Source organism: Paraburkholderia sp., from assembly GCF_047605525.1.
In the GTDB taxonomy this organism is placed as follows: domain Bacteria; phylum Pseudomonadota; class Gammaproteobacteria; order Burkholderiales; family Burkholderiaceae; genus Paraburkholderia.
The window spans coordinates 171,209-285,536 of sequence record NZ_JASGFN010000006.1; the positions used below are offsets into that span (position 1 = coordinate 171,209).

Sequence of the window (114,328 nt, forward strand, 5' to 3'; positions counted from 1 at the left end):
TTCAGCGTGCGAAACGGCTGACGGACGAACAGGGATTCCGAGTAGCGCAGAAATGGGTGATTAGCTCGCATGAAATTCGAACCTTGTTGCGCCTCGGAGTCGAGCCCCGAGGGTGTTGCTGGACTGTGCGTCCGGATTGCGTCGCGGGCCGGATTGCCCGCGCTACGGCCATGACGCTCATCCAGCCAGTTCCTGAACGCCTGAAGGGCCGCGGGCCTGCGCGCTCGCACGGCGAGCGCCGGGTGATCGGTGCCTCGCACCGCTGGCCCGCCCGAGCGCGTTATCAGTGCGGCAACTGCGCGGCGTGGCTGATGAGCGGTTCGTCGGTTTTTTCAGGTGGCAGCACCGGTTCGTCGGCGACCATCTTGCCGTGCTCCATCGAGATCTTGCGGTTGCACACGCGCGCGACCAGCTTCGGATCGTGCGACGCCACCACCAGCAGTGCCGCCTTGCCGACAAGACTCTCCAGGCGATCGGCCGCCTTTACGCTGAACTCGGCGTCGCCGACGCTCAGCCACTCGTCCATGATCAGGATGTCGGCTTCGACGCTCGTCGAGATCGCGAACGCGAGGCGCAGCATCATCCCGCTCGAATAGGTGCGCACCGGCAGATTCAGGTAGTCGCCGAGCGCGCTGAAGTCGGCGATCTCGTCGATCTTGGCGCGGATGCGCGCCGGCTTCAGGCCGTCGAGAATGCCGCGCAGATAAATGTTTTCGAAGCCGGTCGCGTCGGGGTCGAGGCCCATCGACACGTCGAGCAGCGACGCGATCTTGCCCTGCACGTGCAACTCGCCGCGCACCGGCGCGTAGACGCCCGACAGCGCGCGCAGCAGCGTCGTCTTGCCCGAACCGTTGTGGCCGATCAGGCCGATGCGCTCCCCTTCCGTGAAGGTGAAGCTCAGGTCGTCGATCGCTTTGACGATCGCATGGCGACCCGCGTCCTGGCCGATCCGGCCACCCGTCGTGAGATTGAGCACCGCCTTTTTCAGCGAGCGATGCGAGTTCTCGTAAATCGGAAATTCGACGGAGATGTTACGAGCGACAATCGATGAAGAACTCACAATATCAAAGCCAGTAAGGAACGCGATTACGGAAACGCTTCATCAGGATCTGCGCGAACGCAAAGCCGACGATCAGCAGGCCAATCGACCACGCCCACGACTCCCAGTGAGTCGGGCGCCCGGTGAGCGGCGCGCGCACCGTTTCGATCAGGTGATACAGCGGGTTGTATTCGGCGACCCACGCACGGTCCTTCAGGATTTCCGGCGACCACATGACCGGGGTGAAGAAGAACACGACCTGGATCAGGTTCGTGACGATCGGCGGAATGTCGCGAAAGCGCGCGCACAGCACGCCGAGCGTGACGCCGAGCCACACGCCGTGCAGCAGCAAGATCACGAGCGCGAACGGCACCAGCACGAATTCCCAGCCCGGCCAGTGACCGAAGATCAGCAGCAGCACGACCACGACCGGCAGGCTGTGCAGCAGGATCACGAAGTTGCGCCACGCGATGCGGCACACGTGCACGGTGAGCGGCAACCTTATCTGCTTGATCAGATAGGCTGAGCCGATAAAGGCCATGCAGCCCTCGTTGGCGACCGACGCCAGATACGCCCACACGACGAGACCCACCGCGAGGTACGGCAGGTAGTCCGAGATTTCCTGATGCAGCAGCGTCGAATACAACGCGCCGAGCACGACCACCATGATGATCGTGCTGAGCGTGAACCAGAACGGCCCGAGCACCGAGCGGCGATAGCGCTGCCGGATGTCGTGCCAGCCGAGCGTGCCCCAGACCCGCACCGCCTTCATGCCGATCAGCAGATCGTCGCTCTCGTTGTGACGCGTCAGGTCTTCCGAGTCGTTGGTAAAACTGATATCCATCTTCAAGTACGTCCGTAAATGTCGTCGAAGCGAACGATATCGTCTTCGCCGAGATATTCGCCGCTTTGCACCTCGATCATCACGAGCTCGACGACGCCCGGATTTTCGAGGCGATGTTTGTGACCCGCCGGGATATAGGTCGACTCGTTGGTCGACACGAAGAACGCCTTCTCGCCGTTGACGACCTTCGCCATGCCGCTCACCACGACCCAATGCTCGTTGCGGTGGTGGTGCATCTGCAGGCTCAGGCTCGCGCCCGGCTTCACCTCGATGCGCTTGATCTTGAAGCGCGGCCCTTCTTCGAGCACCGAGTACGTGCCCCACGGCCGATGCACGGTGCGATGCACCTTGTACGTCTCATGGCCGCGCGATTTCAGCTCCGCGAAGATCTGCTTGACGTCCTGCGCGCGATCCTTGTTCGCGACGAGCAGCGCGTCGGGCGTGTCGATCACGATCAGGTTGTCGATGCCGACCGCGCCGATCAGCCGGCCGCCGCCGCGCAGATACGAGTTCTTCACGTCGACGAGCAGCGCCTCGCCTTCGACGCGATTGCCGCTCGCGTCGGCCGGCGACAGATCGGACAGCGCGGTCCACGACCCGACGTCGGTCCAGCCGAGGTCGCAGCACACGACCGCCGCGTGCTGGCATTTCTCCATCACCGCGTAATCGAAGGACAGCTCCGGTACCGCGCCGAAGCAGCCGGGTTCCAGGCGCACCTGCGCGCCCGTTTTGCCCTCCGCGGACGGCGACTTGTCCATGCATTCGGCCGACGCATCGAGAATGTCCGGGCAATGCACGCGCATTTCCTTCAGGATCGTGCCCGCGGTGAAGCAGAACATGCCCGAGTTCCACACGAACCTGCCCGACGCCAGATACTCGCGGGCCTTTTCCAGCGACGGCTTCTCGACGAAACGCACCACGTTCTCGCCGTCGGCTTCGATATAGCCGTAGCCGGTTTCGGGCGTGTCCGGGTGCATCCCGAAGGTCACGACCCTGCCGGCCTGCGCGAGCGTTTGCGCGCGCGCGACCGCCGCGCCGAACGCGGCCTGATCGGCAATCAGATGATCGGCGGCGAGCACCAGCATCACCGTGTCTTCTCCATGCGCCTTCGCCGTATGCAAGGCCGCGGTGGCGACCGCCGCGGCCGTGTTGCGGCCGAACGGTTCGAGAATGAACGAGGTCGCGATGCCCTTCGTGTTCACCTCGCGGAAATCGTCTTCGGTCTTGAAGAACAGTTCGCGGTTGGTTACCGTCAGCACCTCCTTCACGCCGGGCAGCGCCACCGCGCGCAGGAAGGCTTTCTGCAGCAGGCTCTCGCCGTCAGCGAGACGGATGAACGGCTTCGGATGCGATTCGCGCGAAACGGGCCAGAGTCGCGATCCCGCTCCGCCGCACAGAATGATCGGTAACAAACTCACAGCTCCCTCTCAGTACCGTATTTATTACGCGGTCGCACCGGTTTAGATAATCGGCATAACCCGCGCAATCAGCGGGTCATGCGGCATGCGTGCGCTTTGTCCGCACGTGTCGAATCTGAATGCGCCGCGGCGCATTGACGGGTGCAGTGCAACTGTCCCCCGTCGAGCGATATTCTACCGCCGCCCCCTTTCGCTATTGTCAGGTACCGTTAGCATCGGTAAGCACCATCACAGCACAACGGGCCACGCAACGCATCGCGTTCAATGCCGCGGGTTTCGCGTCACGTCATGTGCGAGCGCGACGCAAGACGTGCTGAAAACCGGCCTCAGGAACGCGCGGCGGGCGACTTCGGAAAACCGTCCGTGAGACACAGCTTCAACGCGTCGCGCCAATGCGGCGCGGCGAGCCCGAACACGCGCGCGAGCTTCTCGTTCGACATTCTGGAATTGGTGGGGCGTTTGGCCGGCGTCGGGTAATCCGCGGCGGGAATCGGCAGCGTATCCGGCTTGTTCGGCAAGTCCGCGAGTTCGAAGATCGCCGATGCAAAGCCGTGCCATGACGTCGAGTCGCCCGCGCACAGGTGATAGACGCCCGAGCGTTCGCTCCACCACTTCGCGCCGTCTTCGGCGGCGAATGACTGCGCGCACAGATGCGCGGTCAGCGTCGCGATCGTGTTGCACCAGGTGGGCGCGCCGAACTGATCGGCGACCACCTTCAGTTCGGGCCGATCGGCGCCGAGCCGCAGCATCGTCAGCAGAAAATTCTTGCCGCGCGTGCCGTACACCCAGCTCGTGCGCAGTATCAGATGATTCACGCCCGTCGCCGCGATCGCCTGCTCGCCGGCGAGCTTCGTGCGCCCGTACGCGCTCTGCGGATCGGTCGGATCGTCTTCGACGTACGCGCCTTCTTTCGTGCCGTTGAACACGTAGTCGGTCGAATAGTGGATCAGCGCGGCGCCGAGCTTCTTCGCCTCGTCGGCGAGCACGCCCGGCGCTTCGCCGTTGATGCGCATCGCGAGATCGCTTTCCTGTTCGGCTTTATCCACCGCCGTATAAGCGGCCGGATTGACGATCAACGCGGGACGCACGTCGCGCACCACCGCGCGAATCTGATCGAGGTTCGACAGATCGAGCCGCGAGCGGTCGAGCGCGACCACGTTGCCGAGCCCTTGCAGCGTGCGCGCGAGCTCATAGCCGACCTGGCCGTTCACGCCGGTGACGAGAATCGTTCGCGTGGCATCCTGTGCGCTCATGCGATCCCCTTATGCGTAGACTTCGGCGTCAGCGAGACGCTTGCCCGCCGCATCTTTCGCCGCGAGCAGCGGCTCGAGGTCGATCGGCCATTCGATGCCGATCGCCGGATCGTTCCACATGATGCTGCGCTCGTGCTCGGGGAACCAGTAATCCGTGGTCTTGTAGAGGAACTGCGCGGACTCCGACAGCACGACGAAGCCGTGCGCGAAACCGGGCGGCACCCACAACTGCCGATGGTTCTCGACCGACAGCGTGACGCCGACCCACTTGCCGAAATTCGGCGAGCTCTTGCGGATGTCGACGGCGACGTCGAACACCTCGCCCTCGACCACGCGCACGAGCTTGCCCTGCGCATGCTGGATCTGATAGTGCAGCCCGCGCAGCACGCCCCTCGCCGAGCGCGAATGGTTGTCCTGCACGAACTCGACGCCCGCCTCGACCTTCCCGGTGAATTCGAGCGCATTGAAGCTTTCGAAGAAGAAGCCGCGCGCATCGCCGAACACCTTCGGCTCGATGATCTTGACTTCGGGCAGCGCGGTAGCGGTTACCTGGATGGCCATGCGACGTGATCCGTAAGAATGTTTTGCAGGTACTGTCCGTAGGCGTTCTTCGCGAGCGGCCTCGCGAGCGCGAGCAGTTGCTCGCCGTCGATCCACTGGCGCCGGAACGCGATCTCTTCCGGACACGCGACCACCAGACCCTGGCGCTTCTGCAGCGTCGCGATGAACGTCGCGGCTTCGATCAGCGAATCGTGCGTGCCGGTGTCGAGCCACGCATAGCCGCGGCCCATGATCTCGACATTGAGCGCCGCGTTCGCGAGGTAGCGCGAATTGACGTCGGTGATTTCGAGTTCACCGCGCGGCGACGGCTTGATGTCCGCGGCGATGTCGCAGACCTGCTTGTCGTAGAAGTACAGCCCCGTGACCGCGTAGTTCGAGCGCGGCTTCGCGGGCTTTTCCTCGATCGACAGCGCGCGGAACTGCTTGTCGAATTCGACCACGCCGTAGCGCTCCGGATCGTGCACGTGATACGCGAACACCGTGGCGCCGTCGGGCTGGTGATTGGCGCGCTCGAGCTGCTTCGCGAGATCGTGGCCGTAGAAGATGTTGTCGCCGAGAATCAGCGCCGACGGATCGTTGTTCACGAACTCGCGGCCGATGATGAACGCCTGCGCGAGCCCGTCCGGCGACGGCTGCACCGCGTACCGGATGTTCATCCCCCACTGGCTACCGTCGCCGAGCATCGCTTCGAAGCGCGGCGTGTCCTGCGGCGTGGAGATGATCAGCACGTCGCGAATGCCCGCCACCATCAGCGTGGACAGCGGGTAGTAGATCATCGGCTTGTCGTAGACCGGCAGCAGTTGCTTGGAGACGACATGCGTGATCGGGTACAGCCGGGTGCCGGAGCCGCCCGCGAGAATAATGCCTTTGCGCGCCATTGCCGTGCCTTTACGCGCGTTGCGCGTAGTTGGTCTCGACCCACTTCCGGTATTCGCCCGAAGCGACTTCATCCACCCATTGCTGGTTGTCGAGGTACCACTGGACCGTTCTGGCGAGACCGGTTTCGAACGTTTCCGCCGGCTTCCAGCCGAGTTCGCGCTCGAGCTTGCGGGCGTCGATCGCGTAACGGCGGTCGTGGCCCGGACGATCCTTTACATAGGTGATCTGGTCGCGATACGAGCCGGCCGCCTTCGGGCGCTGCTTGTCTAGCAGATCGCACAGCGTGTGCACGACCTCGAGATTCTTCTTCTCGTTCCAGCCGCCGACGTTGTACGTCGCGCCCGGCGTGCCGCGCGCGAGCACTTCGCGGATCGCACTGCAGTGATCGCCGACATACAGCCAGTCGCGCACGTTCTGACCGTCGCCGTACACCGGCAGCGGCTTGCCGCCGAGCGCGTTGGCGATCATCAGCGGGATCAGCTTTTCGGGGAACTGGTACGGACCGTAGTTGTTCGAGCAGTTGGTAGTGAGCACCGGCAGGCCGTACGTGTGATGGTAGGCGCGCACGAGGTGGTCGGAGCCGGCCTTGGTCGCCGAATAAGGGCTATTCGGCGCATACGGCGTGGTTTCGGAGAATTGCGGATCGGTCGCGGACAGCGAGCCGAACACTTCGTCGGTCGATACGTGCAGGAAGCGGAACGCGGCCTTGTCGGCCTCGCCGAGCGTGTTCCAGTAGCTGCGGGTCGCTTCGAGCAACGTGAAAGTGCCGACCACGTTGGTCTGCACGAAATCGGCCGGACCGTGAATCGAACGATCCACATGGCTTTCGGCCGCGAAATGGAGAACGGCGCGCGGCTTGTGTTCGGCGAACAGCGCATCGAGCGCGGCGCGGTCGCAGATGTCGACGCGCGCGAAGATATGTTTGGGATTGCCCTGTAGCGATTTGAGCGTGCCCAGATTGCCCGCGTAGGTCAGCTTGTCTACGTTGAGCACCGCTTCGTCCGACGCATCGAGCCAGTCGAGCACGAAATTGGCGCCGATAAAGCCGGCGCCGCCCGTTACCAGGATCATGAAATTCCCTTCTACATAGGAGTGACAGGCCGCAATGACTTTGCCGACCCGCGCGCCCCGCGTGGTAGTGTCCGTTTCCGCTGGCGCCCGTGGCGCCGTCGCGCACAACCGACAGACACTCAAACGCCAATTCTATGAAGCCCCAATTATAAAGCGGCCCGGTGTAAAAACTAGAACCCTAACAACTTGAAACAGCTAGACAAGTTTGGTAGCGAGTCACCCGGATAACTCTTTTTGACGACTGCCGCGAAGGGGCGCTTCGGAAGAAATGACGAAAAGAGAACGCTCGTGCACAAGCGTCATATGAACAGACGTATGCGCACGAGGCTGCGACGAGCGACAAAACGGGAAGGAAGCCAACAGACCGCGCACAGCCAGTCAGGCTGCGAGCATCCAGCGCAAGGTCTCGATGAACGGGATGGACTCGACGGTCGGCACCAGCGTGCGCAGCTTGGCCGGCGACCCAGCGAGCATTTTTACGTCGCTTTGCCGGATGAATGCGGGGTTCGCGCGAATTTCCAGTTCGTGCCCGGTCAGGTCGCTCGCCGCCGACACGATGTCGCGCAGGGTATAGGGCGTGCCGGTGCAGACGTTGACGGTCTGCGCCACGGCCTCGGAACGGAGCAGTGCTTCGTACACGCTTGCCACGTAACGCACGTCGGAAAAATCGCGCGCCACGTCGATATTGCCCAGTTCGATGGACGGCTCACGGCGCGCGAAATGCTCGACGATCTTCGGTACGAGAAAGTTCGAAGTCTGCCCGCGGCCGGTGTAGTTGAACGGCCGCACAATGAGGATCGGCAACCGGTCGAACCAGGTGCGCACCATCGTTTCCATCGCCGCCTTGCTGGCCGCGTAGTGATTGACCGGATGGAGCGGGAAGGCTTCGTCGATCGCCTCGCTGGTCACGTTGCCGTAGACGTTCGCGCTGCTCGCAATCAGCAGCTTGCGCGGCGTATGGCCGACGTGCGCGCAGGCTTCCAGCAGATTCAGCGTGCCCATCACGTTCACGCGATAAAAATCCAGAGGATCGTCATGTCCGACGAAGCTGATCGCGGCCAGATGCACGATGTAATCGGGTCGCGCGCGCTCGATGGCTCGCCGGCACGCATCCGGCGATGTGATGTCGAGTCGTAGCCGCGTGGGTGTTTCCGGCTCGTCGCGGTCGCCCACCGTCTCGATCACGGTGTGCCCGCAGGCCAGCAATTTCTCAACCAGATAACGGCCGGTGAAACCATTCGCACCGGTAACGAGCGTGCGCGCGGGTTGCGTCGCCTGAGAAAACGGCATGCTTTCCTGTTCTCCTGTCTGTAGTGCAATATCGCCGGGGACACGTGCTCGCGCCGGCTCCGGGCCCCTAGCGATATCAGTACCTCAAACAATATATTATGTCACGCTAGTATGTTGCACCGCCGAATACGGCCCCCGCTTTCTTACCTCGAATTACGAACCACTCGATTCATCCGATGACCCCCTCCCCCGCTCCCAGCGTCCCGTCTTCCCTGATGCCTCTCGCGTTCGGCGATCTGCAAGGTTGCCACAAGCCATTCCAGCAACTGCTGGCGAAGGCCGCGCCGCCGGACGGCACGCCGCTCTGGTTCGCGGGCGATCTGATCAACCGCGGCGCCGAGTCGCTGGCCACGTTGCGCGACGTCATCGCGCTGGGCGAGCGCGCGGTGCCGGTGCTGGGCAATCACGATCTGCACCTGTTGTCGGTGTCGGCGGGAATTCGCAAATCGAAAAAAGGCGACACGATCGACGATATCCTCACCGCGCCCGATGCCGACGAGCTGCTCGACTGGATCCGCCACCGCCCGCTCGCGCACTTCGAAAACGGCATGCTGATGGTGCACGCCGGCGTGCTGCCGGAATGGGACGCGAGCATGACGATGGAACTCGCCGACGAGCTGCAGCGCGCGCTACGCGCGCCGAACTGGAAGGAAACGCTGGCGGGCCTGTACGGCAACGAGCCGAATCGCTGGAAGCCCGGCCTGAAGGGCATTGACCGGTTGCGCGTGACGTGCAGCGCGTTGACGCGAATCCGCTTCTGCACGCCGGACGGCGTGATGGATTTCAGCAGCACCGGCACCCTCAGTTCGGCGCCGGCCGGATGCATTCCCTGGTTCGACGCGCCGTCGCGCCGGACTCAGGACGTGACCGTGGTGTTCGGCCATTGGGCCGCGCTCGGTTTGATCCTGCGCGACAACCTGATCGGCCTTGACTCGGGTTGCGTGTGGGGCGAACAACTGTCCGCCGTGCGGCTCGCGCAGAATCCCGCGGAACGCACGCTGACGCAGGTGGATTGCGAATCGTGCCGGGTGGCGGGCGGCGGCAACTAGCGGCCTTTAATAGTGGCCCTTTAAGTCAGGCCGAATGGCCTGATGAGCCGTCGACCGGCGCGATCAGCTTTCCCGCCGAATCGTCGGACGATACGGGCTCCCGCGCCACAGCCGCATCTGCTTTCGCGGTGCCTCGCTGCATCTCTTGCAAGGCGCGAGCGACCACTTCTTGCGCTTGCGCAGCCAGCGTGCGTCGATCGGCACCGGCCGCGAGCGGCTCGCCGACGTACACGTGCGCGGTCAGCGGACCGCCGCGCAACAGCAGATCGAGCGAATCGGATAGCGACAGATCATCGATATACGCAGGCGCAGTCGATTGCCGGCCCGCGGCGTCTTCATACATCAGGCACACCGGCTGCACCGGCGCCCCGGCCGACACCGCGGCCTGAAACATGTTCGCGTGAAACGGCAGCAGCGCGAGGCCGTTCGACGTCGTGCCCTCCGGAAACACGCACATCAGCTCGCCGGCGCTGAGGCGATCCGAAAGTTCGTGCATGATCCGCTTCGCGTCGCTGCGCTTTTCGCGCTGGATGAACACGGTATCCAACTGCTGCGCGAGCCAGCCGACCACCGGCCACTGCCGGATCTCCGCTTTCGATACGAACGGCGTCGGCCGCCACGCATTGATCACGTAGATGTCGATCCATGACACGTGATTGGCGACCACCAGCACGCCGCGAGCGAGCCGCGCCGCGTCGTTATGCACGACGAGCCGCATGCCGCACAGCCGCAGCATCTTCAGCGACCACGCGCGATTGAGCGCGTGACGCCGCTCGGCGCTCGCATTCGGGAAGCGCGTCGCGACGGTCCACATGCCGTGCAGCAGATGCGCGATGAGACGGACCTTGCGTGACGCGAGCTTCATGGCCGGGCTTTCCTTGACTCTTTCCTTGACTGGACCGTAACAATGCCGCTCAGCGCGCTTCGTACGCGAGCTGGCCGGACACGATGGTCGCCCGCACGCGCGCCGGCAGTTCGTAACCGAGGAACGGCGTATTGTGCCCCTGGCTCTTCAGCGCGCGCGGCTCGACGCGCCAGTGCGCGTTGCGGTCGAACACACACAGGTCGGCCACGGCGCCGACCGCGACGCGGCCGGCCGCTTCGAGACCGAGCACCCGGGCCGGCGCCGCCGTGATGCGGTTCAGCGCGGTGGCGAGCGGCACGCCCGCTTCGTCGGCCCATTTCACCGTCAGCGACAGGAACAGTTCGAGGCCCGTCGCGCCCGGCGTCGCCTCGGCGAACGGCAACAGCTTTTCGTCGTCGTCGACCGGCGTATGGGCCGAGCAGATCGCGTCGATCGTGCCGTCGACGAGACCCGCGCGGATCGCTTCGCGATCGCGCTGCTGGCGCAGCGGCGGATCGAGCCGGAACTGCGCGTCGAAGTAGCCGATGTCGAGGTCGATCAGATGCACGTGGTTCACGGTGACGTCGCACGACACCGGCAGGCCCTCGGCCTTCGCCGCGCGCACCAGTGCGACACCCGCGGCCGACGACACGTGCGACAGATGCACGCGCGCACCGGTCACGCGCACCAGCTCGAAGATGGTGTGCAGCGCGATCGTTTCGGCGGCCACTGGCACGCCCGACAAACCGAGCCGCGACGCCAGCGCGCCGCTCGCGGCAACGCCGCCCTTGCCAAGATATGCATCGACCGGACGCAGCCACGCGGTATAGCCATAGGTCTTCGCGTACTGCAGCGCGCGCATCAGCACCTGGGTGTCGGCCACCGGCGCGTCGGCCTGCGAAAAGCCGACGCAGCCCGCCTCGGTCAACTGGACCATCTCGGTGATGACCTGCCCCTCGAGGCCGACCGTCAGCGCGCCAAGCGGATACACGTGCGCCTGGTTCAGGTTGCGAGCGCGGAACTTCAGCATCTCGACGAGGCCCGGCTCGTCGAGTGTCGGATCGGTATCCGGCGGACATACGAGACTCGTCACGCCGCCCGCGAGCGCCGCGGCCATTTCCGATCCGAGCGTCGCCTTGTGCTCGTAGCCCGGCTCGCGCAGACGCGCGCACAGGTCGACCAGACCCGGCGCGAGCGCGAGGCCGCGCGCGTCGATCGTACGCTGCGCCTCGAAACCGGCCGGCGCGCCGCCGATGGCGGCGATCCTGCCCGCGTCGATAAAAATGTCCTGCTGCTGTTCGGTGCCCGCCACCGGATCGATCAGCGTGCCGCCTTGAATATGAATCTTCATGCGCTGCCTTTGTTAAAACTGTGCTTCAGCTATTGATCAGTCGTTATTGCCCGCGACGATTCCCATCACCGCCATGCGCACCGCGATGCCGAACGTCACCTGGTTCAGGATCACCGATTGCGGGCCGTCCGCGACCTGCGAGTCGATCTCGACGCCGCGGTTCATCGGACCGGGATGCATCACGATCGCATCGGGCGCGGCGAGCGCGAGACGCTCGGGCGTCAGCCCCCAGCTCTTGAAGTACTCCTGCGCCGACGGCAGCAGCGCGCCGCTCATCCGCTCGTTCTGCAGGCGCAGCATGATGATCACGTCGACGTCCTTCAGACCTTCGTCGAGGTTGTGGAACACGCGCACACCCATCTGTTCGAGGCCGCCCGGCAGCAGCGTGCGCGGACCGATGGCGCGCACTTCCGGCACGCCGAGCGTGGTCAGCGCATGAATGTCCGAGCGCGCGACGCGCGAGTGCAGGATGTCGCCGACGATCGCCACGCGCAGCTTCGTGAAGTCCTTCTTGTAGTGGCGGATCGTGTACATGTCGAGCAGCCCTTGAGTGGGGTGCGCGTGCCGGCCGTCGCCGGCGTTGATCACGTGCACGTGCGGCGCGCAGTGCTGCGCGATCAGGTACGGCGCGCCGCTCGACGCGTGCCGCACGACGAACAGGTCCGCGTGCATCGCCGACAGGTTATTGATCGTGTCGAGCAGCGATTCGCCCTTGCTCGTCGACGACGCGTTGATGTTCAGATTCAGCACGTCGGCCGACAGCCGCGTCGCCGCGATTTCGAACGTGGTGCGCGTACGCGTCGAGTTCTCGAAGAACAGGTTGAACACCGACTTGCCGCGCAACAGCGGCACCTTCTTCACTTCGCGATCGGTCACGCTGACGAACTGGTCGGCGGTATCGAGAATGTGATTGACGATGGCCTTCGGCAGACCGTCGATCGACAACAGATGTTTGAGCTCGCCGTTTCTGGTGAGCTGTGGGTTGCCCTTCAGGAAGCCGTAGCGGAAGCGCTCGGACGCGCTATCGGAGGAATCCTGCGGAGCCTGGGTGGCGGTGTTCATGATGTACCTGCTTCAAATACGGACTTCAAGCTGATCGATGTCGCGGCGCGCGGCGATTGTTGCGCTTGTTGCGCGCCGCGCCGCGCGCGAGCCCGAACGGCACGTACGCGCTTTGCGCTCCGGCCTGCCGCGCCCGCCGCGCGATTTTCAATCGACGCGTGCTTCAGTGTGAAAGGAAAACCGCTGGCCGCCCGCGGCATCGTCTTCGCGGGCCAGCACGAGCGTCGCGTCGGCGGCCACGTCCACGATGCCGCCGACGAAGCGCGCCGCGACCGGCAGCTCCCGCCCGCCGCGATCGGCGAGGACCGCGAGTTCCACCGACGCCGGGCGGCCATAGTCGTACAGCTCGTTGAGCGCCGCGCGGATCGTGCGGCCGGTGTACAGCACGTCGTCGACCAGCACGATACGGCTGCCGTCGACCGCGAACGGCAGCGAGGTCGGGCTTGCCTGCGAATGCAGCCCCTTCTTCGCGTAGTCGTCGCGATGCAGCGCGACGTTCACGACGCCGAAGTCCGGCAGGTTCAGGTCGCGTGCGAGCCGTTCGGCGAGCCATGCACCGCCGCTGTGGATGCCGGCCAGCACCACCGCTTCGGCACCACCCGGCGCGGCGGCGAGCCTGTCGCCATACGCCGCGCGGATCTGGTCGAGCAACGCGCGATACAGCGCTTCGGCGTCAATGGAACTCATGATCGTCGGAAAGTTCGTCTAGATATTGCTGGAGGATGATGCGGGCGGCTTCGGCGTCGAGCATGTCGGCACGGCCGTTGCCGTCGCGGATTTGCGCTTCGGCCTCGACCGACGAATAGCGCTCGTCGACCCACGTCACCGGTAGCCTGAAACGGCCGTTCAACTGGTTGCCGAAGCGCTTCGCGAGCTGGGTGCGTTCATGCGGCGTGCCGTCCGGATGCATCGGCAGGCCGACCACGAGCGCGTCGGGCTTCCATTCGGCAATCAGCTTGCCGAGCGCCTCGAAACAGGCGTCCTTGCCGCGGTTCTGCACGACGACGAGCGACTGCGCGCGCCGTGTGAGCGAATTGCCGACTGCCACGCCGATGCGTTTTTTACCGTAGTCGAACGCGAGCAGCGTCGCCTCACGTCCGGCCGGCAGACTCATGCGCGGCCTCTCATGCGTGCCCGGCCTCGCCGGAGAGCATCGACAGCGAAATGCCGAGCAGCGCGAGCGCCGCTTCGAGACGCTCTTCGGCGGGCACGTCGAAGACGATCTTCGGATCGGCCTCGACCGTCAGCCAGCCGTTCTTCGAGATTTCGTCCTCGAGCTGGCCGGCACCCCAGCCGGCGTGGCCGAGCGTGAGCAGGAAACGTTCCGGGCCGGTGCCGCTCGCGACGGCCTCGAGCACGTCTTTTGAGGTGGTCATTTCGAGCCCGCCCGGCACCGACATCGACGACGTATACCCGCCGCCGCCTTTCGGATCGTGCAGCACGAAGCCGCGCTCGGTTTGCACCGGGCCGCCGAAGTACACGGGAACATGGAGGAGAGGTTCGATCTCGAGCTTCAGATCGATGCGACTGAAGAGCGCTTGCAGGTCGATATCGGTCGGCCGGTTGATCACGAGGCCGAGCGCGCCGCGCTCATTGTGATCGCAAAGGTAGACCACAGTCCCTGAAAACGTCGGATCCGCCATGTTCGGCATGGCGATCAGGAACTGATTGGTCAGATTGATGCGATCGGAACTCTTGGACATAGTTGGGATTTTAGCAAAGACGATGCGGGATGGCGGGCTTCGAGCGTGGCGCCGCGCTGCGTTTCGCCACGGGTGCCGCGCGCCATCGACGCCGGAATCAGGTTGCACTCTATCATGCGCGCGGCCCGCGCCACGCGGCGATCAAGCGGCGAAAAACGGCGCGGCGCGGCAGGCTCGCCGCATGTCGACGGGGTTGTGCAATGAGCGGCGCAATTGTGTCTTATTGCGATGACTTCATGGCGGTTCCGGCCACGTCATTTCAGACGTTCCGGACACGAGGCGCGTGACACCGGCGTTGCCGCCGCGCGACGCATCATGGGTTCACGCGCCGCCCTGCTCGATCGCGTGCGTCAGCGCGGCGAGCGCCGCCTGCGTGTGACTGACGCCGGCCGGCGCGACGCCCGCCGCGACCTTGTGCAGCGTCGCGCGCAACGCTTCGGCGGCCTGCTCGAGGGTGTCCGCCGCCGGTGCGGCGACAATCACGTGCGCGCGCACCGCCGGCGTCGAAACCCCGGCATGCGCGCGGCGCCGCCACGCCAGCCCGAGCGCATCGGCGAGCAGCGCCACATGGCCGAGGCCGAGCGCGCATGCCGCCGAGCCGAGCCGGTAGGCGGCGTCGCCCGCCTGCAGCGCCTCGCTGGGATCGGCTTTTTCGGGTTGATCCGCCGCGCGGGCGTGCGCGGCGAGCGCCTCGATCGACGCGTCGGCGGTTTGCAGGAAGTCTTCGTAAGCATTCGCGTTGACGGTCAGCACGCCGAGATCGCGGGTCAGCGCGCCGCGCCCGGCGGCGAGCGATTGCGCGTCGAGCGCGCCCGCCTCCCACAGCATCTCCGACGACTGCGAGCCCGCGACGTGCCAGTCGACGGTCAAGCCGTAGTCGTGCAGCACCTCGACCTGCTCGGCGTCTTCCGCGGCCGCGCCGAACAGCGCGTAGTCGCGCCACAACAGCGCGAGCGTCGCGCGCACGAGCGATCGCGGCGCGCGCCCGATGCCGCGCGCGTGATCGGCGAGCGCCAGGTTGCAGCGCGCATAGAAGCGCCGCGCATCGGTATCGCGGACCGCGTGGCCGCCGACGCGCAGCGCCTTCGCGCAGGCGCGCGCGAGCCGCCAGAAGTCGTACGGATCGGGGCCGGCAAGCTCGCTGAACACCGTGTCGAGCTCATCGAGCGCGGCATGGGTGACGGCGAGCGCCGCCGCGCTGCCCGTGTCGGCCTGCGAGCGCAACACCGGCAGCAGCGCGCGCTCGTAGCGCGCCCGCAGATGCGCGAGCTGGTCGGCGGATTGCGCATGCAGCGACACCGGTGGCACCGGCCGCGCGCACAGCGCGAGGTCTTCGAACGCGACCGCGGAGCCGGGCGTGTGCTCGGCCAGTTGCGCGCACAACGCGCTGTAGTGATTGAACAGTACCGGCGAGCAGGACAGCTCGCGCAGATTGTGACGCTCGAGCGCCGCGCGGAAATCGTCCAGCGCCGCGCCGAACACCGACCGCGTGCCTTCCGCCTCGGCCGGCTCGCCGCTTGCGAGCGGCGACAGGCGCACGAGCGCGTCCGCGAAACGCTGCGCGCTGAACCACCCGGCCGTGCGCAGCGCGTGCGACGCGCGCAGCAGCGCCGCGCCGCTTTCCCCGCGCTGCTCGAACGCGAGCGATGCCTCGGCGAGCGCGAGTTCCGCGGGACGGACCGCGCCGCCGCGCGGATTGGGCAGGGCGTCGAAGGAGACGGGTGCAGCGGATCGAAGGGTCATGGGCAGGCGACACGAAACTGACGGGCCGTCGCTGCGCGCCGCATGCAAAGTGCTCGGCCAACGCGCGAACCGGCGACAGGACAATCACAGACTACCGTTGCGACACAACGCGCCCGGCGATATCGCGTGCCGACGCGGTGAGACAGGATGCCGGGCGTGCCGCCCGGATCAGGCAGTTGCGCGGCGGACCAGTGCCGCTCGTTTTCCCGGCGGACGCATGCTCCGCGTCTGGTCTGCTCGGCCGGCTCCCGGTATGGCACGCCAGCCGTAAAGCCGCTGGTACCAGGGAAGCACCGGGAAAAATTCAGATCTGCACCATCTCGAAGTCTTCCTTGCGCGCCCCACATTCCGGACAGGTCCAGTTGATGGGAACGTCTTCCCAGCGCGTGCCCGGCGCAATGCCTTCGTCCGGCAAGCCGGCTTCTTCATCGTAAATCCAGCCGCAAATCAGGCACATCCAGCTTTGATATTCCATTCTTGTGTCGCGTCGTTGAGTCCGTGGAAACGGGAGCCATGATGGTACCGTGTTGCCGCCCCCATGCCTAGCAACCGCCAATGCGCAATCGTAGCGTGCGCCGGCCTTGCGCGGGCGGCCGGCAGCGGCCTGGGAGCGGCCGCGGCAGCCATTGCGGCCTCATGCCGCGCGCGGGCGCTCACCTTCTCGACGAGTCGCCCGCGACACCCGCGCCCCCCTTGCGCCGCGTGCCGGGATATGTGAAAAAACGGCCTCCGCGGCAGTTTAGGCCGCATAATTGAGCCAATTGCGCACCGCGCGCCAGAATCCCGCTTCTTTCTGCCCATTTTCATGCCCAGCGACACGCCTCCGATCGTCCTCACCTTCGGCCTTTCCGATCCCACCGGCGGTTCCGGTCTGCAAGCCGACCTGATGACTCTTGCCAGCATGGGCTGCCACGGCGTTTCCGTGCTCACGGGCTACACCGTGCGCGACTCGGCTAGCTGCGACGAAGTCACCGGACTCGACCCCGACGTCGTCGCGGTCCAGGCGCGCATGCTGCTCGAAGACATGCCGGTCGCCGCGTTCAAGGTCGGCGCGTGCACGCGCGCGGAAGTGGTAAGCGCGATCGCCGAAGTGGTCGCCGACTACGACGACATTCCGCTGATTCTCGCTCCCGACTTCACGCTCGACGACGAACACGTGCTTGCCGCCGACGAACTGCGCGAAGCGATCGCCGATCTGCTCGCGCCGCAAACCACGCTGCTGGTCGCCGATTCATCGACGCTGCTCGCGCTCGCGCAACCCGACGGCGACGCCGAGGCGCCGAGCCTCGACGCGGCGATCTCGCATCTGCTGTCGCAGGGCTGCGAGTACATTCTGTCGACGGAGACCGGCACGCACCGGCTCGTCAATACGCTGTTTAGCGAAGACGGCCAGTTGCGCCAGGACATGTGGGACCGCGGCAGCCATCGCCTGATGGGCGTGACCGATACCCTCGGCTCGGCAATCGCGGCATTGCTGGCCAACGGTCAGGAACCCGCGGAGGCGGTGCGCGAAGGGCAGGAATATCTGTACCAGGCGATACGCAACGCATTCCGGCCCGGCATGGGCGCCTACATGCCCGATCGCTTCTTCTGGGCACGCGGCAGCGACGACGACGAAACACCGCCGGCGGCCAGCCAGGGTGCCGCACCGGGCGAGGCACGGCATTAGGCTCTTCCCCTGCTGCTCCCGGCGGCCTTGCAGATCCGCGAAACCCGCATTTATGCGGGTTTTTTCATTTCTGGAACCTGCCGTTTTGCGATATCCGTCGATTCTTCCATGTGGCCAATCTCAAAATAAGGGCCATTAAAAACGGGGGATGCCGTGGCGCAAACTCCTTGCATTAAGCGGCCTCCCATATCCATTTCGCATGACGACATACGATCCTCGTCGCGTCACGCACCCCGACGTTGCATCGCGTAATTAACCGTTACAACGCCGCCGACCCCATCGGGCTAGACTTTACAAATTACGAATCTGTCATATGACCCCAGAATGCCTTTTCCTATTTTTTTCATACATCCACCGAAATGCGGCGGCTCCACTGTCATTTCGTTTTTTGATTTGAATAAAGGTAAAGACCAATTCATCAATTTCGTTTGGGACGATGCCGGTTGGGGAAACTGTCGCGCCAAACTGCTGGCGACCAGTGTCGGCGGCGGCCATCAGCCCTATGGCATTCACCGGACTCTCAAGTACCCCGTCAGCTATTGCACGATCCTGCGCGATCCGCTTGCGCGCCAGATCTCGCATTACTGGTACGCGGCGAACGGCAAGAATGGGGAAGTGATGCGAGGGGTCAGCGTGTCGACGCCCGAAGCGCTCGCGCAGCAGGGTGTTCTGTCGCTGGACGAATGGGTCAGCGAATCGCTCGGTGGCAGAAACCTGTTCGTCCAGATGCTGAGCGGAGCACCCGCGGTGAATGAAGCGAGCCTCGCCATTGCGCAAACCCATCTGCGTGAGCAGATCGGCACGGTCGGCGTTTGCGAGAACATGAGCGAATTTTTACTGCGGCTTTGCGGTGCGAGCAATCTGAAATTACCCTTTTATTTCGAAACCAACCGGACCAATGGTTCGCCGAAAGGGAAAAGCCATTTGAGCGAGGCGGCGAAGCAAAAGTTTATCGACGACAATAGCCTCGATTACGAAATTTTCCGCGACGCAACCCGGATAGTCGACACCTATTCGGAACAAACGGGCAGCATCTTTTCGAATGCGCTGGAATTGGTTCAGGTCATTCAGGCCGAAATAAATAAGCTCGAGAATCCGCACGTCTACAGTTCGACGGTTTTCGGCTTCGACGGCTCATTCCTCACGAAAGTCCACGAGGTAATCCACCGCTTCGATCTCGCGCCGATCGACGCCTATCTGGAGTTCGCGCAAAGCCGGCAGCCGGCGCCCGCCGACCTGTTCGACGGTTTCGTCGACACGGTTCACGATGGCGTGGTCTCGGGCTGGGCCGTCAATCTCAGCCGGCCGGAGCAACGCGTTGCGCTGGAGGTCCGGATCGGCTCGCGGATCGTCGCGACCGGCTGGAGCGGCGAGCATCGGCCCGACGTGGCCAGCGCCGGTTATCCCAGCTCGCACAGCGGATTTTCGATTCCGCTGCCGGACGGCATTCCGGAAGGCTTCCATGTCGCCATCGCCAATTCCACGGAAAGCCTGCACAACGCCGGCGCCTGGCGGCAAGGCTGGCACTGTGAATAAGCGTCCGGAAAGTCAGGAGAATCCATCCATGAAAGAGCCGCCCAACTTCCTGCAACGCTTTCACGGCACGATCGCCGTTCAGGACCGCATGCGCATGTTTCATCATAAGCCGGCCACGATCTGGCTGACCGGCCTGTCCGGTTCCGGCAAATCGACGCTCGCGTTCGCGCTCGAAGAGCAACTGATCGCGCTGGGTCACGCGTGCTATGTGCTCGATGGCGACAACATTCGCCACGGCCTTGCCAGCGATCTCGGCTTCGAGCGCAAAGACCGGCGCGAAAATATCCGCCGCGTCGCCCACGTCGCGCAATTGATGAACGACGCCGGCCTCATCGTGATTACCGCGCTGATCTCGCCGATTCGCGAGGATCGGGCGATGGCGCGCGAGATCATCGGCCACGACAAATTCGTCGAAACCTATCTGTCCGCGCCGCTTGATACCTGCGCGAGCCGCGATCCGAAAGGCCTTTACGCGAAAGCGAGATCTGGTGAGATCAGTTCGTTCACCGGCGTGTCGGCGCCCTATGAAGCACCGACCGAGCCGGAGCTTCACGTCGACACGGGAACGTTGAGCCCTGCCGAAAGCACCGCGCGGATCTTCAGCTACGTGTGCGAAAAATGTCTCGACACGACTGCGCACCGTACCGCCCACAAAGCGGGCATCTGATTCCAGAACATCCCCGCTGCTTCACAAGCCACCTCACAAACCTCTCGCCCCAAAAGAAAAAACCCGCTTGGTGCGGGTTTTTTCTTTTGGAGAGCCCGCCTTGCGGCGCACTCCCTTGCTGGACATCCAACCGGACCTCATCGTGTGGTCCAACCGCGAGGCTGAACCACGAGACCCGAGCGGAATTACATGTCCATGCCCATGCCGCCCATGCCGCCGGGCATGCCGCCAGGCATCGGTGCATCTTCCTTCGGCAGTTCGCAGACAGCCGCGTCGGTCGTCAGCAACAGGCCAGCAACCGAAGCTGCGTTTTGCAGCGCCGTGCGCGTGACCTTCGTCGGGTCCACGACACCGGCGTCGACCAGGTCGGCGTACTCGCCGGTTGCCGCGTTGTAGCCGTAGTTGCCCTTGCCAGCAGCAACAGCCGCCACCACGACGCTGGCTTCTTCGCCGCCGTTCGTGACGATCTGGCGCAGCGGCTCTTCCATCGCGCGCAGCACGATCTTGATACCTGCGTCCTGATCGGCGTTAGCGCCCTTCAGGCCGGCGATTGCCGTGCGTGCGCGGATCAGCGCGACGCCGCCGCCAGCAACGATGCCTTCTTCCACAGCCGCGCGCGTTGCGTGCAGTGCGTCTTCGACACGTGCCTTCTTTTCCTTCATTTCGACTTCGGTCGCGGCACCGACCTTGATCACCGCAACGCCGCCTGCCAGCTTGGCAACGCGTTCTTGCAGCTTTTCACGGTCGTAGTCCGAGGTCGCTTCTTCGATCTGCTTGCGCACCTGCTTGACGCGAGCTTCGATGTTCGCTGCTTCGCCAGCGCCGTCGATGATCGTGGTGTTTTCCTTGCCCACTTCGATGCGCTTCGCCTGGCCCAGTTCAGCCAGCGTTGCCTTTTCGAGCGTGAGGCCGGTTTCTTCAGCGATGACCTGGCCGCCGGTCAGGATCGCGATGTCTTCCAGCATCGCCTTACGACGGTCGCCGAAGCCCGGAGCCTTGACAGCAACGGTCTTCAGGATGCCGCGGATGTTGTTGACGACCAGCGTAGCCAGTGCCTCGCCTTCGACGTCTTCAGCGATGATCAGCAGCGGACGGCCGGCCTTCGCGACCTGCTCGAGCACCGGCAGCAGATCACGGATGTTCGACACCTTCTTGTCGTGCAGCAGCACGAACGGGTTTTCCAGAACGGCGACCTGCTTGTCCGGGTTGTTGATGAAGTACGGCGACAGGTAGCCGCGGTCGAATTGCATACCTTCGACGACGTCCAGCTCGTCCTGCAGCGACTTGCCGTCTTCGACGGTGATGACGCCTTCCTTGCCGACCTTGTCCATCGCTTCAGCGATGCGCTCGCCGATCGACGAATCGCTGTTCGCCGAGATCGCGCCGACCTGTGCGATTTCCTTGTTGGTCGTGCACGGCTTGCTGATCTTGCGCAGTTCTTCGATGGCGGCAGTCACTGCCTTGTCGATACCGCGTTTCAGGTCCATCGGGTTCATGCCCGATGCGACGTACTTCATGCCTTCGCGAACGATCGACTGGGCGAGAACCGTAGCGGTCGTCGTGCCGTCGCCTGCGTTGTCGCTGGTCTTGGAAGCGACTTCCTTGACCATTTGCGCGCCCATGTTCTGGAGCTTGTCTTTCAGTTCGATCTCTTTAGCGACCGACACACCGTCCTTGGTGACCGTCGGGCCGCCGAAGCTGCGCTCGAGGACCACGTTGCGGCCCTTCGGACCCAGCGTGACCTTCACGGCGTTGGCGAGAATGTTCACGCCTTCGACCATCTTGGCACGGGCGGAATCACCGAATACGACGTCTTTAGCTGCCATCTTCTAACTCCTTGAATTCTTTGGATATAACCGGGGAAGTAGCGGCGTTGCGCTTACTTCTGCACCACGGCCATGATGTCTTCTTCGCGCATCACCAGCAGTTCGTTGCCATCGACCTTGACGGTCTGGCCTGCGTACTTGCCGAACAGGACGCGGTCGCCGACCTTCACGTCGAGCGCAATCGCTGCGCCCTTGTCGTCGCGCTTGCCCGGGCCGACTGCGAGGATTTCGCCTTGATCCGGCTTTTCCGCTGCGGCTTCGGGGATCACGATGCCCGACGCGGTCTTGGTTTCCTGATCCAGACGCTTGACGATCACGCGATCATGCAAAGGACGAAGGTTCATACATACTCCTCTCTGATTGAGACTGAAGAACGCTGAGAAAAACCCGGCTGACTGAGGCAGACTGAGCCAGCCGGCGATGTTGTTAGCACTCTCGTGCAGCGAGTGCTAATTATATGGACGGGTAGTGACAAATTCAAGAAGTAGTGGGGACGGGAGAATCACGCGGGTCGGCGGCGCTCGCACGAGGGTTCGACGCGACGATGAACCCAAGCCAAAACAATGACTTGCAGTGCGATTCAAAGCTCAGAGAAGCACTCCGCACTCACTACAGACGGCCCGAAGCCCGGCTCCCGCCGGGTTCGATTGCCCGAAACAGACGGCTTTCCAGGGAAAACCCCGACCCTGTTTCGCACGAACCGACGACGCACGACCAACCCACGACGCCGGCACGCCACCCTGTCACTTGCGCGCCGGCGTGCGCAACGAATTTTGCGCCAGCCACTTCAGCCGCTCGCAATTGACCTTGATGCGTGCCGCGAATTCCGTCGGGTCACGCTCGCGCAGCGCGCTCAACTGGCTATTGTTGCTTTGCGCGCGGTGCCAGCCCGCATCCCAGTGCTGGTCGAAATGGGTCGCTTCGGTCAGCCTTTGTCTGAGCCGCGTTTTGTAGTCGCCGATGCGCTCGGGCGACACCTCGCAAAACGCCTGCGCGAAGCTCGCGCGCTCGCCCCCCGCTTCGGCCTTCAGGTTCGCGCTCTCCTCACTGGCGTGACCGGTCAGCGGCGCGGCAAGCAACTGCAGCGACAGAAATACCGCCGCGCATAACGGACGGCGGCAATACGGCAGCTTTTTCATCCTCGACTCCTGACGGTCCGATCTGGCGCCCAGTAGTTGTTCCGAGCTCTCGCCATCTTGCCCGCGATGTCCTCAATGGACAGCACGATGGCGTTTTCGCCCGTTATCCGGCGCGTTGCGTCGCCCGTCTCTGGTGTTACGCTGATAAAAGAAGCTTTCGATAGCCTGTCCGGCCGCGCGTGCCGGACCGCGACGTGGAGCACGGCGCCCCGCGAAGCGCGCCAGTTCGACGGAGGACCGAACACGAAACTCGAACAGAGTTCGCGGCATGTGGACAAACAGACATACATCGAAAGCCCAAAAGGAAGACACTAATAAACGGCGAAGCATCGCTGCGGGAGTGACTGCGATGGCATCTAAAACATATACCGTACTACTGACGCTGCTGGTGACGAGCAGTGCCGCGTTCGCGTGGCAACCGCTCACCTACCCGATCCGCAGCCAGAGCCCTGCCGAGCGCGGCATCGATACCGCGCTGTGCTACGCGGAAGCGAGCCGCGTCAGCAAGGTCAACATCGTTCGCGAGTCCCAAGTCCCGCCGCGCCCGGCGCCGGCGGCAAAAGGCTCGTCGACCGGCGTGCCGGCGAAGCCGCCGCTACCACCCAGTTCCTTCTCCGCCACGCCGTTGCCGTATGCCGCCAGCATGCCGGACGCCGTGAGCGCGGCGCTCGCGGCCGCGCCCAGCGGGGCTTCGTCGGTGAAACCGGCGAGCGATGCCGTGATGGCCGCCAGCGGTGCGCCTGGCGCGGCCACTGCGCCAGCAGGCGCCTCGGCAGCCGCGACCACTATTACGGCCGCGGGGGCGAGCGCGGGACTCGGCGCGTCGGATGCAGTGGACGCCGCGTTGCAGGCCAGCGCGGCATCGGACGTCAAACTGCCGCCGCTGCCCGCGCCCGAACCGCCGATGACGCGCTATTGGGCCGCCTACAGCGCATGCATGCAGGCGCGCGGCTACGTCGTACAGTAATTCAGGCTTGCGAGTCTCGCTGCCGTTACCTGTTTCCTTTGACCGAGGCGTTGTCATAGAACGCCCGAGAGCGACCGGCCATGTCTACGTATTCCACTGCCAATCAGCCAGAGCCCCGCCGCTGCGCCAACTGCGGGGCGCCTATCCTGGGCCGCTTCTCGCCTTGTCTTTCGTGTCATTCGCTCGCGCTGGAAGGGCCTGCCACGCAAGCCGCCCAGGTGTCGGGTCTGTATGTCATGCGGCAGGGTTCACAACAAACGGCGCGCGCAAGAATGCCGGCACGCAGGTTCTGGCACCCGTCGCCGGACACGCTGGTCTATCCCTACGATTCGATCGACGAAGCCGAGTTGATCGCGAAAGCCAAACGGCGCTCACGCGGCCGCATCGTGCTGGCCGCGTCGGCGCTGGCGGTGAGCTCCGCGGTGTATCTGATCTGTATTCACGGCGACGATTTGCGCGGGGGAGCATCGGCGGAGGCTACCCGCAACGTATCCGCGCAGAATGGCAAGCCGTCCATTGCTGTGGCAGGCGAACAGTTGCGGTCGGGCGGCAACGCGCAGCGGCAGCAGCAACACCCGCAACAGCAGGCCGCCGACGTCGCGCAGCGTCTGGCTTCGGTCAGGTCCTTGCCGGTCTCGCCAGTTGCCCAGCCGGCGGCCCCATCGACATCCGGGCAACGCCAGGTCGTGCCGGCACTGACTGATCCCACGCGCGTCGCTACCGCTCAGCCGACTGGCGCGGAGCAAAAATTGCATGTCGAGGCCCAGCCGAGTGTCACCGCGCAGCAGCAACCCACCGTCGTCGCGCAACATCCCGCCTCGGTTCAGGCTGCCGCGGTCACACCACCGGCCGCAGCGCCGCTTGAGCAGCACAAGGTCGTGCCGGCACTGACTGATCCCACGCGCATCGCTAGCGCTCAGCCAACTGGCGCGGAAGAAAAATTGCACGTCGAGGCCCAGCCGAGTGCCACCGCGCAACAACAGCCCACCGTCGTCGCGCAACATCCCGTCCCGGTCCAGCTTGCCGCGGTCACACCACCTGTCGCAGCGCCACTTGAGCAGCACAAGGTCGTGCCGGCACTGACTGCCCCCCCGCGCGTCGCTGCCGCTCAGCCATCTGGCGCGGAGCAAAAATTGCACGTCGAGACCCGGCCAGGTGTCACCGCGCAGCAGCCTGCCGCAGCGCCGCTTGAGCAGCGCCAGGTCGTGTCGGCATCGCCTGATTCCACGCGCGTCGCTACTGCCCAGCCAACCAGCGCGGAGCAAAAATTGCACGCCGATGCCCGGCCGACCGGCGCTTCGCAGCAGCAGCCCGCCGTCGTCCCGCAACATCTTGCGTCGGTCCGGCCCGCAGTGGCCACACCACCGGCCGCCGCGCCGGCCGCGCAGCGCCGCCTCGCGTCGGCAACGCCGGATCCCGCGCGCGCCACGGCTCCCAAACCGATGAGCGCAGAAGAGAAACAGCGCGCCGATGCGGCGAGGTATCTGAGAGCGGCGCGTGCCAGTATGAAAGCGAACAATCTGTCGGCGGCGAAATCGCGCATTGCCGCAGCCCTCGCCGCGCAGCCCGACAACCGCGACGCACAGCGCCTGCGCTCCGCGGTGCATACGCTCGAACAGCAGCGCGATGCGCTACTCAGCCTCGCGCGTAGCTGCGGCTATATCGGGCACCTGGCTTGTACGTCGCGCGACGCCGGCATCGCGCTGCAAATCGATTCGAGCAGCAAGGCAGCACGGCGTCTGGCGACACAGGCGACGCGCGAAGCCGAACTGCAGATCGAGACGCCAGAGGACGCCGTCACCGGGCCGTTGCCCGCGATGCGTTATGTGAGCACGCATCACTGACGCTACGCCGGCAGGCAGCCAGTTACGCGCGCGGATGCTCCAGCACGACGCCCAAGGCATCGGCATCGCGTCGTTGATATCGACAAGTTGAAAACAGGGAGATCGGATTGCAGCAAGAAGCAATCCCTTCCTGCGATGGGCACCTCCTGATGCACGCATCGCGCGCTCGGCCCGCTTCACGTCGACCCATCTGAATACAGCGACGCCACCCGCAAAAAAACGCGCGCCCGCAACCGTCGGCGGCAAACCGACAGCTACGGGCGCGCAACGACACGCATCACATCAGCCCACTACAAAACCGCGGACCGCGAATGAACGAATGGCCGCGACTCGTACGTCGCGGCCAGCAAACACGTCACGGCTACTCGTGATGCTCCAATGCAGTGAAACCAGCCAGCGTGACAAGCGCGTCGCGGCGTGCGATCTGATAATCCGAGCGCACCATTTCCTTGACCAGTTGCGAGAACGACGTAGTCGGTTTCCAGCCCAGCCGCGCATGCGCCTTCGACGGATCGCCGAGCAACGTTTCGACTTCGGCCGGACGGAAATAGCGCGGATCGACCCGTACGATCACATCGCCGGGCGACACCTTGATCTCCCGCCCTTCGACCTTTTCGACGATGCCGACTTCATCCACGCCGGTGCCTTCGAAGCGCATCGTGATACCCAGTTCAGCAGCCGCATTCTGAACGAACTGACGCACGCTGTATTGCTCGCCGGTAGCGATCACGAAATCCTCGGGCTGATCCTGTTGCAGCATCATCCATTGCATTTCCACGTAATCGCGGGCGTGGCCCCAGTCGCGCAATGCCGACAGATTGCCGAGATACAGCATCTTCTGCGTTCCCACCGCCATGCGCGCGATCGCGCGCGTGATCTTCCGCGTCACGAAGGTCTCGCCGCGCACCGGCGATTCGTGATTGAACAGAATTCCGTTGCACGCGAAGAACCCGTAGGCCTCGCGATAATTGACCGTGGTCCAGTAAGCGAACAGCTTGGCGACCGCGTACGGGCTGCGCGGATAGAACGGCGTGATCTCGCTTTGCGGCACCTGCTGCACGAGCCCGTAGAGTTCCGACGTGGACGCCTGGTAAAAGCGCGTCTTCTCCTGCATACCGAGAATTCTGATCGCTTCGAGAATGCGCAAGGTGCCGAGACCGTCGGCGTTCGCCGTGTATTCCGGCTCCTCGAACGACACCGCAACGTGGCTCTGTGCCGCGAGGTTGTAGATTTCGTCCGGCTCGACGCGCTGGATCACGCGCAGCAGGCTGGTCGAGTCGGTCAGATCGGCATGGTGCAGAAAGAGTCGTTGCTCCGGTTCGTGCGGATCGCGGTAGAGATGATCGATCCGATCCGTATTGAACAGGGATACCCTGCGCTTGATGCCGTGTACGATGTAATCCTTGGCGAGCAGCAACTCAGCCAGGTATGAGCCGTCCTGTCCAGTAATACCGGTGATCAGCGCAACCTTGCGTTTCATGGAACCTTCTCCCAAATAATGTTTGACGATGCCTGTCCGAACCCCTGGTCTGGACTGATCCCGATGCGTAAACAGCCGCCGTCGCGCGCTCCGGCGTCACGCCGTGAGCCGTGCGTTCAACCAGCAATGCTGTCGTAGCCGTAATAGCCGCCCTGATACCCCGAACCGAGAAACGCGGCTTCCTGCGGCACATCGGTCAGCAACACGCCGCGCATGGCCACACCGCCATTGCGCAACCGTTTTGCCGTCTCGACGATCTCATGCAGCGGTTGGCGCCCGTGGCGTACCACGAGCAGCGTGGTGCCCGCATACCTGCCGATCAGCGTCGAGTCAGTCACCGCCAGTACCGGCGGTGTATCGACAATAACCAGGTCGTATTGCGGCTTCAGTTCGTCAAGCAACATTTCGAAGCGTTTGCTCATCAGCAGCTCGGCCGGATGCATGGGTAACGAACCCTTGGCCAGTACGTCCAGACCGGGCAGCACGTCGCGCTGGATCATCGAGCGAAGATCGCCGCCGCTCAGGACGTCGGACAGCCCCGGCTGATGGGAGATGCCGAAGTGCGAATGCACGTCGCCGCGCCGCATGTCGCCGTCGATGATCAGCACCCGTTTGTTCGCCGACGCGACCAGCGCCGACAGATTCACCGACAGGAACGACTTGCCCGCGTCGGGCCGCGAGCCGGTGATCATCACGACGTTGTTGGTCGCATGATCGAGCGACAGTTGCAGCGAAGTGCGCAGGTTGCGCACGCCCTCCACCGCGAGATCCCCCGGCGCCTGGTGCGCGAGCACGTGCTGGCCGCGCCGGCGATGCTCCACGCTTTGCTGCAGGCGTAGCTGGGTCTGGCTGCGCGGCACCGCCGCGAACACCGGCACGCCGAGGATTCCTTCGAGGTCGTCGGGCCGCTCGACACCGCCTAACACCGCGCGCTTGACGAGGGTCAGCACGATGCCGAGCCCGAGGCCGGCGCCGAGCGAAATCAGGATCGCCAGCATGCGCCTCGGCCGCACCGGATCGTCGGGTGCCTCGGCGAAGTCGACCACCCGCACGCCGCCTACCTGCCCCGCCTGCGTAACGCGCAGTTGCTGCACGTTGTTCAGCAGATTGTTGTATTGCTCGGTCTTCAACTGCAGGTCCTGCTTGAGCCGCTGCGCGGTCTGCTCGGTGTCGGGCATCGCCGTCGTGCTGCGCTTCATCGTGGCCTGCGCGCCCTGCAACGCGGCGATCTGGGCGTCGATCGCGGCGACCGCCGGATAGCTCGACGTGAAGCGCTGCGACAGCTCCATGCGTTGCTGCTGCAGATCGAGCAGGCGCGCCTTGTTGTCGGCGGCCTGTTGCAGCAGCAGCCGGTTCTCCTCGCCGAGGTCGGCCGTGCCGTGCTCGTTACGGAACTTGCTGTAACGCTGCGCCGCGTCGTCGAGATCCTTGCGCAGACCGGGCAGTTGCTGCTCGAGGAACGCGAGCGTGTGCTGCGTTTCGGTCGACTGGCTCGCAATGTCCTGACGCACGAACTGCCGTGCCATGTTGTTGACGATCGCCGCGACCAACACCGGATCGCCGCCTTCGAGGCTCATCCGGATCACGCCGGATTGCGGCGCGGTCTCCTGCACGAGCACCGTTTTCTGCAGACGGTCGACCGTGCCGAGCGTCGACGCGCGCGCGAGCGTGAAGCGCGAACCGGGCGCCCCGACCAGCCGGTCGACGTGCAGCGCGATCGGGCCGTCGGCGGTATCGGTCTGCACCGTCTCGCCGACCCGGCCCGACAGGATCGCGTTGCCGTTCGGATCGCGCAGCACGAACGTGTCGTCGGCCCCCGCCACCAGCGTGAACTTCGCGTCGTACATCTGCTTCGTGGTGTCGAAACGCGACACCGCGATACTCTCGTTGCCCCACGCGAAGCCCGACAGGTTGATGAACGACGGCAGCCTGACACCCCATCGGCCGTTCACGAGACCCGCGATCCTCGCGCCGATGACCGGCAGATAACGCGGCGTCGCCGTGATGTCGAGGTGCAGCGTGCGCACCGCTTCCTCGACGACGAGCCGCGATTTCAGCAGTTCGATCTGCGCGGCCGTCGACGGCTTCGAAGCGGACCCGCCGGAAACCGACGGCAATGTGCCGCCGGCGGCCCCGCTCGCATTGGCCGTCCTGTCCTCGACGTGAAACAGCACGTCCGCCCGATAGGTCGGTGGCGCGAGAAACGCATACGCGCCACCGAGCACGAGCGCGATCAGCGTCACCGTGAGGATCGTGCGCCGACCGCGCACGATCGCGCGCAGATAGTCCGACAGTCGCCACCCTCCCGAACCGGACACGTACGCGTAACGGTTGTCGAAGCGGTTGTCAAAACGGCTTTCGTAACGGTCGTCAAAGTTAATGGCCATAGTGTTCACCCCGACAAGGCCCGGCAGTTCAGGTTACGCGTACGCTTGCGTCACTTCCCGACGATGACGCCCGTCACAGCCGCGTTGATCGCCGGCAACAACAGGTTCAGCACGCGGTTGAAGCGAACCAGACCGCCCTGGCCGACGTACACGATGTCCTTCGGCTGCAGCTCGAACTGGTTCGCGAGCAGCATCGCCACCGGCGAGGTCGCATCGAGGTGATAGATCTGCGGCGAGTCGCCGGTCGAGTTGCGGATCACGAACAGTTGCTGCGCCGCGGCCGTGTTCGAGTCGAAGCTGCCGCCGTCGGAGATCGCCTGCGACAGCGTCAGCGAACCGTTACGCAACGGCAGCACCGTGGCCGGCTTGTTGACCTCGCCCATCACGTAGACGCCGCTGTCCTCGCGCGCCGGCACGCGCACCAGATCGCCCGCCTGCAGATAGATGTCCGCCGGATTGTGGCCGTGCTTGATCAGGTCGTCGATGTTCAGCGAATAGGTATGGCTGTCGCGGATCAGGTCGACGCGGCTGCGATCCGCGGTCGCCGTGAAGCCGCCGCTCAGGCCGATCGCGTTGGTCAGCGACATCGGCACGTCGTTGATCGACTGGCTGCCCGGCGTGCGCACCTCGCCGTCGATCATGACCTGCGCGTTACGGAACGACGCGACCCGCACCGTCACTTCGGGCTTCTGGTACACCTTGCTCAGACGCTGATACAGCTCGCGCTGAATCGTCGCGACGTCCTTGCCCGCGACGTGCAGATTGCCCGCATACGGAAACTGCACGTTACCGCTTTCGTCGATCAGGAAGCCCGGGATCGCATCCGAGGCACGCGAGGTCTGCGTCGGCTGCCCGAGCGCGGCGGCGAGTTCCGGGTGATCCCACACGACGATCTGCAGCACGTCGCCGGGGCCGACCTTATACGGCGTCGGTTTGCCGAACAGCGCCGATATGTCCGGCGACATCGTCATGGCCTGCTGGTCGGCGTTCATCTTCCTCAGCAGCGCCATGTTGATATCGGTGATGGGTATCTGCTTCTGCTGCGCAGCTTCGGTACTGAATTCCCCACCCGTGTCCTGCAGCGTGGCCGGCGTGATCATCCGTTGCCCCGGTACGCTTCCGCATCCGGCGAGAAGCGCCGCGGCGGCGAAAACCACAAGACTTCCCGTGCGAAAACCAAGCGAGCTCATAATATTTCCTCCTAGCGCCCCGAGGCGTTTGTTATCGACTTCTTAGTAAGCGTTTCGATGCACCAGTCCGGCGACAATCGTCGCGCCGATAATCCGCATGTCGAGCGCGAACGACCAGTGACCCAGGTAATACAGGTCATGCTCGACGCGGCGCTCCATTTTCTCGATGCGGTCGGTTTCGCCCCGGAAGCCGTTGATCTGGGCCCATCCCGTGATACCCGGCTTGATCCGGTAGCGATTGATATAGCCCGCGACCACTTTCTGATAGAGGTCGTCGTGCTCGAGCGCGTGGGGACGCGGTCCCACCACCGACATGTCGCCGCGCAGCACGTTGAAAAATTGCGGCAGCTCGTCGAGACTCGTGCGGCGCAGGAACGCACCCACCTTCGTCACGCGCTTGTCGTTGCGGGTCGCCTGGCTCAGCGTGCCCTTCGCTTCGGTATGCAGCCGCATCGAGCGAAACTTGTAGATCGTGAACACGCGCCCGTCCGCGCCCTTGCGCTTCTGTTTGAACAGCACCGGCCCGCGCGAGGACAGCTTCACCGCGATCGCGATGGCGAGCAGCAGCGGCGCGAGCGCAAGCAGCGCGGTCGCCGCGAACAGGCGGTCGAAAATTTCCTTCTTCAGCATCGCGTTGGCCGACAGCGGCGACGCGACCAGATTGATGGCCGGCACGCCGAGCAGATCGACCACGCCGCTGCCTTCGAACAACGCATGGCTGCGCACGTCCGGCATGAAGCGGATATTGACGAGGTCATCGCGGAACTCGTCGATCAGCGCGCAGATCAGCGGCTCTTCGGAGAGCGACAGCATCAGCCACAGCTCGTGCACGTCGTTGGTGCGGATGTAGTCGGCGAGCGCGTCGACGCTATCGAACACCGGCACGCGCGAATTCGTCACCGCGGAGTCGGCCGGGTGCGTGTTGTAGACGGCAGTCGCGTGAAAGCCCGCGGTGGGCGCCGATTCGATGCGGCGGATGATCGTGTCGCACTGCGAGCCGCTGCCGACAATCGCGACCTGATGCAGGTTCATGCCCGCGCCGCGAGCGCGAGCGAGCACCGCATGCGTGACGAGCCGATAGGCGATCAGCAGGCCGCCCGTCGTCGCGGTCCAGTACGAGAACCACAGCCGCGACACGATGTCGATGCGATGCAGCGAATACATCAGTACCAGCGCGCAGGCCTGCACGATCAGCCACGCGAGCGACACCTGGCCGGCGAGCCCGAGCTTCGAGCGGCCGCGCCACGATTCGTAGACGCCGAACGCGGGGAAGATGGCCAGCGCGAACGCCGCCGAAAACATCACCAGCGCCCAGTAGAAGCCCGACTGGCCGATGAAGTCGAAGCGGATCTGCGACGCCACGGTCGCACCCGCCAACACCAACAAGACATCGAAAATCCGCGCGAGCAGATCCTGAAACTTGCGCATTTTGCTTACCTCTTTCCCGCGGTTCCTGTTCGCAAATAGGGGCGTGGTCGTGCTGCTTACGGGCAGCGGCCGTAGTTGTCGTTGAACCTCACGATGTCGTCTTCGCCCAGATAGGCGCCAGACTGGATTTCGATGATCTCGAGCGGCACCTTGCCGGGGTTTTCGAGCCGGTGACGCGTGCCGAGCGGGATGTAGGTCGATTCGTTTTCGCTCAGCAGGAACTGCTCTTCGCCGCGCGTGACGAGCGCGGTGCCGCGCACGACGACCCAGTGCTCGGCGCGGTGATGATGCAGTTGCAGCGACAGTTGCGCGCCGGGCGTGACGACGATGCGCTTGACCTGGAAGCGCTCGCCGCGATCGATCGAATCGTAGAAGCCCCACGGACGCCGCACCTTGCGATGCGCGTCGGCCTCGGGCGCGTTCTGCGCCTTGATGCGCGACACGAGGCCTTTCACGTCCTGCACGTGCGAGCGGTCGACGACGAGCACCGCGTCGGCGGTTTCGACCACCACCACGTTGGTGGTGCCGACGCAGGCGACGAGCCGTCCTTCCGAATGCGCGTAGCACGACACCGCGCCTTCGAAGGTGACGCGGCCGCGCCCGGCGTTGCCGTTCGGATCCTTTTCCATCGCGGCCCATACCGCGTCCCACGAGCCGAGGTCGGACCAGCCGGCTTCGAGCGGGATCACGACGCCGGCGGGGATGCGCGGGGCTTCGGCATGGCTGCTGTCGCTGCTCGCGCCATCGCGTTGCGAGTCGATGGCCGGCGGCTCGGTCAGGTGCTCCATCACCGCGTAATCGATCGAATCGGCGGGCACGTCGAGAAACGCTTCGGTCGACGGACGGAACACCGCGCCGTCCTTGTGGCCTCCGGCGAACGCGCTTTCGCATGGCGCCCGCATGTCCGGCCGCAAACGCGCGAGCGTATCGAGCCACACGCTCGCGCGCACGATGAAGATGCCGCTGTTCCACCAGTACGTGCCGGCCGCGAGGTATTGCGCGGCGATTTCCTCGGCGGGCTTCTCGACGAAGCCGTCGATCGCATGCCCGCCGTCGGGCAGCGCCGCGCCGATGCGGATATAGCCGAAGCCGGTGTCGGGCCGCGTCGGCGGCACGCCGAGCGTCGCGATCGCGCCGGCCGCCGCGTGGCGCGCCGCGCAGTCGAGCGCGCGCTGCAAGGCGGGCACGTCCGCGATCGCGTGATCGGCCGGCATCACGATCAGGACCGCGTCGCCGCCGGGCGCGTCCGCGCGCGCGAGCGAGGCCGCGAGCGTCAGCGCGGGCGCCGTGTCGCGCCGCGCCGGCTCGATGATCAGACGCGCATCGACGCCGTTGTCGTGAAGCTGTTCGGCAATCACGAAGCGATGCTCTTCGCCGCATACGACGATCGGCGACGCATCGACGCTCCAGCCGGACGGAAAACCGTCGAGCCGCCGCGCGGTCGACTGCAGCAGCGAATCGGAGCCGACCACGTCGATCAACTGTTTCGGAAAATTCTCGCGCGACACGGGCCATAGCCGCGTGCCCGAACCGCCCGCGAGAATGACCGGGACGATGTGCGCGCAACGGGCGCCGGCCGCCCCGGCGCTCGTACCGTTCGGGTCGACATGTGCGGCGTTCACAGATCCCTGCGTCAACATATGCGAATTCCTTATATTTCTCGAAGTACCAGCCCAAATGTGCCCGGCGCTGCTATCCACCGGCTGCCCGGCGGCTTTGAATCCTGAATTCGGTCGGAGAAATCCTCATGCGCTTGCGAAATACTTTCGCGAGACGGTCGCCGTTGCCCATGCCGGCGCGGCGGGCAATCTTGTCGACCGGCAATTCGGATTCGGTCAGCAGGCTGCACGTGACCGCGAGGCGCTCGTGCAGCAGAAAACTCGACGGCGTAATGCCCATTTCCATCTTGAAGCGGCGCAGGAAGTTGCGTTCGCTCATCGCCGCGAACTGCGCGGCGTCGGCAATCGAAATCGCCTGCTGGCAGTTTTCCTGCAGCCAGCGCGCGGCGGCCCGGACCTTGTCGCCGGGGCTCATGCCGACGTCTTCGCCGAGCAGCGGCGCGAGGTTCGCGCACGAATCGGAGAGCAGCCGTTCGGCCGCCGTGCGCGCAGTCGCGTTGCCCAGATCGCGCTTGACCATCGCGAGCGCGCTGCGCAGCGATTCGAGGCGGTCGCTCACCTCGGCCACGCCGTGCTCGGGCGTACCCGCGCCGTTCATCGCGGCGACACCGTTCGCGCCATTCACGCCGCCCGCGCCATGAACGCCATCGATGGCGCCGTTCCCGGCGTCGGCCGGCTGGGAGAACTCGCCGGCCTCCTCCTCGCCGCCGGGCACGTAAGCTGCGTCGAGCAACGCGCGGCCTTCGGCGATCGGGCGGATCAGCGCCGTATTGCGGCGCACGCGGCGCAGCCATGCGATCAGCCGCTCGTCGTGCGCGGCGGCGGCGGCGCCCCTGCCACCCGCGACATACAGCGCATCGAAGCCGCCGTAGTGACGCGCGTCGAGCCCGTCGGTCCACACCCGCAAACCGGACGACGACGTCACCATGCCGCCGTCGGCGGAAAGAAACGATACGTCGTACAGCCAGGCACCCGAACTGGCGGCGGCCACTTCATTGGCCGCCTGGAAAACTTCGGCGATGACGCCCGCGCCCTGCAGCGAGCAGTCGTTGAACATCAGGATCGCGATGCGACGCACGCCCTTGTTGGGCGCATGCACCCAACGCAGCATTGCAGACTCGAGACTCGCGCAGGTCATAGTCATCCTCTCGAAGAAAACGGGACTACCTTCACCTTTTACGGCCGCGGGGACGCGCACTCTGTGCAGCGCATCATAGCGACGGGTTATCCAGCATTTAGCCGCCATGACCGAAAGTGCAGACATATTGGCGCATTGCCGGCATGACCAGTCAGTGAAATCCGGAACAATGTCCCGCGATCACTGCCCCTTTCAATCGATTAATGGTCAATTCGGCACATCATTGAATGTGCATTGCAGCGAATGTTAATGCAGCTTAAAAATAGAGTGCGTACGCCAGCGCACACTGCGGGCCACTCGAAAAGGGTCAGTCGATCCGCCCGCTAATGCGCCTGTTTGAAGTGAATTCTTGCTGGAAACGCACCGGAACGAGTCCAGTCGGTTCGGTTATCCTGTCGATCGGCGCCAGGCCGGCGTGGCGGATTTCGACTGATGGGATGAATGACGGGGCGCAATGAACTCTATCCCTTCACTCAATATAAGCGCTTTACAAGGCGACCAGATTATTTAATTGATTGTTATTTTATATTTGCAATACAAATACGACGATTAATGTTTCAGTTCTGAAACACGGCTATATGAAAGCTTTAGCCTGTCCGGCAATGGATGGGCCGATGGCGGATTGTGTCGGTGGAGATCCGGCTCGATTCCGCCAGCGAATTGCGGAAATGCACTATGCCATTTCCGCAACAGATGCCGCGGAACGCGAATGATGGCCGTTGCGGCCTGGCCGGTCAGCACCGCGGTGACCGCTCGCACGACGTGATCGCAGTTCGGCGGGTCCGAACAGGCTACGGCGGGAAACGCACATAAAATCGCCGCGACGGGGGCTAGCATGCGTTACAACATGCTGGAGCCGCATATATATGAATGGCCTTGTATTGACCATGCTGATACTGGCAGCGATGATCGGCGCGTTCCTGTTCGCGGCGATCGGCGCGATGCTGCTCGCGCTCCTGCTCGCGGACGTATCGGACCGGCTCGCGCGCAACGACGAAATTCACCGGGATTCCTAGCGCGGTTCCGCCGCCGGTGCCGGGCAGACGGCGCGTTCATTGCCGCGCGGCAATGAACGCTGCTTCGGCAAGCCGGCATGCGCCACTCGAACGCCATACGACGCACAGCGGCCGCACGTCAGAACCGATGAGTCATACCCAGCGCCGCGAGAAACTGCTTCGTCGCGGTCTGACTCACGACGATACCGGGCCAGCTAACGGTCGAATCCCCATTGTTCTTGATATACCCGGCGCGCAGATAAAGACTGGTGCGCCTCGACAGCGCATGTTCGGCGCCGACTTCGAATGCCACTGCATTATCGTGCGCGCCACGCACGTCGCGCTGCGACATGGCGAGCTGGATTGCGTCGGCCGGCGTCGCCTGGATCGTCGCGCCCAACTGGGCCATGCTGTACGAATGCGCGGTTCCGAGCAACGCAGCCAGCGACCTCGCGGGAGGATCGTCCGCGCGCACGTATGCGTAGGTCATTTGCAGATTCGCGATACCGATCTGATACGCGAGCGCGGCGATGAAGTGCTCGGTTCCGAGCAGGTTCAGCGATCCCGGCAGGCCTGGGACCGTTTCCTGTCCCGAGTGCTGGTTGGTGTAGGCGAGGCCGGCATAGAGACCATAGCCTCTATAGCTTGCCGCCAGGCTCAGGACATTGCCGGTGGTCGCCGGCACCGGCTGCGCCACGCTACCCGAGAACGCGTACATCCCGTAGAGCTGTACGCCGCGCAGATCAGGCGATTTATACAGAATCGCGTTACTCGCCCGGCCCGTGTCGGACTGCGCCGATAGCGTATTGCGATCGACGGCCAGAACGTTCGCCGCCACCAACGAAAGATTTTCATTCAGCCGAAACGGGTCGGCGGGATAGGTGATCACGAAACTCGGTTCGTACTGGCGTCCTAATGTAAGCGAGCCGAGCTTTTCATCGACGAGGCCAACCCACGCCTGGCGGTAGAAGAGAGTCGTCGTGTCGGCGTAAAGCGTGCCGTTGTTCAGATTGAACTCGCCTTCGAGATCGAACTTCGCCTTCAGCCCACCGCCCAGGTCTTCGGTGCCCGTCAGTCCGAACAGGGATCCCGTCGCCCCTCCGCTTCGGGCGGAAAACGCATGCGTTCCGCCGTTGTCGAGATACTGGATGAAGGTATCGGCCACCCCATATAACGTGACGCTCGAATCGGCCGCCACCGCCCCGCCGGCGGCAAGCAGCAGCGCCGTTCCACCAATACCCTGTGCGATCAATCGCATGCCCGTCTCCTTTTCGTTGTCTGCGCGACGAGTAGCTTTTCATGAGGCCGCCCGTTACGGCAAGCCATCTTCGTCGATCAATACACGACCAGGCTGAACATCGCCAGTGCTATGTGAATGGGAAATGCCGATCGTTCGTCCCCCCTTGTCCGCGATTTTCGGTCTGGCTATGCTGGCGGGTGCACCAGCCGCCTCCAACCAGAACAACCGCTCGGGAACCGGTCCATGTCCACCACCAGTCTCTTCTTCACCGCCGCGGGCGTCGGCCTGGCGATCGCCGCGCCGGTCGGCCCGATGGGCATGCTGTGCATCCGCCGCACGCTGAGCAGCGGTCCGCGCGCCGGACTCGCAATCGGCTTCGGTATCGCGAGCGGCGACGCGGCGTACGGGCTGATCGCGGCGCTCGGCCTCGTCGGCATTTCGCAGTTCATGCTCGCGTACGACCGTCCGCTGCATCTGCTCGCGGGCCTGTTCCTGCTGTATCTCGGGGTGCGCGCGCTGCTGCAGAAGCCGCCCGCCGCCAGCGCCGACGGCAACGGCGATGGCAAGCTCGCCCGGCTCGGCAGCGCCGGCGCGTTGCGCGCGTATGCGAGTGCGTTGCTGCTCACGCTGACCAACCCGCAAACCGTCATCATGTTCGCCGCGCTATTCACGACGCTCGCGCCGCGCGGCGCGTTCTCGCCGGCCATCGCGCTGACGACGGTGAGCGGCGTGTTCGCCGGCTCGATCGCGTGGTGGTGCTTTCTCGTGACCGTGGTGTCGCTCGCGCGCCATGCGATCGGCAGCAGGCTGCGCATCGCGATCGACCGCGTGGTCGGCTTGACGCTCGCGGCGTTCGGCGTCGTCGAGATCCGGCGCGCGCTGTAAGCGGCGCTCCGACGTAATCGGCAAGACGCCTGCCTTCGCACCACCTGTCCTTCACGTGTCCCCGCACCTGCCCTGAGCGCGTCGCGCACGCCGGCGCGGCAGTTTTGCGACAATAGCGCCTTTTGCCGCCCGCGCTGGCCCGCTCCGCCTACCCCAGCATCCACGCGCCGGTCCTGCCGGCCGACCCATTCACCTCCGACCCGTCCGCTGTCCGTTCAATGGCTCTACCCCATATCGATCTGCTGTACTCCGTCTCCGGCCTGGGCGTCGGCTTTCTGGTCGGCCTGACGGGCGTCGGCGGCGGCTCGCTGATGACGCCGATCCTCGTCCTGCTGTTCAACGTGCATCCGGCCACCGCGGTCGGCACCGACCTGCTGTACGCAGCCGCCACCAAGGCGACCGGCACGCTCGTGCACGGCCTGAAGGGCTCGGTCGACTGGCAGGTCACGCTGCGCCTCGCGGCCGGCAGCGTACCCGCCGCGACGGTCACGCTGATCCTGCTGCATCGCCATGGGATGGACACGCCCGGCGCGGGCCGGCTGATCCAGGTCGTGCTCGGCGCGGCGTTGCTGATCACGGCGATCGCGTTGATATTCCGTCCGCAACTCGCAGCACTTGGCGCCCGCAAGCAGCGCGCGCCGAGCCAGGGACGCACGCTCGCGCTGACGATGCTCACCGGCGCGATCCTCGGCGTGCTGGTGTCGCTGACGTCGGTGGGCGCGGGCGCGATCGGCGTGACGGTGTTGCTGCTGTTGTATCCGCTGCTGCCGACCACCCGCATCGTCGGCTCCGACATCGCGCATGCGGTGCCGCTCACGCTGCTGGCGGGCGCGGGGCATTGGCTGCTCGGCTCGATCGACTGGTCGATGCTGCTGTCGCTGCTGGTGGGGTCGCTGCCGGGCATTGCGATCGGCAGCTATCTGTCGTCGCGCGCGCCGGACGCGCTGCTGCGCAACCTGCTCGCCGCGACGCTGACGCTGGTCGGTGTGCGGCTGGTGATGTCCTGACTATGCCGGGCGTTGGCCCGACGCGCAGACTGCGCGGGCTGACGCGCAGCCGCGACTGCCGCCGGGGTTCTCCCGTCTATTTGAAAAACCGGCAGGTCAGATCCGCTTCGAACTGCCGGATCCACTGACCGTGGCGATCGCGATACGACTGTGCCCAGCCGCCGCGCCGCACCGTGACGAGACGCTCGTGCGCGGGCTCGCCCGGCGTCATGCTGGCGCTGATGTCGAAATGCACTGGCGCGAAGCCGTGCCGCGCGCACACCAGTTCGAAGGCCGCCCGATCGCCGATCGGCAGGTCGATGTAGCGGAAAAGCGTGGTTTCCATAGTGCTCGCTCCCGTTGCGTGCCTTCACAGTACGCCTCGCGACACGTCAACAATGTGTCGCAGCGCACAATGCATGGTACAGGCACGCAGATCAGCGTGCACGGCCAACGGCATCATCAGCGGCAGGCAAGGGCAAGCCTCGCAACGGACAACGATAAAAACCCGCGACGGCATCCGGCAACTCAACCCAATGGCGCAAAAAAAAGCTCCGGCGCTATGCCGGAGCCCGTTTGACTACGCGGATGCATCACGATGGCGCAAGCACGGCGCCCGCGCGCTACGCCGATGCGCAAAGCCCGCTCCACACGGGTCGCGTCGGCGTCGCACGGCCGTCGCGGCGCCGCGCGGCTGACGCACCGCTTACTGCTGCATGACGGTCAGCTTGTTGGAGACCGACGTCACGCCCGCGACGCCCTTGGCAGCCGTGCCGGCGGCATCGATCTGGTCCTGGCTCGGCACCGTGCCAGTCAGCGTCACGGCGCCGCCGCGCGCGCGCACGGCGATGTTCGACACGTCCAGCCCGGCAGTCTTGGTGAGCGCGGCGCGCACCTTGCGGCCGAGCTGGTGATTCGCGCGCTTGCCGGCCTTGACGCTGGCCGCCGTCGAAGTCGAATTCGTCGCCGGAGCGCTTGCCTGGGCGTACACATTGCATGCCACCACCATCGCCACAACCGAGCCCAGCGTTTTCAGAAAACCGACCGTCTTCATAGCTCTCTTCTCCTTGGTTTCACATTGGACCGCATGTACAAGCGGTTTCGTTACGACTACGGGCGGCCGCGCCGGCGCGAACGCGCGACAGCGACGGCCGGCTACGGCTATGACACGGTATGCGAGAGGCGAGAGAGGCCGGCTGCCGTTCACCGGCCGTCATGCGCCTCTCGACAGGGGCGGCACGCGGACCGGCACGGAAAACCAGCAAACCGCGAAATTCGCCGACGCATCCGGTTCTTGTCTGTCGTGCCGGAATCGCGCCGCGCAAACGTTGGTTCGCGGTAGCGAAGCACAATTTAATCTAGCCGGGACAGAAGCGCAAAGGGTTTAGAGATCGGCGTGGCGCGCCGACAGCGGCCGCGACATGCGGGTTGGGTAAGGATGGGGCGCGGCGACGGGCGCGCGATTCCCGTTTCGCCAACGCCTGAATCTCAGGTACCATCGGCGCGACACGTGCTGCCGCGCGGCCAGCCGACCCAACGAGATGCGGCGGCGGCTTGACGATACTCCCGGGCGCGCCACCACGCATGCAGCCATCCACTTCCGCCCTTTCGACCGTCGCCACCAGATGATCCGATGAAGCCAGCCACCGGCCGCAGCCGCCCTCCCCGTCTCGTCGCCCGTTTTGTCGCGATCTCGTGGCGCGACCTGGCGGTCTCGTTCGGTCCGCTCGTGCTGCTCGGCATCGTCGCGATCTGGGCCGCCGTGCGGCTGATACAGCCCGCGCCGCCGAACACGCTGACGATCAGCGCCGGCCCCGAAGGCAGCACCTTCTGGAACGCCGCGCAGAAGTACAAGACGATCCTCGCGCGTAACCGCATCACGCTGAACGTGCTGGTCTCGCAAGGCTCGCAGGAAAATCTCAAGCGTCTGTCCGATCCGAAATCGAACGTCGACGTCGGCTTCGTGCAGGGCGGCATCGCGCCCGGCACGGTGGCGAGGGACAAAGATCTGATGTCGCTCGGCAGCGTCGCCTACGTGCCGCTCGCGGTCTTCTATCACGGCGCGCCCGTTCAGTGGCTGTCCGAATTCAAGGGCCAGCGGCTCGCGATCGGCGCCGAGGGCAGCGGCACGCGCGAACTGGCGCTCGCGCTGCTGAAGGCCAACGGCATCGTGCCGGGCGGCCCGACCAAACTGCTGCCGCTGTCGGGCGACGAGGCCGCCGACGCGCTGATCGACGGCAAGATCGACGCGGCCTTCCTCGCCGGCGACTCGGCGCAACCGGCGGTGATGGGCAAGCTCTACCGCACGCAGAACATCCGCTTCTACGATTTCACGCAGGCCGACGCGTACACGCGGCGCTTTCCGTACCTGACGCAACTGAAAGTGCCGATGGGCGCTTTCGACCTCGGCAAGAACCTGCCGGCGGCGTCGATCAGCATCGTCGCGCCGACCGCCGAGCTGGTCGCGCGCGGCTCGCTGCATCCGGCGCTGTCGGACCTGCTGATCGAAGCCGCGCGCGAGGTGCACGGCGGCGCGACCATCATGCAGCGCGCCGGCGAATTCCCCGCGCCGCTCGCGCACGACTTCCCGTTGAGCGACGACGCCGCGCGCTACTACAAGTCGGGCAAGAGCTTCCTGTACCGCACGCTGCCGTTCTGGATCGCGAGTCTCGCCGACCGGCTGCTGGTGGTCGTCGTGCCGCTGATCGTGCTGCTCGTGCCGGCGCTGCGCGTCGTGCCGGGGCTGTACGCGTGGCGGGTCAAGTCGCGCATCTATCGCTGGTACGGCGCGCTGATCTCGATCGAGCGCAGCGCGCTCAGCGAGCATTCGGCGGCCGAGCGCGCGTCGCTGATCGAGCGGCTCGACACGATCGAAGACTCGGTCAACGGCATGAAGATGCCGCTCGCGTACGCGGACCAGTTCTACGTGCTGCGCGAGCATATCGGCTTCGTGCGGCGACGGCTCACGGAAGGCCGCGACGCGCTGGGGCCGCTGGACGAGGCGGACGATGAAGCGGCGCGGCAAGGCCCGCAACCACCCGCTGAACACCCGGCCGCCGGCGCCGGCCAGAGCGGCGACAGCCGTCCCGCCGCCACGCAAGACGAAGCAGCCGAACCCGGCCTCAAGCGGTAGCAGCATGGCAGCAACGCGGCAGCCAGGCGCTGGCGCCCCGCCACCAGGGGATATCGACCGGTGCAAGCGATGGCCGCACCGCGTAAGATCGTTACAATTTTGACGCAATAGCGGACGCGCCGTCCGCGCCGCCCAGAACAGGCAATCCGGGAGACATTTATGACCGTTGGCATCGACGCCAGACAGCCGCTGTGGTTTTACGATTTCGTCTCGCCGTTCACCTACCTGTTGCTCGAGCAACACGACAAATGGCCCGGCTTCGACTTCGCGTTCACGCCGGTCGTGCTGAACGAACTGTATCGCCACTGGGGCCAGCGCTCGGCGTACAGCGTGCCCGCCAAGCGCACCTTCATGTACCGGCATGCGCTGTTTCGCGCGGAGCAACTGGGCATTCCGTACAAAATGCCGCCCGCGCATCCGTTCGACTCGATGAAGCCGCTGCTGCTCGCGACTGCCGCGAACGGCGACGTGCAGCTCGTGCGCGAGATTTTCCGCTTCATCTGGCGCGAGGGCCGCGACCCGTCGAGCGATGAAGCGTTCGCCGAGCTGTGCGAGCGCGTCGGCAAGCCGGACGGTCCCGAGCTGATCAGGAACGAAGACGTGAAAGCGCAGTTGCAGCGCAACACCGCCGATGCGATCGGTCTCGGCGTATATGGCGTGCCGACCTTTTGTCTGAACGACCAGCTGTTCTGGGGCGAAGACGCGCTGCCGATGGTGCTGTACTGCGCACGCACGCCGAACTGGCTCGAATCGCGGGAAGTGAAGCGGATCAGTGCGCTGCCGTCGGGACTGGCGGACAAGCCGGCTTGAGCGCGCGCCGACGCGCTGATCCCCGCCATACCGCGCGCGCTATGCCGCTCGCCCGCAAACGGGCCTAAGGTTATAACCTTCGCACCCCACGCGCGCGCCGTGCGGCGAGCGGTTCGCTCCGCTCGCGCCAGCGCGCTTTCATCATGGACGACACCGCCGCCTCCCTCGATATCTGGCTCGTGCGCGTGCTGCGCACGCTGCTCGTCGAGCGCAGCGTCACGCAGACCGCGCTGCGTCTGAACCAGACCCAGCCCGCGATCAGCACCGCGCTGCGCAAGCTGCGCGAAACGCTCGGCGATCCGATTCTGGTACGCGGCAAGGCGGGCATGGTGCCGACCGAATATGGCGAATCGCTGCTCGCGGCCGCGCAACGCGTGTTGCGCGACGTCGATTTCGTCGCGACGCCGCACGGCGATTTCGATGCCGGCCGCTCGCGCCGCACGTTTCGCATCGCCGCGCCCGACTATCTGAACGACTTCTTCATGCCGACCGTGATCGCGCGGTTTCGCGAAGCGGCGCCGCATGCGCGGCTCGAAATCGAATCGCTGGGCCCGCTCTTCGATCATTCGGCCGCGCTCGACGCCGGCGAGCTCGATCTCGTGATCGGCAACTGGCCGAAGCCCGATCCGCGTTTCGAGCGCAGCGACCTGTTCGCCGACACCGTCGTATGCATGATGCGCGCCGATCATCCGCTCGCGCACACGCCGCTGACGCGCGACGCGTATCTGGCCGCGCCGCATCTCGCGCCGGCGCCGTATAGCGGCACGCGCGGCGGCGCGATCGACACCGGTTTCGCGCGGGCGCACGCGCAACGGCGCATCGTCGCGACGCTGCCCTACTTCGGACTCGTGCCGCAGACGCTGCTGCAATCGGATCTGATCTTCACGACGACGCGCCGCTTCGCGATGCATTACGCGAGCATGCTGCCGCTCGCGGTCGTCGATGTGCCGATCGCGTTTCCGCGCATCAAGTGTTATCAGATGTGGCATCCGCAGCCGGACCGGCCGAGCGATATCGGCTGGCTGAGGGCGTTGATGTCCGGGGTATCGGAGACGCTGGTCGCGCGGAAAATGCCACGCGCGACAGTGCGGAAGCCGCGTAAATAGCGGCCGCGAAAAATTCTGAAAGAACGAGACCTACAACGGCATGCCGTATTACATTCTTAGCGCCTATGTCGAATGAGAAAAAAATGACGCCGCCAGATTCTTACCCTGCCATGCGCCACATATTTACCGTGTATTTTGGCCAGGACTTTGACCTGTTTGGAGACACCGTTCCGGAAATTGTCTCGTGCTACAGGAGAGATGAATCTCACAGACGTGAGGATCTGATTCGCGAAATAGGCTCGTTCATAGGCGAACACCCCAAGGACCTGGATGCCGCGTTCGAACGGGATTACGGTTCAGCGTTTGACCCAGAATCGTGGGGTCACACTACAGCTTCGTTCCTTGACGAGTTGAAGCGACTCCTGAGTGAGTAAGCGCCCGGTTGCACCGCCTGTTGCGTCCTCACCCGCAGCAACTGCGCGCACACCGCAATCGCAATTGCCGAGGGCGCTTTATCGACGATCCCCTCGACGCCGATCGGACACGTCATTTCCGCAAGCCGCTCGGGTTCCACACCGCGTTCGAGCAGACGCCGCTCGAATTTCACGCGCTTCGTCTTCGAGCCGATCATCCCGAAGTAGCTGAAATCGCGCCGCCGCATGATGCGCGCGGCGAGCGAAAAATCGAGCGCATGGTTGTGCGTCATCACGAGGAACCATGCGCCCGGCGGCGCCGCGTCGACGATCGCGTCGGGCGTGTCGGTCGCCTCGACCTGCACGTTGGGCGGCGTTTCGTCGGGGAACAGTTCGTCGCGTTCGTCGACCCACTGCACCACGCACGGCAGCGTGCCGAGCAGCTCGACGAGCGCGTGCCCGACATGCCCCGCGCCGAACAGCACGATATGCATCGGCGCCGGGCGCGAAGCCGGATCCGGCGCGGCGCCGCGCCGGCCGATTCGAACTGGTGAGCCATCGTTCATCGCAACCATCCCGCTCAGACAATCATTCACGCGTACTTCCATGCTTCGCTCCTGGGCCTGCGGCGTGCCGTCACGCCTGCCGCGCCGCCGTCGTCGCGGCCCGCACCGCGCCGACCGCCTTGAGAATTTCCTCGCTGGTCGCGGGCGCATTGAGCGGCGGATTGACCTTGTGGCCGCCCACCGCCGACACCGCGTCGCGCACCGCGAAGAACACCGAGAACGGCAGCAGCAGCGGCGGCTCGCCGGTCGCCTTCGAACGGTGGATGCTGTCCTCCGCGTTGCGGTTCTTGAACAGCTTCACGTTGAAGACCGGCGGCACATCGTTGACGGTCGGAATCTTGTAGGTCGACGGCGCATGCGTCATCAGCTTGCCGCCCGTGTTCCACCATAGCTCCTCGGTCGTCAACCAGCCCATCCCCTGGATGAACGCGCCCTCGACCTGGCCGACGTCGAGCGCCGGATTCAGCGACGCGCCCACGTCATGCAGCGCATCCGCGCGCAGCACGCGCATTTCGCCGGTCAGCGTGTCGATCACGACTTCCGACACCGCCGCGCCATACGAGTAGTAATAGAACGGCCGGCCTTGCAGCTTCGACTGATCCCAGTACAGCTTCGGCGTCGCGTAGAAACCGTCGGACCACAACTGGATCCGCGCGAGATAGGCCTTCGCGATCACCTCCTCGAACGGCACGACGACATCGCCGACCACCACGCGGTCGTGCACGAAGCGCACGGCCGCCGCATTCACGCAGCCCTCGCCGAAACGCTCGGCCGCAAACGCGGCAAGCCGTTCGCGCAACTGCCGCGCGGCATCCTGCGCGGCCTTGCCGTTCAGATCGGAGCCGGTCGAGGCCGCCGTCGCCGACGTATTGGCGACCTTGCTGGTATCGGTCGCGGTCACGCGGATGCGGTTAAAGCCGACGCCCAGCTCATGCGCGACGACCTGCGCGACCTTCGTGTTCAGCCCCTGGCCCATTTCGGTGCCGCCATGATTCACGAGCACCGAGCCGTCGGTATAGATATGCACGAGCGCGCCGGCCTGGTTGAAGTGCGTGACGTTGAACGCGATGCCGAACTTGACCGGCGTCAGCGCGAGACCCTTTTTCAGGATCTCGTTGTTCGCGTTGAATTCGTCGATCGCGTTGCGGCGCGCGCGATAGTCGCTGGTCGCTTCGAGCTCGTCGATCAGCTCGTGAATCACGTTGTCTTCGACCACCTGGCCGTACGGCGTCCGGTTGCGCTCGGTCTTGCCGTACAGGTTGCGGCGCCGCACGTCGAGCGAATCCATGCCGACCGAGCGCGCCACGTTGTCGAGGATGTACTCGATCGCGAACGCGCCCTGCGGGCCGCCGAAGCCGCGAAACGCGGTGTTCGACTGCGTGTTGGTCTTGCCGCAGAAGCCGTCGATCGACACGTCCGACAGCCAGTACGCGTTGTCGAAGTGGCACAGCGCGCGCGTCATCACCGGGCCGGACAGGTCGGCGGAAAAACCGCAGCGCGACGTCATGTCGACCTCGACGCCGTCGATCACGCCCTGCTCGTCGTAGCCCACTTCGAACGTGTAGTGAAAATCGTGGCGCTTGCCGGTCACCATCATGTCGTCGTCGCGGTCCGGGCGCAGCTTGACCGGGCACAGCAGCTTCCATGCGGCGAGCGCCGCGCAGCACGCGAACAGCGCCGACTGCGATTCCTTGCCGCCGAAGCCGCCGCCCATGCGCCGGCATTCGATCAGCACGTTATGCGAGGCCACGCCGAGCGCGTGCGCGACGAGGTGCTGCATTTCGGTCGGATGCTGCGTCGAGCAGTACACATGCATGCCGTCGTCGTCTTTCGGCACCGCGTACGAAATTTGCCCTTCCAGATAGAACTGCTCCTGGCCGCCGAGCAGCATTTCACCGGCTTCGCGATGCGCGGCGCGCGCGATCTTCGTGCCGGCGTCGCCGCGCGCGAGCTTCATCGGCGGCAACACGAACTGGTTCGCGGCGCGCGCCTGCTGCGCGGTCAGCACCGCGGGCAATTCCTCGTAGACCACGTCGGCGCGCCGCGCGCCGAGGCGCGCCGCATCGTGCGACGTCGCGACCACGATGAAGATCGGCTGGCCGACGTATTGCACGACGCCGTCGGCGAGAATCGGATCGTCGCCGTGGATGATCGGGCCGACGTCGTTCACGCCGGGAATGTCGTCGGCGGTGAAGACCGCGACCACGCCGGGCGTCGCGCGCACCTTGTCGAGCGACATCGACACGATCTTCGCGTGCGCCTTCGGCGACAGCCCGAGCGCCGCGTGCAGCGTGCCGGCCAGCTCGGGGATGTCGTCGGTGTAGGTCGCGCGGCCGCTCACGTGCAGATGCGCGGATTCGTGCGGACGCGACACGTGGACCTGGGTGAAGTCGTCGAGATCCTGAAGCTCTTTCAGGAACGGCTCGGCTTGCTGGTTCATCGTTGTGTTCTCCGTATCCTTTGGGAACGCGTCGCGCTCAAACGCTCGCGCCGGCCGGCTCGACCGCGCGCACGTCGAGCAGGTTCTTCGGCAGCGGATTGTGCGGGCGCGTTTCGAGCCAGAAGCGGTACAGCGTGTTCTTCGCCGCTTCGAGCCGGTAGTCGCTGGTCGCGCGCATGTCGCTGAGCGGCGCATAGTCGTTGCCGAGCGCGAGCATCGCGGCCTGCGCGGTCGCCTCGTGCCATTCGGCGTCGCGCAGCACGGCTTCGGCGTGGAGCGCGCGCTTCGGCGTCGCGGCCATGCCGCCGAACGCGATGCGCGGCTCGCGGATCACGTTGCCGTCGGCGATGAACGAGAACGCCGCGCACACGGCCGAGATATCCGAATCGAAACGCTTCGACAGCTTGTAGGTGCGAAAACGCAGATTCGCGCGCGCGCCGGTGCGGGTGGGCACCTTCAAGCCGACCACGAACTCGTGCTCCGCCATATCCTTCTTCTGATACGCGAGGTACAGGTCTTCGAGCGGCATCTCGCGCTCGATCTCGCCGCCGCGCACGATCACGCGCGCGCCGAGCGCGATCAGCCCCGGCATCGAGTCGCCGATCGGCGAGCCGTTCGCGATGTTGCCGCCGAGCGTGCCGGCATTGCGGATCGGCAGCGACGCGAAGCGCTGCCACATTTCGGTGAGCTCCGGGTACTGCTTCGCGATCTCCGCGTACGCTTTCTCGACGCTCACGCCCGCGCCGATCCCGATCCAGTCGTCATTCGTTTCGAGCTTGCGCAACTCTGCGATCTGGCCGACATAGACGACGTTGCCGAGCTCGCGCATCTGCTTGGTCACCCACAGGCCGATGTCGGTACTGCCCGCGAGAATCCGCGCGGCCGGCTCGGCTTCCTTCAGTTGCGCGAGCGCCGCGACCGTGCGCGGCGCGGCAAAGCGCTGGCCCGCGTGCTCGTAGTGGAACGTGTCGCCGCGCTCGAGCGGCGCGAGCGCGGCGGCCAGCGCCTTCACGTCGACCGGCGCCCGCGGCGCGGGCGCATCGAACATCCGCTCGGCCGCATCGACGATCGGCCGGTAGCCGGTGCAGCGGCACAGATTGCCGGTCAGCGCGTTGTTGATCGTCTCGCGCGACGGCACCGTGCGGTTCGCGCAGCCCTGTTCATGGCCGTGCTTTTCGTACAGCGCCCACATCGACATGATGAAGCCCGGCGTGCAGAAGCCGCACTGCGAGCCGTGGCATTCGACCATCGCCTGCTGCACCGGATGCAGCGAGCCGTCGGGCTGGCGCAGGTCCTCGACGGTGAAAAGCGCGCGGCCGTCGAGCGTCGGCAGAAACTGGATGCACGCGTTGACCGCCTTGAAGTCGACGCCGCCCGCCGCGTTGGGCTCGCCGATCACCACCGTGCACGCGCCGCAGTCGCCTTCGGCGCAGCCTTCCTTGGTGCCGGTGCAATGCGCGTCCTCGCGCAGATACTGCAGCACCGTGCGGGTGACGGGCGCGTCCTTGATTTCGCGGATCGCGTTGCGGTGATAGAAGCGGATCGGCTCAGTCATGTCTCATTGCTCTCGTCTGTTCTGTGTTCGCGCGGACGGGCCGCGTCGATGGTTTGAAAGCTATCACCGTCAATAAACCCAACCCATAGCGCGAATTGCATGCAGGACATATCCGTAAAACGATATCGACATGGATTTGCACGGCATTGCGCTTATGTCGAGATGGAAAATTTGCCACTCTTTTTTGATTTTTACGGCATTGAAGCCACGGGAAATAAGAGCGGACGCGGGCGTTCGGCCCAAGAAGCTTGCGTCGGCGCGGCTAAAACCGCCCTTTATAAGCGCGCCCAGGCGCACGAAAGCACGCGAAAACGCCTTAATTCGACGAAGAATCAAGCCATTCCTGCAAAGGAATCGGTTCCATGGGAGAATCACGCATTCCCGCCGATTTCAAGTCTCGTTTTCCCGATGTCCACCGACTCCGCACCCGCCCGCAGCGAATTGGCGACGACCCTGCAGATCATTCCGGTCGTCTTTTTCACCTTTCTTTGCTACCTGACCATCGGCATTCCGCTTGCGGTGCTGCCCGGCTACGTGCATGGCGACCTCGGCTATAGCGCGGTGCTCGCGGGCGCGGCGATCAGCGTGCAATATCTCGCGACGCTCGCTTCGCGGCCGCTGGCCGGCCGTTCGGCGGATACGCTGGGGCCGAAGCGCACGGTGTCGATCGGTCTGATCGGCTGCGGCGCGAGCGGCGTGTTTCTGCTGCTCGCCGCGCTCACCGGGCACTGGCCGGTGCTGAGCCTCGCGCTGCTCGTGTGCAGCCGCCTCGTGCTCGGCTTCGGCGAAAGCCTGTGCGGCACCGGCGCGATTCTGTGGGGGATCGGCCGCGTGGGCACGGCCAATAACGCACGGGTGATTTCGTGGAACGGCATTGCGACCTACGGCGCGCTCGCGATCGGCGCGCCGCTCGGCGTGGCGATTTCTCATTCGATCGGCTTCACCACGCTCGGCATTCTCGTGATCGCGCTCGCGGCGCTCGGCTACGCGCTCGCGCGGCTGATCGCGCCGGTACCGGTCGTCCACGGCGAGCGGATGTCGTACCGCAGCGTGTTCACGCGCGTACTGCCGCACGGCATGGGTCTCGCGCTCGGCTCGGCCGGCTTCGGCTCGATCGCGACCTTCATCACGCTGTTCTACGCGGCGAAGCACTGGCCGAATGCGGCGCTGTCGCTGACGCTGTTCGGCACGCTGTTCATCGGCGCGCGCCTGCTGTTCGCGAACACGATCAGGACCTATGGCGGCTTCCGCGTCGCGATCGCGTCGTTCTCGTTCGAATGCGCGGGTCTGTTGATGCTGTGGCTCGCGCCCGAGCCGCATATCGCGCTGGCGGGCGCCGCGCTGACCGGCTTCGGCTTCGCGCTGGTGTTCCCGGCGCTCGGCGTCGAGGCGGTCGGGCTCGTGCCGCCCGCGAGCCGCGGCGCGGCGCTGTCCGCGTATTCGGTGTTTCTCGATCTGTCGCTCGGTATTACCGGGCCGCTGGCCGGGTATATCGCCGGCGCGTTCGGCTATGGCTCGGTGTTTCTGTTTGCCGCGCTTGCGGCGGCCGCGGCGGTGGTGCTGTCCACCGTGCTTTATCTAAGAGATGCCGGTGCGCGAAATCGTGACGGCGTGCCCTGCTCGACAGCATCCTGACGGTATCGATAAAACGACGCGCCCCTGGCGACGACAGCCATCGCAGGGGCGCGTCGCGCCGCAGCCCGAGCGGCGCTGCTATTTCCCTTCCGACAACCCGCGCTCCAGCGCCGCGACGCCCGCCGGCAGATCGACCTTGACGCCGAGATCGACCATCGTGCGGCCGAGCGCATGCACGGTGCGAAACAGGTTGTGCTCGCGGCACTGCTCGCCCATCTGCCCGATGCGCACGATCGGCAAGCCGAACGAGCCGGAGATTTCCACCTGATGCTGCCGCGAGATATGCGCGCAGACATCGGCGGGACTCAGGCCGTCCGGCACCTCGATGCCGACCACCGAATTCAGCCGGCAATTCTCCGGTGCATACAGTTGCAGGCCCAATGCGCTCACGCCCTGCTGCAGCGCGAGCGAGCATTTCAGATGGCGCGCGAAGCGCTTTTCCAGCGTCTCGGCGCACACGAGCCGCAGCGCCTCGTGCAACGCGAGCACGCCTGACACCGGCGCGGTGTAGTGATAGCCGGCGTTATGCCAGAAGTTCTCGGCGAGTGACGCATCGAGGCACCAGTGCGTGTTCGGCGCGGTGCGGCCTTTGACGCGCGCCCACGCCGCGTCGGAAAACGCGATCAGCGACACGCCCGGAATCGACGACAAACCCTTCTGCCCGCCGGTGATCACCGCGTCGATGCCCCACGCGTCCATTTCGAGCGGCATCGTGCTCAGCGTGCAGACCGCGTCGACGATCACGAGCGCGCCCGCTTCCTTCGCGAGCGCGGCAATGTCCTTCAGATGGTGGTTCCACACCGTGTTCGAGGTCTCCCCCTGCACGACGGTGACGACCTCGGGACGCTCGCGGCGCATCGCCTCGGCGACCTGCTCGAGACTCGCCACGGTACGGTCCGCGACTTCGAGCGTGCTCACGCGCGCGCCGACACGCCGGCCCATTTCGCCCATACGGTCGCTGAAGAAGCCGTTCCTGATGCACAGCATGCGCGTGCCTTCCCACGCGAGATTGGAGATCGCCATTTCCATCGCGCCCGAACCCGGTCCGGCAACGCCGAGCACCCATTTCGATTGCGTCTGGAACACGTAGCGCGCCATCGTCTTCACCTGGCCCACCACCTTCGCCATCGTGCCGCCCAGATGGTTGATGACGATCGCATTGGCCTTAGCTACCGCGGCGGGAATCGGCACCGGGCCGGCGCCCATCATCAGCAGCGGTTCTTCGGGAAGGATGGCGTCGAGCGATTCGACGACCGGGCAGGGGACGGATGAAGCTACGGTAGTGGAAGTGGAAATCGGCATGATCGGTACGTGAGTATTCAGGCGCAAAGGAAAGAACGGCCTCGCGGCGGTTAAGCCAGCGAGGCCGTTCGACCGATCATTCACCGAACCACGCGATTGCGCAAGATTTTTTGTGTCCGGCGTCGCGCGTTACCGTACCGCTGCACGCACCGGTACAGTCACTTCACTTTGGTCTTGTCGAGCTTCTTGCCGGTCGCCGCGTTGAAGCGCTCGACATACTCCTCGATCAGCTTGCGCATCGCGCGGCCGATCTTGCGGTAGTCGGACTCGTTCAGATTGGCGAGCGACACGCGCCCCGACGGATGCTGCGTGCCGAAGCCGCGCCCCGGCAGCAGCACGACGCGCGCCTCGCGCGCGAGCCGGAACAGCAGTTCGGACGGCTCGGTGTTCTTCAGCAGCCAGTCGACGAACTCGCGCCCGTACGCTCTTTCGCCGAGGAACTCGATGTCGAGAATCGTGTAGTAGTCGACCTGGTTCGGATCGTCGTCCTCGAACGAGATGCCGACTTCCTCGTAGAGCGCCTGCTTGCGCTTGCGGATCAGCCGCTTCAGCGCGTTCTTGTACGCGTCGGGTGTGTCCATCAGCGAGAACAGCGAAAACAGCACCATCTGCACCTGCTGCGGCGTCGACAAGCCGGCCGTGTGATTCAACGCGACCGTGCGGCTGTCGGCCACCAGCCGGTCGATGAATTTCAGCTTGTCGGGCTCGGTCGTGATCGACTCGTAGCGCGTATGCAGTTGCTTCTTCGCATCGGCCGGCAATTTGCCGATCAGCCGGTCGAGCACGTTGTCGCGATGCGTCGCGATTGCGCCGAGCCGCCAGCCGGTCGCGCCGAAATACTTCGAATACGAATACACGAGGATCGTGTTCTTCGGCGCGAGCGCGAACAGCGACACGAAGTCGTCGGCAAACGTGCCGTACACGTCGTCGGTGAGCAGGATCAGGTCGGGCCGTTCGTCGACGATGGCAGCGATGTGCTCGAGGCTTTCGTCGTCGATCTTCACCGACGGCGGATTGCTCGGATTCACGAGGAAGAACGCCTTCACCTTCGGATCGCGCAGCTTGTCGAGTTCCTTCTTCGAATACTGCCAGCCGTTCGCGACGTCGGCCTCGAGATTGACGACGTTCAACTGATAGTCGTTCAGGCGCGGAATCTCGATGTACGGGGTGAAGATCGGTATGCCGAGCGCGATCGTGTCGCCCGGCTTGATCAGATGGTTCTCGCGCATCGTGTTGAAGATGTACGTCATCGCCGCGGTGCCGCCTTCCACCGCGAAGATGTCGAACTCGCCGACGAACGGATGCTTGCCGATCATCTCGCGGCGCAGATACTGCCCCACGATGATCTCGGAGAGCTTCAGCATGCGGTCGGGCACCGGGTAGTTCGACGCGAGAATGCCCTCGCACATCTCATACAGGAAGTCGACCGACGACAGCCCCAACTGGTCGCGCACGTACGACACCGCGCCGCGCAGAAAATCGATGCCGGGCACGCCCCGGTTTTCGCGCAGGAACAGATCGAAGCGTTCCTCCAGGCCATCACGGCGCGGAAAGCCGCCGACACCCTCCGGCATGTACGCGAACGAGCGCTCCGACTCGCGCATCGCGAACAGGCCGAGCTGCCAGAAGCCGTGGCGCGGAATCGTCGCGAGAAAGTTCGGATTGCCGCGGCCCGCGTTGAGCATCGCGACGTTGGCGGGCCGCTCGACCGCGCTGCCGCCGGCGGCCTTGATCAGTTCGTCCTTCAGTTCGAACGGGCTCAGCGCGGCGAGACCGGCTTGCGCCGCCTGCGCGTCCGAGCGCTTCTTGTCGCCCTTCTCTTTTGCCATGATGCGTTCTCCAGTGAAGAGGTGAAAGACGCCGGCGTGGCGACGGTTCGCCCGGTTGCGGCCGGCTCAAAGAGTCAATGACGTTGCGTGGAAGACCGCGGCACGCGCGCTACACGAGCCCGACCACGAGCGGGCCGAGCAGCGTCAGCGCGACGTTCGCGATCGCGTACGTGATCGCGAACGGCACGGTCGGCACCGCGCTCTCGGCCTTGTCGAGCACGCCGCCGAACGCCGGGTTCGCGCTGCGCGAGCCCGACAGCGCGCCGGCCAGAATCGCCGCGTTGTTGTAGCGCAGCACGTAGCGGCCGAACAGCATCGTCAGCAGCAGCGGGAACAGCGTGACGAACACGCCGAGCAGGAAAATCGTCACGCCGCTCTGCTTGACCGTCACCACCGCCTGCAAGCCCGAATTCAACCCGACCACCGCGACGAACGCGGCGAGGCCGAAGTCCTTCAGCAATTGCGACGCGGCCGACGGCATCGCGCCATACATCGGATGCTTGCCGCGCATCCAGCCGAATAGCAGGCCCGCCAGCAGGCAGCCGCCACCCGAGCCTAGCGTGAGCGGCACGCCGCCGACATCGACGACGATCAGGCCGATCAGCAGACCGATCACGAGGCCGACGCCCATGTAGATGAAGTCGGTCTTGTTGCTGTACGGCAGCTCGTAGCCGGCGGAGTCGACCGCGCGTTTGGTGTCTTTCGGCGAGCCGTAGAAGGTGATCACGTCGCCGTGCTGCAACTCGGTTTCCGGCAGCACTGGCAGCGGCTGCCCGGCGCGCGACACCGCCTGGATATATACGCCGTGCCGCATGTCGCGATCCACCACTTCGCGCGCGGCGGCGATCGTCGTGTGATTCATGCCCTTGCGCGTGAACACGCCATCGCGCGTCTGCATCACGACACCGATGTCCTCGGCATCGGCGACCTCGTTGCCGTTCGCGCCGAATGCGACCACCGCCTCGCGGCGCCCGACGACGAGCACGATATCGCCGTCCTGCAACGTGAAATCGGGCGCCGGCTCGATCTGCTGGCCGCCGCGCTTGATGCGCTCGACCGTCAGCAGATCTTCGTGCAGCGTCTCGACCGCCTTCACCGTTTTGCCGGCGCTGAAATCGATCCGGTACGCGCGCCCGACGAGATCGGGCAACGCGAGCACCTGCCCCGGCCCGTGCGACGTCGCGCCCGACGAGAGCTCGCGCTCCGCTTCTATCGACGCCTCGCGCAGGCCCTGGCCCATGAACTTCGGCAGGATGTTCACACACACGATGATCGCGCCGAGCGAGCCGAACACGTAGGTCACCGCATACGCGATCGCGACGTCCGACTGCAGCGACTTGACCTGATCGGCGGGCAGGCCGAGCCGCGCGATCGCGTCGCCGGCGGTGCCGATGATCGCCGATTGCGTGAGCGCGCCGCCCGCGAGCCCGGCCGCGAGCCCCTTGTTCAGATGGAACAGCTTCGCGCACACCACCACGGTAATCAGCGCGCTGACCGCGAGAAACACCGCCATCGCGATTTCGCGCAGTGTCTTGCGGTTCAGCGAGTTGAAGAAGCCGGGCCCGGAGTCGTAGCCGACCGCGTAGATGAACACCGCGAACATCACCGCCTTCACGCCGTTGTCGATCGTCACGCCCGCCTGGCTGATGACCACCGCGGCGAGCAGCGAGCCGCCCACGCCGCCCAACTGGAACTTGCCGAAGTTGATCTGCCCGATGAAATAGCCGACCGCAAGCGACAGGAACAGCGCCATCTCGGGTGATTTATGAAAGATGCTGTGTAGCCAGTCCATCATGCCCTCGCTATTAGTTGGCAATACCGGTTACTGGATGCGGCGCGCGCTCGTGGCGCGGCCGCCTCATCTTCCGCGTGCGCGGCGACGCGGATACGGCAAACGTGGCAGGCCCCGCTAGCCGAGCTTGCCGGCGAGCCCCACCACCACGGGCCCCATCAACGGCAACAGGATGTTCGACAGCGCATAGGTGATCGTGTAGCCGATCACCGGCGTCGAGTTGCCGGTCACGCCGACGAGCGCGCTGATCGCCGGCGTGCTGCACTGCTGGCCCGCGATCGCGCCGAGCAGCATCGGCGCCTCCAGCTTCAGGAACGCGTGGCCGATCCACAGCGACAGCAGGCCCGGCACGAGCACCATCAGGATGCCGGCCACCGGCAGCGCGAGCCCGTATTCGCGCACCAGCCTGATCGCGTCGGGTCCGGCCGACAGACCGACCGCGGCGATGAACGTCGCGAGTCCGAAGTCCTTGATGATCTGCGCGGCCGCCGACGGCAGCGAGCCGACCAGCGGATAGCGCGAGCGGATCCAGCCGAACAGCAGACCCGACAGCAGACAGCCGCCGCCGGTGCCGAGCGCGAGCGTCACGCCGCCGATCGTGCCGCCGAGCCGGCCGATCGCCATGCCGACCAGCACGCCGAGGCCGAGATAGACGAAGTCGGTTTGCTGCGTCGCGGGCAGGATGTAGCCGAGACGCTTCGCGCCGCGCTCGACATCGGCTTTCGCGCCGACGATCGTCAGCACGTCGCCGCGATTGAGCTCGGTGCCGGGCAGCGCGGGGATCGTCGATTCGAGCCGCGTGACCGCCGCGATATAGACGCCGCGCGCGTTTTCCGGCTTCGCCTGCGCGCGCAACTGCGCGACCGTCATGCCGTGCGCGTCGCGCCGCGTCAGCACGACGTCGAGCCGTTCCACCGCGAACCGGGCGAAACCCGGGCCGGCCACTTCGTCGCCGACGCTCGCCGCCGCCTCGACGATCGCCGCGCGCCTGCCGGCCACCAGCACCAGATCGCCGGACGCGAGCCGCAGCTCCGGCGCGACCGGCAGCTTCGCGCCGTCGCGCTCGATCTGTTCGACGGTCAGGTGGTAGCCGGAGCGCGCTTCGAGCGCGCGCACGGTGATGCCATCGGCCGCGCCGACGCTAAACGCGCGGCCCACCAGCGCCGGTGCCGCCGCCCGCTGTCCGTCGCTGAACGCACCCTCGCCGCCGAGCTTGCGCCACACGCACGCGGCTTCGTCGCGCAGATCGACACGCAGCAGCAGCGGCGCGAACTGGCTCGTGAACAGCACGATCGTGACCAGCCCGAACAGGTAGCTGACGCTGTACGCGGTTACGATATTGGCCTGCAAACGCAGTGTTTCCGTGTCGGCGAGACCGAGCCGCGAGATCGCCTCGGACGCGGTGCCGATCACCGCCGATTCGGTCGCCGCGCCCGCGAGCAGGCCGGCCGCGGTGCCGATGTCGAGCCGCATCACGCTGACAGCGATCAGGATCAGCGCGAGCACCGACACGATCTCGATCAGCGACAGCACGCCATAGCGCCAGCCGCGCCCGATGTTCGCGACGAACTGCGGACCGCCGGTAAAGCCGAGCGCGAAAATGAACAGCGCGAACGCGGTGTTCTTCAGATCGGGGGAGATGCGCGCGCCGCTCTGGCCGAGCACGAGCGCGACGATCAGCGTGCCGCATACACCGCCCAACTGGATCGGGCCGATGCGAAACGAGCCGATGAAATAGCCGATCGCGAGACACGCAAAAAGCGCGATTTCCGGTTGCGATCTCAGCAATTCACCGATCATGTTGGTTCGCCGATTAACAGGTTAATTAGCAGAAAACAGACCACCGACTGCTGGAAAACCGGATCAATCCGTTTGACACCAGAAGATTCCGTTATCACGCGTCATGTATCACGCATTGAATTGCCGGCAACGGAAAAAGCGGAAAAAAGCGGAGATGGAAAGAGAACGGCGCAACCGCGCGTCTGGACGGATACCCCTTTATACGCACCGCGCGGCGGGACAGGCACCGGATTGATTCCCGCAAGCCCGACAGTCACTTTTTCCTCGCGAAGTCGCCTAACATCGTGAAAAAGATAAGCTGCTATTGGCCAATTTCTTGCAGCATGATTGAACATGCGTGCCCGCAATATCTGTCAAGCAATATTGCAGTTCCGTACCCCTGTCAATGTTCTTTTCATTACCGGAAACCGACTTCGCAAAACACCTCTGAAATCCGTCCGAAACACGCCTGAAAACATGCTTCAAAACATGTCTTCCCCGGAGCCCGATATGCGCATGATCCTGTTCAGCAGCCGCCAGTACGACATCGACACGTTCACCGAAGCCAACGCCGCGCACGGCTACGAACTGCACTTCCAGGAATCCCATCTCGACAGCGAGACCGCGATCCTCGCGCACGGCTACGAAGTGGTCTGCCCGTTCGTCAACGACACCGTCGACGCGGCCACGCTCGAGCGGCTTCACGCGGGCGGCGCGCGCATGATCGCGCTGCGCTCGGCGGGCTTCAATCACGTCGATCTCGCGGCGGCCGAGCGGCTCGGCATGCTGGTCGCGCGCGTGCCGGCCTACTCGCCGCACGCGGTCGCCGAACATGCGGTCGGTTTGATCCTCGCGCTGAACCGCCGCTTGCCGCGCGCGGTCGCGCGCACCCGCGAGGGCGACTTCTCGCTGCACGGGCTGCTCGGCTTCGATCTGCACGGCAAGACGGTCGGCGTGATCGGCACCGGCATCATCGGCCGGGTGTTCGGGCGCATCATGGCGGGCTTCGGCATGCAGGTGCTCGCGCACGATCCGGGCCCGGCCGCCGCCGACCTGCTCGCGCTCGGCGCGCGCTACGTGCCGCTCGATACGCTGCTCGCCGAAGCGGACGTCGTCAGTCTGCATTGCCCGCTGCTGCCGGCGACCTATCACCTGATCGACGGCGCGGCGCTCGCGAAGATGAAGCGCGGCGCGATGCTGATCAACACCGGGCGCGGCGGCCTCGTCGAGGCGAACGCGCTGGTCCGCGCGCTGAAGGACGGCCAGCTCGGCCATCTCGGGCTCGACGTGTACGAGGAGGAAGGCGGCATCTTCTTCGAGGATCATTCGAATCTGCCGCTGCAGGACGACGTGCTCGCGCGTCTTCTGATGTTCCCGAACGTGATCGTCACCGCTCACCAGGCGTTCTTCACCCGCGAGGCGATGACCGAGATCGCGCAGACCACGCTCGGCAATATCGCGGCCTGGCACGCGGGTACGCCGCGCAACGTCGTGCAGGCGGCGGGGTAGAGCTGCCAGGCTAGATGCTGCCGCCCTCGCCGCTCATCTGGGTCGCCCGGATCGCCGTGCGGGCGTCGTCGGCGGCGCCGCACAGTTCGCGCAGCAGCGTTGCCTCGCGCTCGTGCACTTCGACCGGACACCAGCGCGCGCCCGCCTCGGCCAGATAGCGCGCGCGATGCTGGCCGTTGCGAAACGCCACCACGCCCTCGCGCTCGACACCCAGCCAGCCGAGCAGACCCGGCGCGCGACGGGTCGAAATCGTCACGTACGGCATCTGCGGAATGCGCGGACTGTCGGGATCGAGAAACTCGCGAATGCCGCGCACCTTGCCCGCATGCCATTCGGCGACCGGCTTGAGCACATAGTCGGTTTTGTCGCGATCCGCGCATACGAGCAGTTTGCGCAGATCGACGAGTACGACCTGATGGCGCGTGCCGTCGGTCACGAATACGCGTTTCAGGCGCACATGGTCGTACCATGCATGCTCGCGCAACGGCACGATCCAGACCGTTTCGGCGCAGCCCGGCGCGGCGGCCGGCGATGAATTGGGCAAAGGCAGGGACAAAGACAGGGACAAAGGCAGGCTCGGCAAGCTGGCGAAAGGCCGCCAGCGCATCAATAGAGCGCTAACGCTACGAGCCGGATGTGAAAGAAACATGACAGCCCACCGGATTAATTACGCTGCATGAGCGTGCTGCAACGCTGCCCGGATAAAAACAGGCAAGCACCGATCTTCAAGGTACATAACGATGATACCTACCCAGCATTTCAATAACCATGTGCGTATCGAGTCGAATGACGACAAAGGCATCGCAACGATCGTCCTCGATCGGCCGGCGCGGCGCAATGCGGTCGATCGCCAGATTGCCGAAGCGCTCGGCGCCGCGTTCAGCCGCTTCGAGGCGGAGCCCGCGTGGCGCGTGGCGGTGCTGTTCGGCGCGGGCGGCACTTTTTGCGCGGGCGCAGACCTGAGCGCGCTCGCCGACGACGCGCGCCGCAACGAGCTGCACGCCGACGGCAGCGGCCCCGGCCCGATGGGGCCGACGCGCATGTGCTTGAACAAGCCGGTGATCGCCGCGATCGCCGGTCATGCGGTGGCCGGCGGACTGGAACTCGCCGCCATGTGCGACCTGCGCGTCGTCGAGGAAGACGCGGTGCTCGGCGTGTTCTGCCGGCGCGTGGGGATTCCGCTGATCGATGGCGGCACGATCCGTCTGCCGCGTCTGATCGGGCTGTCGCGCGCGCTCGATCTGATCCTGACCGGCCGCGCGGTCGATGCGCGCGAAGCGCTCTCGTTCGGGCTCGCCAATCGCGTCGTGCCGAAGGGCGAAGCACGCGCGGCAGCCGAGCAACTGGCCGCCGAGCTGGCCGCGTTTCCGCAGGCGGCACTGCTCGCCGACCGCCGCTCGGCACTGGAAAACAGCGCGCTCGACGAGCTCGCCGAGGCGCTGCGGCGCGAGGGCGCGGGCGGTTACGAGGCGGTATTCGCCGAAGGCGTGGGCGGTGCGGCGCGGTTTGCTTCCGGCGCGGGGCGGCACGGCGAAACGTTCGGGCCGGACGGCCCAGCGAAGTCGAAGTAACGTCAAGATTCCCCAGGACCGGCGCGTTGTATGCGCGCACGCGTAAACGGCATCGACGATGCCCGCATGCGGCTCGCCTATACGGTGGGCGGCGGACGCTTCGAGCATCATCACACGACGCTGCAGGTGGTGCCCGTTACAACTTGGGCGTTGCCGCGTGATCTGGATCAGCGACTTCAAGCCCGACGAGCGCAGCGCCGTGGTCGAGCCGCTAATGGATGCGGGTTGCGCGGCGCTCAGGCGCAACCTCGCGCGGTGACGCGCCGGCGCCCGTTGCCCGCGCCGCCGCTTTCCCCACGCTTTCCGCAAAAAACAACAGCTTTCGCGCCTGCCAGCACGCCAGTTTTGACTTAGGTAGAATCCCCTACTGATTTCCCCTTATCCGGCGCAGGTGTTGCCGTCGCAACGACGCCCGCGCGCCGCCCGGCGCGTCGCCCATGCGCCGCTTCATGCTTCACGCCCCATCATCGCCATGCCTTTGCCCCTGCTTGCTCTTGCCGTTGCCGCATTTGGAATCGGTACCACCGAGTTCGTCATCATGGGGCTGCTGCCCGACGTCGCGCGCGATCTGTCCGTGTCGATCCCGGCCGCCGGCATGCTGGTGTCCGCGTATGCGCTCGGCGTCACGATCGGCGCGCCGATCGTCGCGATCGCGGTCGCCAACATGCCGCGCAAGAAGGCGCTGATGAGCCTGATCGGCGTGTTCATCGTCGGCAATCTGCTGTGCGCGGTCGCGCCGGGCTACGCGGTGCTGATGGCCGCGCGCATCGTCACCGCGTTCTGCCACGGCGCGTTCTTCGGCATCGGCTCGGTGGTCGCGGCGGGGCTCGTCGCGCCGAACCGCCGCGCGCAGGCGATCGCGCTGATGTTCACCGGCCTCACGCTCGCCAACGTGCTCGGCGTGCCGCTCGGCACCGCGCTCGGCCAGGCGGCCGGCTGGCGCGCGACGTTCTGGGCGGTGACCGGCATCGGCGTGATCGCGGCGGCCGCGCTCGCCGTGTGCCTGCCCGCGAAGATCGAGATGCACGAGGCGAGCCTCGTGCGCGAATTCAGCGTGCTGAAGAACCCGCAGGTGCTGATGGTGCTCGGCATCAGCGTGCTCGCGTCGGCGAGCCTCTTTTCGACCTTCACCTACATCACGCCGATTCTCGAGGACGTGACCGGCTTTACGCCGCATGCGGTCACGCTCGTGCTGCTGCTGTTCGGCCTCGGCCTGACCGTCGGCAGCACGCTCGGCGGCAAGCTCGCGGACTGGCGGCTGATGCCGTCGCTGCTCGCGTTCCTGCTCGCGATCGTCGTGATCCTGTGCGTGTTCGCGGGCACGATGCACGCGCGCATTCCGGCGATGCTGACGGTCTTCGCGTGGGGCGTGCTTGCGTTCGCGATCGTGCCGCCGCTGCAGATGCTGATCGTCGATCGCGCGAGTCATGCGCCGAATCTGGCGTCGACGCTGAACCAGGGCGCCTTCAACCTCGGCAACGCGACCGGGGCATGGCTCGGCGGCATGGCGATCGGCGCGGGCGCGCCGCTGACGATGTTGCCGTGGGTGGGGGTCGTGACCGCCTTGGGCGCGTTGCTGCTGACGTTGTGGTCGGTGTCGATCGACCGGCGGCTGGCGGTGGCGGGCTAATCCGGGCTAATCCGGCGGGCGGCCCCGCCGGGTGCCAATCATCCCCGGCCGTAGTAGCATCCCGGCCGATGAAAGTCATCTTCACTCGCGATTTCCTCGCGCTCATTCTCAGCGTCGCCGTCGTCGGACTCGGCAGCGGCGCGACGCTCCCGCTCACTTCTGTCGCGCTCGCGCAAGCCGGCTACGGCACCGACGTAGTCGGCCTGCTGACCGCCGCGCAGGCGGGCGGCGGTCTCGCGGTCGTGCCGCTCGCCGGCTGGATCGCGGCGCGCTTCGGCGGGCGCCAGGTGATCGTCGGCGCGGTGCTCGTCGTGGCGTGCGCGACCGCGCTGATGCAGCTCACCGCGAACCTGTGGCTCTGGGCGCTGCTGCGCGTGCTGTGCGGCGCCGCGCTGATGCTGCTGTTCACGATCGGCGAAGCGTGGGTCAACCAGTTGGCCGACGACGCGTCGCGAGCCCGCGTGATCGCAATTTACGCGACCAATTTCACGCTGTTCCAGATGTCGGGGCCGGTGCTGGTGAGCCAGATCGCCGGCTTCACGCAGGGGCGTTTCCTCGCGTGCGGCGCGATCTTCCTGCTCGCGCTGCCACTGCTCGCGACGATCCGCGCCGCGCCGCACGCGTCCAGCGACGAGCACGCCGAGCATGGCGGCTGGCGCCGCGTGCTGCCGCGGATGCCCGCGCTCGTGATCGGCACCGGCTTTTTCGCGCTCTTCGATACGATCGCGCTGTCGTTGCTGCCGCTCTTCGCGATCGCGCACGGGATGACGACCGAGGTGGCCGTGCTGTTCGCGTCGGCGCTGCTGCTCGGCGATACGACGATGCAGTTTCCGATCGGCTGGCTCGCCGATCGGCTCGGGCGCGAGCGCGTGCACATCGGCTGCGGGATCGCGGTCGTCGCGCTGCTACCGCTGCTGCCGTGGGCGGTGAGTTCGCCGTGGCTGCGCTGGCCGCTGCTGTATGTACTCGGCGCGGCGGCGGGCGCAATCTATACGCTGTCGCTCGTCGCCTGCGGAGAGCGCTTTCGGGGTGCGGCGCTGGTGTCGGCGAGTTCGCTGGTCGGCGCGTCGTGGGGCGCGGCGAGCTTCGGCGGCCCGCTCGTCGCCGGCGCGTTGATGAAGACCGTCGGCAATGACGCGGTGGTCGGCGTGCTGCTTTGCGCGGCGCTCGCGTTTCTCGTGGCCGCGTGGTGGGAAAAGCGGCGGGTGACGGCGCGGGCGGTGGGATGACGTTCGTTCGACTGGCAGCAGACAGTCGAAGAAAGCTTGTCTGCTAATGGCGCGTCCAGGTCACTCGCCGTCGCGCTGTCCGTCCCATTCCATTAAACGCTGACTGTCCCATACGCCGAGGTCGATCGCGTGCTGGAGCATCGCCACGGTGAGCGGCTGCCGTTTTTCGTATTTCTTTATGCCCCACCTTTTGCGAAGCCAGTTCGTGATAAAGAACAGCAGCCCACCGAATCCCTCCATTTCGAAATATCTGTTGAGATCGAAATCGCCGGGCTGAACATTGAAGCGTCTGGAAAAAGCGTCCATGAAGTTGTCGGCATCATCCCCGGTGATACCGAAATCTTCCTCAATCACACTTGATGACCGGATTGCTCTCTTTTCTGAAATTCCAGCCTCCTCGCGAATGAACGCGGCAAGGTCAGCCGAAACTTCCTGTGGTTGCATCATTGATTTGGTCCTCTGGTTTCACAAGCCTGTTGAAAGCGCTTTGCACAATTGATCACCCAAGCGGTTCGCACAAACAGCAAGGGCCGGCATCACGATGCCGGCCCTTGCCCGTTGCCCCTGCTCCGCGCTCAACCCCGCGCCGGCAGAATCTCTCCAGCACATGCGCCGAACCCGACGCGATACCCGTCGCCCTGACACCAGCCGGTCAACGTCAACTCATCGCCATCCTCGATAAACGTCCGCGTGCCGCCCTCCTTCAACTCGAGCGGCTTCTTGCCGTTCCACGTGAGTTCAAGCAGGCTGCCGAACGAATCCTCAGCCGGTCCGCTGATCGTGCCCGAGCCCATCAGATCGCCGACGCGCGTATTGCAGCCCGACACCGTGTGATGCGCGAGCTGCTGCGCCATCGTCCAGTACATGTATCTGAAGTTCGTGCGCGCGATCGTGCTCGCTTGCCGCGCATGTTGAGGACGCAACGCGACTTCGAGGTGGATATCGAACGCATGCTCGCCATCGTGCCGCAGATATGCGAGCGGCTGCGGCTCCTGCACCGGCTGCGCGACGCGAAACGGTTCGAGCGCATCGAGCGTGACGACCCACGGCGAGATCGTCGTCGCGAAGGTCTTCGCGTTGAACGGGCCGAGCGGCACGTATTCCCATTGCTGGATGTCGCGCGCGCTCCAGTCGTTGAGCAGCACCATGCCGAAGATGTGCGCCTCGGCATCCTCGCACGCGATCGGCTCGCCCAGCGCATTGCCGCCGCCGATGATAAAGCCCGTCTCCAGTTCGATATCGAGCTTGCGGCATGCGCCGAACACCGGACGCTCCTGGTCCGGCAGCTTCAGTTGACCGTTCGGACGATGCACCGGCGTGCCGCTCACCACCACCGACGACGCGCGTCCGTTGTAGCCGATCGGCATCTCCGACCAGTTCGGCAGCAGCGCATTCTTCGGATCGCGGAACATCGAGCCGACGTTGGTCGCGTGCTCCTTCGACGAATAGAAATCGGTGTAGCCGGGAATCCGCACCGGCAGATGCAGCCGCGCATCGGCCCGGTTCACGAGGACCTTTGCTCGCAACGCGGCATCGTCGCGCAACATCGCGGACTCGCGCGCGAGCAGCAGGCTCAACTGGATGCGCACGCTGCGCCACGCGTCGCGGCCGAGCGCGATGAAGTCGTTCAGCGCATCGCGCGCGAATACGCCCGGCGCCGGCGCGCTCAGCAGACCCGCGGCCTGCAACGCGGCGAGGTCGACGATCTGATCGCCGATCGCCACGCCCACACGGCGCGCATCGTTCTGACGATCGCTGAAGATGCCGAATGGCAGGTTCTGGATCGGGAAGTCGCTCGCCGAATCGTTGGCCGACTCGACCCAGCTCTTGCGCGACGGATCGAGCGTCGCCTGAAGGTCGTTTACCGCGTTCATCGTTGCTCCGGATTGAAGTGTTTCCTGAGGCCTTGCCAGCAGTCGTAGTAATGCGCCTGCAGTTGCGAGGTTTCGAGCGCGAAACGGGTCGGCTTGATCAGGGTGCGCGTCTCGAACATGAAGGCCATCGTGTCGTCGACCTTTTTCGGCGTCGACGTATCGGCGTGCGATGCTTTCTCGAACGTATCGGCGTCGGGGCCGTGACCCGTCATGCAGTTGTGCAGGCTCGCGCCGCCCGGCACGAAGCCTTCGGCCTTCGCGTCGTACACGCCGTGCACGAGGCCCATGAATTCGCTCGCGACGTTGCGATGGAACCACGGCGGGCGGAACGTATCTTCGGCGGCGAGCCAGCGCGGCGGGAAGATCACGAAGTCGATCGTATCGACGCCCGGCGTGTCGCTTTGCGATTGCAGCACCAGAAAGATCGACGGGTCCGGATGGTCGTAGCTGATCGAGCCGATCGTGTTGAAGCGGCGCAAATCGTATTTGTACGGCGCGTAGTTGCCGTGCCACGCCACGACGTCGAGCGGCGAATGGCCGATGTCCGCGCGCCACAGGTGGCCGTTCATCTTCGTGACGAGTTCGAACGCGCCTTCGCGATCTTCGTACGCGGCATGCGGCGTGAGGAAATCGCGCGGATTGGCGAGGCCGTTCGAGCCGATCGGCCCAAGGTCCGGCAGACGCAGCAGCGCGCCGAAGTTCTCGCAGATATAGCCGCGCGCGTTGCCGTCCGGCAGGCTCACCGCGAAGCGCACGCCGCGCGGGATCACCGCGATCTCGAACGGCTCGACATCGAGGCGGCCCATTTCGGTCGCGATATGCAAGCGCCCCTGCTGCGGCACGATCAGCAGCTCGCCGTCGGCGCTGTAAAAGAAACGGTCCTGCATCGAGCGATTCGCCGCGTACAGGTGAATCGCGCAGCCGCTCATCGCTTCGGCCGAGCCGTTGCCCGCCATCGTCACCCAGCCGTCGATGAAATCGGTCGGCGCGCTGGGCATCGGCAGCGGATCCCAGCGCAACTGGTTCGGCGGCGTCGGCGGTACGTCGGCGGAAGTCGCGCCGAAGTTCGCGACGAGCCGCTCCGATGCCAACGGCGTGAACGGCTTGTGCACGGCCGCCGGGCGAATCCGGTACAGCCACGAGCGGCGGTTGTGGCCGCGCGGCGCCGTGAACGCGGTGCCCGAAATCTGCTCGGCGTACAAACCATAGGCCGCGCGCTGCGGCGAATTGCGGCCGCCCGGCAGCGCGCCCGGCAACGCCTCGGTCGCGAACTCGTTCGCAAAACCCGATTGATAGCCGGGCTCGATTTCAGGCCGCAAGCGCGCCGCAGCCGGCATACGTGTTGAGGTATCCATACAGGTTCTCCGTTGATTCCCGGTTAATACCCGATCATTCCAGTCAGGCCGGTTCCGCTTCGGACGCGCGGCTGCGTTGCCGCGTCACGCCCGCGAGCGCGACGACGAGCAGCGCGGAGCACAGCACCGGCACGGCCGCCGCATGGAACAGCGCCGCATTCGACCAGTTCAGCGCGATCAGTTGACCGCCGACGAGCGGCCCGATCACCGAGCCGATCCGGCCGATGCCGAGACTCCAGCCGATGCCGGTCGAGCGCAGCGCGGTCGGATAGAAATGCCCGGCGAGCGCGTTGACCGCGGGCTGTCCGCCGACCACGCAGAAGCCGCCCGCGAACACGACGAGCAGCAGCCACGGCAACGCATGTGCAACCACGCCGATCGTGCCGACCGCGAATGCCGCAACCGCGAAACACGCGAACAGCACGCGCACGAATCCCATGCGCTCGATAAACCAGCCGAGCAGCAACGTGCCGATCACGCCGCCCGTCTGCAGCACGGTGCCGACGATCACCGCGGTGCCCGGCGTGTAGCCCGCGTCGCGCATCACGGTGGGCAGCCAGTTCGACAGGAAGTACAGCACGATCAGGTTCATGAAGCTGATCGCCCACAGAATCACCGTGACCGGCCCGCGGCCCGCGCGGAACAGCTCGGCGACCGGCGCGCCGTCGTTGCGCTTTTCGCGCACCACGATGCGCGTGTTCGCGTCGATTCGCAACGCCGGGTTGAACTTCGCGAGCCAGCTCGCCGCGCGCTCGGCGCGACCCTTCAGCACCAGAAACTGCAGCGATTCCGGCAACAGCGCCAGCATCGCGAACGCGAGCAGCAACGGCACCGCGCCGCCCACCCAGAACACCGCGCGCCAGCCGTAGGCCGGAATCAGCGCGGCACTGACGAAGCCGCCGACCGCCGCGCCGACCGTGAAGCCGCACGACACCAGCATCATGCGCTTCACGCGATGCGCGGGCGTCGAGAATTCGCCGACCAGCGCCATCGCGTTCGGCATGATGCAGCCGAGCCCGAGGCCGGTGATGAAGCGCAGCGCGATCAGCGCGGGAATCGTCGAGACGAACGGCGTGGCGAGCATCGACAGCGAGAAGAACAACGTCGCGCCGATCAACACCGGGCGGCGGCCGATGCGGTCGGCCAGCACCGATAGCCCGAGCGCGCCGAGCAGCATGCCGAACAGGCTCGCGCTGAAGACCGGCCCGAGCGACGTCTTCGCGACATGCCATTCGGCGATCACGCTCGGCGCGACATAGCCCATCGCCTGCGCGTCGAAGCCGTCGATCAGCAGACACAGCCCGCAGAGCGCGAGCAGCATCCCCTGAAAAGCCGGGCGATGCGTTTCGGCGAGCACGTGTTCGACTTCGATTACGTTGGCGGCGGCGTGAGCCGCGGCGGGTTTGGCACTCATTGGGTCGTCTCCTGATTTCATGCACGAGCGATTGCACTCGTGGCGCACATGCAGGGCGCACGCATTTCCGCCCATCGCTGTCGCGCTGCAATTTACGTATAGTAAAACTAATTACGAATAGTGAAATTAGCGTATACCCTGGGAACCGGTGCGCCGACCGGCTTCGATATCGCGCGCAGCGCGTCGCCACGGGGGTTCAGCCACTAACGTTATGAACATTTTGTTCATATCCGCGCGGCGCGGACTGCTACCATCAATGCATGCGGCAATCCCGCTGCGCCGCCACGCGCCTCGGGCGCCCCCACCGTCGCCATTCATTCGCCTTCATGATTCCGCCGACCATCCCCGATCTGATCGCCCGCGCCGCTCATCACCCGTTTCTCGGCGAGCATCTGGTGATGGGGCAAGGCGCGCATGGCGGCATCGCGCTGGCGCGCTTCGACGGCGTCGAGCTCGCCAGCGCCTACGAGCCGATCTTCGATATCAGCGTGCATGCGCTCGCGCAGTCGTTGTCGTCGGGTGCGGAAGGGGTGGACCGGTTCGGCGACGAACTCGGCTTTCAGGCTGTCGCGCATCGGCTCGACACGCCGCCGTTCGACGTGTTCGACCCGTTCGACCGGATCGCCGACGATCAGCAACTGGTCGCGTTAGACCGCATGTCGCGCGCGCTGCACGCGATCAATTTCTTCGGCGCGCAGCGGCACGGATTGCTGTTTCTGCGCGTGCACGAGCGGCTCCTGAAGAGCGTGAAGTACGACCATGGCCGGCATTTTTCGAGTGTGCTGACGTCGTTCGGCCTGAACCCGTCGCGGATCGTGATCGAACTGCCGGCGGCGGCGGTCGCGCACAAGACCTTCCTCGGCTATCTGACGAGGAGCTACCAGCACTACGGGTTCAAGGTGGCGGGCAATCTGTCGAACGCGGGACAGATTCTGTCGGTGTCGGAAACGGCGCGGCTCGACTTCATCAAGATGGATGCCGCGATCGCCTTGCGCGACGCGACGGTGAAGCCGCTGGTCGGCTACGCGAGCCGGCTGCGCGTGCCGCTGATTTTCAATCGTGTCATGGATGAAGCGCAGTTCCTCGCGCTGCAGCAGTACGACGTGAGATTCGTGCAGGGGCCGCTGTTCACCGCGCATTATCACGACCGGGCGGCGTGACGAAGCTGGGGCGGCCCTGGTATTGTCCTGATGCGGCTTCGATAACAACGCGCGTTGTTTCGGTAAGGCGCTTTATGCGGCCTTTTTTATGCGGCCTTCGCGCTCTTCCGGCCTGACGATGCTCGCCAAAGCACCACGAGCTCGCGTCAGTCCGTCTCCCCCAACCGCCGCGCGAGCGCCTTCAGGCGCGGTGCGACGTTCTCGCGAAACACCTCCTCCCCCATCGACGACGCCGGCCCGCTGCAACTCAGCACGAGCCAGCGCCCTTCGCGCGGCTCGCGAAACGGCACCGCGACCGCGTTCACGTCGTCGTGCCACGCGCGAAACGAATAGCAGCAGCGCTCGGTCGCGAACGCGGCGATTTCCTTTTCGGCCTCGGCGACGAGCATCGCTCCCGCCTTGCCGGCCGCTTTCCTGAGCTCGGCCAACAGCGCGATGCGCGCGTCGGGCGGCTGCACGGCGAGGTACGCGCGGCCCATCGAACTCGTCAGCATCGACAGTTTCGAGCCGGACGCGAGTCCGAGCGTCAGCGCCGTTTCGCTGCGGATCGTCTCCAGATACACCACGTCGAGTCCGTCGCGGCAGCCGAGCGACACCGCCGCGCCGACCTCGCGCGCGAAGCTGCGCAGATGCGGCCGCGCGAGCTCCAGCGTGTCGGTGCCCGACAGCAGCGCGAAGCCGAGCGACAGCACGCCCGCGTCGAGCGCATATTTGCCGTGCGTGTCGTCGAGCCGCAGATAGCCGAGCACGGTCAGCGTGTACGCGAGGCGGTTGACGGTCGCTTTCGGCAAACCGGTGCGTTCGACGAAATCGCGATTGCCGAGCAGCGTTTCGCCCGGCTTGAACGCGCGCAGCAGGTCCAGCCCGCGCGCGAGAGCCACGACGAATTTGCGTTCGTCGAGCGGAGCGGAGAAAGTGGAAGGCAGTGTCATAACGGTGGTACACTCTGTCGTCGTTTGCAAAACATTGTTTCGTACAGCGGAACTCAAGTCAAGCTTGTTCTGAGCAGGAAATCAGGAGATACGTCATGGCCGTAGCCGCGCAGTTTCACTGGGAAGACCCGTTGCTGCTGGATCAGCAGCTCACCGAAGACGAACGCATGGTGCGCGACGCCGCTGCGGCTTACTCGCAGGACAAGCTGCAGCCGCGCGTGCTCGAGGCGTTCCGCCACGAGAAGACCGACATCGAGATCTTTCGCGAAATGGGCGAACTCGGCCTGCTCGGCCCGACCATCCCTGAACAGTACGGCGGCCCCGGCCTGAACTATGTCGCGTACGGCCTGATCGCGCGTGAAGTGGAGCGCGTCGATTCCGGCTACCGCTCGATGATGTCGGTGCAGTCGTCGCTCGTGATGGTGCCGATCTACGAATTCGGCTCGGATGCGCAGAAGGACAAATATCTGCCGAAGCTCGCGCGCGGCGAGTGGATCGGCTGCTTCGGCCTGACCGAGCCGAACCACGGTTCCGATCCCGGCGGCATGGTCACGCGCGCGAAGAAGGTCGACGGCGGCTACTCGCTGTCGGGCTCGAAAATGTGGATCACCAATTCGCCGATCGCCGACGTGTTCGTCGTGTGGGCGAAACTCGAGGAAAACGGCAAGGACAACATCCGCGGCTTCATTCTCGAGAAGGGCTGGAAGGGTCTGTCGGCGCCGGCGATCCACGGCAAGGTAGGGCTGCGTGCGTCGATCACCGGCGAAATCGTGCTCGACGAAGTGTTCGTGCCGGAAGAAAACATCATGCCGGGCGTGAGCGGCCTGCGCGGTCCGTTCACGTGCCTGAATTCGGCGCGCTACGGCATCGCCTGGGGTGCGCTCGGCGCCGCCGAGGCGTGCTGGCACACCGCGCGTCAGTATGTGCTCGATCGCAAGCAGTTCGGCCGCCCGCTCGCCGCGAACCAGTTGATCCAGAAGAAACTCGCCGACATGCAGACCGAAATCACGCTCGGCCTGCAAGGCGTGTTGCGCCTCGGCCGCATGAAGGACGAAGGCACCGCTGCCGTCGAAATCACGTCGATCATGAAGCGCAATTCGTGCGGCAAGGCGCTCGACATCGCCCGCCTCGCGCGCGACATGCTCGGCGGCAATGGCATCTCGGACGAGTTCGGCATCGCGCGCCATCTGGTGAATCTCGAAGTCGTGAACACGTACGAAGGCACGCATGACGTTCACGCGCTGATTCTTGGCCGCGCGCAGACGGGTATTCAGGCATTCTTCTGATGTCTGATGCCTGACCGATGCGCGACGCGCGTGGGTAGTGCTGACAGCGGCTGACGATTTCAGCCGCGAGATGAGAAAAGCCGGTTCGAAAGAACCGGCTTTTCTCGTTGCGGCAAGCGTCGCGCCGCCCCTCGGCCGCTTACCTGTTCGGCTGCGGCGTCATGCGCAGATACGGACGCAGCGCCTTGTAGCCCTTCGGGAATTTCTGCTTGATGACTTCTTCGTCCTTCAGCGACGGCACGATCACGACGTCATCGCCCTGCTTCCAGTTGCCCGGCGTCGCGACCGAGTGATTGTCGGTCAGTTGCAGCGAGTCGATCACGCGCAACACTTCGTCGAAGTTGCGGCCGGTACTCGCCGGATACGTGATGATCAGACGCACCTTCTTTTTCGGATCGATCACGAACAGCGAGCGGACCGTCAGGGTCTCGTTCGCGTTCGGATGAATCATGTCGTACAGCTCGGATACCTTGCGGTCGCCGTCCGCGAGAATCGGAAAGCCGACATTGGCCGCCTGCGTCTCATTAATGTCCTTGATCCACTCGTTGTGCGACTCGGCGCTATCGACCGACAACGCGATCGTCTTCACATTGCGCTTTTCGAATTCGCCAGCCAGCCTGGCGGTCAGGCCGAGCTCGGTCGTGCAGACCGGCGTGAAGTCGGCGGGGTGCGAGAACAGCACGCCCCAACTGTCGCCGAGCCACTCATGAAACCTGATACGGCCGACACTCGACTCCTGCTCGAAATCCGGCGCAATGTCGCCAAGACGTAGACTCATGTGCATCTCCTTTTGGTGTCCGGAAAGTATCCGGACGTTCTATGCGGGCGCTTGCCCGCGAAATCCGCAAAGCTAAAGCATACGGGAGCGGTGATGTGTGACGAACAAACATCGCGTCACTACCTTATGCGTTTTTGTAATTTTCTCCCAATTGGAGGAAACTTTGCGGGACAGATCAACTCCATCTACCACCGATCTGGAGCAGACTGCCCTCAAACGGCTGCGCCGACGCCTGGCGATACCGGGAATGGTTCGTGCGTCGGCTGCAAGCAACCGGTACTGTGCTCGCCAGCGGCCGTTTCTTTGGTTACGATTTACGCGTAGCGTGAGACCAAGGGGAGCTGTCAATGTCGGAAGTCAACAAGGAGAGATTGATGTCGGATATCAAAACCGTCCTCGCGGACGCTGAAGACCTGCTGAAACAGGCCGCGAGCGCAACCGGCGAGCGCGCGTCGGAACTGCGGGAAACCGCGCTGACGCGTCTGAAGCAGGCCAGGGAAAAGGCTGCCGACGTACAGGTCGTGGTGGTCGAGAAAGGCAAGAAGGCCGCTCGCGCCACCGACGACTACGTGCACGAGCATCCGTGGGCGTCCATCGGCATCGCAGCCGGTGTCGGCGTGCTGATCGGTCTGTTGATCAATCGCAAGTAAGGCTGGTGCGACCGCCGGAAAAAGCAGCTCCGGCGCACCGGCAAGTCGGGCGGACCGGCGCGTATCTCGCCGGTCCGCTTCTGCTGGCGCGCTTGCGCGCCGGTTAGGCCTTCACGCGCAATGCCCACCACAGCCATGAGAACCGAAACACAATCGCAGCGCGCAGAACACAGTCCGTTGCGCCGCATTATCAGTTCCGTGTTTGCCATTCTGCAGACGCGGCTCGAACTGGTGGGCATCGAACTCGCCGAGGAAAAAGACCGTCTGCTAGGCGTGCTGTTTCTCGGTCTTGCCGCCATGATGCTCGCCACGATGGCGCTGATCGCGCTCACCGCGCTGATCGCCATTGCCTTCTGGGACACGTACCGCTGGCAGGCGCTCGCCGGCATCACCGCGGTCTATGCGATTGCCGGCCTCACCTGTGCGCTGAAAGCGCGCAGCGGTTTGCGCAACGCGCCGATGGTGTTCGAAGCGACCATCGCCGAGTTCGAAAAAGACCGCGACGCGTTTCGCAACCGTGATTGACGTGGAAGGCGGCACGCATCGAGCATTGGAGGCCTTCGTTGATTTCGTTGAAGTTTGCGAGCGAACGGCTGGGTTGTCCGCTCGTTGCCTGCCCCGGTCATTTGCCGCAAATCGCGTTTGATCGTATTTGATCGCCTCATCTCCACTGCCGCCGACACGCCATGAGCCAGCCCCGTCCCGATACCGCATTTCGCCACCAGCGCCATCCGTCGAAAGATCTGAGCGCGCCGCACCTGCGGGCGTTGCGCAAGGAACTCCTGCTAGTGCGCTCGGATGTCGAGCGCGTGGAGCTCGCGCAGGCCACCCTGGATCTGCGCCAGGCGGTCACGCATTTCAGTTGGCTCAGGTTCATCGTTCCGGGCTTCGGCGGCGTACGCATGGGCAAGGGCTCGAAGGCGAGCGTGATCAACGCGGGGACCCTCGGCGCGCTGCTCAAACAATATCCGTTCGTCAGCTCGATTATTTCGGTGCTGCTCGCCAAGCCGCTGCGCGCAACCGTCATGGCCAGCGCCAAGCCCGCACTGAAGTGGGGCAGCCTTGCACTCGCCGCGTGGGAAGCGTTGCGGATCTGGCAGCAGATGAAGAGAGATTCCAGAACTGCCGCGGAGGCGGCCGCGACTGCGCAGTCCGCTGTCGCGAAGGCTGAGTCGACCGACAGCGGTTATTAGTGATTGCCGGCAGTTGCTTGCTAACAGTTGCTACTGACTATTGGCGATTGTCGATCCGGGCTGTCGACCGCGACGAATCTCAATCCCTACGCCGTGTTCCAGCATTCACTGGTTGCGGGCGCCGAACCGCCCGCTTCGTTTCTGTTACCGCGCAATCCAGTCGCATCGAGCGTGAAAATGCCGCACGCATCGTCGCGCATCGGGCCGGCTTGCGCCGGCGTCGCTTCGATCGCATAGCCGCCATTCGTGTCGTCCGCGGGCAGCACGCGCAGACGGTAGATCGGTGTGCCGAATTGCGGCGCCTGATCGAGACCCGAGGGCAATGCCGGCGTATCGCCGCTCGCTGCGCCCTCGACGAACTGCGCCGCCCGATACAGCGCGGATGCCGCATCGATACGATGCGTTCGCGCAATGTGACGGTGATAAGAAGGAATTGCAAATACGGCCAGCGTTGCCACAATCGCCAGCGCAATCATCAATTCGATCAGCGTGAATGCGGACGTGGACGTCAATGTGAATGCGGATGTGGATGTGGATGTATTCGGCCTCGCCATGCCCCTCCCGTCAGAATGCACTTCAGAATGGTCTTGCGGCGACGCGCCGCCAATGACGTTCGACCGCGCCGCCCTCGATCACCAGTTCCATCTGCAACCAGACCTGCGACTCGCTAGTCCGGCCAAAGCCGCGCGCGCTCAGCAGATAAGCGGTTGCGCCCTCGCGACTCGTCAGCCGCCAGGGCTCGATCAGGCATTGAGGCGCGCGCTCCGATCCGGGCCATTGCGCGACAGGCGTGATGGCGCCGGCTTCGAACGCGGTTTCGAGCATCCATTGAACAGGCTCGCCGGATGCAAGCGGCGGTGCGAGCGCGTCGCTGCCCGTTGCAAGGACACTGCGCTCGCATAAGGTCAACGCGGCATCCGCCGCGTGAAAGGCCTGCAAATAATCGCGCGCGTTGGTCGCCGCGCGCGCGGCTGCCAGTGATGTTTCGAACCAGACCGCCGACGTGGCCAGCATCATCGCCGAAATCAGTAGCACGATCGGTAGAACGACACCGCGTTGGCGAACGCGTGAAGCACGGCTTCGGTAATGGAGCCTGCTCGAGTCGCGCGGCTTGCCGCGGCGCTCGCCGCGCGTCCCGCACGCGCGGCGGCACCGGGTTATTCCTTTGCGAACCGTCACGACGAACTCTCCGTGCGATTACGCAGCGCGACGCGACGCGAAAACGCCTGTCGCGGCCGCAAGTCGGTGCCGAGCGTGCTCACACCGTCGCAATCGACATAGCGCGAGCGCTGTCCTTGGGGTGCCCCGCGCACGATCACGCAGAGATCGACTGCAACGATGTTGGTCCACTGATCCGCGGGTACCGCCGATGCGTCGATCGCAACGGGAGCGCCGGCCAGCCAGTAGCGCAAGCGCACCCGTTCGACACCCTCCACCAGTGGTTGCGCGGATCCCGCGTTACCGTTGCCGTCGCAATAGAGCTCCGGCTCGCCGGTCGATTCGCTGACGTTGGCAAAGTAGCGGTTGACCACCGGCACGCCCTCGCTGCCGAGCGCCGCGTCGCTGCTCTTGACGCCCTGCCCCACGCAGTCGGTTATCTGCCCGCTAGACGATGGCCACGTGGACACGCCGTCTCCGACATAGCGGATCGCAACACCATCCGAGCCGGTGCTCAAGGTGGTGCAGCCAGGACTATCGGCGGCGCCGGTCGGACGTCCGCCCGAACAACCGAACAACGGAGACGGCGCGTTGTAGCCGACGACGCCGGCGGGAACGAAGCCGGCCATCTGCAATTGCGGACCGATCAGCATCAGCGCGGTCAGACCGGCTTCGCGCATTCGCGTCGCATTGCTCGCGCGCTCGAATGCACTACGCTGCGTCGTGTAGAGCGATATCGCGCCTGCTGTCACGATCAGTCCCAACGCCATCGCGATCACGAACTCGACGAGCGTGTGGCCACGCGCACCACGCCACCACCTCATTTCGCAAACGCCAAGGCGACACAGGAAGAACCAGCGGGAACATCGATGCCGCCGCAAGACTCCGGCTTATCGATCACATCGCCGGCGCCCGGCCTGTCTTGTACGGCTGCCCAGGTCACGCGTGCTGTCGCCACCGCGCCGCTCTCGCCTATCGATGCCTCGCCGCGCGGCAGAAGAATGCTTGCCCGCTGGCTCCATTGGTTGAGTACGCCATCGCTCGCGGACGGCACGCTCATCGCTTCGGCAACCGAGTCGGCTATCCACGCGGCGCTTTCGCGCATCGTCATCGCGCGAGCTTCGCGCGCGATCCACACCTGAGCGGCGATCAAACCCAGCGCCGTCACCGCGACCAGCGCGACAGCCAGCATCACTTCGATCAGTGAGCTACCGCCGCAGGCCAGCGCGCATTGGCGCACATGAGTACGCGACGAAATCCGCGTCACGAAGCCGCTGCGCATGCGCCCTCCGAAATTCGCGCGCGGCCGCCCGACGCAATACGAATGCAGCGCCGCCACGGATTCCCCTGCATCGCCGCGGACGGATTTCGCGGCGCGATATCGAAATTGCGGAAAGCGCCGATCAGTTGCCCCGCTGGCGGTGTGAACGTCATATCGGTTTGCACGCCGGTGATGCTCACCGCCGCAAGCAACGGTTGCGCACGAAGCAGTGCCAGCGTGTCGCCACGCTCCACGAACACAGCCCAGCCACAAGCCCAGTCAGCGATGCCGTCGCCGCATGATTGCCCCGCGGCGAGGCAAACGCGCGCCGCGTCGACGCGGCACACCGTGACGCGCGCGCCCCGGCGTAGCGCCTCGCTGCGTGCGTAGGCGAACGTCGACAGCAGCACCCTCGCGCGAGCATCCACTTGATCGCGCATGTGCCACGCAACGAACGACGGCGTCGCCATCACGGCAATCACGACCAGCAGCGCGATCACGGCCAGCGTTTCGACAAGCGTGAAGCCGGCGCGTGACGGCCGGCGAATCGCATCGTGTTTCATCTGCATCTCTGAACGTTTCGAACGGATGCAGCCAATCTAGCGATTTGCAAACGGCCCGACAATCGGCCGAACGGCCAGGTGGCATTCAGACGCTATCGCGCGCAACAATACATGCGGCGAACATCAGGCAAGCGGAGGTGGCGATGCGGAAAAGAACGCGCGAAATGCGCAAAACGATCAATGCGGATGCGCGCGGGCAAGACGCGATGCGTCTGCGTTCAGCGCTTGCGGGAAGGCTTGGGAGGAGAAGAAGCGCGGCGGAATTCCTCGATCACGTCCTCGAATTCGGAGACGTCTTCGAAGCGCCGGTACACGGAAGCGAAACGGACATAGGCGATCGTGTCGAGCGCGCGCAACTCGTTCATCACGAGTTCGCCGAGGCGCTCGCTGCGCACCTCGCGCTCGCCACTGCCGAGCAATTGATATTCGATGCGGGCGACCGCCGCTTCGATCTCGTCCACCGCAACCGGACGCTTGCGCAGCGCCAGTTGCATGCTCGCGACAATCTTGCGGCGATCGAATTCGGTGCGGGTGCCATCCTTCTTGACGACCGACGGCAGCGCCAGCTCGACCCGCTCATACGTCGTAAAACGTTTGTCGCAGGCCGGGCAGCGGCGCCGCCGGCGAATCGTCGCGCCGTCTTCGGATACGCGCGAGTCGACGACCTGCGTATCGGCGTGACGGCAGAAGGGACAATGCATGGCGGCTTAGCCGTAGACCGGGAAGCGCTGGGTCAGCTCGGCGACCTGCGCGCGCACGCGCTCGATCGTCGCGGCGTCTTCCGGGTTGTCCAGCACGTCGGCGATCAGGTTGCCGACCTGCTCGGCTTCCTTCACGCCGAAGCCGCGCGTGGTCATGGCCGGCGAGCCGAGACGGATGCCCGAGGTCACGAACGGCTTTTCCGGATCGTTCGGAATCGCATTCTTGTTGACCGTGATATGCGCCGCGCCCAGCGCCGCCTCCGCGGCCTTGCCGGTGATCTTCTTCGCGCGCAGGTCGACCAGCATCACGTGGCTTTCCGTACGGCCCGAAACGATGCGCAGGCCGCGCTTGACCAGCGTTTCAGCGAGCACGCGCGCGTTGTCGACGACCTGCTGCTGATATGCCTTGAATTCCGGCGACAGCGCTTCCTTGAACGCGACGGCCTTGGCGGCGATCACGTGCATCAGCGGACCGCCCTGAATGCCCGGGAAAATCGCCGAGTTGATCTGCTTCTCGAACTCGGCCTTCATCAGGATCACGCCGCCGCGCGGACCACGCAGGCTCTTGTGCGTGGTGGTGGTGACGAAGTCGGCGTGCGGCACCGGGTTCGGATAGACGCCCGCGGCGACGAGACCCGCGTAGTGCGCCATGTCGACCATGAAGTACGCGCCGATCGACTTGGCGATTTTCGACAGCCGTTCGAAATCAATCCGCAGCGCGAATGCGGAAGCACCCGCGACGATCAGCTTCGGCTTGTGCTCCTGCGCGAGCTTTTCGGCGGCGTCGTAGTCGATGTCTTCAGCTTCGTTCAGGCCATAGCTCACCACGTTGAACCACTTGCCCGACATGTTGACCGGCGAACCGTGCGTCAGGTGACCGCCGTGCGCGAGGCTCATGCCCATGATCGTGTCGCCGGGCTTGAGCATCGCGAAGAACACGCCCTGATTCGCCTGCGAGCCCGAATTAGGCTGCACGTTGGCGGCTTCGGCGCCGAACAGTTGCTTCACGCGGTCGATCGCGAGCTGTTCCGCGACGTCGACGTATTCGCAGCCGCCGTAGTAGCGCTTGCCCGGGTACCCTTCCGCGTACTTGTTCGTGAGTTGCGAGCCCTGCGCGGCCATCACGGCCGGGCTCGTGTAGTTTTCCGACGCGATCAGCTCGATGTGTTCTTCCTGACGGCGGTTTTCCTGCTCGATGACTTTCCAGAGTTCAGGATCGACGTTGGCGATGGTGCTTTGGGCTCTGTCAAACATACGGGTTCCGTTGAGTGTGTTCAGGTTGACCGGATCGTGCGCCGGATCTTGCGTAGAGGGTACGCAGCGCTGCTGGCGGCCATGCCAGCCCAGACGTGGCGAAGGGAGAGTCGCCGCACACGCGAGGCAGGCCAGCCACCGTCAGCGCAGATCAGTGCGCGCGGATCACGGCTGCCCAGGCGAACGGCAAAACGGCACCCTGCGCTTCACGGTGGGTCGTTCCACCTTGAACCCGATTGGTTGAATCGGCTGAGTCGGACGACTCGGTTCTATCGCCAGTCACGCAGGGTCGAGCGCGTTAGTGTATTGGAAGAGGATCGAATAGGCAACCGGCTCGCCGGCCCTCCAGCGCCCGCTGGCCGGGCATTCCGGCGAGTCGGTCTACCTCCGAAAACGTCTGACGAGAGCCTGCCGGCAGCGCCGGATTCCCGCTCCATGCCACTGTCGCAACCGCTGATACGGCTGGTTCATCCCTGCCGCGGCGCCGCATTGGAAACTGGCTCGGGGCCTTCGTCCGCCGCCGGCCGGCGAACTACGGCAATGATCGTGTTCGTCACTGGAGCGTCGGCGGGCTTCGGCGCCGCCATCGCTCGCGCATTCGTCAAAGGCGGCCATCGCGTCGTTGCCGCCGCGCGCCGCAAAGACCGGCTGCAGGCACTCGCCGACGAGCTCGGCGACGCGCTGCTGCCGTACGCGCTCGACGTGCGCGACCGCGCCGCCGTCGAGGCCGTGCCGGCCTCGCTGCCCGCCGGATTCGCCGCGCTCGACGTGCTCGTCAACAGCGCCGGCGCCGCGCTCGGCATCGAGCCGGCGCACAAGGCCAGCCTCGACGCATGGAACACGATGATCGAGACCAACTGCACGGGCCTCGTGCAGGTCACGCGTGCGCTGTTGCCCGGCATGGTCGAGCGCAATCGCGGGCATATCTTCAATCTGGGCTCGGTGGCCGGTTGCTGGCCGTACGCGGAAGGCAGCGTATACGGCACAACCAGGGCGTTCGTGCGCCAGTTCAGCCTGAATCTGCGCGCCGACCTCGCCAGCACCGCGCTGCGCGTGACCGACGTCGAGCCAGGGCCGGGCGGTGGCGGCGAATTCCCGAACGTCCGTTATCGTGACGACGACAAGGCCGCCAAAGTCCACGAAACCGTGCAGCCGTTGACGGCCGAAGACGTCGCGGATTCGATCTACTGGATCGCCACGCGTCCCGCTCACGTCAACATCAACACGATCGAACTGATGCCGGTCGCCCGGTCGTTTGACGGTCCGGCCGCACAGCGCGGCGGATCGTGAAAGCGGCGCTTCGTGACGACTGCTCGTGGTGGCTGCCCGTTTGCGACAATCAGGCGCGACGGCCACCGCCCAGGCCTCCTCGAAGCGGCGACAAAGCCGCCCGCCAGCGCCGCTGACGTCCGCCGGACGGAACGCACACTTTGAAACAGACCCGCGGGTGTGCGTTCCGGTAGAATGCGCCGCATGAATATGTCGACCAGCCAGCCAGGCACGGAAAGCGGGTACACGTGGCCGATCCGCGTGTACTACGAAGATACCGACGCCGGCGGCATCGTGTTTTACGCCAATTACCTGAAATTTTTCGAACGGGCGCGCACCGAATGGCTGCGCGCGTGCGGCGTCGACCAGCATCGGCTCGCGGAAGAAGCAGACGCGATTTTCATCGTGCGCAGCACCGCGGTCGACTACCGGGCTCCGGCCCGGCTCGACGACATCGTGAAAATTGTCAGCAGGATCGAGCGACTTGGCAGAGCTTCGGTGGACTTCGCGCAGGAAGCATGGCGCGAAGGCACGTTGCTTGCTACGGGCTCGATCCGGATCGGCTGCGTCGACCGCGTTGCGTTGCGGCCAGCCGCGATTCCCGCTCCGGTTCTGGCTGCCCTGCGGCGCGGGCCGGGCGTGAGCCAGGACTTGAATTGAAAAGCGACGGCATGTCAACGGACGATAACCGCGCGCCGTTGTTACGGGGCCAGTGAACTCATACCGGTCAGGCAACACAAAGCATGGTTCGGCTTCAATATCGCCGAAGCTTCCGTTTTGCCCACGGCAAGCTTGAAGCGGCCTTGCAGCCGGACGCGCCCTTCCCGGGACGTTAAAACGAACCTATATGAACACTACACAAGATCTGTCGATCGTTTCACTCGTACTTAACGCGAGCCTGCTCGCTCAGGCCGTGATGGCCCTGCTGCTGCTGCTGTCCCTGTTGTCATGGACTTTCATCTTCCGCAAGTGGTTTGCGATTCGCCGGGCGCGCGCGCAAACTGAGCGCTTCGAGCGCGATTTCTGGTCGGGCGGCGACCTGCAGGCGCTGTATCAGAGCGCCGCGAACAACCGCCACACGATCGGTGCGCTCGAGCGCATTTTCGAGTCCGGCATGCGCGAATTCCTGAAGGGCAAGGAAAAACGCCTGAACGATCCGGGTGCGATTCTCGACGGCGCGCGGCGTGCGATGCGCGCGGCCTTCCAGCGCGAAATGGACGTGCTCGAGGCGAACCTCGCGTTCCTCGCGTCGGTCGGCTCGGTCAGCCCGTATATCGGTCTGTTCGGCACGGTGTGGGGGATCATGAATGCGTTCCGCGGCCTCGCCAACGTGCAGCAGGCCACGCTCGCGAACGTCGCGCCGGGCATCGCCGAAGCGCTGACCGCCACCGCGATCGGCCTGTTCGCCGCGATCCCGGCCGTGGTCGCCTACAACCGTTACGCGCACGACATCGACCGTCTGGCAATCCGCTTCGAGACCTTCATCGAGGAATTCTCGAACATCCTGCAGCGCCAGGCACAGTAAGGAGGCCACGATGGCAGGCTCCCGCTCCTCCAGCATGCGCGGTTCGCGCTCGCGCCGCGCGATGGCCGACATCAACGTCGTGCCGTACATCGACGTGATGCTCGTGCTGCTCGTGATCTTCATGGTCACCGCGCCGCTCGTCGCTCCGTCGATCGTCAATCTGCCGACTGTCGGCGCCGCCGCTCCGCAGCAGCAGACCCCGCCCGTGATCGTCAACATCCGCGCGGACGGCAACATGAGCATCAAGTACAAGGACGATGCCGGCACGCAGCAGCAGGAAGACATGACGAAGGCCGACCTCAAGGGTTTCATTGCCGACCGGGCGCAATCGCATCCGGATCAGCCCGTCGTGATCGCCGCCGACAAAACCGTGAAGTACGAAGCCGTGATGAACGTGATGTCCGAGCTCAAGGCTCAGGGCGTCAAGCGCGTTGGACTGCTCGTCAAATCGCAATGATCCGCAAGAACTCCGAATATCCGCTTCAGCCACCGCGTGAACGCGGCACCGGGCGTGCTTTTCTGTTCGCGCTGGTGATGCATGCGCTGCTCGGATTCTTTCTGTACCACGGCATCCAGTGGCAGAACAGCACGCCCGAGGGCGAGGAAGCGGAACTGTGGACCGAAGTGCCGAATTCGGCGATTCCGCGTCCCGTCCCGCCGCCGCCCGTGCCGGTCGCCCCCGCCCCGCCGGTGCGGGACGAACAGGCCGACATCGCGCTGCAGGAAAAGAAGCGTCAGCAGCAGGAAGCGGCTCGCGAAGCGCAACTGGCCGAGCAGCAGCGTCAGCAGAAACTGAAAGAACAGCAGGAAGCGGCGGAAGCGAAGCGTCAGCAGCAACTGGCGGCCGATCAGGCAGCCCAGCTCGCCGCACAGAAGGCCGCGAAACTGAAACAGCAGCAACAACAGCAACAGCAGCAGGCTGAGAAGCTCAGGCAACAGCAACTGGCCGAGCAGCAGAAGCAGCAGCAGCTGAAAGAACAGCAGGAGCAGCAACAGAAGCAGGCCCAGGCGGAAGCGCAGAAAAAGGCCGACGCGGAGAAAGCCGCGAAGGCCAAGGCGCAGGCCGATGCGGCGGCACAGGCGAAAAAGCAGCTCGACGCGGAACGTCGCGCGCGTCTCGCGCAGATGCAAGGCATGGCCGGCGCGCCGGGTTCGTCGGGCAACGGGCTCGGCAAAAGCGGCACGGGCAGTGGTTCCGGCGGCACGGCGGCATCGCCGGGCTACGCGGACAAGGTACGCAGGGTCGTGCGGCCGAACATCTCGTGGGGCGGCGAAACGGAAGGTCTGGAAACAGTGATTGCCGTGCGCTGCTCGCCGACCGGCACATTGCTGAGTGCCAGCGTGTCGCGCAGCAGCGGCAACTCCGCGTGGGATGCAGCCGCGTTGCGCGCCGTGCAGCGTTCCGATCCGATGCCACTCGATGTCAATGGCAAGGCGCCGGAAAGCTTCTATATCACGCTGCGTCCGGCTGGTTGATGCGGCAGGCTGACGGTCGGCTGACGGCAACGCCGCGCCCCGCCCGACACGGCGTTGCGCGGGAACGAATTAGTCGTTTTCCGGTCTGTCTGCTGTTGTGAAGTGTTAGGTAAAACCGTTTTGAGGAATCCATACAGCATGAGTTTGATGACCAAGCTAGGCCTGCGAACACTCGTGGCAACGTGCCTGATCGCCGTCGGCGGCGCCGCCAACGCACAACTCAACGTCCTCGTGACGGGCGTCGGATCCACCCAGTTTCCGATCGCAACGGCGACTTTCGCCAATGAAGCGAACTCCCCGCAGCAGGTCAGCGCGATCGTGCGCCAGGACCTGCAACGCAGCGGCAAATTCACCAATATCGACGCAGGCTCGACGCCGGTGTCCGAGACCGACTCCGTCGACCTCGGCGCCTGGAAGGCCAAGGGCGCCAACGCGTTCGTCGCCGGCAGCGTGAACCGCCTGCCGAACGGCCAGTACGAAGTGCGCTTCAAGCTGTATGACACGGTCAAGGGCGAAAGCTTGGGCGGCCTCGTGCTCGTGAGCCCGGAAAGCGGCCTGCGCATGAGCGCGCACAAGGTCGCGGATTACATCTATGCGAAACTGATGGGCACCCGCGGTGTGTTCGCGACGCGCCTGTCGTACGTGATCCGCACGGGCGGCCGCTATCAGTTGCAGATTTCCGATTCGGACGGCCAGAACGCGCACATCGCGCTGTCGAGCCCCGAGCCGATCATCTCGCCGGCCTGGTCGCCTGACGGCACCAAGGTCGCCTACGTTTCGTTCGAGAAGAAGAAGCCGATCGTCTATATCCATGACCTGCCCACGGGCCGGCGCACGGTCATCTCGGACCAGAAGGGCAACAACAGCGCACCGGCGTGGTCACCCGACGGGCGCACGCTCGCCGTCGCGCTATCGCGCACCGGCAATACGCAGATTTTCGCGGTCAACGCGGACGGCAGCGGCCTGCGTCGTCTCACGCAAGGCAGCTCGATCGACACCGAACCGGCCTACTCTCCTGACGGTCAGTGGATCTATTTCACGAGCGACCGCGGCGGCGCACCGCAGATCTACAAGATGCCGGCGCAAGGCGAAAGCGCGGGCGCCGCGCAACGCGTCACCTTTACGGGCAGCTACAACACCAGCCCGCGTGTGAGTCCTGACGGCAAGCAGCTTGCCTATATCTCGCGCGTCGGCGGTGCATTCAAGCTGTATCTCCAGGACCTGCAAGGCGGAACCGCCACGGGCCTGACGGACACGACACATGACGAATCGCCGAGCTTCGCGGCGAACGGTCAGTACATTCTTTACGCCACTCAGGTGAACGGCCGTGGCGTGTTGGCCGCAGTATCGACCGACGGTCGCACTCGGCAGGTCCTGTCCGTTCAGGGAGGTAGCGTACGCGAACCGTCCTGGGGCCCGTTTATGCAATAACACAAGGAGAGTAATCAAATGACGTCCAAACTTCGTATCGCATTCACCGTACTCATGGTCGGCGCGCTGGCCGCATGTCATTCGGGCGTTAAGCTCGACGAAAACGCCAACAAGGGTGGGGGCTCGGCGCAGCCGAACCCGAACGACGTGGCGACGGTCAACGTCGATCCGCTGAACGATCCGAACAGCCCGCTCGCGAAGCGCAGCATCTACTTCGACTTCGACAGCTATTCGGTCAAGGACGACTACCAGCCGCTGCTGCAGCAACACGCGCAATACCTGAAGAGCCATCCGCAGCGTCACGTGCTGATCCAGGGCAACACCGACGAGCGCGGCACCAGCGAATACAACCTCGCGCTCGGCCAGAAGCGTGCTGAAGCCGTGCGTCGTTCGCTGTCGCTGATGGGCGTCGCGGATTCGCAAATGGAAGCCGTGAGCCTCGGCAAGGAAAAGCCGCTGGCAACCGGTCATGACGAAGCGTCGTGGGCACAGAACCGCCGCGCTGACCTCGTGTATCAACAGTAAGTCGACAGGTGATGAGCCGAATGACGCATCGTTTCTCCTGGCTGCGGTTTGCCGCAGCGGCCTGCGTCGCAGGCACGGCCCTCGCGGCCGTGCCCGCCCATGCGGGCATCTTCGACGACGATCAGGCCCGCCAGGCCATTCTCGATCTGCGTTCGAAGACCGATAGTTTGTCGAGCCAACTGTCGGCCGCGCAGCGCACGATCCTCGATCAGTCCAACCGTCTCGACCAGTTGAACCAGCAGGTCGCGACGCTGCGCGGACAGAACGAGGACATGGCTAATCAGCTCGCCACACTGCAGAAGCAGCAGAAGGACTACTACACCGATCTCGACACGCGCCTGAAGAAATTCGAGCCGCAGCAACAGACGGTGGACGGCGTCCAGGGCGAGGTGCAGCCGGGTGAAACCGATGCATTCAACTCGGCTTCACAGCAATTCCGCAGCGGCGATTTCAAGAACGCGGCGGCGTCGTTCCGCAGCTTCATCTCCAAATATCCGAACAGCCCCTATCAGCCGACCGCGCAGTACTGGCTCGGCAACGCGCTGTATGCGCTGCGCGACTACAAGGGTTCGACGGCGATCTGGCAAGGTATCGTGAAGAATTACCCGCAGCATCCGCGGGCGCCGGAAGCGCTGCTGGCGATTGCGAACAATCAGATCGAGCAAGGCCAGAAGGCGGCCGCGAAGAAGACGCTCGAGCAGATCGTCGCGCAATACAGTGGCTCGGACGTCGCACAATCGGCACAAAGCAAGCTGTCGCAGATCAAGTAGTGAGAGGTATGTATTGATCGCGTATTGATCGAGTAGTTGGCAGTAACGCGCAGTGTCCGATGTCATAGCCACGCGCGCCTCTCGCTGGAAAGCCCGGGTAGCGATGCCCGGGCTTTTCATTTACTCACGACACTCGATGGCCGTCCGGAGTTGACAGGCCATAAGTCGGCTTATATAATTTCGCTTCTCTTTTGGGTCGTTAGCTCAGCTGGTAGAGCAGCGGACTTTTAATCCGTTGGTCACAGGTTCGAATCCCGTACGGCCTACCAAAAGATTTCAAGGGTTTGCCGTCAAGGCAAGCCCTTTTTCTTTGCTCCGCAGACGGTCTATCCGGTGCCTTCACAAGCAGCCGATAGGCGCCAAAAATCTCCGCCTTGAGTCCGACAAAGATCGGGCATTCCGCAAGATCCCCACCACCCCGTCAACGCAGCACAAAACCGCACCTCAACAAATAGCCAGTGGTCCTACGGTTAAGCTGCTAATTACTCGACCCATCTACTTCGATGAGAACGGCCGATTCGATAAAACCGTATACGCGATGCACAAGCCCACTGGCGCATTGATTATGGTTGAACGTGGATCGGTCTATGAACTCGCCGGATTCCTATCTTTTTCTGCCGGCATCCAGATCACAACCGCATGTAGCGAGAATCAACTGGACTCCAGGTCAACGTCTACCCGCGTAGGTCTTAACAACCCATCGAGCCGTATTCCACCGGCCGCCATATTTCATCTCTTTAATGCCATTCGCGAGGATAGCGGGAACGGTCCTTGCGCATGCGGCCGCCGTCGGCTATAACTCCCGAAGATCACATGTTGCCGGTTGCATCCGTCGCTTAAGCATTGCCGCTGTATTGCATTACCTTGCACTACCGCAGTTCAATCCGCTGATGGCAACTTATCCAACGAGGCATATCTTGGATCTCGAAACCGTACGCACGTTTATCATGACCCGAGGCATCGACCTCGGCACCAAGGTCGTCGGCGCAATCGTCCTGTGGATCGTCGGCCGCTGGGTCATCGGTCTCATCGCGGGCCTGCTGCGCAAGGTGCTCGCACGCAACGGCCGTGTCGACCCAACACTGGCGCACTACCTCGCGTCGATTCTCGGCGCGTTGCTGAACCTGCTGCTGGTTCTCGCGATACTGCAGATCTTCGGCGTGCAGACCACGTCGTTCGCCGCGTTGCTCGCCGGTCTCGGCCTCGCGATCGGCACCGCGTGGGGCGGCCTGCTCGCGCACTTCGCGGCCGGTGTGTTCATGCAGGTGCTGCGGCCGTTCAAGGTCGGCGACTTCGTCACGGCGGCGGGCGTCACCGGCACGGTCACCGAACTGGGCCTGTTCGGCACCACGATCGTGACGCCGGACAACGTAACGACCATCGTCGGCAACAACAAGATCTTCTCCGACACGATCTCGAACTACAGCTTGCTGCCGTTCCGGCGCGTCGAGTTGACGGCGAAGATCGCGAACGGCGTCGATCCGACCGATGCGATCGCGCGTTTGAGAGCCGCCATCACGAAGATCCCGAACGTGGCCGAGAACCCCGCGCCGGATGTCGAAGTATTGAGCTTCACGCCGGAAGGGCCGTTGCTGTGCGTGCGTCCCTACACCTCCAATCAGAACTACTGGCAGGTGTACTTCGACACGAATCGCGCGATCGTGCAGACCTTCAAGGAAGCCGGCTATCCGACACCGGAAACGCCGCTCGCGCCGCGCGCGGTTACGCGCGATTGAGAGTCGCAGCCTGGTCAAACGATCAGGTGAGCAAGCCTGAATGAAGTAAGACGGCCTGCGCGCAGCACCGTGAAAAGAGGCGTCGCGAGATTCGCGACGCCTTTTCTGTTTTTATTCCCCGCGACACGCGCCGGCGCTACAACGCCACGCGTCAGCGGCTACCCGCGTTCGCGCTGTTCTTGCGCAGCATCTTCCACAGCGCGCCGAGCACGACCGGCACGACCGCCGCGCAGATACCGACGAGCACGATCACGTTCAGGTACTGACGGATAAACGGAATGTTGCCGAAGAAGTAGCCGAGCAGCGTGAGCAGCAGTACCCACAACAGCGCGCCGATCACGTTGAACAACTGGAAGCGGCTCCACGTCATCGACGACGCGCCCGCGACGAACGGCGCAAAAGTCCGCACCACCGGAATGAAACGCGCGAGCACGATGGTCTTGCCGCCGTGCTTCTCGTAGAAGTTATGAGTCTTCTGCAGTGCGGCGCGATCGAGAAAACGCTCGAGCACCGGAATGTGCGAATTGAACACGCGTGGCCCGATGGCCCGTCCGATCAGGTAGTTGGTGGTATTGCCGGCGATCGCCGCGATCAGCAGCAGGAGAATCAGCAAGCCGAGGTTCATCTGCCCGGTCGCGCAAAACGCGCCACCGATGAACAGCAGCGAATCGCCCGGTAGAAACGGCAGAACGACGAGCCCGGTTTCGCAGAAGACAATCAGGAACAGCACCGCGTAGACCCAGGCGCCGTACACCTGAATGAAGTCCCCGAGAAACTTGTCGATGTGCAGGACAAGGTTGACGAAATGTAGCAACGTATCCAAGGAACGTCCTTTTAAACCAGTATGAGCGTGGAGAAACGGCCGTCGCGCGGCCCGCGCGGGGACAAGCAAACAGCAGACAGGCAGCGGACGGGCAATAGTCCAGCCGCTGCAAATTGACCGCGACATGATACAGAAAGTGCCTCGCCGCGATTAAAAATCTGCTGTGTTGCGAGCGCCTGCGAACCTGTCTGCCGAATCGCTATAATTTCGCCATGTCAGAATTTTCCGAAACGCCTGCCGGCTCCGCCGCCGCGGCCGCGCTCCCCGACGCGGCGCCCGCGCCGCGTCCGCCCCGCGCGATCGAGCCCCTTCCCGACCAGTTGATCAGCCAGATCGCCGCCGGCGAAGTGGTCGAGCGGCCGGCCTCGGTGGTCAAGGAACTGCTCGAGAATGCGCTCGACGCGGGTGCGCAGACGTTGCGCATCCTGCTCGACGAAGGCGGCGTCAAACGCATCTCGATCACCGACGACGGCTGCGGCATCCCCGAAAATGAACTTGCGCTCGCGCTCATGCGCCACGCAACTAGCAAGATCCGCTCCCTCGCCGAACTCGAAGCGGTTGCCACGCTCGGCTTTCGTGGCGAGGCGTTGGCGTCGATTGCATCGGTTGCGCAAATGAGTATCACGAGCCGCACCGTCGAGGCGCCGCACGCCGTGCGCATCGACGCGCAGACCGGCGTGCTGAGCCCGGCCGCCGGCACGCAAGGCACGACGATAGAAGTCCGCGAGCTGTACTTCAACACGCCCGCGCGCCGCAAATTCCTGAAGAGCGAACAGACCGAACTCGGCCACTGTCTCGAACAGATTCGCCGTGTCGCGCTCGCGCGGCCGGACCTCGCGATTTCGGTGCTGCACAACGGCAAGGCGGTCGAACACTGGAACGCGAGCGAGCCGCCCGCGCGCGTCGCGAAGATTCTCGGCGATACCTTCGCGACCGCCCATCTGCCGCTCGGCGAATCCGCCGGCCCGCTTGCGATCTACGGCTGCGCCGGTCTGCCGACCGCGAGCCGCGGCCGTGCCGATCAGCAGTATTTCTTCGTCAATGGCCGCTTCGTGCGTGACAAGCTGCTCACGCACGCGGTGCGCGCCGCGTATGAAGACGTGCTGCACGGCGAGCGCTATCCGTCGTATGTGCTGTTTCTCGATCTGCCGCCCGAAGGCGTCGACGTGAACGTGCATCCGTCGAAGATCGAAGTGCGTTTCCGCGATTCGCGCTCGATCCACCAGTTCGTGTTCCATGCGGTGCAGCGCGCGCTCGCGCGGCACGCGGGCGCGTCGCCGGAAACGACGGCGGGCGGCCATGCGGCGCATCTGGAGCCGTCGGCGGGCGGCTCCGCTTCGTTTGGTTCGACGGCATTGGCCGGTGGGGGCGCAGCCGCGGGCACGAGCGACGGCAGCCGCTTCAGCTCGGGCGGCTCCTTCGGCGCAGGCGAACGCAGCGGCTTCGGCGGATTCGGCGGCTCGCAGCCGGGCAACACGTGGATGCGCCAGTCGCGCATGACGCAAGGCACGCTGCCGGTCGCGCAACCGCTCGCCGGCTACGACGCGCTGTTCGGCCGCAAGGACCCGCTCGCCGCGCCGATGGAAGGCGCATCGCTGTTCGAGGCGCGCGACTCGGCCGCCGAAACGGCATCGCCATACGACGCGACATCGCCCGCTTCGTCACCGTTCTCCGCACGCGCCACCTCCCCCGCGGTCGACGCCACCGACGACCAGCCGCTCGGCTTCGCGCTCGGCCAGGTCCACGGCATCTACGTGCTCGCGCAGAACCGGCACGGGCTCGTGATCGTCGACATGCACGCGGCGCACGAGCGCATCCTGTACGAGCAGTTCAAGAACGCGCTCGCCGATCGCGCGATCGCCGTGCAGCCGTTGCTGATCCCGCAGACGATGCAGGCCGATCCGGTCGAAATCGGCACGGTCGAGGAAGAGTGCGACACGCTCGACGCGCTCGGCTTCGACCTTGCGGTGCTGTCGCCGACCACGCTCGCGATCCGCGCGGTCCCCGCGCTGCTGAAGGACGCCGATCTGCAATCGCTCGCGCGCGCGGTGCTCTCCGACCTGCATGCGTTCGGCGGCTCGCGCGTGCTGACCGAGCGTCAGCACGAACTGCTGGGCACGCTCGCGTGCCATCACGCGGTGCGCGCGAACCGGCGCCTGACGCTCGACGAGATGAACGCGCTGCTGCGCCAGATGGAGGCGACCGAGCGCGCCGACCAGTGCAATCACGGGCGTCCGACGTGGTATCAACTGACGCTGGTCGATCTCGATCGGCTGTTCATGCGCGGGCAGTAACGTTGCAGCGTTCGACGAAACAGCTTCGACGCGCCGCGCCTGCGTGCTCATGACGTCACCCGCTCCTGCCCCGATCCCCTGCCTGCTCGGTCCGACCGCGTCCGGCAAGACCGCCGCCGCGCTCGCGCTCGCCGCGCGGCGGCCGGTCGAGATCATCAGCGTCGATTCGGCGCTCGTCTATCGCGAGATGGACATCGGCACCGCGAAGCCGACCGCCGACGAGCGCGCGGTGGCGCCGCATCACCTGATCGATATCGTCGATCCGGCCGATTCGTATTCGGCCGCGCAGTTTCGCGCGGACACGTTGCGGCTCTGCGGTGAAATCGTCGCGCGCGGACGGCTGCCGCTGCTGGTCGGCGGCACGATGCTGTACTACAAGGCGCTGACGCAAGGGCTCAACGACCTGCCCGCCGCCGACGCCGACGTGCGCGCGACGCTCGACGCCGACGCCGCCCGCGACGGCTGGCCGACACTGCATGCGCGGCTCGCCACGGTCGATCCGGACACGGCCGCGCGACTCGCGCCGAACGATTCGCAGCGCATCCAGCGGGCACTCGAAGTGTTCATGCTGACCGGCCAGCCAATGTCGACGCTGCTTGCCGCACCCGCGCGCATCGACGCCGCCGCGTCGGCCTGGCGCTTCGTGCCGATCGCGCTCGAGCCGTCCGAGCGCGGCGTGCTGCACGCGCGCATCGAGCAACGCTTCGATGCGATGCTCGCGCACGGTTTCGTCGACGAAGTGGTAAAGCTGCGCGCGCGCGGCGATCTGCTGCCCGGGATGCCGTCGATGCGCTGCGTCGGTTATCGGCAGGTGTGGGAATACCTCGACGGCGCCGTCGATTACCGGACCATGCGCGACAGGGGCATTTTCGCGACGCGGCAGTTGTGCAAGCGGCAGCTCACGTGGCTGCGGAGCATGCCGGAGCGGATGGTGGTGGATTGCTGCGATCCGCACGCGACGGCGCGGGTGGTGGAACTGATCGAAACGCTGGTGTGAAACGTTGAGCGGGAGTCGGGCGAACAGCGGGACTTTGCAGCGAGACTCGCGAAGCGAGATTCCGACCCGAAGAACCTCTGAACGACCCGGCCCGCGCGGCGCCCTTACGAACGCCACGCGAACCGTCGAACCTTAGACCACGACCGTCTGCGCTTCACCGGCCGCGCTTTCGCGCACCACGCCGATCTTCCAGACCTGCTCGCCCGCCGCGGACAACAGACCGGTCGCCGCCTCGGCATCAGCCGCGGACACGATCACCGCCATGCCGATACCGCAGTTGAACACCCGGTGCATTTCCGCATCCGCGACACCGCCGTGCTTCTGCAGCCACGAGAACAGCGGCGGCAGCGGCCACGCGCGATGATCGAGCTCGGCCGTCAGACCTTCGCGCAGCACGCGCGGAATGTTTTCGACGAGGCCGCCGCCCGTGATGTGCGCCATGCCCTTCACTTCGACCTGCTGCATCAGCGCGAGCAGCGGCTTCACGTAGATGCGCGTGGGCGCCATCAGCGCGTCGGCGAGCGGGCGGCCGTCGAAGTCCGCGTTCAGATCGGGCTGCGCGCGCTCGATGATCTTGCGCACCAGCGAAAAACCGTTCGAATGGATGCCGCTCGACGCGAGACCGAGCACCACGTCGCCCGGAACGATCTTGCTGCCGTCGATGATCTTGCTCTTTTCCACCGCGCCGACCGCGAAACCGGCCAGGTCGTATTCGCCGTCCGGGTACATGCCCGGCATTTCCGCGGTTTCGCCGCCGATCAGCGCACAGCCCGACAGTTCGCAGCCTTGCGCGATGCCCTTCACGACGGTGGCAGCCGTACCGACGTCGAGCTTGCCGCAGGCGAAGTAGTCGAGGAAGAACAGCGGCTCGGCGCCCTGCACGAGGATGTCGTTGACGCTCATCGCGACCAGATCCTGGCCGACGGTGTCGTGCCGGTTCAGATGGAATGCGAGACGCAGCTTGGTGCCGACGCCGTCGGTGCCGGACACGAGCACCGGCTCCTTGTATTTTTTCGGCACTTCGAACAGCGCGCCGAACCCGCCGATGCCGCCCAGCACGCCGTCGCGCAGGGTCTTCTTGGCAAAGGGCTTGATGGCGTCGACGAGGGCGTCGCCCGCATCGATGTCCACGCCGGCGTCGCGATACGACAAACCTTGGGCTGAATCGGTTGAATGCTGGGCGGATTTCGGTTGATTCATGGGGAAGAGCGAGAAGGTCGGTAAAATACGATTTTACCCGATGCCGGCTGCCTGGCTGGAATTAGCGCGTTCGACGACATCCGAGAAACGACTTTGCAACACGACACTACGATTCCGGCCTCCCGGCCCGCGCGCTTCCGTCCGACGCGTATGCGCGCACGCCGCCCGGCGAGCCGGGGAGCACGCTCAACCACCGACTGCTTATCGACGTTTTAGGCCCGAGACCCCGGCTGCTCCTGTCCGTTTTTTCGTCCATCCGGGCGCCGGCCTCATTTTCGGCATTAACCTACTGTGCTTCGTCAACTGACGCTCGATCTCGGCACCCCGCCGCCATCGACATTCGACAATTTCTTCGCCGGCGCGAACGCCGAGCTGGTCACGCGCCTGCGTGAGCTCGACAACGCGCTCGCCGCCGGGCCGGTCGCCGATCGCACCTTCTACATCTGGGGCGAAGCCGGCAGCGGCCGCACGCACCTGCTGCAGGCACTGGTGCACGAAGCGCCGCCGGGACATGCGCGCTTCGCCGGCCCGCAGAGCAGCCTCGCCGCATTCGGCTTCGATCCGCGCGTCGCGCTCTATGCAATCGACGATTGCGACGGATTGTCGGCCGCGCAGCAGATCGCCGTGTTCAACCTGTTCAACGAAGTGCGCGCGCATCCGACGAGCGCGCTCGTCGCCGCCGGCAACGCGCCGCCGATCGGCATGACCGTGCGCGAGGATCTGCGCACGCGCCTCGGCTGGGGTCTGGTGTTCCATCTCGCGCCGCTGCCCGACGACGCGAAGGCCGCGGTGCTGAAACGCGCGGCGCGCGAGCGCGGCATCATGCTCGCCGACGACGTGCCGGCCTATCTGCTCACGCACTTGCGCCGCGACATGCCGAGCCTGATGGCGCTGCTCGACGCGCTCGACCGCTTCTCGCTCGAACAGAAGCGCGCGGTCACGCTGCCGCTGTTGCGCACGATGCTCGCGTCGCCGGACGCCGACGAACGGCGCGGCTCCGCCGAAGCCGCCGACCCGCCGGGTTCACACGCCGCCCTTCCTGCTTCAAGTAAAATAGGCCCCCATGGCTAACCTCGCACTCTTCGATCTCGATCACACGCTCATTCCCACCGACAGCGACCACGAATGGGGCCGCTTCATGGTGAAAAAAGGCATGGTCGACGCCGAAAATTTCGCCCGTGAAAACGACCGCTTCTACGCCGATTACAAAGCAGGCAAGCTCAACATTCACGCTTATCTCGTCGCCATGCTGACGCCGCTCGCGAAATACACGCGCGCGCAGCTCGCCGACCTTCACGCGCAGTACATGCACGAGGTCATCACACCGACCATCCAGCCTGTCGCGCTCGAACTCGTGAAGCAGCACCGCGAAGCAGGCGACCTGTGCTGCGTCGTCACCGCCACCAACGAATTCATCACGCGGCCGATCGCGCAGGCGTTCGGCGTCGATACGCTGATCGCGTGCGAGGCGGAAACCGTCGACGGCGATCCGCACGGCGCCTACACCGGCCGCCCGACCGGCACGCCGAGCTACAAGGAAGGCAAGATCGTGCGCACCGAAATGTGGCTCGCCTCGCTCGGCAAGAGCTGGGCCGACTTCGAGCACAGCTATTTCTACAGCGATTCGCACAACGACATCCCGCTGCTCGAAAAAGTCACCGATCCCATCGCGACCAATCCGGACGACACGTTGCGTGCCCATGCGCAGGCAAAAGGCTGGCGCATTCTCGAACTCTTTCAACCCTCGTGATCAAGAAACTCATCCGCAAGCTATTCGGCCAGGACGCGGCGACCGCTGACGACACGCTCGCCGCCGAAACCAGGGCCGAGGCTCATGCCGACGCCACCGGCAGCACGCCCGCGCGCGGCAAGTCCGCTTCCGGCAACACCGCGCGGCCGCGCCGCAAGTCCGCCGCGGCGGCCGCGCAAGCCCCGCGCGAGCCGGACGTGCCCGTCATCATTCCGCACGACGTGCACGGCATCGACCCCACGCTGATCTCGCGCAATGCGATCCGCGTGACCGAAGGCCTGCAGCAGGCCGGCTACCGTGCGTTCATCGTCGGCGGCGCGGTGCGCGACCTGCTGCTCGGCGTGAAGCCGAAAGACTTCGACGTCGCGACCGACGCGACGCCCGAACAGGTGCAGAAGCTGTTCCGCCGCGCGCGCATCATCGGCCGGCGCTTCCAGATCGTGCACGTGCAGTTCGGCCAGGAAATCATCGAAACCTCGACGTTCCGCGCGCTGGTCGATCCGCCCGCCGCGGACGCGCCGCCGCCGAAGCGTCTGAAGCGCGACGAGCTCGACCGCCGCACCCACGCGGTCGACGCGAGCGGCCGCGTGCTGCGCGACAACGTGTGGGGCGAACAGCACGAAGACGCCACGCGCCGCGATTTCACGATCAACGCGATGTACTACGATCCGGCCACGCAAACCGTGCTGGACTATCACAACGGCATGGCCGACATGCGCGCGCGTCTGCTGCGCATGATCGGCGACCCGGCCACGCGCTATCGCGAGGACCCGGTGCGGATGCTGCGCGTCGTGCGTTTCGCCGCGAAGCTCGGCTTCGAGATCGACGACGCCACGCGCGCGCCGATCGACAAGATGGCCGACCTGATCAACAACGTGCCCGCCGCGCGTCTGTTCGACGAGATGCTGAAGCTGATGCTGTCGGGCCACGCGCTCGGGTGCCTGAAGCGGCTGCGCCAGGAGGGCCTGCATCACGGCCTGCTGCCGCTACTCGACGTCGTGCTCGAGCAGCCGATCGGCGAGCGCTTCATCTCGCTCGCGCTGTCCAGCACGGACGCCCGCGTACTCGCCAACAAGCCGGTGTCGCCGGGCTTCCTGTTCGCGACGCTGCTGTGGCACGACGTGCAGCAGCGCTGGCAGAAATTCGAGGCGGACGGCGAGTATCCGGTGCCCGCGCTGCATCGCGCGATGGACGAAGTGCTCGACATGCAGACCGAGAAACTCGCGATCCACAAGCGTTTCTCGGCCGACATGCGCGAAATCTGGGGCCTGCAACTGCGCCTCGAAAAACGCTCGGGCCGCAGCGCGCTGAAGCTGCTGGAACACCAAAGATTTAGAGCGGGGTATGATTTCCTCCTGTTGCGCTGCGCATCGGGCGAACTCGACGAGTCGGTCGGCGCGTGGTGGACGGAGTTCATCGAAGGAGACGCCGCCGCGCGCGAGACATTGCTCACGCAAGGCGGGAAGGACCGGAGCCCCAGGAAACGACGGCGGCGCGGCGGCGCCAGAAACCGCAAATCAGGTGACGGAGTGGAGGGCGGCTCGCCCGCCGAACGCACGGACAACGACGTGGGCCGTGAAGGCCCGCACGAAGACTGACGCGGCGTTCGCGGAAGCCGTCGAACGATAGTTGCAGGAAGTTATGCCATGACGGTTGCTTATCTTGGCCTCGGCGCGAATCTCGGGGACGCGCGCCAGACCCTGAAAGACGCGGTGGTGTGCCTCGCCCAACAGCACACCATCACCGTGCTCGCCAAATCGAGCCTGTATCGGACTGCTCCGATCGACGCGGGCGGCGATGACTATTTCAACTGCGTCGTGCAGCTCGAAACATCGCTCCCCGTGCGGCATCTGCTCGCGCTGTGCCACAAGATCGAGCATCAGTTCGGCCGTGAACGGCCGTTTCGCAATGCCCCGCGCACGCTCGACCTCGACATCCTGCTCTACGGCGACCAGTCGATCAACGAAGCCGATCTGATCGTGCCGCACCCGCGTCTGGTCGAACGCGCGTTCGCGCTGGTGCCGCTCGTCGAGATCGACGCCGGATTGATCATTCCCCAGCATGGCCGCGCCGCGGCGCTGCTCGACGGCGTCAGCGATCAGCGCATCGAAAAAGTGAAGTCACCCTGTCAGTGCCCGATGCTCAATGCGCTGACCGGCGGTTCCGCCGACAAGGGCCGCTGCGAATGAGTTCGCCGCCGCTTACAGTCACCGCGCCGCAGTTGCGCCCGCCGTTCGGCTATATCGCGATCGAAGGGCCGATCGGCGTCGGCAAGACCTCGCTCGCGCGACGCCTCGCGCAACGCTGGTCGATGCGGGAGCTGTTCGAGCGCCCGCAAGACAATCCGTTTCTCGAACGCTTCTATCGCGACACGGCGCGCTATGCGCTGCCGGTGCAGTTGCACTTCGCGCTGCAACGCGCGCAGCAGGCCCAGGAAGTCGTCGCCGCGCAGGCGACCGGTACGCCGCTGATCGCCGATTTCATGACACAGCGAAACGACATCTTCGCGCGTCTGACGCTGCAGGAAGACGAGTGGCAGCTATATCGCGCGCTCGCCGCACGGCTCGACGTGAGCGCGCCGTCGCCCGATTTCGTCGTCTATCTGCAGGCGAGTCCCGAGGTGCTGTTCGCGCGCATCCAGAAGCGCGCGGTGCCGATGGAGCTGCAGATTTCCGACGCCTATCTGCGCGCGCTCAGCGACGCGTACAACGAATTCTTCTACCACTACGACCGCACGCCCGTGCTGACGGTCAACGCCGAACATCTGAATCCGCTCGACTCCGACGCGGACCTTGCGCTGCTCGCCGAACGCATCGAAACGATGCGCGGGCGCAAGGAATTCTTTGTCAAAGGCACGTCGCTGTAAGCGGCGCGGCCAATTCTCGCGGCCATTTATTCTTCCCTTCTCACTGGATTGACCATGACTTATTTGCAGGAAGCGAGCCGGAGCGCGATCACCGTGCCGAAACTGCAGGCAATGCGCGACGCCGGCGAAAAGATCGCGATGCTTACCTGCTACGACGCGAGCTTCGCGGCGCTGCTGGATCGCGCGGGTGTCGACGTGCTCCTGATCGGCGATTCGCTCGGCAACGTTCTGCAAGGCCAGACGACCACGCTGCCGGTGTCGCTCGCCGACATCGCGTATCACACGGCGAGTGTTTCGCGCGCGCGGCCGTCGGCGCTGATCGTCGCGGACCTGCCGTTCGGCACGTACGGCACGCCGGAAGACGCGTTCCGCAGCTCGGTCGAACTGATGCGCGCGGGCGCGCAGATGGTGAAGCTCGAAGGCGGCGAATGGCTCGCGGATACGGTGCGCTTTCTGGTCGAACGCTCGATTCCGGTGTGCGCGCACGTCGGGCTCACGCCGCAGTCGGTGCATGCGTTCGGCGGCTTCAAGGTGCAGGGCAAGACCGAAGCGGGCGCGAGCCAGTTGCTGCGCGACTCGCTCGCGATGCAGACGGCCGGCGCGCAACTGATCGTGATGGAAGCGATTCCGACGCAGCTTGCGAGCGAGGTGACGAAGCAGTTGCGCATCCCGACGATCGGGATTGGCGCGGGGCTCGACTGCTCGGGTCAGGTGCTCGTGCTGCACGACATGCTGGGGATTTTCCCGGGCAAGCGGCCGCGTTTCGTGAAGGATTTCATGCAGGGGCAGCCGAGCATTCAGGCGGCTATCGAGGCTTATGTACGGGCGGTGAAGGACGGGGCGTTCCCGGGTCCGGAGCACACGTTCTGATTTCTTCTGATTGGGTGAGACGGCGTCCTGGCGTCTGCTTTGCGGGACTGGGGCGCCGCCTGTTTGTTTCCGCCGTGCGGGTTCTGCGCTCGGGCGTTTCGGGTACTCTAGCGAACGATTCGCGCCGGCAACGCGCCGCGCAACGCGTTGCAGATCAGCAGCGCTTCGGCATTCAGCACGTCCGCCTCCGTCAACACTTTTTCCGCCGCGTTCAGGCCCGCCGCTTCTTCTTCCAGCAATACGCTTCGCATCACGCCAGGCAGCACGCCTGACGCGAGCGGCGGCGTCCACCACTGCCCCGCGAGCTTCACAAACACATTCGATCGGCCCCCTTCGGTCAGCTCCCCCCGTTCGTTGAAGAACAGCGTATCGAATGCACCCTTCGCTTCGGCTTCGCGCCAGCCGCGGTCGTAGTCGGCGCGGCGGGTGGTCTTGTGGCGCAGCAGCGGATCAGCCGCCCGTGTGGGCGTGCTGCTCTGCCCGGAGCCGAGCAGCACGCCAACGCGCTCTTCCGGCAACGGCGTCAACACCGCGGCGGTGATCTGCGCGGCGCCGTTCATGCTCAGCGCGAGCCGCATGCGATGCGGCGTTTGCGCTGTCAGCGCCGCGCACTGCGCGGCGATGCGCTCACGGATGCGCTGTTCGTCGAATTTGAAACCGAGCGTCGCAGCGCTCGACGACAGCCGCCGCAGATGGCGCGCCAGATGCCGCACGCCGTCTTCCCGCGTCGCGTACATCGTTTCGAAGAGATCGAAGCCCGGCTCGGCTTCGGTCAGGAAACTGGCTTTCAATCGACACTCCGCGTATTCGTCGGCGGCCACGCTGTCGAGGACGATGCCCGCGCCGACGCCCATGCTGCCGCGCAGGCCGGCTGCCTCGCCCGGTTGCGCGGACGGAGTCAACGTCAGGGTACGGATTGCGACTGACAGGCAGAAATCGCCGCAACGGGAAGTGTTCTCCGTGGATACGGCGGCGTGACGGTCGTCGGCCTGAGCCGGCACGGCAGCGGCGCTCACGCGAGTAGCGCCCGCGGGCGCATCGAGCCACCCGATCGCGCCGGTATAAAGCCCGCGTGGCGTGCTTTCGAGCTCGTCGATCAACTGCATCGTGCGATGCTTCGGCGCGCCGGTGATCGAGCCGCACGGAAACAATGCGCGCAGGACCGCGGCGAACGACGTGCCGCCGGGCAACGTCGCCTCCACCGTCGACGTCATCTGCCAGACCGACGCATACGGCTCGACGGAAAACAGCGCCGGCACCTTCACCGAGCCGATCTGCGCGACGCGCGACAGATCGTTGCGCAACAGATCGACGATCATCACGTTCTCGGCGCGGTTCTTCGGGTCGTTGGCGAGGAATTCCGCGCTGCCCCGGTCGGCGGCCGGATCGGGCGCGCGCGGCGCCGTGCCCTTCATCGGCCGCGCGCGCAGCGTCGCGCCCTGCTTCTCGACGAACAGCTCCGGCGAGCACGACAGCACCCAGGCGTCGCCCGGCAACGCGATCAGCGCGCCGAACGGCACCGGCTGACGCGCGCGCAGCCGCCGGTAGAACCCGACCGGCGGCCCGAACACGTCGAAGCCGAGCCGGTACGTGTAGTTGACCTGATACGACTCGCCCGCGCGCAGCGCGGCGTGAATCGCATCGATCGCCGCGTCGAACTGCGTGCGATCGACGCTCGCGCGCACATTGGCCGTACCCGCGACCGACGGTTCGAGCGTGCCGTTATCGCGCGCCATCAGCCACGTGTCGACCTCGTCGCGCGAGAGCTTCGCGCAGCGCTCGAACAATAAAAAACGCAGCGTGGCATTGCCATGCTGCGTTTCGAAAGACCGGCGCGCATCGAGACCGACGAGCGCGTGGCCAAATTCATAGTCGGCGAGCGCGACGGCGTGCAGACCGCTGCCGGTATCCGCCGCGACGCTCTCGCACACGGCTTCGAGTTGCGCGGCATCCGTACAGACCCGCTCGTGCACGAAGTCCGTGTACAAACGGCTCGAACGGCGCGCCGCCGTTGCACCGCAGTCGTCGAGCAGCGCGAACACCGCGCCGCGCCCGTCTACCATCATGCCGACCGCCAGATCAGATCAGTCGAAGAAGCTCTTCACGCGATCGAACCAGCTCTTGCTTTGCGGGCTATGCCGCGCACCGCCTTCCACGAGGGCCTTTTCGAACTGCTTGAGCAGATCGCGCTGCGCATCAGTGAGCTTGACCGGCGTTTCGACCTGCACGTGCACGTACAGATCGCCGGCGATGCTCGAACGAAGCCCCTTGATGCCCTTGCCGCGCAGACGGAACGTCTTGCCCGACTGCGTGCCCTCGGGCACCGTGAAGCTCGCGCGGCCCGCGAGCGTCGGCACTTCGATTTCGCCGCCGAGCGCCGCGGTGGTGAACGGAATCGGCATCTGACAATGCAGATCGTCGCCGTCGCGCTCGAACACCGAGTGCTGCTTGATGTGAATCTCGACGTACAGATCGCCCGACGGACCGCCGTTGATACCCGGCTCGCCGTTGCCGGCCGAGCGGATGCGCATGCCGTCGTCGATACCGGCCGGAATCTTCACTTCGAGCGTCTTGGTTTCCTTCACCTTGCCCGCGCCGTGGCAGTGGCTGCACGGCTCGGGGATATAGGTGCCGGTGCCGTGGCATTTCGGGCAGGTCTGCTGGATGCTGAAGAAGCCCTGCGACATGCGCACCGAACCCGAGCCGCTACAGGTCGGGCAGGTTTCCGGCTTGGTGCCGGGCTTCGCGCCCGAACCGTGACAGACCTCGCACGAGACCCAGCTCGGCACGCGAATCTGCGTGTCGTAACCGTGCGCGGCCTGCTCGAGCGTGATTTCCATGCTGTAGCGCAGATCGGCGCCGCGATAGACCTGCGGGCCCGCCCGGCCGCCTCCGCGTGCACCGCCGGCCGCCTGGCCGAAGATATCGCCGAAGATGTCGCCGAACGCATCGGCGAAACCGCCGAAGCCCTGCGCGCCGGCTCCGCCCATGTTCGGATCGACGCCCGCGTGGCCGTACTGATCGTACGCGGCGCGCTTTTGCGAATCCGACAGCATTTCATAGGCTTCCTTCACCTCCTTGAAACGCTCTTCCGCATCCTTGTTGCCCGGATTGCGGTCGGGGTGGTGCTTCATCGCGAGCTTGCGATAAGCCTTCTTGATTTCGTCGTCGCTCGCGTTCTTCGCGACGCCCAGAACCTCGTAGTAATCCCGTTTCGCCATATCGGTTCAACGCCATCGCGCAATGCAACGCGACAGCTCCTTGTGAATGCTGTGGAGTCTCACGACTCGTCCGGCCGCTGTTTGCGCCGCGCTTGCCCACGGTTCAAAACAACGCCCTCCATAAAACAAATGTGCCCGGAGAGCCCAAAAGGCTCGCCAGGCGCGATAACCGCTCTTGCACTGAAGGCGCCCCGGGAAGGGGCGCCTTTCTCGTGCAGCCGGGCCGCGCACATTGCCGTGCACGGCTTTACGGTCGGATACCGACCTGGCTTTAGTCCTTCTTCACTTCCTTGAACTCGGCGTCGACCACGTCGTCGGCCTGCTGGCTCGCGCCCGCCGCTTCACCGGCACCGCCGCCGCTCGCCGCGCCCGCTGCCGCTTCGGCACCTTGCGCAGCCTGCATGTCGGCGTACATCTTCTCGCCCATCTTCTGCGAGGCCGTGGCCACCGCTTCGATCTTCGCTTCGATCGCGGCCTTGTCGCTCGAGCTGCTCTTCAGCGTGTCTTCGAGGTCCTTCAACGCGGCTTCGATCTTTTCCTTCTCGCCGGCTTCGAGCTTGTCGCCGTACTCGGTCAGCGCCTTCTTCGTGCTGTGCACGAGCGCGTCGCCCTGGTTGCGGGCGTCGGCCAGCTCACGCAGCTTGTGATCTTCTTCCGCGTTCGCTTCGGCGTCCTTCACCATCTTCTCGATTTCGGCTTCGGACAGACCCGAGTTCGCCTTGATCGTGATGCGGTTTTCCTTGCCGGTCGCTTTGTCTTTCGCGCCGACGTGCAGAATGCCGTTCGCGTCGATGTCGAAGCTCACTTCGATCTGCGGCACGCCGCGCGGTGCCGGCGGAATGCCTTCCAGGTTGAACTCGCCGAGCAGCTTGTTGCCCGCCGCCATTTCGCGTTCGCCCTGGAACACCTTGATCGTCACGGCGCTCTGGTTGTCGTCAGCCGTCGAATAGACCTGCGCGTGCTTGGTCGGGATCGTGGTGTTCTTGTTGATCATCTTCGTCATCACGCCGCCGAGCGTTTCGATGCCGAGCGACAGCGGGGTCACGTCGAGCAGCAGCACGTCCTTGCGGTCGCCCGACAGCACCTGGCCCTGAATCGCGGCACCGACGGCCACGGCTTCGTCCGGGTTCACATCGCGGCGCGGATCCTTGCCGAAGAACTCCTTCACCTTTTCCTGCACCTTCGGCATACGGGTCATGCCGCCGACCAGGATCACGTCGTCGATTTCGCCGACCTTCACGCCTGCGTCCTTGATGGCCACGCGGCACGGCTCGATCGTGCGTGCGATCAGTTCTTCAACCAGCGCTTCCAGCTTGGCGCGCGTGATCTTCAGGTTCAGGTGCTTCGGACCCGACGCGTCGGCCGTGATGTACGGCAGGTTGATTTCGGTCTGCTGGCTCGACGACAGCTCGATCTTGGCCTTTTCAGCCGATTCCTTCAGGCGCTGCAGCGCGAGCACGTCCTTCGACAGATCGACGCCCTGTTCCTTCTTGAACTCGCCGATGATGTAGTCGATGATGCGCTGGTCGAAGTCTTCGCCGCCGAGGAACGTGTCGCCGTTCGTGGACAGCACTTCGAACTGCTTTTCACCGTCGACGTCCGCGATTTCGATGATCGAGATATCGAACGTGCCGCCGCCGAGGTCGAACACGGCGATCTTGCGGTCGCCCTTTTCAGCCTTGTCCAGGCCGAATGCCAGGGCGGCCGCGGTCGGTTCGTTGATGATCCGCTTCACTTCCAGACCGGCGATGCGGCCTGCATCCTTGGTCGCCTGACGCTGGCTGTCGTTGAAGTACGCCGGCACCGTGATCACGGCTTCCGTAACGGTCTCGCCGAGGTAGTCCTCAGCGGTCTTCTTCATCTTGCGCAGCACTTCGGCGGAGATTTGCGGCGGCGCGAGTTTCTGGTCGCGCACTTCGATCCATGCGTCACCGTTGTCGGCCTTGATGATCTTGTAGGGCATCAGGCCGATGTCCTTCTGCACTTCCTTCTCTTCGAAGCGGCGGCCGATCAGGCGCTTGACCGCGAACAGCGTGTTCCTCGGGTTGGTGACCGACTGACGCTTGGCCGGCGCGCCGACCAGGATCTCGCTGTCTTCCATGTAAGCGATGATCGACGGCGTGGTGCGCGCGCCTTCCGAGTTCTCGATGACCTTGACCGAGTTACCTTCCATGATCGCCACGCACGAGTTGGTCGTGCCCAGGTCGATGCCGATGATTTTGCCCATTTTTACTAATCTCCTGACTTTGATCGCTGCGGAAAGCGCCCGGTTAGCCCATCTGGCGGCGGGACGATCCGCTCTCAATTCATACCTGCACTCAAAATAAGTGCGGCCACATCGTTTTCAAGACCTTTTTTGCGATGCGGTCTTTAATTTTTTTCAATCCAGGGGACGGACGCTCAAGCCCGCTCCATCAACCGCTGCGACACATCTAGCCTCAGGCGCGACAAGTGGCTGAATCGACTGGATCTTTTGCCGCGCGACGGCAACCGGCACGGCCAACCGCGCGAAGCCGCGCCAGCCGGAGAGGACGGCTGCCGGATGGCCCGTGATGCTTACTCCGGCGCGCTTATTTCGGCGCCGCGACGGTCACGAGCGCGGGACGCAGCACCCGATCCGCGATCACGAAACCCTTTTGCAGCACGGCGACGACGGTATTCGGCTCCTGGTCGGCCGGCACCATCGAGATGGCCTGGTGGCGATGCGGATCGAACTTTTCGCCGACCGGGTTCAGCGCGACGACGCGGCCCTTTTCGAGCGCGCCGTTCAACTGACGCAGCGTGAGTTCGACACCTTCGCGGACCTTCTGCAGATCGTCGGACGAGTGGGCGACGGCCGCCTCGAGGCTATCGACCACCGGCAGCAGATGCTCGGCGAAGTTTTCGATCGCAAACTTGTGCGCCTTGGCAACGTCTTCCTGAGCGCGACGGCGCACGTTCTCGGTTTCGGCCCTCGCGCGCAGGAAGCTTTCCTGCAATTCGGCGATCTTCGCCTGAGCTTCGGCCAGCGCCTGCTCGCCGGCTGAGCGCGCCTGTTCGGCGGCCCCACCCGCTGCCGGGTCCGGCTGGTTAGCGGCGGCCTGCGCGGCCTCGGCGGCCTGGCGCGCGGCTTCGTCGGCGGGCGTGGGATTCTGGCTCGTCGGGTTCTCTTGCGTGTTTTCCATGTCGCTGAAAGTCGTTAGAAAGTAAAAGCCAAGGTAGCGCAGTCATATGACTGCGCACCGCGATTTGTGCGTTGCAAAATCGCGACACGCGCTTTCGCGCGCAACCGCATATCAAGCCCGCAGATAGGGCCGGAAAGAACCGTTTCAAGCGGCTCCGCGGTTTTTTTCGCACCAGCGGCGTGCAGGCGAAACGCTCCGTAACAACCGTTAACGTGGCGCAACCAGATAGAGATTGAGTGCGCTCGGCAAGTGGCCTATGCTCCAATCATGCAGCGGAAAAGCCACGTTAACCCTAATCTGACGTAAGCCTTACCGAAGCTGACAGTTACACCGATTCAGCCTGTTTCAATCCTCAATCTTCCCAAGGGGAGAACCGTGAAACTGACCTTTGCAATCGGGGTGGTCGCATTGGTACTGATCGCGGGCACCACGACCATCTGCATGTCCGGAGCGGTCAACGATCGCACCACCGAATATGGCGGCGCACGCGCCACCATGGAACAGTTTTTCAATCCCCACCTGAAAATCTGTCGATAGTGCGCCGGTCGCGTTTGGTCGGCCGCCCGTGCAGCGTGGCGGCCGGTTCGCGGTACATCCTGCGCCGTTCCTGCTCGGCCTGCCGCTTCACCCTGCTCTCTTCGGTTTCGGCGTAAAGCGTCTGCGCGACGCTAGCCGGCCCGCGCACATCGCACACGCCGAGCACTTTCACCTGCCACACGACATTTTCGATCTCGATCTCGACGAGATCGCCGACGCGTACGTCCCTGGCCGGCTTGACGGCGCTGCCGCCGATGCGCACCCGCCCTTTGTCGAGCGCGTCAGCGGCGAGTGAGCGCGTCTTGAAAAAACGCGCGGCCCACAGCCATTTGTCGATGCGCAGCTTCGCGCCCGGTTCGGTGGAAATGCGGTAATTCATTGGTGTTTCAGGCTCCTGCCGTATGCGGTATCGGCGCCGCCTGCACCGGCCAGCCCTGCAGATGCTGCGCGACGATTTCGCCGAGCGCGGCAATCCACGCGTGCGACGCGTTCAGGCAAGGGATGCGGTGAAACTCCTTGCCGCCCGCGTGCAGAAACTCGTCGCGCACTTCCATGCCGATCTCCTCGATCGTTTCGAGGCAGTCGGCGGTAAAGCCAGGGCAGAACACGTCGGCGCGCCGCACGCCAGCCGCGCCGAGCTCCTTCAGCGTCGGCGCCGTATAGGGCTGCAGCCATTCGGCCTTGCCGAAGCGCGACTGGAACGTGATGCGGCATTCCACGGCCGTCAGCTCGAGCGCCTGCATCAGCAGCGCGCCGGTCTGCTGGCATTGCTCGTGGTACGGATCGCCGAGGTCGAGCGTGCGCTTGGGCACGCCGTGAAAACTGAGCACGAGCTTGTCGCCCGCCGCGAAGTCGGGCCGGCCGTGCTGATGCCAATACTGGTGGACCTGCGCGGCGAGCGCCGCGATATAGGCGGGGTGATCGGGGTATTGGCGCACCGTGCGGATTTCCGGCTGGTTGCGCATGCGCTTCAATGCCGAAAAGGCTTCGTCGAAAGCAGTGGCGGTGGTCGACGCCGAGTACTGCGGATACATCGGCATCAGCAGCACGCGCTCGGCGCCCGCGAGCTTTAGCTGGTTCAGCATCGCGGCAATGCCGGGCGTGCCGTAACGCATCGCGTAGTCGACCAGCACCGTGTAGTCGTTCAGTTGCAGCAGATGACGCAAGCCCTCCACCTGCTTTTCCGTATGGACGCGCAGCGGCGAGCCTTCGGGCATCCAGACCGCCGCATATTTCTTCGCGGAACTGCGGCCGCGAAACGGCAAAATCAGCAGACGCAGAATGATCTGCCAGAGCGGCGCCGGAATTTCGACCACCCGCGGATCGGACAGAAACTGCGCGAGATAGCGGCGCACCGCGCGCGGCGTCGGCGCGTCGGGCGTGCCGAGATTGATCAGCAACACGGCAACGCGATGCGACGTAGCGTTCTGCGAAGGCCGCTCGAGGTCGAAGCGCATAGGCAGCAGAGGTCGCCGCTTCACGCGGCAAGTCGATTCAGTGGAGATTCATTATAGCGGCGCGGGTTCCGTGCGCCCCCTGGCCATTCGGACGATTGGCAGGCCGCGCGCGTTCGCGCATCATTGCCGGCATGGCCTGTCGTTATGGCAACGCGAAGTGAAGCTACCGCCGGTTTATTGTTGGCTAAGCGTCATGGAAAGCAGCCGCGCGGTGATGTCGACGATCGGAATCACGCGGTTGTAGGCCATGCGGGTCGGCCCGATCACGCCGAGCGTGCCGACGATCTTGCCGTTCACCTCGTACGGCGCGGTAACAACGCTCATTTCTTCGATCGGCACGAGATTCGATTCGCCGCCGATGAAGATCTGCACGCCCGCCGCGTGACTCGACACGTCGAGCAACTGAAGGAGGCTGGTTTTCTGGTCGAACACATCGAACAGCTTGCGCAGGCGCGCCATGTCCGACGAAAGGTCAGCGACTTCGAGCAGGTTGCGCTCGCCCGAGATCAGCACGGTCTCGCCGGTGTCGGATTCTTCGGTGCTCGCGGTGACGGCCGCGTGCATCAGCGAGGTCATGTCGCCGCGCAGTTCGTCGATTTCCTCGCGCAGGCGGCGACGCACTTCGTCGAACGAAAGGCCGGCGAAGTGAGCATTGATGTAATTGGAGGCCTCGACCAGTTGCGACGGCGAAAAGTCGCGTTGCGTTGCGAGAATACGGTTCTGCACATCGCCCTCGGGCGTCACGATGATCAGCAGGATGCGCTTGTCGGACAGGCGCATGAACTCGATCTGCTTGAATACGTGGCTGCGGCGCGGCGTGAGCACGACACCGGCGAATTGCGACAGGTTGGACAGCACGCTCGCCGCGGCGGCGACGATTTTCTGCGGCTCGCCCCCCTGCAGCGTGGTCTTGACGGTGCGCATCACCGCTTCCTCGTCCGCGGCGGATTCGACCGTCAGCATCGTGTCGACGAAGAGCCGGTAGCCGCGCGGCGTCGGAATGCGCCCCGCCGACGTATGCGGACTGATCACGAGCCCCAGATCCTCGAGGTCGGACATCACGTTGCGGATCGTCGCCGGACTCAGTTCGAGGCCCGAATAACGTGACAGCGTGCGCGAGCCGACCGGCTGACCTTCGGCGATGTAGCGCTCAATCAGCGTTTTGAGGAGGGTTTGTGCGCGAGGATCTAGCATGGCGAAAAATTTTAGCTCAATGGCATGGCTACCGCGAGCGCCCGCGGCGCTCATTCCGAACGGATGCGCCGCGGCTTGCCGGCGCGCCGCGCGGGTCCGCGCCGACGCGACATCAGGCACCGCGGCCCGGTGCAACCCCGCACTGCGACCCGCGCACATGTCATCAGGTCTTCACCATTCTAACGATAATCGCGACATGCGCCGACCGCCCGCGCGCACCGGCCCACGACGGGGCGGCTCGGCGGTTCTTTTCAGGCCCTACCTATGGTGTAATGCCGGCATGCAAGTGACCAGCCAGTTCAAGACCGTCGCGCTCGTCGGGCGCAGCAACACGCCAGGCATCGGCGAGCCGCTGACCGAGCTCGCCGCGTGCATCGCGAAGCTCGGGCTCGAAGTCGTGTTCGAGGCCAACACCGCCGCCGAAATCGGCGTCACCGACTATCCGGCTCTCCGGCCCGCCGAGATCGGCGCGCGCGCCGACGTCGCCGTGGTGCTCGGCGGCGACGGCACGATGCTCGGCATCGGCCGCCAGCTCGCGCCCTACCGCACGCCGTTGATCGGCATCAACCACGGCCGGCTCGGCTTCATCACCGATATTCCGATTTCCGACATGCGCGAGATCGTGCCGCAGATGCTGTCCGGCAATTTCGAGCGCGAGGAACGCGTGCTGCTCGAGGCGCGCATCGTGCGCGACGGCACGCCGATCTACCATGCGCTCGCTTTCAACGACGTGGTGGTCAACCGCAGCGGCTTCTCGGGCATGGCGGAGCTGCGCGTGTCGGTGGACGGCCGCTTCATGTACAACCAGCGCTCGGACGGTCTGATCGTCGCGACGCCGACCGGCTCGACCGCCTATGCGCTGTCGTCGCAAGGGCCGATCCTGCATCCGCAGCTACAGGGCTTCGTGCTCGTGCCGATTGCGCCGCATGCGCTGTCGAACCGGCCGATCGTGCTGCCGGACGATTCCAAGGTCAGCATCCAGATCGTCTCCGGGCGCGAAGTGAACGTCAATTTCGACATGCAGTCGTTCACGTCGCTGGAACTGGGCGACACGATCGAGGTGCGCCGCTCGCGCCATACGGTGCCGATGCTGCATCCGGTCGGCTACAGCTATTACGCGACGCTGCGCAAGAAGCTGCACTGGCACGAGTACCCGTCGCACGAAGAAGACACGAGGCCGGACCCACGGTCATAAGCGGCGGCGCCCGCTGGAACGTACGCTCCCTCGACGGCCGCAACCCGAATCTCACGCTCATCCGACGACTTCCATGCTTCGCCACCTCTCGATACGCGACTTCGTCATCGTCGCCGCGCTCGACCTCGAATTCGACAGCGGCTTTACCGTCTTCTCGGGCGAAACCGGCGCCGGCAAGTCGATCCTGATCGACGCGCTCGCGCTCGCGCTCGGCGCGCGCGCCGATGCGAACATCGTGCGCGCCGGCGAGAGCCGTGCCGACATCACCGCGGAGTTCGAGACGCACGAGCAGGTCGACGCGTGGCTCGACGCGCAGGCGCTCGGCGCCGCCGACGACGGCCAGCACGGCGGCACCGTGATGCTGCGGCGGGTGGTCGACGCGAACGGCCGCTCGCGCGCGTTCATCAACGGCACCGCAGCGACGCTCGGGCAACTGCGCGAGGTCGGCGAAATGCTCGTCGATATTCACGGCCAGCACGCGCACCAGTTGCTGATGCGCCCGGACGCGCAGCGCGAACTGTTCGACACGCACGCGGGCCTGTCGGACAGCGCGGCCTCCGTCGCCCGTGCGTGGCGCGCATGGCGCGACAAGGCGCAGGCGGTCGAGCATGCGCAGACGCGCGATCGCGAACTGCAACTCGAGCGCGAACGTCTCGCATGGCAGCTCACCGAACTCGACAAGCTCGCGCCGCAGCCGGGCGAATGGGAAGAGGTCAACGCCGAACACAAGCGGCTGTCGCATTCGGCCAATCTGATCGACGGCGTGCAGGGCGCGCTCGGCGCGCTGTCCGAATCTGACGAGGCGATGATCACGCATCTCGGTTCGATCGTCTCGAAGATGCGCGATCTCGCGGAGATCGACCCGGCGTTGAACGACGTGCTCGCCGCGCTCGAACCGGCCGAGATCCAGTTGCAGGAAGCCGCGTATTCGCTCAGCCATTACGCACAGAAGCTCGAGCTCGACCCGGACCGGCTCGCGCAGGTCGAAAAGCGCCTCGATGCGCTGCACTCGGCCGCGCGCAAATTCCGCCTGCAACCGGAAACGCTGCCGGAAGAACACGAAGCGCGGCGCAAGCAACTGGCCGCGCTCGATGCCGCCGCCGACCTCGACGGCCTGCGCGCCGCCGAGGCTCAGGCGAAGGAAGCGTTCGTCGCCGAAGCGAAAAAACTGTCGAAGGCGCGCGCGAAAGCGGGCAACGCGCTCAGCGAGGCGGTCACCACGGGCATGCAGGAACTGTCGATGAAAGGCGGCAGCTTCGAAGTCGCGCTGGTGCCGCTGCCGGAAGGTGGCGCGTACGGGCTCGAGCAGATCGAGTTTCGCGTGGCCGGGCACGCGGGCGTGCCGCTGCGGCCGCTGTCGAAAGTCGCCTCGGGCGGCGAGCTAGCGCGTATCAGCCTCGCGCTGGCCGTGATCGCGAGCGCGGCCAGCCCGACGCCCACGCTGATCTTCGACGAAGTGGATACCGGCATCGGCGGCGGCGTCGCCGAAGTGGTCGGGCGGCTGCTGCATCAGCTCGGCGAGGCGCGCCAGGTGCTGTGCGTGACCCACCTGCCGCAGGTTGCCGCGCGCGGCGATCATCATTTCCAAGTCGCTAAAACCGCCAACGGCACGGGCGGCGCGGTCAGCAGCGTGACGTCGCTCGACAAGGCGAGCCGTATCGAGGAAGTCGCGCGGATGCTCGGCGGTCTCGAAATCACGGCGACCACGCGCAAGCACGCGAAGGAAATGCTGGCGGCGTAGATTCGCGCGTGGCGGTTGCCGGCGCGCGGCCTGAAAAAAGCTGGCCGGGACGTCACACCGATCCCGGCCAGCTGTCGGGGCCCAAGCGAAGTGCTTCAGCGCCTCACCCGAACACCCTCTTCCACAACCCCAGCACCGCGTCACGCTCGGTGCTCACGAGCGCCGGATCGACCCGCGCCTTCTCCATCCCGTCGAGCCGCAGCGTGTGCTGCAGCTTGCGATACCGGCGATACGCGGCGCCGACCGTCTCCGCTTCGGCTTCGCTCATCAACCCGAAACGCGACACCTCGCGCAGCAACGCGATATTGCCGGTATTGCGGATCAGCTCGGGATCGCTTGCCGCATGCAGCAACACCCAGTACTGCACCGTGAATTCGATATCGACCATGCCACCGCGATCATGCTTCAGGTCGAACAGCGCCGGCGTATGGTTCGGGTGCCCCGCCTCGACGCGCGCGCGCATCTCGACGATCTCCTTCGCGAGCGGCGCCGCTTCGCGCGGCGTCGTCAGCACCTGTTCGCGGATCGCCTCGAACTTCGCGCCGATCTGCAAGTCGCCCGCGCAGTAACGCGCGCGCGTCAGCGCCTGGTGCTCCCAGACCCACGCGGTGTTCGCCGCGTCGCCCTCCCGCAACTGATAGCGGCGGAACGCGTCGAGATCGGTGACGAGCAGGCCCGATTCGCCGTTCGGCCGCAGACGCAAATCGATATCGAACAGCGTGCCGGCCCCGGTCGCGGTGGTCAGCCATGTGATCAGGCGCCGCGTGTAGGTCGCGTAGACGTCGGCGGCGGCATCGTCGGGGTCGTCGTAGAGGAAGATCAGGTCGAGGTCCGACGCGTAGCCGAGCTCCTTGCCGCCGAGCTTGCCGTACGCGATCACCGCGAAGCGCGGCACGTCGCGATGACGCTTCGGCAACTGGTTCCACACGGCTTCGAGCGTCACGTCGAGCACCGCGTCGGCGAGTTCGGACAGCCGGTCGCTCACGTGCTCGACGGAGAGCTTGCCGGCCAGATCGATCAGCAGAATGCGAAACACCTCGGCCTGGTGCGCATGGCGCAGCAGGTCCATCTGCTGTTCGACGCCGTCGGCGGCGGCGAGACGCAGCCGCAGCGTGCGCTTGAACTCGGCCCAGTCGAACGGGCTGTTGATCGCCTCGTCATCGAGCAGTTCGTCGAGCAGTTGCGGATGACGGATCAGATAGCCGGCCGCCCAGCGCGAGCCGCCCAGCACCGACAGCACCTGGTGCAGCGCCTGCGGATATTCGGTCAGCAGCGCGAGATACGCGCCGCGCCGGCTCACCGCTTCGAGCAGATCGAAAAAGCGCGCGACGGTGTTGCCGCGCCGCCCGGCCGGCTCCAGCGTGCGCGCGGCTTCGAGCGCGCGCTGCGCGACGATGTCGAAACGCTGCCGGCTGCGCTCGTTCAGGCCCATGTAGCGCGACGAGCGCCACACCGCCTGCAGCCGCGCGAGCAGATCGTCGGGTTCGGCCACGCCAAGTTCGATCAGGCGCGCGCGCAGCGCGTCGTCGGCGCTGTCGTCGCCGAGCGCGCTGCTCCACACCCACGCGGCCGCGCCATCTTCGGGCGCGCCGCAGCCATCGCGGCCGCCCACCTTGTCGGCGAAAATCTGGTCGAACTGCTGTTCGACGAACTCGCGATGCGCGTCGAGCTTCGTCATCAGCGCCGCGTAATCGTCACAGCCCATCGCGCGCGCGAGCGCCGCGCGGTCCTCGGGATCGACCGGCATCGCGTGAGTCTGCGCATCGTTGCGGTATTGCAGACGATGCTCGAGCTCGCGCAGGAAACGGTACGCCTGCGACAACTTCAAACAGACCGACGTATCCATCAGCCCATGCGTGGCCGCATGGCGCAGCACCGCGAGCGTCGGCCGCACGCGAAAGCCCGCGTCCTGGCCGCCGCGGATCAACTGGAACACCTGCGCGCTGAATTCGATTTCGCGGATGCCGCCGCGCCCGAGCTTGATGTCGTCGGCCTTGTCGGGCCGCATCGACGCGCGGCGCTGCGCCTCCTGGCGAATCTGCAGATGCAGTGCGCGGATCGCGCTGATCACGCCGAAGTCGAGATAGCGCCGATAGACGAACGGCGTGACGATCGCGTCGAGCTGCTTCTGCAGCCGCTGCGAGGCGTCGCTCGCGCCTTCGGACACGAGCCGCCCCTTGATCCACGCATAGCGCTCCCATTCGCGGCCCTGCACGTAGAAATACTCTTCGAGCATGCCGAGGCTGCACACGAGCGGCCCCGAATCGCCGTTCGGCCGCAGGCGCATGTCGACGCGAAACACGTAGCCGTCGGCGGTCACTTCGGCGAGCGCGCCGATCAGCCGCTTGCCGAGGCGGGTGAAGAACTCCTGGGTGGCGAGCGGCGAACGCTGGCCGCCGGCGGTTTCGCCGTCGTCTTCATAAATGAAGATCAGATCGATGTCCGACGATACGTTCAGCTCGCGCCCGCCCAGCTTGCCCATGCCGACCACGCCGAGCGTCAGCCGTTCGCCCTGCGCGCCGCGCGGCTCGCCGTAGAGCGCTTCGAGGTCGGCGGTGAGCACCGTGAGCGCGCGCTGGATCGTCGTCTCCGCGAGATCGGTCATCGCGCCGGTGACTTCGGCGACATCGGCCTCGCCGGCCAGATCGCGCTCCATCACCGCGCAGAACACCTCGGTGCGCAACTGGCGCAGCGCGCGCTTGAGCGCCTCTTCGTTCAACGGCGCGCCGGGCGTACCGCCCGCCTCGGCGCATAGCGCATCCAGACGTGCGTCGATACGCGCGCGCGTGAGCGGCGCGGCGGCCAACGCGCTCACCTGCGCGACGAGTTGCGGACGAGCCGCGGCGGCACGCGCGGCGTAATGGGAATAGCTGGAACTCAGGAGGGTGGCGTCAGTCATCAAAGGTCTGGCTCGCTCGTTGCTCGAGTGGCGTCGTCTGGTGTTGTTCCGATGTTGTTCGTTGCACGTCGGCACCCGGCGAACGGTGCGCGAGAGAGCGCACCGAACGCCTTGCCGGATGGCCCGGACGGACCGCGAGGCGGCCCGCGGACAGGGTTTGCAGGAGGTCCGCCCACGCTTTTCCGTGTGTTACATTTCGTCGTTAATTCGCAAAACTACCATACGCCCAGCCGCCGCAGCATGTCCGAGCGAAACGATCCCGCCGACCCGCACGAACCGGAGCTGGTCCGGCCTGTGAGCGGAAGCGACCACATCGTGCTGCGTCGGATCCTGCGCGTGCTCCTCACGCTCGCGCTGGTCCTCTATTTCATCGCGACAGGTCTGTTTCTGGGCTTGCGCTACGTGGTGCTGCCGCGTATCGACACGTTCCGGCCGCGCATCGAGGCCGCTGTCTCCGAGACGCTCCA

At 65.1% G+C, this 114,328-nt stretch carries 104 protein-coding genes, 1 tRNA gene and 1 riboswitch (2 of these 106 cut by a window edge); of the genes, 45 read left to right on the plus strand and 60 right to left on the minus strand.

All coding sequences use genetic code 11. The features are described from left to right. The 9 genes from QM685_RS11085 to QM685_RS11125 all read right to left on the minus strand — a co-directional run. Nucleotides 1-71 carry the 5' end (the start) of a phenylacetate--CoA ligase family protein gene (locus QM685_RS11085; protein WP_415115697.1) on the minus strand. The gene continues 1,312 nt to the left of window position 1, outside the view, so 71 of the gene's 1,383 nt are visible here — the first part of the coding sequence; the start codon lies at nt 69-71; its stop codon lies beyond the left edge, outside the window. A gap of 212 nt (nt 72-283) precedes the next feature. Continuing rightward, nucleotides 284-1,060, minus strand: a complete 777-nt coding sequence (locus QM685_RS11090) for an ABC transporter ATP-binding protein (protein WP_415115699.1) — start codon at nt 1,058-1,060, stop codon at nt 284-286. Nucleotides 1,061-1,064: 4 nt separating this feature from the next. Beyond that, nucleotides 1,065-1,883, minus strand: a complete 819-nt coding sequence (locus QM685_RS11095; protein WP_415115701.1) for an ABC transporter permease — start codon at nt 1,881-1,883, stop codon at nt 1,065-1,067. Between the two features lie 2 nt (nt 1,884-1,885). Further along, nucleotides 1,886-3,301, minus strand: a complete 1,416-nt coding sequence (locus QM685_RS11100; RefSeq protein WP_415115703.1) for a mannose-1-phosphate guanylyltransferase/mannose-6-phosphate isomerase — start codon at nt 3,299-3,301, stop codon at nt 1,886-1,888. 326 nt (nt 3,302-3,627) lie between these two features. After that, nucleotides 3,628-4,554 carry a dTDP-4-dehydrorhamnose reductase gene (gene rfbD / locus QM685_RS11105; RefSeq protein ID WP_415115705.1) on the minus strand — a complete coding sequence of 309 codons (927 nt, stop codon included), beginning with the start codon at nt 4,552-4,554 and terminating at the stop codon, nt 3,628-3,630. A gap of 9 nt (nt 4,555-4,563) precedes the next feature. Next, nucleotides 4,564-5,115 carry a dTDP-4-dehydrorhamnose 3,5-epimerase gene (rfbC, locus tag QM685_RS11110; RefSeq protein WP_415115707.1) on the minus strand — a complete coding sequence of 184 codons (552 nt, stop codon included), beginning with the start codon at nt 5,113-5,115 and terminating at the stop codon, nt 4,564-4,566. Then, nucleotides 5,100-5,993, minus strand: coding sequence for a glucose-1-phosphate thymidylyltransferase RfbA (rfbA, locus tag QM685_RS11115; RefSeq protein WP_415115709.1), 894 nt, complete (start codon nt 5,991-5,993; stop codon nt 5,100-5,102). Before rfbA ends, rfbC begins: the two co-directional genes overlap by 16 nt. A gap of 10 nt (nt 5,994-6,003) precedes the next feature. After that, nucleotides 6,004-7,065 carry a dTDP-glucose 4,6-dehydratase gene (rfbB, locus tag QM685_RS11120; RefSeq protein ID WP_415115711.1) on the minus strand — a complete coding sequence of 354 codons (1,062 nt, stop codon included), beginning with the start codon at nt 7,063-7,065 and terminating at the stop codon, nt 6,004-6,006. A gap of 378 nt (nt 7,066-7,443) precedes the next feature. Then, the gene (locus tag QM685_RS11125) at nt 7,444-8,355 is read right to left on the minus strand and encodes a GDP-mannose 4,6-dehydratase (protein ID WP_415115713.1); all 912 of its coding nucleotides are present in this window, start codon (nt 8,353-8,355) and stop codon (nt 7,444-7,446) included. 176 nt (nt 8,356-8,531) lie between these two features. Here QM685_RS11125 and QM685_RS11130 point away from each other — a divergent pair, with 176 nt between their 5' ends. Next, nucleotides 8,532-9,404, plus strand: coding sequence for a symmetrical bis(5'-nucleosyl)-tetraphosphatase (locus tag QM685_RS11130; protein WP_415115715.1), 873 nt, complete (start codon nt 8,532-8,534; stop codon nt 9,402-9,404). 25 nt (nt 9,405-9,429) lie between these two features. Here the strand turns inward: QM685_RS11130 and QM685_RS11135 are convergent, their stop codons facing one another. From QM685_RS11135 to QM685_RS11170, 8 genes are all read right to left on the minus strand, one after another. Continuing rightward, entirely contained in the window at nt 9,430-10,269 is an 840-nt protein-coding gene (locus QM685_RS11135) for a lysophospholipid acyltransferase family protein (protein ID WP_415115717.1), read from the minus strand. Between the two features lie 49 nt (nt 10,270-10,318). Continuing rightward, the gene (locus QM685_RS11140; RefSeq protein ID WP_415115719.1) at nt 10,319-11,599 is read right to left on the minus strand and encodes a dihydroorotase; all 1,281 of its coding nucleotides are present in this window, start codon (nt 11,597-11,599) and stop codon (nt 10,319-10,321) included. Nucleotides 11,600-11,635: 36 nt separating this feature from the next. Further along, entirely contained in the window at nt 11,636-12,661 is a 1,026-nt protein-coding gene (locus QM685_RS11145) for an aspartate carbamoyltransferase catalytic subunit (RefSeq protein WP_415115721.1), read from the minus strand. A 147-nt stretch (nt 12,662-12,808) separates the two neighbouring features. After that, complete coding sequence (gene pyrR, locus QM685_RS11150) at nt 12,809-13,348, minus strand: bifunctional pyr operon transcriptional regulator/uracil phosphoribosyltransferase PyrR (protein ID WP_415115723.1); 540 nt, start codon at nt 13,346-13,348, stop codon at nt 12,809-12,811. Continuing rightward, nucleotides 13,335-13,775: a Holliday junction resolvase RuvX gene (gene ruvX, locus QM685_RS11155; RefSeq protein ID WP_415115725.1), complete on the minus strand. Its 441-nt coding sequence runs from the start codon at nt 13,773-13,775 to the stop codon at nt 13,335-13,337. The genes pyrR and ruvX overlap by 14 nt, the downstream gene beginning before the upstream one ends. Before the next feature lie 10 nt (nt 13,776-13,785). After that, on the minus strand, nt 13,786-14,364 hold the full coding sequence (locus tag QM685_RS11160; protein ID WP_415115727.1) for a YqgE/AlgH family protein: 579 nt from the start codon (nt 14,362-14,364) through the stop codon (nt 13,786-13,788). 321 nt (nt 14,365-14,685) lie between these two features. After that, nucleotides 14,686-16,107, minus strand: coding sequence for a hypothetical protein (locus QM685_RS11165; protein WP_415115729.1), 1,422 nt, complete (start codon nt 16,105-16,107; stop codon nt 14,686-14,688). 304 nt (nt 16,108-16,411) lie between these two features. Further along, nucleotides 16,412-16,582 (minus strand): rubredoxin, encoded by a 171-nt coding sequence (locus QM685_RS11170; protein ID WP_006047743.1) that lies wholly within the window; start codon nt 16,580-16,582, stop codon nt 16,412-16,414. A 330-nt stretch (nt 16,583-16,912) separates the two neighbouring features. Here QM685_RS11170 and QM685_RS11175 point away from each other — a divergent pair, with 330 nt between their 5' ends. The 3 genes from QM685_RS11175 to cysC all read left to right on the plus strand — a co-directional run bounded on the left by QM685_RS11175 (nt 16,913) and on the right by cysC (nt 19,979). After that, nucleotides 16,913-17,776: a hydroxymethylpyrimidine/phosphomethylpyrimidine kinase gene (locus tag QM685_RS11175; protein WP_415115734.1), complete on the plus strand. Its 864-nt coding sequence runs from the start codon at nt 16,913-16,915 to the stop codon at nt 17,774-17,776. A 324-nt stretch (nt 17,777-18,100) separates the two neighbouring features. Then, complete coding sequence (locus QM685_RS11180) at nt 18,101-19,312, plus strand: chondroitin 4-O-sulfotransferase (RefSeq protein ID WP_415115736.1); 1,212 nt, start codon at nt 18,101-18,103, stop codon at nt 19,310-19,312. A gap of 28 nt (nt 19,313-19,340) precedes the next feature. Then, complete coding sequence (gene cysC / locus QM685_RS11185; RefSeq protein ID WP_415115738.1) at nt 19,341-19,979, plus strand: adenylyl-sulfate kinase; 639 nt, start codon at nt 19,341-19,343, stop codon at nt 19,977-19,979. A gap of 185 nt (nt 19,980-20,164) precedes the next feature. Here the strand turns inward: cysC and groL are convergent, their stop codons facing one another. The 3 genes from groL to QM685_RS11200 all read right to left on the minus strand — a co-directional run bounded on the left by groL (nt 20,165) and on the right by QM685_RS11200 (nt 22,944). Further along, nucleotides 20,165-21,805 (minus strand): chaperonin GroEL, encoded by a 1,641-nt coding sequence (gene groL / locus QM685_RS11190; protein WP_415115740.1) that lies wholly within the window; start codon nt 21,803-21,805, stop codon nt 20,165-20,167. A 53-nt stretch (nt 21,806-21,858) separates the two neighbouring features. Next, entirely contained in the window at nt 21,859-22,149 is a 291-nt protein-coding gene (groES, locus tag QM685_RS11195; RefSeq protein WP_008923887.1) for a co-chaperone GroES, read from the minus strand. A 399-nt stretch (nt 22,150-22,548) separates the two neighbouring features. After that, a complete protein-coding gene (locus QM685_RS11200) occupies nt 22,549-22,944 on the minus strand; it encodes a hypothetical protein (protein ID WP_415115742.1) in 396 nt (131 codons plus the stop codon). A gap of 349 nt (nt 22,945-23,293) precedes the next feature. Between QM685_RS11200 and QM685_RS11205 the strand changes: the two genes are divergently transcribed. Further along, the gene (locus QM685_RS11205) at nt 23,294-23,911 is read left to right on the plus strand and encodes a hypothetical protein (protein WP_415115744.1); all 618 of its coding nucleotides are present in this window, start codon (nt 23,294-23,296) and stop codon (nt 23,909-23,911) included. Between the two features lie 80 nt (nt 23,912-23,991). After that, nucleotides 23,992-25,755, plus strand: a complete 1,764-nt coding sequence (locus QM685_RS11210; RefSeq protein WP_415115746.1) for a hypothetical protein — start codon at nt 23,992-23,994, stop codon at nt 25,753-25,755. Nucleotides 25,756-26,116: 361 nt separating this feature from the next. On the opposite strand, the gene gmd is transcribed toward QM685_RS11210, so the two are convergent. The 6 genes from gmd to QM685_RS11240 all read right to left on the minus strand — a co-directional run bounded on the left by gmd (nt 26,117) and on the right by QM685_RS11240 (nt 34,997). Further along, nucleotides 26,117-27,235 carry a GDP-mannose 4,6-dehydratase gene (gmd, locus tag QM685_RS11215; protein ID WP_415115748.1) on the minus strand — a complete coding sequence of 373 codons (1,119 nt, stop codon included), beginning with the start codon at nt 27,233-27,235 and terminating at the stop codon, nt 26,117-26,119. 116 nt (nt 27,236-27,351) lie between these two features. Then, nucleotides 27,352-29,622: a polysaccharide biosynthesis tyrosine autokinase gene (locus tag QM685_RS11220; protein ID WP_415115750.1), complete on the minus strand. Its 2,271-nt coding sequence runs from the start codon at nt 29,620-29,622 to the stop codon at nt 27,352-27,354. Nucleotides 29,623-29,672: 50 nt separating this feature from the next. Continuing rightward, the gene (locus QM685_RS11225) at nt 29,673-30,812 is read right to left on the minus strand and encodes a polysaccharide biosynthesis/export family protein (RefSeq protein ID WP_415115752.1); all 1,140 of its coding nucleotides are present in this window, start codon (nt 30,810-30,812) and stop codon (nt 29,673-29,675) included. Nucleotides 30,813-30,854: 42 nt separating this feature from the next. Continuing rightward, complete coding sequence (locus QM685_RS11230; RefSeq protein ID WP_415115754.1) at nt 30,855-32,240, minus strand: undecaprenyl-phosphate glucose phosphotransferase; 1,386 nt, start codon at nt 32,238-32,240, stop codon at nt 30,855-30,857. A gap of 56 nt (nt 32,241-32,296) precedes the next feature. Beyond that, nucleotides 32,297-33,880, minus strand: coding sequence for a sugar phosphate nucleotidyltransferase (locus QM685_RS11235; RefSeq protein ID WP_415115756.1), 1,584 nt, complete (start codon nt 33,878-33,880; stop codon nt 32,297-32,299). A gap of 52 nt (nt 33,881-33,932) precedes the next feature. Further along, entirely contained in the window at nt 33,933-34,997 is a 1,065-nt protein-coding gene (locus QM685_RS11240) for a helix-turn-helix domain-containing protein (RefSeq protein ID WP_415115961.1), read from the minus strand. Between the two features lie 866 nt (nt 34,998-35,863). Between QM685_RS11240 and QM685_RS11245 the strand changes: the two genes are divergently transcribed. Further along, entirely contained in the window at nt 35,864-36,013 is a 150-nt protein-coding gene (locus QM685_RS11245; RefSeq protein ID WP_415115758.1) for a hypothetical protein, read from the plus strand. A 118-nt stretch (nt 36,014-36,131) separates the two neighbouring features. Here QM685_RS11245 and QM685_RS11250 read toward each other — a convergent pair whose 3' ends face one another. Then, entirely contained in the window at nt 36,132-37,250 is a 1,119-nt protein-coding gene (locus QM685_RS11250; RefSeq protein WP_415115761.1) for a porin, read from the minus strand. Nucleotides 37,251-37,475: 225 nt separating this feature from the next. Between QM685_RS11250 and QM685_RS11255 the strand changes: the two genes are divergently transcribed. Beyond that, on the plus strand, nt 37,476-38,117 hold the full coding sequence (locus QM685_RS11255; RefSeq protein ID WP_415115763.1) for a LysE family translocator: 642 nt from the start codon (nt 37,476-37,478) through the stop codon (nt 38,115-38,117). 218 nt (nt 38,118-38,335) lie between these two features. Then, nucleotides 38,336-39,124, plus strand: coding sequence for a sulfite exporter TauE/SafE family protein (locus tag QM685_RS11260; RefSeq protein ID WP_415115765.1), 789 nt, complete (start codon nt 38,336-38,338; stop codon nt 39,122-39,124). 76 nt (nt 39,125-39,200) lie between these two features. Here the strand turns inward: QM685_RS11260 and QM685_RS11265 are convergent, their stop codons facing one another. Continuing rightward, nucleotides 39,201-39,449, minus strand: a complete 249-nt coding sequence (locus tag QM685_RS11265) for a hypothetical protein (protein WP_415115767.1) — start codon at nt 39,447-39,449, stop codon at nt 39,201-39,203. Nucleotides 39,450-39,809: 360 nt separating this feature from the next. Further along, nucleotides 39,810-40,157: a BON domain-containing protein gene (locus QM685_RS11270; protein WP_415115769.1), complete on the minus strand. Its 348-nt coding sequence runs from the start codon at nt 40,155-40,157 to the stop codon at nt 39,810-39,812. Between the two features lie 579 nt (nt 40,158-40,736). Between QM685_RS11270 and QM685_RS11275 the strand changes: the two genes are divergently transcribed. The 4 genes from QM685_RS11275 (at nt 40,737) to QM685_RS11290 (ending at nt 44,526) form a co-directional block, all read left to right on the plus strand. Next, nucleotides 40,737-42,236 carry a TAXI family TRAP transporter solute-binding subunit gene (locus QM685_RS11275; protein WP_415115771.1) on the plus strand — a complete coding sequence of 500 codons (1,500 nt, stop codon included), beginning with the start codon at nt 40,737-40,739 and terminating at the stop codon, nt 42,234-42,236. Between the two features lie 159 nt (nt 42,237-42,395). Next, on the plus strand, nt 42,396-43,046 hold the full coding sequence (locus tag QM685_RS11280) for a 2-hydroxychromene-2-carboxylate isomerase (protein WP_415115773.1): 651 nt from the start codon (nt 42,396-42,398) through the stop codon (nt 43,044-43,046). A 143-nt stretch (nt 43,047-43,189) separates the two neighbouring features. Beyond that, nucleotides 43,190-44,152, plus strand: a complete 963-nt coding sequence (locus QM685_RS11285; protein WP_415115775.1) for a LysR substrate-binding domain-containing protein — start codon at nt 43,190-43,192, stop codon at nt 44,150-44,152. A 110-nt stretch (nt 44,153-44,262) separates the two neighbouring features. Beyond that, on the plus strand, nt 44,263-44,526 hold the full coding sequence (locus QM685_RS11290) for a contact-dependent growth inhibition system immunity protein (protein WP_415115963.1): 264 nt from the start codon (nt 44,263-44,265) through the stop codon (nt 44,524-44,526). Here QM685_RS11290 and xdhC read toward each other — a convergent pair. Genes xdhC through xdhA form a run of 3 tightly spaced genes read right to left on the minus strand, consistent with a single transcriptional unit; the run spans nt 44,475 to nt 49,066 of the window. Further along, a complete protein-coding gene (gene xdhC, locus QM685_RS11295; RefSeq protein ID WP_415115777.1) occupies nt 44,475-45,113 on the minus strand; it encodes a xanthine dehydrogenase accessory protein XdhC in 639 nt (212 codons plus the stop codon). The two genes, QM685_RS11290 and xdhC, sit on opposite strands and share 52 nt — an antisense overlap. 28 nt (nt 45,114-45,141) lie before the next feature. Further along, entirely contained in the window at nt 45,142-47,511 is a 2,370-nt protein-coding gene (gene xdhB, locus QM685_RS11300; protein WP_415115779.1) for a xanthine dehydrogenase molybdopterin binding subunit, read from the minus strand. A 37-nt stretch (nt 47,512-47,548) separates the two neighbouring features. Next, the gene (xdhA, locus tag QM685_RS11305) at nt 47,549-49,066 is read right to left on the minus strand and encodes a xanthine dehydrogenase small subunit (protein ID WP_415115781.1); all 1,518 of its coding nucleotides are present in this window, start codon (nt 49,064-49,066) and stop codon (nt 47,549-47,551) included. 408 nt (nt 49,067-49,474) lie between these two features. Between xdhA and QM685_RS11310 the strand changes: the two genes are divergently transcribed. Beyond that, nucleotides 49,475-50,701, plus strand: coding sequence for an MFS transporter (locus tag QM685_RS11310; RefSeq protein WP_415115783.1), 1,227 nt, complete (start codon nt 49,475-49,477; stop codon nt 50,699-50,701). A gap of 78 nt (nt 50,702-50,779) precedes the next feature. Here the strand turns inward: QM685_RS11310 and QM685_RS11315 are convergent, their stop codons facing one another. The 4 genes from QM685_RS11315 to aspT (QM685_RS11330) all read right to left on the minus strand — a co-directional run bounded on the left by QM685_RS11315 (nt 50,780) and on the right by aspT (QM685_RS11330) (nt 57,424). Beyond that, nucleotides 50,780-52,003: a pyridoxal-phosphate-dependent aminotransferase family protein gene (locus QM685_RS11315; protein WP_415115785.1), complete on the minus strand. Its 1,224-nt coding sequence runs from the start codon at nt 52,001-52,003 to the stop codon at nt 50,780-50,782. A 158-nt stretch (nt 52,004-52,161) separates the two neighbouring features. After that, entirely contained in the window at nt 52,162-53,832 is a 1,671-nt protein-coding gene (locus tag QM685_RS11320) for a bifunctional aspartate transaminase/aspartate 4-decarboxylase (protein WP_415115787.1), read from the minus strand. A 109-nt stretch (nt 53,833-53,941) separates the two neighbouring features. Next, nucleotides 53,942-55,624: an aspartate-alanine antiporter gene (gene aspT, locus QM685_RS11325; RefSeq protein ID WP_415115965.1), complete on the minus strand. Its 1,683-nt coding sequence runs from the start codon at nt 55,622-55,624 to the stop codon at nt 53,942-53,944. A gap of 117 nt (nt 55,625-55,741) precedes the next feature. Next, entirely contained in the window at nt 55,742-57,424 is a 1,683-nt protein-coding gene (gene aspT, locus QM685_RS11330) for an aspartate-alanine antiporter (RefSeq protein ID WP_415115789.1), read from the minus strand. Between the two features lie 489 nt (nt 57,425-57,913). Here aspT (QM685_RS11330) and QM685_RS11335 point away from each other — a divergent pair, with 489 nt between their 5' ends. Beyond that, entirely contained in the window at nt 57,914-58,912 is a 999-nt protein-coding gene (locus tag QM685_RS11335; protein WP_415115791.1) for a 2-hydroxyacid dehydrogenase, read from the plus strand. A gap of 10 nt (nt 58,913-58,922) precedes the next feature. Here QM685_RS11335 and QM685_RS11340 read toward each other — a convergent pair whose 3' ends face one another. Then, nucleotides 58,923-59,561 carry a plasmid fertility inhibition factor family protein gene (locus QM685_RS11340; RefSeq protein WP_415115793.1) on the minus strand — a complete coding sequence of 213 codons (639 nt, stop codon included), beginning with the start codon at nt 59,559-59,561 and terminating at the stop codon, nt 58,923-58,925. 91 nt (nt 59,562-59,652) lie between these two features. On the opposite strand from QM685_RS11340, the gene QM685_RS11345 reads away from it, so the two are divergent. The 3 genes from QM685_RS11345 (at nt 59,653) to QM685_RS11355 (ending at nt 63,342) form a co-directional block, all read left to right on the plus strand. Beyond that, entirely contained in the window at nt 59,653-60,483 is an 831-nt protein-coding gene (locus QM685_RS11345) for a crotonase/enoyl-CoA hydratase family protein (protein ID WP_415115795.1), read from the plus strand. A gap of 472 nt (nt 60,484-60,955) precedes the next feature. Further along, complete coding sequence (locus QM685_RS11350) at nt 60,956-62,113, plus strand: MFS transporter (protein WP_415115797.1); 1,158 nt, start codon at nt 60,956-60,958, stop codon at nt 62,111-62,113. A 68-nt stretch (nt 62,114-62,181) separates the two neighbouring features. Continuing rightward, nucleotides 62,182-63,342: an MFS transporter gene (locus QM685_RS11355; RefSeq protein WP_415115799.1), complete on the plus strand. Its 1,161-nt coding sequence runs from the start codon at nt 62,182-62,184 to the stop codon at nt 63,340-63,342. 60 nt (nt 63,343-63,402) lie between these two features. Here QM685_RS11355 and QM685_RS11360 read toward each other — a convergent pair whose 3' ends face one another. From QM685_RS11360 to QM685_RS11375, 4 genes are all read right to left on the minus strand, one after another. Further along, the gene (locus QM685_RS11360; protein WP_415115801.1) at nt 63,403-63,789 is read right to left on the minus strand and encodes a DUF1493 family protein; all 387 of its coding nucleotides are present in this window, start codon (nt 63,787-63,789) and stop codon (nt 63,403-63,405) included. A 128-nt stretch (nt 63,790-63,917) separates the two neighbouring features. Further along, nucleotides 63,918-65,216, minus strand: a complete 1,299-nt coding sequence (fahA, locus tag QM685_RS11365; RefSeq protein WP_415115803.1) for a fumarylacetoacetase — start codon at nt 65,214-65,216, stop codon at nt 63,918-63,920. After that, nucleotides 65,213-66,571 carry a homogentisate 1,2-dioxygenase gene (hmgA, locus tag QM685_RS11370; protein WP_415115805.1) on the minus strand — a complete coding sequence of 453 codons (1,359 nt, stop codon included), beginning with the start codon at nt 66,569-66,571 and terminating at the stop codon, nt 65,213-65,215. The genes fahA and hmgA overlap by 4 nt, the downstream gene beginning before the upstream one ends. Nucleotides 66,572-66,614: 43 nt before the next feature. Then, nucleotides 66,615-67,985 carry an MFS transporter gene (locus tag QM685_RS11375; protein ID WP_415115807.1) on the minus strand — a complete coding sequence of 457 codons (1,371 nt, stop codon included), beginning with the start codon at nt 67,983-67,985 and terminating at the stop codon, nt 66,615-66,617. 326 nt (nt 67,986-68,311) lie between these two features. Between QM685_RS11375 and QM685_RS11380 the strand changes: the two genes are divergently transcribed. Then, nucleotides 68,312-69,145 (plus strand): EAL domain-containing protein, encoded by an 834-nt coding sequence (locus QM685_RS11380; protein ID WP_415115809.1) that lies wholly within the window; start codon nt 68,312-68,314, stop codon nt 69,143-69,145. Nucleotides 69,146-69,291: 146 nt separating this feature from the next. Here QM685_RS11380 and QM685_RS11385 read toward each other — a convergent pair whose 3' ends face one another. Further along, a complete protein-coding gene (locus QM685_RS11385) occupies nt 69,292-70,077 on the minus strand; it encodes an IclR family transcriptional regulator (RefSeq protein ID WP_415115811.1) in 786 nt (261 codons plus the stop codon). Between the two features lie 95 nt (nt 70,078-70,172). On the opposite strand from QM685_RS11385, the gene QM685_RS11390 reads away from it, so the two are divergent. After that, a complete protein-coding gene (locus tag QM685_RS11390) occupies nt 70,173-71,363 on the plus strand; it encodes an acyl-CoA dehydrogenase (RefSeq protein WP_415115813.1) in 1,191 nt (396 codons plus the stop codon). 139 nt (nt 71,364-71,502) lie between these two features. Here QM685_RS11390 and QM685_RS11395 read toward each other — a convergent pair whose 3' ends face one another. Then, complete coding sequence (locus QM685_RS11395) at nt 71,503-72,141, minus strand: peroxiredoxin (RefSeq protein ID WP_415115815.1); 639 nt, start codon at nt 72,139-72,141, stop codon at nt 71,503-71,505. Nucleotides 72,142-72,488: 347 nt separating this feature from the next. Between QM685_RS11395 and QM685_RS11400 the strand changes: the two genes are divergently transcribed. The 3 genes from QM685_RS11400 (at nt 72,489) to QM685_RS11410 (ending at nt 73,984) form a co-directional block, all read left to right on the plus strand. After that, nucleotides 72,489-72,791, plus strand: a complete 303-nt coding sequence (locus tag QM685_RS11400; protein WP_415115817.1) for a DUF883 family protein — start codon at nt 72,489-72,491, stop codon at nt 72,789-72,791. 135 nt (nt 72,792-72,926) lie between these two features. Next, complete coding sequence (locus QM685_RS11405) at nt 72,927-73,316, plus strand: phage holin family protein (RefSeq protein WP_415115819.1); 390 nt, start codon at nt 72,927-72,929, stop codon at nt 73,314-73,316. 161 nt (nt 73,317-73,477) lie between these two features. Next, nucleotides 73,478-73,984 carry a DUF3318 domain-containing protein gene (locus QM685_RS11410; protein ID WP_415115821.1) on the plus strand — a complete coding sequence of 169 codons (507 nt, stop codon included), beginning with the start codon at nt 73,478-73,480 and terminating at the stop codon, nt 73,982-73,984. Between the two features lie 86 nt (nt 73,985-74,070). Here QM685_RS11410 and QM685_RS11415 read toward each other — a convergent pair whose 3' ends face one another. The 7 genes from QM685_RS11415 to glyA all read right to left on the minus strand — a co-directional run bounded on the left by QM685_RS11415 (nt 74,071) and on the right by glyA (nt 78,921). Further along, on the minus strand, nt 74,071-74,496 hold the full coding sequence (locus QM685_RS11415) for a type IV pilin protein (RefSeq protein WP_415115823.1): 426 nt from the start codon (nt 74,494-74,496) through the stop codon (nt 74,071-74,073). Between the two features lie 64 nt (nt 74,497-74,560). Then, nucleotides 74,561-75,019 carry a hypothetical protein gene (locus QM685_RS11420; RefSeq protein ID WP_415115825.1) on the minus strand — a complete coding sequence of 153 codons (459 nt, stop codon included), beginning with the start codon at nt 75,017-75,019 and terminating at the stop codon, nt 74,561-74,563. 140 nt (nt 75,020-75,159) lie between these two features. Beyond that, a complete protein-coding gene (locus tag QM685_RS11425) occupies nt 75,160-75,966 on the minus strand; it encodes a PilW family protein (protein ID WP_415115827.1) in 807 nt (268 codons plus the stop codon). Beyond that, complete coding sequence (locus tag QM685_RS11430; RefSeq protein ID WP_415115829.1) at nt 75,963-76,424, minus strand: type IV pilus modification PilV family protein; 462 nt, start codon at nt 76,422-76,424, stop codon at nt 75,963-75,965. The genes QM685_RS11425 and QM685_RS11430 overlap by 4 nt, the downstream gene beginning before the upstream one ends. Then, a complete protein-coding gene (locus tag QM685_RS11435; RefSeq protein ID WP_415115831.1) occupies nt 76,406-76,966 on the minus strand; it encodes a GspH/FimT family pseudopilin in 561 nt (186 codons plus the stop codon). Before QM685_RS11435 ends, QM685_RS11430 begins: the two co-directional genes overlap by 19 nt. A gap of 218 nt (nt 76,967-77,184) precedes the next feature. Then, entirely contained in the window at nt 77,185-77,667 is a 483-nt protein-coding gene (gene nrdR / locus QM685_RS11440; protein ID WP_062124135.1) for a transcriptional regulator NrdR, read from the minus strand. A 6-nt stretch (nt 77,668-77,673) separates the two neighbouring features. Next, nucleotides 77,674-78,921 (minus strand): serine hydroxymethyltransferase, encoded by a 1,248-nt coding sequence (glyA, locus tag QM685_RS11445; RefSeq protein ID WP_415115833.1) that lies wholly within the window; start codon nt 78,919-78,921, stop codon nt 77,674-77,676. A 166-nt stretch (nt 78,922-79,087) separates the two neighbouring features. Then, nucleotides 79,088-79,214, minus strand: a riboswitch (ZMP/ZTP riboswitch). A 247-nt stretch (nt 79,215-79,461) separates the two neighbouring features. Between glyA and QM685_RS11450 the strand changes: the two genes are divergently transcribed. From QM685_RS11450 to QM685_RS11495, 10 genes are all read left to right on the plus strand, one after another. After that, nucleotides 79,462-80,211 carry an SDR family NAD(P)-dependent oxidoreductase gene (locus tag QM685_RS11450; RefSeq protein WP_415115835.1) on the plus strand — a complete coding sequence of 250 codons (750 nt, stop codon included), beginning with the start codon at nt 79,462-79,464 and terminating at the stop codon, nt 80,209-80,211. Between the two features lie 174 nt (nt 80,212-80,385). Then, nucleotides 80,386-80,850: a tol-pal system-associated acyl-CoA thioesterase gene (ybgC, locus tag QM685_RS11455; RefSeq protein ID WP_415115837.1), complete on the plus strand. Its 465-nt coding sequence runs from the start codon at nt 80,386-80,388 to the stop codon at nt 80,848-80,850. A gap of 187 nt (nt 80,851-81,037) precedes the next feature. Continuing rightward, the gene (gene tolQ / locus QM685_RS11460; RefSeq protein ID WP_007179119.1) at nt 81,038-81,715 is read left to right on the plus strand and encodes a protein TolQ; all 678 of its coding nucleotides are present in this window, start codon (nt 81,038-81,040) and stop codon (nt 81,713-81,715) included. A 10-nt stretch (nt 81,716-81,725) separates the two neighbouring features. Beyond that, nucleotides 81,726-82,172 (plus strand): protein TolR, encoded by a 447-nt coding sequence (gene tolR, locus QM685_RS11465; RefSeq protein ID WP_415115840.1) that lies wholly within the window; start codon nt 81,726-81,728, stop codon nt 82,170-82,172. Then, the gene (gene tolA / locus QM685_RS11470; RefSeq protein ID WP_415115842.1) at nt 82,169-83,191 is read left to right on the plus strand and encodes a cell envelope integrity protein TolA; all 1,023 of its coding nucleotides are present in this window, start codon (nt 82,169-82,171) and stop codon (nt 83,189-83,191) included. The genes tolR and tolA overlap by 4 nt, the downstream gene beginning before the upstream one ends. A gap of 138 nt (nt 83,192-83,329) precedes the next feature. Continuing rightward, on the plus strand, nt 83,330-84,622 hold the full coding sequence (gene tolB / locus QM685_RS11475; protein ID WP_415115844.1) for a Tol-Pal system beta propeller repeat protein TolB: 1,293 nt from the start codon (nt 83,330-83,332) through the stop codon (nt 84,620-84,622). An 18-nt stretch (nt 84,623-84,640) separates the two neighbouring features. Next, nucleotides 84,641-85,147, plus strand: coding sequence for a peptidoglycan-associated lipoprotein Pal (gene pal / locus QM685_RS11480; RefSeq protein ID WP_415115846.1), 507 nt, complete (start codon nt 84,641-84,643; stop codon nt 85,145-85,147). A gap of 20 nt (nt 85,148-85,167) precedes the next feature. Beyond that, nucleotides 85,168-85,917, plus strand: a complete 750-nt coding sequence (ybgF, locus tag QM685_RS11485) for a tol-pal system protein YbgF (protein WP_415115848.1) — start codon at nt 85,168-85,170, stop codon at nt 85,915-85,917. A gap of 193 nt (nt 85,918-86,110) precedes the next feature. Continuing rightward, nucleotides 86,111-86,186: transfer RNA gene (locus QM685_RS11490), tRNA-Lys, on the plus strand. A 648-nt stretch (nt 86,187-86,834) separates the two neighbouring features. Continuing rightward, nucleotides 86,835-87,653, plus strand: coding sequence for a mechanosensitive ion channel family protein (locus QM685_RS11495; RefSeq protein ID WP_415115850.1), 819 nt, complete (start codon nt 86,835-86,837; stop codon nt 87,651-87,653). Between the two features lie 151 nt (nt 87,654-87,804). Here QM685_RS11495 and QM685_RS11500 read toward each other — a convergent pair whose 3' ends face one another. Further along, on the minus strand, nt 87,805-88,476 hold the full coding sequence (locus QM685_RS11500; RefSeq protein ID WP_415115852.1) for a DedA family protein: 672 nt from the start codon (nt 88,474-88,476) through the stop codon (nt 87,805-87,807). Between the two features lie 212 nt (nt 88,477-88,688). Here QM685_RS11500 and mutL point away from each other — a divergent pair, with 212 nt between their 5' ends. Further along, nucleotides 88,689-90,770 (plus strand): DNA mismatch repair endonuclease MutL, encoded by a 2,082-nt coding sequence (gene mutL / locus QM685_RS11505; RefSeq protein WP_415115854.1) that lies wholly within the window; start codon nt 88,689-88,691, stop codon nt 90,768-90,770. Nucleotides 90,771-90,819: 49 nt separating this feature from the next. Further along, nucleotides 90,820-91,767, plus strand: coding sequence for a tRNA (adenosine(37)-N6)-dimethylallyltransferase MiaA (miaA, locus tag QM685_RS11510; protein ID WP_415115856.1), 948 nt, complete (start codon nt 90,820-90,822; stop codon nt 91,765-91,767). Between the two features lie 132 nt (nt 91,768-91,899). Here miaA and purM read toward each other — a convergent pair whose 3' ends face one another. Next, nucleotides 91,900-92,967 (minus strand): phosphoribosylformylglycinamidine cyclo-ligase, encoded by a 1,068-nt coding sequence (purM, locus tag QM685_RS11515; protein ID WP_415115858.1) that lies wholly within the window; start codon nt 92,965-92,967, stop codon nt 91,900-91,902. 291 nt (nt 92,968-93,258) lie between these two features. On the opposite strand from purM, the gene hda reads away from it, so the two are divergent. The 6 genes from hda to panB are packed head-to-tail and all read left to right on the plus strand — an operon-like array spanning nt 93,259 to nt 98,453. Beyond that, nucleotides 93,259-94,038 carry a DnaA regulatory inactivator Hda gene (hda, locus tag QM685_RS11520; protein ID WP_415115860.1) on the plus strand — a complete coding sequence of 260 codons (780 nt, stop codon included), beginning with the start codon at nt 93,259-93,261 and terminating at the stop codon, nt 94,036-94,038. After that, entirely contained in the window at nt 94,031-94,717 is a 687-nt protein-coding gene (locus QM685_RS11525; RefSeq protein ID WP_415115862.1) for an HAD family hydrolase, read from the plus strand. The genes hda and QM685_RS11525 overlap by 8 nt, the downstream gene beginning before the upstream one ends. Further along, nucleotides 94,714-96,315 carry a polynucleotide adenylyltransferase PcnB gene (pcnB, locus tag QM685_RS11530; RefSeq protein WP_415115864.1) on the plus strand — a complete coding sequence of 534 codons (1,602 nt, stop codon included), beginning with the start codon at nt 94,714-94,716 and terminating at the stop codon, nt 96,313-96,315. Before QM685_RS11525 ends, pcnB begins: the two co-directional genes overlap by 4 nt. A gap of 48 nt (nt 96,316-96,363) precedes the next feature. Further along, a complete protein-coding gene (gene folK, locus QM685_RS11535; protein ID WP_415115866.1) occupies nt 96,364-96,906 on the plus strand; it encodes a 2-amino-4-hydroxy-6-hydroxymethyldihydropteridine diphosphokinase in 543 nt (180 codons plus the stop codon). Continuing rightward, entirely contained in the window at nt 96,903-97,583 is a 681-nt protein-coding gene (locus QM685_RS11540; protein ID WP_415115868.1) for a deoxynucleoside kinase, read from the plus strand. The genes folK and QM685_RS11540 overlap by 4 nt, the downstream gene beginning before the upstream one ends. 54 nt (nt 97,584-97,637) lie before the next feature. Further along, the gene (gene panB, locus QM685_RS11545; RefSeq protein WP_415115870.1) at nt 97,638-98,453 is read left to right on the plus strand and encodes a 3-methyl-2-oxobutanoate hydroxymethyltransferase; all 816 of its coding nucleotides are present in this window, start codon (nt 97,638-97,640) and stop codon (nt 98,451-98,453) included. Between the two features lie 107 nt (nt 98,454-98,560). Here the strand turns inward: panB and QM685_RS11550 are convergent, their stop codons facing one another. The 4 genes from QM685_RS11550 to grpE all read right to left on the minus strand — a co-directional run bounded on the left by QM685_RS11550 (nt 98,561) and on the right by grpE (nt 104,838). Then, nucleotides 98,561-100,519 carry a chorismate-binding protein gene (locus tag QM685_RS11550; protein ID WP_415115872.1) on the minus strand — a complete coding sequence of 653 codons (1,959 nt, stop codon included), beginning with the start codon at nt 100,517-100,519 and terminating at the stop codon, nt 98,561-98,563. Between the two features lie 18 nt (nt 100,520-100,537). After that, nucleotides 100,538-101,674 (minus strand): molecular chaperone DnaJ, encoded by a 1,137-nt coding sequence (gene dnaJ, locus QM685_RS11555; protein ID WP_415115874.1) that lies wholly within the window; start codon nt 101,672-101,674, stop codon nt 100,538-100,540. A gap of 271 nt (nt 101,675-101,945) precedes the next feature. Then, entirely contained in the window at nt 101,946-103,901 is a 1,956-nt protein-coding gene (dnaK, locus tag QM685_RS11560; RefSeq protein ID WP_415115967.1) for a molecular chaperone DnaK, read from the minus strand. Between the two features lie 343 nt (nt 103,902-104,244). Further along, on the minus strand, nt 104,245-104,838 hold the full coding sequence (grpE, locus tag QM685_RS11565) for a nucleotide exchange factor GrpE (RefSeq protein WP_415115876.1): 594 nt from the start codon (nt 104,836-104,838) through the stop codon (nt 104,245-104,247). A 375-nt stretch (nt 104,839-105,213) separates the two neighbouring features. Here grpE and QM685_RS11570 point away from each other — a divergent pair, with 375 nt between their 5' ends. After that, entirely contained in the window at nt 105,214-105,375 is a 162-nt protein-coding gene (locus tag QM685_RS11570; RefSeq protein WP_415115878.1) for a hypothetical protein, read from the plus strand. Here QM685_RS11570 and QM685_RS11575 read toward each other — a convergent pair. The 3 genes from QM685_RS11575 to hrcA form a co-directional block, all read right to left on the minus strand. After that, nucleotides 105,347-105,754 (minus strand): RNA-binding S4 domain-containing protein, encoded by a 408-nt coding sequence (locus QM685_RS11575; RefSeq protein WP_415115880.1) that lies wholly within the window; start codon nt 105,752-105,754, stop codon nt 105,347-105,349. The genes QM685_RS11570 and QM685_RS11575 overlap by 29 nt on opposite strands. Nucleotides 105,755-105,761: 7 nt before the next feature. Continuing rightward, nucleotides 105,762-106,832 (minus strand): ferrochelatase, encoded by a 1,071-nt coding sequence (gene hemH, locus QM685_RS11580; protein ID WP_415115969.1) that lies wholly within the window; start codon nt 106,830-106,832, stop codon nt 105,762-105,764. A 174-nt stretch (nt 106,833-107,006) separates the two neighbouring features. Then, nucleotides 107,007-108,026: a heat-inducible transcriptional repressor HrcA gene (gene hrcA / locus QM685_RS11585; protein ID WP_415115882.1), complete on the minus strand. Its 1,020-nt coding sequence runs from the start codon at nt 108,024-108,026 to the stop codon at nt 107,007-107,009. Nucleotides 108,027-108,306: 280 nt separating this feature from the next. On the opposite strand from hrcA, the gene QM685_RS11590 reads away from it, so the two are divergent. Then, nucleotides 108,307-109,221: an NAD kinase gene (locus QM685_RS11590; protein ID WP_415115884.1), complete on the plus strand. Its 915-nt coding sequence runs from the start codon at nt 108,307-108,309 to the stop codon at nt 109,219-109,221. A gap of 73 nt (nt 109,222-109,294) precedes the next feature. Next, a complete protein-coding gene (gene recN / locus QM685_RS11595) occupies nt 109,295-110,962 on the plus strand; it encodes a DNA repair protein RecN (RefSeq protein ID WP_415115886.1) in 1,668 nt (555 codons plus the stop codon). 103 nt (nt 110,963-111,065) lie between these two features. Here the strand turns inward: recN and glnE are convergent, their stop codons facing one another. Then, nucleotides 111,066-113,936, minus strand: a complete 2,871-nt coding sequence (gene glnE / locus QM685_RS11600; protein ID WP_415115888.1) for a bifunctional [glutamate--ammonia ligase]-adenylyl-L-tyrosine phosphorylase/[glutamate--ammonia-ligase] adenylyltransferase — start codon at nt 113,934-113,936, stop codon at nt 111,066-111,068. A 165-nt stretch (nt 113,937-114,101) separates the two neighbouring features. Here glnE and QM685_RS11605 point away from each other — a divergent pair, with 165 nt between their 5' ends. Then, nucleotides 114,102-114,328: the 5' portion of a YhdP family protein gene (locus QM685_RS11605; protein WP_415115890.1), read on the plus strand. 4,033 nt of this gene lie beyond the right edge of the window; 227 of the gene's 4,260 nt are visible here — the first part of the coding sequence; the start codon lies at nt 114,102-114,104; the stop codon falls past the right edge of the window.

Excerpts from the sequence above, each read along its gene's own strand:
- QM685_RS11095 (WP_415115701.1), bottom strand. The coding sequence starts at position 1,883 with ATGGATATCAGTTTTACCAACGACTCGGAAGACCTGACGCGTCACAAC.
- rfbD (WP_415115705.1), bottom strand. The coding sequence starts at position 4,554 with ATGAGCGCACAGGATGCCACGCGAACGATTCTCGTCACCGGCGTGAAC.
- rfbC (WP_415115707.1), bottom strand. The coding sequence starts at position 5,115 with ATGGCCATCCAGGTAACCGCTACCGCGCTGCCCGAAGTCAAGATCATC.
- rfbA (WP_415115709.1), bottom strand. The coding sequence starts at position 5,993 with ATGGCGCGCAAAGGCATTATTCTCGCGGGCGGCTCCGGCACCCGGCTG.
- rfbB (WP_415115711.1), bottom strand. The coding sequence starts at position 7,065 with ATGATCCTGGTAACGGGCGGCGCCGGCTTTATCGGCGCCAATTTCGTG.
- QM685_RS11125 (WP_415115713.1), bottom strand. The coding sequence starts at position 8,355 with ATGCCGTTTTCTCAGGCGACGCAACCCGCGCGCACGCTCGTTACCGGT.
- QM685_RS11130 (WP_415115715.1), top strand. The coding sequence starts at position 8,532 with ATGACCCCCTCCCCCGCTCCCAGCGTCCCGTCTTCCCTGATGCCTCTC.
- QM685_RS11135 (WP_415115717.1), bottom strand. The coding sequence starts at position 10,269 with ATGAAGCTCGCGTCACGCAAGGTCCGTCTCATCGCGCATCTGCTGCAC.
- QM685_RS11140 (WP_415115719.1), bottom strand. The coding sequence starts at position 11,599 with ATGAAGATTCATATTCAAGGCGGCACGCTGATCGATCCGGTGGCGGGC.
- QM685_RS11145 (WP_415115721.1), bottom strand. The coding sequence starts at position 12,661 with ATGAACACCGCCACCCAGGCTCCGCAGGATTCCTCCGATAGCGCGTCC.
- pyrR (WP_415115723.1), bottom strand. The coding sequence starts at position 13,348 with ATGAGTTCCATTGACGCCGAAGCGCTGTATCGCGCGTTGCTCGACCAG.
- ruvX (WP_415115725.1), bottom strand. The coding sequence starts at position 13,775 with ATGAGTCTGCCGGCCGGACGTGAGGCGACGCTGCTCGCGTTCGACTAC.
- QM685_RS11160 (WP_415115727.1), bottom strand. The coding sequence starts at position 14,364 with ATGTCCAAGAGTTCCGATCGCATCAATCTGACCAATCAGTTCCTGATC.
- QM685_RS11165 (WP_415115729.1), bottom strand. The coding sequence starts at position 16,107 with ATGACCCTTCGATCCGCTGCACCCGTCTCCTTCGACGCCCTGCCCAAT.
- QM685_RS11170 (WP_006047743.1), bottom strand. The coding sequence starts at position 16,582 with ATGGAATATCAAAGCTGGATGTGCCTGATTTGCGGCTGGATTTACGAT.
- QM685_RS11175 (WP_415115734.1), top strand. The coding sequence starts at position 16,913 with ATGCCCAGCGACACGCCTCCGATCGTCCTCACCTTCGGCCTTTCCGAT.
- QM685_RS11180 (WP_415115736.1), top strand. The coding sequence starts at position 18,101 with ATGCCTTTTCCTATTTTTTTCATACATCCACCGAAATGCGGCGGCTCC.
- cysC (WP_415115738.1), top strand. The coding sequence starts at position 19,341 with ATGAAAGAGCCGCCCAACTTCCTGCAACGCTTTCACGGCACGATCGCC.
- groL (WP_415115740.1), bottom strand. The coding sequence starts at position 21,805 with ATGGCAGCTAAAGACGTCGTATTCGGTGATTCCGCCCGTGCCAAGATG.
- groES (WP_008923887.1), bottom strand. The coding sequence starts at position 22,149 with ATGAACCTTCGTCCTTTGCATGATCGCGTGATCGTCAAGCGTCTGGAT.
- QM685_RS11200 (WP_415115742.1), bottom strand. The coding sequence starts at position 22,944 with ATGAAAAAGCTGCCGTATTGCCGCCGTCCGTTATGCGCGGCGGTATTT.
- QM685_RS11205 (WP_415115744.1), top strand. The coding sequence starts at position 23,294 with ATGGCATCTAAAACATATACCGTACTACTGACGCTGCTGGTGACGAGC.
- QM685_RS11210 (WP_415115746.1), top strand. The coding sequence starts at position 23,992 with ATGTCTACGTATTCCACTGCCAATCAGCCAGAGCCCCGCCGCTGCGCC.
- gmd (WP_415115748.1), bottom strand. The coding sequence starts at position 27,235 with ATGAAACGCAAGGTTGCGCTGATCACCGGTATTACTGGACAGGACGGC.
- QM685_RS11220 (WP_415115750.1), bottom strand. The coding sequence starts at position 29,622 with ATGGCCATTAACTTTGACGACCGTTACGAAAGCCGTTTTGACAACCGC.
- QM685_RS11225 (WP_415115752.1), bottom strand. The coding sequence starts at position 30,812 with ATGAGCTCGCTTGGTTTTCGCACGGGAAGTCTTGTGGTTTTCGCCGCC.
- QM685_RS11230 (WP_415115754.1), bottom strand. The coding sequence starts at position 32,240 with ATGCGCAAGTTTCAGGATCTGCTCGCGCGGATTTTCGATGTCTTGTTG.
- QM685_RS11235 (WP_415115756.1), bottom strand. The coding sequence starts at position 33,880 with ATGTTGACGCAGGGATCTGTGAACGCCGCACATGTCGACCCGAACGGT.
- QM685_RS11240 (WP_415115961.1), bottom strand. The coding sequence starts at position 34,997 with ATGACCTGCGCGAGTCTCGAGTCTGCAATGCTGCGTTGGGTGCATGCG.
- QM685_RS11245 (WP_415115758.1), top strand. The coding sequence starts at position 35,864 with ATGAATGGCCTTGTATTGACCATGCTGATACTGGCAGCGATGATCGGC.
- QM685_RS11250 (WP_415115761.1), bottom strand. The coding sequence starts at position 37,250 with ATGCGATTGATCGCACAGGGTATTGGTGGAACGGCGCTGCTGCTTGCC.
- QM685_RS11255 (WP_415115763.1), top strand. The coding sequence starts at position 37,476 with ATGTCCACCACCAGTCTCTTCTTCACCGCCGCGGGCGTCGGCCTGGCG.
- QM685_RS11260 (WP_415115765.1), top strand. The coding sequence starts at position 38,336 with ATGGCTCTACCCCATATCGATCTGCTGTACTCCGTCTCCGGCCTGGGC.
- QM685_RS11265 (WP_415115767.1), bottom strand. The coding sequence starts at position 39,449 with ATGGAAACCACGCTTTTCCGCTACATCGACCTGCCGATCGGCGATCGG.
- QM685_RS11270 (WP_415115769.1), bottom strand. The coding sequence starts at position 40,157 with ATGAAGACGGTCGGTTTTCTGAAAACGCTGGGCTCGGTTGTGGCGATG.
- QM685_RS11275 (WP_415115771.1), top strand. The coding sequence starts at position 40,737 with ATGAAGCCAGCCACCGGCCGCAGCCGCCCTCCCCGTCTCGTCGCCCGT.
- QM685_RS11280 (WP_415115773.1), top strand. The coding sequence starts at position 42,396 with ATGACCGTTGGCATCGACGCCAGACAGCCGCTGTGGTTTTACGATTTC.
- QM685_RS11285 (WP_415115775.1), top strand. The coding sequence starts at position 43,190 with ATGGACGACACCGCCGCCTCCCTCGATATCTGGCTCGTGCGCGTGCTG.
- QM685_RS11290 (WP_415115963.1), top strand. The coding sequence starts at position 44,263 with ATGCGCCACATATTTACCGTGTATTTTGGCCAGGACTTTGACCTGTTT.
- xdhC (WP_415115777.1), bottom strand. The coding sequence starts at position 45,113 with ATGGAAGTACGCGTGAATGATTGTCTGAGCGGGATGGTTGCGATGAAC.
- xdhB (WP_415115779.1), bottom strand. The coding sequence starts at position 47,511 with ATGAACCAGCAAGCCGAGCCGTTCCTGAAAGAGCTTCAGGATCTCGAC.
- xdhA (WP_415115781.1), bottom strand. The coding sequence starts at position 49,066 with ATGACTGAGCCGATCCGCTTCTATCACCGCAACGCGATCCGCGAAATC.
- QM685_RS11310 (WP_415115783.1), top strand. The coding sequence starts at position 49,475 with ATGTCCACCGACTCCGCACCCGCCCGCAGCGAATTGGCGACGACCCTG.
- QM685_RS11315 (WP_415115785.1), bottom strand. The coding sequence starts at position 52,003 with ATGCCGATTTCCACTTCCACTACCGTAGCTTCATCCGTCCCCTGCCCG.
- QM685_RS11320 (WP_415115787.1), bottom strand. The coding sequence starts at position 53,832 with ATGGCAAAAGAGAAGGGCGACAAGAAGCGCTCGGACGCGCAGGCGGCG.
- aspT (WP_415115965.1), bottom strand. The coding sequence starts at position 55,624 with ATGGACTGGCTACACAGCATCTTTCATAAATCACCCGAGATGGCGCTG.
- aspT (WP_415115789.1), bottom strand. The coding sequence starts at position 57,424 with ATGATCGGTGAATTGCTGAGATCGCAACCGGAAATCGCGCTTTTTGCG.
- QM685_RS11335 (WP_415115791.1), top strand. The coding sequence starts at position 57,914 with ATGCGCATGATCCTGTTCAGCAGCCGCCAGTACGACATCGACACGTTC.
- QM685_RS11340 (WP_415115793.1), bottom strand. The coding sequence starts at position 59,561 with ATGTTTCTTTCACATCCGGCTCGTAGCGTTAGCGCTCTATTGATGCGC.
- QM685_RS11345 (WP_415115795.1), top strand. The coding sequence starts at position 59,653 with ATGATACCTACCCAGCATTTCAATAACCATGTGCGTATCGAGTCGAAT.
- QM685_RS11350 (WP_415115797.1), top strand. The coding sequence starts at position 60,956 with ATGCCTTTGCCCCTGCTTGCTCTTGCCGTTGCCGCATTTGGAATCGGT.
- QM685_RS11355 (WP_415115799.1), top strand. The coding sequence starts at position 62,182 with ATGAAAGTCATCTTCACTCGCGATTTCCTCGCGCTCATTCTCAGCGTC.
- QM685_RS11360 (WP_415115801.1), bottom strand. The coding sequence starts at position 63,789 with ATGATGCAACCACAGGAAGTTTCGGCTGACCTTGCCGCGTTCATTCGC.
- fahA (WP_415115803.1), bottom strand. The coding sequence starts at position 65,216 with ATGAACGCGGTAAACGACCTTCAGGCGACGCTCGATCCGTCGCGCAAG.
- hmgA (WP_415115805.1), bottom strand. The coding sequence starts at position 66,571 with ATGGATACCTCAACACGTATGCCGGCTGCGGCGCGCTTGCGGCCTGAA.
- QM685_RS11375 (WP_415115807.1), bottom strand. The coding sequence starts at position 67,985 with ATGAGTGCCAAACCCGCCGCGGCTCACGCCGCCGCCAACGTAATCGAA.
- QM685_RS11380 (WP_415115809.1), top strand. The coding sequence starts at position 68,312 with ATGATTCCGCCGACCATCCCCGATCTGATCGCCCGCGCCGCTCATCAC.
- QM685_RS11385 (WP_415115811.1), bottom strand. The coding sequence starts at position 70,077 with ATGACACTGCCTTCCACTTTCTCCGCTCCGCTCGACGAACGCAAATTC.
- QM685_RS11390 (WP_415115813.1), top strand. The coding sequence starts at position 70,173 with ATGGCCGTAGCCGCGCAGTTTCACTGGGAAGACCCGTTGCTGCTGGAT.
- QM685_RS11395 (WP_415115815.1), bottom strand. The coding sequence starts at position 72,141 with ATGAGTCTACGTCTTGGCGACATTGCGCCGGATTTCGAGCAGGAGTCG.
- QM685_RS11400 (WP_415115817.1), top strand. The coding sequence starts at position 72,489 with ATGTCGGAAGTCAACAAGGAGAGATTGATGTCGGATATCAAAACCGTC.
- QM685_RS11405 (WP_415115819.1), top strand. The coding sequence starts at position 72,927 with ATGAGAACCGAAACACAATCGCAGCGCGCAGAACACAGTCCGTTGCGC.
- QM685_RS11410 (WP_415115821.1), top strand. The coding sequence starts at position 73,478 with ATGAGCCAGCCCCGTCCCGATACCGCATTTCGCCACCAGCGCCATCCG.
- QM685_RS11425 (WP_415115827.1), bottom strand. The coding sequence starts at position 75,966 with ATGAGGTGGTGGCGTGGTGCGCGTGGCCACACGCTCGTCGAGTTCGTG.
- QM685_RS11430 (WP_415115829.1), bottom strand. The coding sequence starts at position 76,424 with ATGCGCAGCGGCTTCGTGACGCGGATTTCGTCGCGTACTCATGTGCGC.
- QM685_RS11435 (WP_415115831.1), bottom strand. The coding sequence starts at position 76,966 with ATGAAACACGATGCGATTCGCCGGCCGTCACGCGCCGGCTTCACGCTT.
- nrdR (WP_062124135.1), bottom strand. The coding sequence starts at position 77,667 with ATGCATTGTCCCTTCTGCCGTCACGCCGATACGCAGGTCGTCGACTCG.
- glyA (WP_415115833.1), bottom strand. The coding sequence starts at position 78,921 with ATGTTTGACAGAGCCCAAAGCACCATCGCCAACGTCGATCCTGAACTC.
- QM685_RS11450 (WP_415115835.1), top strand. The coding sequence starts at position 79,462 with ATGATCGTGTTCGTCACTGGAGCGTCGGCGGGCTTCGGCGCCGCCATC.
- ybgC (WP_415115837.1), top strand. The coding sequence starts at position 80,386 with ATGCGCCGCATGAATATGTCGACCAGCCAGCCAGGCACGGAAAGCGGG.
- tolQ (WP_007179119.1), top strand. The coding sequence starts at position 81,038 with ATGAACACTACACAAGATCTGTCGATCGTTTCACTCGTACTTAACGCG.
- tolR (WP_415115840.1), top strand. The coding sequence starts at position 81,726 with ATGGCAGGCTCCCGCTCCTCCAGCATGCGCGGTTCGCGCTCGCGCCGC.
- tolA (WP_415115842.1), top strand. The coding sequence starts at position 82,169 with ATGATCCGCAAGAACTCCGAATATCCGCTTCAGCCACCGCGTGAACGC.
- tolB (WP_415115844.1), top strand. The coding sequence starts at position 83,330 with ATGAGTTTGATGACCAAGCTAGGCCTGCGAACACTCGTGGCAACGTGC.
- pal (WP_415115846.1), top strand. The coding sequence starts at position 84,641 with ATGACGTCCAAACTTCGTATCGCATTCACCGTACTCATGGTCGGCGCG.
- ybgF (WP_415115848.1), top strand. The coding sequence starts at position 85,168 with ATGACGCATCGTTTCTCCTGGCTGCGGTTTGCCGCAGCGGCCTGCGTC.
- mutL (WP_415115854.1), top strand. The coding sequence starts at position 88,689 with ATGTCAGAATTTTCCGAAACGCCTGCCGGCTCCGCCGCCGCGGCCGCG.
- miaA (WP_415115856.1), top strand. The coding sequence starts at position 90,820 with ATGACGTCACCCGCTCCTGCCCCGATCCCCTGCCTGCTCGGTCCGACC.
- purM (WP_415115858.1), bottom strand. The coding sequence starts at position 92,967 with ATGAATCAACCGAAATCCGCCCAGCATTCAACCGATTCAGCCCAAGGT.
- QM685_RS11525 (WP_415115862.1), top strand. The coding sequence starts at position 94,031 with ATGGCTAACCTCGCACTCTTCGATCTCGATCACACGCTCATTCCCACC.
- folK (WP_415115866.1), top strand. The coding sequence starts at position 96,364 with ATGACGGTTGCTTATCTTGGCCTCGGCGCGAATCTCGGGGACGCGCGC.
- QM685_RS11540 (WP_415115868.1), top strand. The coding sequence starts at position 96,903 with ATGAGTTCGCCGCCGCTTACAGTCACCGCGCCGCAGTTGCGCCCGCCG.
- panB (WP_415115870.1), top strand. The coding sequence starts at position 97,638 with ATGACTTATTTGCAGGAAGCGAGCCGGAGCGCGATCACCGTGCCGAAA.
- QM685_RS11550 (WP_415115872.1), bottom strand. The coding sequence starts at position 100,519 with ATGATGGTAGACGGGCGCGGCGCGGTGTTCGCGCTGCTCGACGACTGC.
- dnaJ (WP_415115874.1), bottom strand. The coding sequence starts at position 101,674 with ATGGCGAAACGGGATTACTACGAGGTTCTGGGCGTCGCGAAGAACGCG.
- dnaK (WP_415115967.1), bottom strand. The coding sequence starts at position 103,901 with ATGGGCAAAATCATCGGCATCGACCTGGGCACGACCAACTCGTGCGTG.
- grpE (WP_415115876.1), bottom strand. The coding sequence starts at position 104,838 with ATGGAAAACACGCAAGAGAACCCGACGAGCCAGAATCCCACGCCCGCC.
- QM685_RS11575 (WP_415115880.1), bottom strand. The coding sequence starts at position 105,754 with ATGAATTACCGCATTTCCACCGAACCGGGCGCGAAGCTGCGCATCGAC.
- hemH (WP_415115969.1), bottom strand. The coding sequence starts at position 106,832 with ATGCGCTTCGACCTCGAGCGGCCTTCGCAGAACGCTACGTCGCATCGC.
- hrcA (WP_415115882.1), bottom strand. The coding sequence starts at position 108,026 with ATGCTAGATCCTCGCGCACAAACCCTCCTCAAAACGCTGATTGAGCGC.
- QM685_RS11590 (WP_415115884.1), top strand. The coding sequence starts at position 108,307 with ATGCAAGTGACCAGCCAGTTCAAGACCGTCGCGCTCGTCGGGCGCAGC.
- recN (WP_415115886.1), top strand. The coding sequence starts at position 109,295 with ATGCTTCGCCACCTCTCGATACGCGACTTCGTCATCGTCGCCGCGCTC.